118 protein-coding genes and 1 tRNA gene (1 of these 119 running past the window's edge) are annotated in these 110,028 nt (G+C 61.9%); 62 read left to right on the forward strand and 57 right to left on the reverse strand.

Going from position 1 to position 110,028, the window contains the following annotated elements:
* Positions 1 to 214 precede the first annotated feature (214 nt).
* Together METLI_RS02130 and METLI_RS02135 are read left to right on the forward strand one after the other, a co-directional pair.
* A complete protein-coding gene (locus METLI_RS02130; protein WP_004037665.1) occupies positions 215 to 3,199 on the forward strand; it encodes an Ig-like domain-containing protein in 2,985 nt (994 codons plus the stop codon).
* A gap of 231 nt (positions 3,200 to 3,430) precedes the next feature.
* Complete coding sequence (locus tag METLI_RS02135) at positions 3,431 to 6,331, forward strand: Ig-like domain-containing protein (protein WP_004037667.1); 2,901 nt, start codon at positions 3,431 to 3,433, stop codon at positions 6,329 to 6,331.
* A gap of 17 nt (positions 6,332 to 6,348) precedes the next feature.
* Here the strand turns inward: METLI_RS02135 and METLI_RS02140 are convergent.
* Positions 6,349 to 6,420 (reverse strand) — tRNA-Arg (locus METLI_RS02140).
* Between the two features lie 118 nt (positions 6,421 to 6,538).
* Here METLI_RS02140 and METLI_RS02145 point away from each other — a divergent pair.
* On the forward strand, positions 6,539 to 6,976 hold the full coding sequence (locus METLI_RS02145) for a dCTP deaminase (protein ID WP_004037669.1): 438 nt from the start codon (positions 6,539 to 6,541) through the stop codon (positions 6,974 to 6,976).
* Positions 6,973 to 7,929, forward strand: a complete 957-nt coding sequence (locus tag METLI_RS02150; RefSeq protein ID WP_004037671.1) for a DUF128 domain-containing protein — start codon at positions 6,973 to 6,975, stop codon at positions 7,927 to 7,929. Before METLI_RS02145 ends, METLI_RS02150 begins: the two co-directional genes overlap by 4 nt.
* On the opposite strand, the gene METLI_RS02155 is transcribed toward METLI_RS02150, so the two are convergent.
* Positions 7,922 to 9,745, reverse strand: coding sequence for a tubulin/FtsZ family protein (locus tag METLI_RS02155; RefSeq protein ID WP_004037673.1), 1,824 nt, complete (start codon positions 9,743 to 9,745; stop codon positions 7,922 to 7,924). The genes METLI_RS02150 and METLI_RS02155 overlap by 8 nt on opposite strands.
* Before the next feature lie 258 nt (positions 9,746 to 10,003).
* Here METLI_RS02155 and METLI_RS02160 point away from each other — a divergent pair, with 258 nt between their 5' ends.
* Together METLI_RS02160 and METLI_RS02165 are read left to right on the forward strand one after the other, a co-directional pair.
* On the forward strand, positions 10,004 to 10,993 hold the full coding sequence (locus METLI_RS02160; protein ID WP_004037675.1) for a 5,10-methylenetetrahydromethanopterin reductase: 990 nt from the start codon (positions 10,004 to 10,006) through the stop codon (positions 10,991 to 10,993).
* A gap of 105 nt (positions 10,994 to 11,098) precedes the next feature.
* A complete protein-coding gene (locus tag METLI_RS02165) occupies positions 11,099 to 12,031 on the forward strand; it encodes a hypothetical protein (protein ID WP_004037677.1) in 933 nt (310 codons plus the stop codon).
* 236 nt (positions 12,032 to 12,267) lie between these two features.
* On the opposite strand, the gene METLI_RS02170 is transcribed toward METLI_RS02165, so the two are convergent.
* Entirely contained in the window at positions 12,268 to 13,110 is an 843-nt protein-coding gene (locus tag METLI_RS02170; protein ID WP_004037679.1) for a F420-dependent methylenetetrahydromethanopterin dehydrogenase, read from the reverse strand.
* A 136-nt stretch (positions 13,111 to 13,246) separates the two neighbouring features.
* On the opposite strand from METLI_RS02170, the gene METLI_RS02175 reads away from it, so the two are divergent.
* The 28 genes from METLI_RS02175 to cmk all read left to right on the forward strand — a co-directional run bounded on the left by METLI_RS02175 (position 13,247) and on the right by cmk (position 28,603).
* On the forward strand, positions 13,247 to 13,651 hold the full coding sequence (locus tag METLI_RS02175; protein ID WP_004037680.1) for a Tfx family DNA-binding protein: 405 nt from the start codon (positions 13,247 to 13,249) through the stop codon (positions 13,649 to 13,651).
* A gap of 612 nt (positions 13,652 to 14,263) precedes the next feature.
* Complete coding sequence (rpl3p, locus tag METLI_RS02180; protein WP_004037681.1) at positions 14,264 to 15,277, forward strand: 50S ribosomal protein L3; 1,014 nt, start codon at positions 14,264 to 14,266, stop codon at positions 15,275 to 15,277.
* Between the two features lie 6 nt (positions 15,278 to 15,283).
* Positions 15,284 to 16,024: a 50S ribosomal protein L4 gene (rpl4p, locus tag METLI_RS02185; RefSeq protein WP_004037682.1), complete on the forward strand. Its 741-nt coding sequence runs from the start codon at positions 15,284 to 15,286 to the stop codon at positions 16,022 to 16,024.
* Between the two features lie 5 nt (positions 16,025 to 16,029).
* Positions 16,030 to 16,278, forward strand: coding sequence for a 50S ribosomal protein L23 (locus METLI_RS02190; RefSeq protein ID WP_004037683.1), 249 nt, complete (start codon positions 16,030 to 16,032; stop codon positions 16,276 to 16,278).
* Between the two features lie 12 nt (positions 16,279 to 16,290).
* On the forward strand, positions 16,291 to 17,007 hold the full coding sequence (locus tag METLI_RS02195; protein WP_004037684.1) for a 50S ribosomal protein L2: 717 nt from the start codon (positions 16,291 to 16,293) through the stop codon (positions 17,005 to 17,007).
* Between the two features lie 12 nt (positions 17,008 to 17,019).
* The gene (locus tag METLI_RS02200; protein WP_004037685.1) at positions 17,020 to 17,433 is read left to right on the forward strand and encodes a 30S ribosomal protein S19; all 414 of its coding nucleotides are present in this window, start codon (positions 17,020 to 17,022) and stop codon (positions 17,431 to 17,433) included.
* Between the two features lie 5 nt (positions 17,434 to 17,438).
* Positions 17,439 to 17,900, forward strand: coding sequence for a 50S ribosomal protein L22 (locus tag METLI_RS02205; protein ID WP_048103979.1), 462 nt, complete (start codon positions 17,439 to 17,441; stop codon positions 17,898 to 17,900).
* Between the two features lies 1 nt (position 17,901).
* Positions 17,902 to 18,612, forward strand: a complete 711-nt coding sequence (locus METLI_RS02210; protein WP_004037687.1) for a 30S ribosomal protein S3 — start codon at positions 17,902 to 17,904, stop codon at positions 18,610 to 18,612.
* Positions 18,613 to 18,822, forward strand: coding sequence for a 50S ribosomal protein L29 (rpmC, locus tag METLI_RS02215; RefSeq protein ID WP_004037688.1), 210 nt, complete (start codon positions 18,613 to 18,615; stop codon positions 18,820 to 18,822).
* Positions 18,819 to 19,094 carry a ribonuclease P protein component 1 gene (rnp1, locus tag METLI_RS02220; protein ID WP_004037690.1) on the forward strand — a complete coding sequence of 92 codons (276 nt, stop codon included), beginning with the start codon at positions 18,819 to 18,821 and terminating at the stop codon, positions 19,092 to 19,094. Before rpmC ends, rnp1 begins: the two co-directional genes overlap by 4 nt.
* 10 nt (positions 19,095 to 19,104) lie before the next feature.
* The gene (locus METLI_RS02225; protein WP_004037692.1) at positions 19,105 to 19,425 is read left to right on the forward strand and encodes a 30S ribosomal protein S17; all 321 of its coding nucleotides are present in this window, start codon (positions 19,105 to 19,107) and stop codon (positions 19,423 to 19,425) included.
* A gap of 1 nt (position 19,426) precedes the next feature.
* Complete coding sequence (locus METLI_RS02230) at positions 19,427 to 19,825, forward strand: 50S ribosomal protein L14 (protein ID WP_004037694.1); 399 nt, start codon at positions 19,427 to 19,429, stop codon at positions 19,823 to 19,825.
* Positions 19,826 to 19,834: 9 nt separating this feature from the next.
* A complete protein-coding gene (gene rplX / locus METLI_RS02235; RefSeq protein ID WP_004037696.1) occupies positions 19,835 to 20,200 on the forward strand; it encodes a 50S ribosomal protein L24 in 366 nt (121 codons plus the stop codon).
* Positions 20,201 to 20,923: a 30S ribosomal protein S4e gene (locus tag METLI_RS02240; RefSeq protein ID WP_004037697.1), complete on the forward strand. Its 723-nt coding sequence runs from the start codon at positions 20,201 to 20,203 to the stop codon at positions 20,921 to 20,923. It abuts the gene before it with no gap.
* Positions 20,923 to 21,432, forward strand: coding sequence for a 50S ribosomal protein L5 (locus tag METLI_RS02245; RefSeq protein ID WP_004037699.1), 510 nt, complete (start codon positions 20,923 to 20,925; stop codon positions 21,430 to 21,432). The genes METLI_RS02240 and METLI_RS02245 overlap by 1 nt, the downstream gene beginning before the upstream one ends.
* The gene (locus METLI_RS02250; protein ID WP_004037701.1) at positions 21,432 to 21,590 is read left to right on the forward strand and encodes a 30S ribosomal protein S14; all 159 of its coding nucleotides are present in this window, start codon (positions 21,432 to 21,434) and stop codon (positions 21,588 to 21,590) included. The genes METLI_RS02245 and METLI_RS02250 overlap by 1 nt, the downstream gene beginning before the upstream one ends.
* 9 nt (positions 21,591 to 21,599) lie before the next feature.
* Positions 21,600 to 21,992: a 30S ribosomal protein S8 gene (locus METLI_RS02255; RefSeq protein ID WP_004037703.1), complete on the forward strand. Its 393-nt coding sequence runs from the start codon at positions 21,600 to 21,602 to the stop codon at positions 21,990 to 21,992.
* Positions 21,993 to 22,004: 12 nt separating this feature from the next.
* Positions 22,005 to 22,529, forward strand: coding sequence for a 50S ribosomal protein L6 (locus METLI_RS02260; protein ID WP_004037705.1), 525 nt, complete (start codon positions 22,005 to 22,007; stop codon positions 22,527 to 22,529).
* Between the two features lie 5 nt (positions 22,530 to 22,534).
* Positions 22,535 to 22,954: a 50S ribosomal protein L32e gene (locus tag METLI_RS02265; protein WP_004037706.1), complete on the forward strand. Its 420-nt coding sequence runs from the start codon at positions 22,535 to 22,537 to the stop codon at positions 22,952 to 22,954.
* Positions 22,947 to 23,399: a 50S ribosomal protein L19e gene (locus tag METLI_RS02270; RefSeq protein ID WP_004037707.1), complete on the forward strand. Its 453-nt coding sequence runs from the start codon at positions 22,947 to 22,949 to the stop codon at positions 23,397 to 23,399. Before METLI_RS02265 ends, METLI_RS02270 begins: the two co-directional genes overlap by 8 nt.
* A 1-nt stretch (position 23,400) precedes the next feature.
* A complete protein-coding gene (locus METLI_RS02275; RefSeq protein ID WP_004037708.1) occupies positions 23,401 to 23,928 on the forward strand; it encodes a 50S ribosomal protein L18 in 528 nt (175 codons plus the stop codon).
* 1 nt (position 23,929) lies between these two features.
* Entirely contained in the window at positions 23,930 to 24,547 is a 618-nt protein-coding gene (locus METLI_RS02280) for a 30S ribosomal protein S5 (protein WP_004037709.1), read from the forward strand.
* Positions 24,548 to 25,009: a 50S ribosomal protein L30 gene (locus tag METLI_RS02285; RefSeq protein ID WP_004037710.1), complete on the forward strand. Its 462-nt coding sequence runs from the start codon at positions 24,548 to 24,550 to the stop codon at positions 25,007 to 25,009.
* A gap of 5 nt (positions 25,010 to 25,014) precedes the next feature.
* Complete coding sequence (locus METLI_RS02290) at positions 25,015 to 25,440, forward strand: uL15m family ribosomal protein (protein WP_004037711.1); 426 nt, start codon at positions 25,015 to 25,017, stop codon at positions 25,438 to 25,440.
* Positions 25,441 to 25,465: 25 nt separating this feature from the next.
* Positions 25,466 to 26,899 (forward strand): preprotein translocase subunit SecY, encoded by a 1,434-nt coding sequence (gene secY / locus METLI_RS02295; protein WP_004037712.1) that lies wholly within the window; start codon positions 25,466 to 25,468, stop codon positions 26,897 to 26,899.
* A complete protein-coding gene (locus METLI_RS02300; RefSeq protein WP_004037713.1) occupies positions 26,900 to 27,472 on the forward strand; it encodes an adenylate kinase in 573 nt (190 codons plus the stop codon).
* A gap of 2 nt (positions 27,473 to 27,474) precedes the next feature.
* Positions 27,475 to 28,074 carry a DUF106 domain-containing protein gene (locus METLI_RS02305; protein ID WP_004037714.1) on the forward strand — a complete coding sequence of 200 codons (600 nt, stop codon included), beginning with the start codon at positions 27,475 to 27,477 and terminating at the stop codon, positions 28,072 to 28,074.
* A gap of 1 nt (position 28,075) precedes the next feature.
* On the forward strand, positions 28,076 to 28,603 hold the full coding sequence (gene cmk / locus METLI_RS02310) for a (d)CMP kinase (protein WP_004037715.1): 528 nt from the start codon (positions 28,076 to 28,078) through the stop codon (positions 28,601 to 28,603).
* Between the two features lie 385 nt (positions 28,604 to 28,988).
* On the opposite strand, the gene METLI_RS02315 is transcribed toward cmk, so the two are convergent.
* Both METLI_RS02315 and METLI_RS02320 read right to left on the reverse strand, forming a co-directional pair.
* Entirely contained in the window at positions 28,989 to 29,222 is a 234-nt protein-coding gene (locus tag METLI_RS02315; RefSeq protein WP_004037716.1) for a hypothetical protein, read from the reverse strand.
* A gap of 143 nt (positions 29,223 to 29,365) precedes the next feature.
* Positions 29,366 to 29,623 carry a YwbE family protein gene (locus tag METLI_RS02320; protein ID WP_004037717.1) on the reverse strand — a complete coding sequence of 86 codons (258 nt, stop codon included), beginning with the start codon at positions 29,621 to 29,623 and terminating at the stop codon, positions 29,366 to 29,368.
* 238 nt (positions 29,624 to 29,861) lie between these two features.
* Here METLI_RS02320 and METLI_RS02325 point away from each other — a divergent pair, with 238 nt between their 5' ends.
* Complete coding sequence (locus METLI_RS02325) at positions 29,862 to 30,278, forward strand: hypothetical protein (RefSeq protein WP_004037718.1); 417 nt, start codon at positions 29,862 to 29,864, stop codon at positions 30,276 to 30,278.
* 172 nt (positions 30,279 to 30,450) lie between these two features.
* On the opposite strand, the gene ftsA is transcribed toward METLI_RS02325, so the two are convergent.
* A complete protein-coding gene (gene ftsA, locus METLI_RS02330; RefSeq protein ID WP_004037719.1) occupies positions 30,451 to 31,800 on the reverse strand; it encodes a coenzyme F390 synthetase in 1,350 nt (449 codons plus the stop codon).
* A gap of 82 nt (positions 31,801 to 31,882) precedes the next feature.
* On the opposite strand from ftsA, the gene METLI_RS02335 reads away from it, so the two are divergent.
* Complete coding sequence (locus METLI_RS02335) at positions 31,883 to 32,485, forward strand: phosphoribosylanthranilate isomerase (protein WP_004037720.1); 603 nt, start codon at positions 31,883 to 31,885, stop codon at positions 32,483 to 32,485.
* On the opposite strand, the gene METLI_RS02340 is transcribed toward METLI_RS02335, so the two are convergent.
* The 3 genes from METLI_RS02340 to METLI_RS02350 form a co-directional block, all read right to left on the reverse strand.
* Positions 32,479 to 33,417: a flavodoxin domain-containing protein gene (locus METLI_RS02340; RefSeq protein ID WP_004037721.1), complete on the reverse strand. Its 939-nt coding sequence runs from the start codon at positions 33,415 to 33,417 to the stop codon at positions 32,479 to 32,481. The two genes, METLI_RS02335 and METLI_RS02340, sit on opposite strands and share 7 nt — an antisense overlap.
* Positions 33,418 to 33,529: 112 nt before the next feature.
* Positions 33,530 to 35,353 (reverse strand): DUF2207 domain-containing protein, encoded by a 1,824-nt coding sequence (locus METLI_RS02345; RefSeq protein WP_004037722.1) that lies wholly within the window; start codon positions 35,351 to 35,353, stop codon positions 33,530 to 33,532.
* Position 35,354: 1 nt separating this feature from the next.
* Positions 35,355 to 35,918 carry a LemA family protein gene (locus METLI_RS02350; protein WP_004037723.1) on the reverse strand — a complete coding sequence of 188 codons (564 nt, stop codon included), beginning with the start codon at positions 35,916 to 35,918 and terminating at the stop codon, positions 35,355 to 35,357.
* Positions 35,919 to 36,008: 90 nt separating this feature from the next.
* On the opposite strand from METLI_RS02350, the gene METLI_RS02355 reads away from it, so the two are divergent.
* Positions 36,009 to 37,142 (forward strand): DUF362 domain-containing protein, encoded by a 1,134-nt coding sequence (locus tag METLI_RS02355; RefSeq protein WP_004037724.1) that lies wholly within the window; start codon positions 36,009 to 36,011, stop codon positions 37,140 to 37,142.
* On the opposite strand, the gene METLI_RS02360 is transcribed toward METLI_RS02355, so the two are convergent.
* The 4 genes from METLI_RS02360 to METLI_RS02375 form a co-directional block, all read right to left on the reverse strand.
* The gene (locus METLI_RS02360) at positions 37,139 to 38,182 is read right to left on the reverse strand and encodes a WD40 repeat domain-containing protein (RefSeq protein WP_004037725.1); all 1,044 of its coding nucleotides are present in this window, start codon (positions 38,180 to 38,182) and stop codon (positions 37,139 to 37,141) included. The genes METLI_RS02355 and METLI_RS02360 overlap by 4 nt on opposite strands.
* Positions 38,179 to 40,062 (reverse strand): helical backbone metal receptor, encoded by a 1,884-nt coding sequence (locus tag METLI_RS02365; RefSeq protein WP_004037726.1) that lies wholly within the window; start codon positions 40,060 to 40,062, stop codon positions 38,179 to 38,181. The genes METLI_RS02360 and METLI_RS02365 overlap by 4 nt, the downstream gene beginning before the upstream one ends.
* A gap of 96 nt (positions 40,063 to 40,158) precedes the next feature.
* A complete protein-coding gene (locus METLI_RS02370) occupies positions 40,159 to 41,736 on the reverse strand; it encodes a DUF4430 domain-containing protein (protein ID WP_004037727.1) in 1,578 nt (525 codons plus the stop codon).
* Positions 41,721 to 44,045, reverse strand: a complete 2,325-nt coding sequence (locus METLI_RS02375; RefSeq protein WP_004037728.1) for an outer membrane protein assembly factor BamB family protein — start codon at positions 44,043 to 44,045, stop codon at positions 41,721 to 41,723. The genes METLI_RS02370 and METLI_RS02375 overlap by 16 nt, the downstream gene beginning before the upstream one ends.
* A gap of 240 nt (positions 44,046 to 44,285) precedes the next feature.
* Between METLI_RS02375 and METLI_RS02380 the strand changes: the two genes are divergently transcribed.
* From METLI_RS02380 to METLI_RS02390, 3 genes are read left to right on the forward strand one after another with little or no spacing between them, the layout of a single operon-like run.
* The gene (locus tag METLI_RS02380) at positions 44,286 to 45,233 is read left to right on the forward strand and encodes a FecCD family ABC transporter permease (RefSeq protein ID WP_004037730.1); all 948 of its coding nucleotides are present in this window, start codon (positions 44,286 to 44,288) and stop codon (positions 45,231 to 45,233) included.
* Positions 45,230 to 46,495, forward strand: coding sequence for an ABC transporter ATP-binding protein (locus METLI_RS02385; protein WP_004037731.1), 1,266 nt, complete (start codon positions 45,230 to 45,232; stop codon positions 46,493 to 46,495). The genes METLI_RS02380 and METLI_RS02385 overlap by 4 nt, the downstream gene beginning before the upstream one ends.
* The gene (locus tag METLI_RS02390) at positions 46,492 to 47,220 is read left to right on the forward strand and encodes a sugar phosphate isomerase/epimerase family protein (protein WP_004037732.1); all 729 of its coding nucleotides are present in this window, start codon (positions 46,492 to 46,494) and stop codon (positions 47,218 to 47,220) included. The genes METLI_RS02385 and METLI_RS02390 overlap by 4 nt, the downstream gene beginning before the upstream one ends.
* A 327-nt stretch (positions 47,221 to 47,547) precedes the next feature.
* Here the strand turns inward: METLI_RS02390 and mtrH are convergent, their stop codons facing one another.
* The 23 genes from mtrH to METLI_RS02505 all read right to left on the reverse strand — a co-directional run bounded on the left by mtrH (position 47,548) and on the right by METLI_RS02505 (position 68,306).
* Positions 47,548 to 48,570, reverse strand: a complete 1,023-nt coding sequence (gene mtrH / locus METLI_RS02395) for a tetrahydromethanopterin S-methyltransferase subunit H (protein ID WP_004037733.1) — start codon at positions 48,568 to 48,570, stop codon at positions 47,548 to 47,550.
* Between the two features lie 15 nt (positions 48,571 to 48,585).
* Positions 48,586 to 49,317 (reverse strand): tetrahydromethanopterin S-methyltransferase subunit A, encoded by a 732-nt coding sequence (gene mtrA, locus METLI_RS02400; RefSeq protein ID WP_004037734.1) that lies wholly within the window; start codon positions 49,315 to 49,317, stop codon positions 48,586 to 48,588.
* A 10-nt stretch (positions 49,318 to 49,327) separates the two neighbouring features.
* Entirely contained in the window at positions 49,328 to 49,531 is a 204-nt protein-coding gene (locus METLI_RS02405; RefSeq protein ID WP_004037735.1) for a tetrahydromethanopterin S-methyltransferase subunit F, read from the reverse strand.
* A 7-nt stretch (positions 49,532 to 49,538) separates the two neighbouring features.
* Positions 49,539 to 50,261 carry a tetrahydromethanopterin S-methyltransferase subunit A gene (gene mtrA / locus METLI_RS02410; RefSeq protein WP_004037736.1) on the reverse strand — a complete coding sequence of 241 codons (723 nt, stop codon included), beginning with the start codon at positions 50,259 to 50,261 and terminating at the stop codon, positions 49,539 to 49,541.
* 10 nt (positions 50,262 to 50,271) lie between these two features.
* Positions 50,272 to 50,556 carry a tetrahydromethanopterin S-methyltransferase subunit MtrB gene (gene mtrB / locus METLI_RS02415; RefSeq protein ID WP_004037737.1) on the reverse strand — a complete coding sequence of 95 codons (285 nt, stop codon included), beginning with the start codon at positions 50,554 to 50,556 and terminating at the stop codon, positions 50,272 to 50,274.
* Positions 50,556 to 51,416, reverse strand: coding sequence for a tetrahydromethanopterin S-methyltransferase subunit MtrC (gene mtrC, locus METLI_RS02420; RefSeq protein WP_004037738.1), 861 nt, complete (start codon positions 51,414 to 51,416; stop codon positions 50,556 to 50,558). The genes mtrB and mtrC overlap by 1 nt, the downstream gene beginning before the upstream one ends.
* Before the next feature lies 1 nt (position 51,417).
* Positions 51,418 to 52,257, reverse strand: coding sequence for a tetrahydromethanopterin S-methyltransferase subunit D (mtrD, locus tag METLI_RS02425; RefSeq protein ID WP_004037739.1), 840 nt, complete (start codon positions 52,255 to 52,257; stop codon positions 51,418 to 51,420).
* Entirely contained in the window at positions 52,254 to 53,153 is a 900-nt protein-coding gene (gene mtrE / locus METLI_RS02430) for a tetrahydromethanopterin S-methyltransferase subunit E (RefSeq protein ID WP_004037740.1), read from the reverse strand. The genes mtrD and mtrE overlap by 4 nt, the downstream gene beginning before the upstream one ends.
* Before the next feature lie 233 nt (positions 53,154 to 53,386).
* A complete protein-coding gene (mcrA, locus tag METLI_RS02435) occupies positions 53,387 to 55,093 on the reverse strand; it encodes a coenzyme-B sulfoethylthiotransferase subunit alpha (RefSeq protein ID WP_004037742.1) in 1,707 nt (568 codons plus the stop codon).
* Between the two features lie 5 nt (positions 55,094 to 55,098).
* Complete coding sequence (mcrG, locus tag METLI_RS02440; protein WP_004037743.1) at positions 55,099 to 55,863, reverse strand: coenzyme-B sulfoethylthiotransferase subunit gamma; 765 nt, start codon at positions 55,861 to 55,863, stop codon at positions 55,099 to 55,101.
* A 13-nt stretch (positions 55,864 to 55,876) separates the two neighbouring features.
* Complete coding sequence (gene mcrC, locus METLI_RS02445; RefSeq protein WP_004037744.1) at positions 55,877 to 56,506, reverse strand: methyl-coenzyme M reductase I operon protein C; 630 nt, start codon at positions 56,504 to 56,506, stop codon at positions 55,877 to 55,879.
* A 2-nt stretch (positions 56,507 to 56,508) separates the two neighbouring features.
* Positions 56,509 to 56,979 carry a methyl-coenzyme M reductase operon protein D gene (gene mcrD, locus METLI_RS02450; RefSeq protein WP_004037745.1) on the reverse strand — a complete coding sequence of 157 codons (471 nt, stop codon included), beginning with the start codon at positions 56,977 to 56,979 and terminating at the stop codon, positions 56,509 to 56,511.
* Positions 56,980 to 56,991: 12 nt separating this feature from the next.
* A complete protein-coding gene (gene mcrB, locus METLI_RS02455) occupies positions 56,992 to 58,299 on the reverse strand; it encodes a coenzyme-B sulfoethylthiotransferase subunit beta (protein ID WP_004037746.1) in 1,308 nt (435 codons plus the stop codon).
* Between the two features lie 349 nt (positions 58,300 to 58,648).
* Positions 58,649 to 59,449 (reverse strand): formylmethanofuran dehydrogenase subunit C, encoded by an 801-nt coding sequence (locus METLI_RS02460; RefSeq protein WP_048103987.1) that lies wholly within the window; start codon positions 59,447 to 59,449, stop codon positions 58,649 to 58,651.
* Between the two features lie 10 nt (positions 59,450 to 59,459).
* Positions 59,460 to 61,169 (reverse strand): formylmethanofuran dehydrogenase subunit A, encoded by a 1,710-nt coding sequence (locus METLI_RS02465; protein ID WP_004037748.1) that lies wholly within the window; start codon positions 61,167 to 61,169, stop codon positions 59,460 to 59,462.
* Between the two features lies 1 nt (position 61,170).
* Entirely contained in the window at positions 61,171 to 62,487 is a 1,317-nt protein-coding gene (locus tag METLI_RS02470; protein ID WP_004037749.1) for a formylmethanofuran dehydrogenase subunit B, read from the reverse strand.
* Positions 62,487 to 62,888 carry a molybdopterin dinucleotide binding domain-containing protein gene (locus tag METLI_RS02475; RefSeq protein WP_004037750.1) on the reverse strand — a complete coding sequence of 134 codons (402 nt, stop codon included), beginning with the start codon at positions 62,886 to 62,888 and terminating at the stop codon, positions 62,487 to 62,489. Before METLI_RS02475 ends, METLI_RS02470 begins: the two co-directional genes overlap by 1 nt.
* Before the next feature lie 18 nt (positions 62,889 to 62,906).
* The gene (locus tag METLI_RS02480) at positions 62,907 to 63,332 is read right to left on the reverse strand and encodes a hydrogenase iron-sulfur subunit (RefSeq protein WP_004037751.1); all 426 of its coding nucleotides are present in this window, start codon (positions 63,330 to 63,332) and stop codon (positions 62,907 to 62,909) included.
* A complete protein-coding gene (locus tag METLI_RS02485; protein ID WP_004037752.1) occupies positions 63,333 to 65,348 on the reverse strand; it encodes a CoB--CoM heterodisulfide reductase iron-sulfur subunit A family protein in 2,016 nt (671 codons plus the stop codon). It lies immediately after the preceding gene.
* Positions 65,349 to 65,361: 13 nt separating this feature from the next.
* Positions 65,362 to 66,264 carry a CoB--CoM heterodisulfide reductase subunit B gene (gene hdrB / locus METLI_RS02490; RefSeq protein WP_004037753.1) on the reverse strand — a complete coding sequence of 301 codons (903 nt, stop codon included), beginning with the start codon at positions 66,262 to 66,264 and terminating at the stop codon, positions 65,362 to 65,364.
* A complete protein-coding gene (gene hdrC / locus METLI_RS02495) occupies positions 66,264 to 66,839 on the reverse strand; it encodes a CoB--CoM heterodisulfide reductase subunit C (RefSeq protein ID WP_004037754.1) in 576 nt (191 codons plus the stop codon). The genes hdrB and hdrC overlap by 1 nt, the downstream gene beginning before the upstream one ends.
* Positions 66,840 to 66,848: 9 nt before the next feature.
* Entirely contained in the window at positions 66,849 to 68,015 is a 1,167-nt protein-coding gene (locus METLI_RS02500; RefSeq protein ID WP_004037755.1) for a 4Fe-4S binding protein, read from the reverse strand.
* 18 nt (positions 68,016 to 68,033) lie between these two features.
* Entirely contained in the window at positions 68,034 to 68,306 is a 273-nt protein-coding gene (locus METLI_RS02505) for a 4Fe-4S binding protein (RefSeq protein ID WP_004037756.1), read from the reverse strand.
* 345 nt (positions 68,307 to 68,651) lie between these two features.
* Between METLI_RS02505 and fhcD the strand changes: the two genes are divergently transcribed.
* The 10 genes from fhcD to METLI_RS02555 all read left to right on the forward strand — a co-directional run bounded on the left by fhcD (position 68,652) and on the right by METLI_RS02555 (position 78,908).
* Entirely contained in the window at positions 68,652 to 69,536 is an 885-nt protein-coding gene (gene fhcD / locus METLI_RS02510; protein ID WP_004037757.1) for a formylmethanofuran--tetrahydromethanopterin N-formyltransferase, read from the forward strand.
* An 893-nt stretch (positions 69,537 to 70,429) separates the two neighbouring features.
* Positions 70,430 to 71,395: a DUF1743 domain-containing protein gene (locus METLI_RS02515; protein ID WP_048103990.1), complete on the forward strand. Its 966-nt coding sequence runs from the start codon at positions 70,430 to 70,432 to the stop codon at positions 71,393 to 71,395.
* Positions 71,367 to 72,275: a methanogenesis marker protein 11 gene (mmp11, locus tag METLI_RS02520; protein WP_004037760.1), complete on the forward strand. Its 909-nt coding sequence runs from the start codon at positions 71,367 to 71,369 to the stop codon at positions 72,273 to 72,275. The genes METLI_RS02515 and mmp11 overlap by 29 nt, the downstream gene beginning before the upstream one ends.
* Entirely contained in the window at positions 72,263 to 73,228 is a 966-nt protein-coding gene (locus tag METLI_RS02525) for a radical SAM protein (protein ID WP_004037761.1), read from the forward strand. The genes mmp11 and METLI_RS02525 overlap by 13 nt, the downstream gene beginning before the upstream one ends.
* Positions 73,229 to 73,230: 2 nt before the next feature.
* On the forward strand, positions 73,231 to 74,364 hold the full coding sequence (locus METLI_RS02530; RefSeq protein ID WP_004037762.1) for a thiamine pyrophosphate-dependent enzyme: 1,134 nt from the start codon (positions 73,231 to 73,233) through the stop codon (positions 74,362 to 74,364).
* Positions 74,345 to 75,475 (forward strand): homocitrate synthase family protein, encoded by a 1,131-nt coding sequence (locus METLI_RS02535; RefSeq protein ID WP_004037763.1) that lies wholly within the window; start codon positions 74,345 to 74,347, stop codon positions 75,473 to 75,475. The genes METLI_RS02530 and METLI_RS02535 overlap by 20 nt, the downstream gene beginning before the upstream one ends.
* Positions 75,472 to 76,686, forward strand: a complete 1,215-nt coding sequence (locus METLI_RS02540; RefSeq protein ID WP_004037764.1) for a 3-isopropylmalate dehydratase/homoaconitate hydratase family large subunit — start codon at positions 75,472 to 75,474, stop codon at positions 76,684 to 76,686. The genes METLI_RS02535 and METLI_RS02540 overlap by 4 nt, the downstream gene beginning before the upstream one ends.
* Positions 76,683 to 77,156, forward strand: a complete 474-nt coding sequence (locus tag METLI_RS02545) for a LeuD/DmdB family oxidoreductase small subunit (RefSeq protein ID WP_004037765.1) — start codon at positions 76,683 to 76,685, stop codon at positions 77,154 to 77,156. Before METLI_RS02540 ends, METLI_RS02545 begins: the two co-directional genes overlap by 4 nt.
* Positions 77,153 to 77,971: a DUF7714 family protein gene (locus METLI_RS02550; RefSeq protein WP_004037766.1), complete on the forward strand. Its 819-nt coding sequence runs from the start codon at positions 77,153 to 77,155 to the stop codon at positions 77,969 to 77,971. Before METLI_RS02545 ends, METLI_RS02550 begins: the two co-directional genes overlap by 4 nt.
* A complete protein-coding gene (locus METLI_RS02555; protein WP_004037767.1) occupies positions 77,946 to 78,908 on the forward strand; it encodes an isocitrate/isopropylmalate dehydrogenase family protein in 963 nt (320 codons plus the stop codon). Before METLI_RS02550 ends, METLI_RS02555 begins: the two co-directional genes overlap by 26 nt.
* 18 nt (positions 78,909 to 78,926) lie before the next feature.
* On the opposite strand, the gene METLI_RS02560 is transcribed toward METLI_RS02555, so the two are convergent.
* From METLI_RS02560 to METLI_RS13040, 14 genes are all read right to left on the reverse strand, one after another.
* Positions 78,927 to 79,298 (reverse strand): VOC family protein, encoded by a 372-nt coding sequence (locus METLI_RS02560; RefSeq protein ID WP_048103992.1) that lies wholly within the window; start codon positions 79,296 to 79,298, stop codon positions 78,927 to 78,929.
* Positions 79,299 to 79,394: 96 nt separating this feature from the next.
* Positions 79,395 to 80,144: an ABC transporter ATP-binding protein gene (locus METLI_RS02565; RefSeq protein WP_004037769.1), complete on the reverse strand. Its 750-nt coding sequence runs from the start codon at positions 80,142 to 80,144 to the stop codon at positions 79,395 to 79,397.
* A 2-nt stretch (positions 80,145 to 80,146) separates the two neighbouring features.
* Positions 80,147 to 80,947: an ABC transporter permease gene (locus METLI_RS02570; RefSeq protein ID WP_004037770.1), complete on the reverse strand. Its 801-nt coding sequence runs from the start codon at positions 80,945 to 80,947 to the stop codon at positions 80,147 to 80,149.
* A complete protein-coding gene (gene modA / locus METLI_RS02575) occupies positions 80,937 to 81,707 on the reverse strand; it encodes a molybdate ABC transporter substrate-binding protein (protein WP_004037771.1) in 771 nt (256 codons plus the stop codon). The genes METLI_RS02570 and modA overlap by 11 nt, the downstream gene beginning before the upstream one ends.
* Positions 81,708 to 81,852: 145 nt before the next feature.
* Complete coding sequence (locus tag METLI_RS02580; RefSeq protein ID WP_004037772.1) at positions 81,853 to 82,476, reverse strand: Fe-only nitrogenase accessory AnfO family protein; 624 nt, start codon at positions 82,474 to 82,476, stop codon at positions 81,853 to 81,855.
* Between the two features lie 23 nt (positions 82,477 to 82,499).
* Entirely contained in the window at positions 82,500 to 82,808 is a 309-nt protein-coding gene (locus tag METLI_RS02585; protein ID WP_004037773.1) for a 2Fe-2S ferredoxin, read from the reverse strand.
* Positions 82,795 to 84,192, reverse strand: a complete 1,398-nt coding sequence (locus METLI_RS02590; protein WP_004037774.1) for a nitrogenase component 1 — start codon at positions 84,190 to 84,192, stop codon at positions 82,795 to 82,797. Before METLI_RS02590 ends, METLI_RS02585 begins: the two co-directional genes overlap by 14 nt.
* Complete coding sequence (nifE, locus tag METLI_RS02595; RefSeq protein ID WP_004037775.1) at positions 84,189 to 85,580, reverse strand: nitrogenase iron-molybdenum cofactor biosynthesis protein NifE; 1,392 nt, start codon at positions 85,578 to 85,580, stop codon at positions 84,189 to 84,191. The genes METLI_RS02590 and nifE overlap by 4 nt, the downstream gene beginning before the upstream one ends.
* A 13-nt stretch (positions 85,581 to 85,593) precedes the next feature.
* Positions 85,594 to 86,970 (reverse strand): nitrogenase component 1, encoded by a 1,377-nt coding sequence (locus METLI_RS02600; protein ID WP_004037776.1) that lies wholly within the window; start codon positions 86,968 to 86,970, stop codon positions 85,594 to 85,596.
* Between the two features lie 7 nt (positions 86,971 to 86,977).
* Positions 86,978 to 88,591: a nitrogenase molybdenum-iron protein alpha chain gene (gene nifD / locus METLI_RS02605; protein ID WP_004037777.1), complete on the reverse strand. Its 1,614-nt coding sequence runs from the start codon at positions 88,589 to 88,591 to the stop codon at positions 86,978 to 86,980.
* A gap of 22 nt (positions 88,592 to 88,613) precedes the next feature.
* Positions 88,614 to 89,033 carry a P-II family nitrogen regulator gene (locus METLI_RS02610; RefSeq protein ID WP_004037778.1) on the reverse strand — a complete coding sequence of 140 codons (420 nt, stop codon included), beginning with the start codon at positions 89,031 to 89,033 and terminating at the stop codon, positions 88,614 to 88,616.
* A 15-nt stretch (positions 89,034 to 89,048) separates the two neighbouring features.
* Positions 89,049 to 89,375 carry a P-II family nitrogen regulator gene (locus METLI_RS02615; RefSeq protein ID WP_048103993.1) on the reverse strand — a complete coding sequence of 109 codons (327 nt, stop codon included), beginning with the start codon at positions 89,373 to 89,375 and terminating at the stop codon, positions 89,049 to 89,051.
* Positions 89,376 to 89,401: 26 nt separating this feature from the next.
* Positions 89,402 to 90,250: a nitrogenase iron protein gene (gene nifH, locus METLI_RS02620; protein ID WP_157203190.1), complete on the reverse strand. Its 849-nt coding sequence runs from the start codon at positions 90,248 to 90,250 to the stop codon at positions 89,402 to 89,404.
* Positions 90,251 to 90,724: 474 nt separating this feature from the next.
* On the reverse strand, positions 90,725 to 90,904 hold the full coding sequence (locus tag METLI_RS13040; protein ID WP_157203191.1) for a hypothetical protein: 180 nt from the start codon (positions 90,902 to 90,904) through the stop codon (positions 90,725 to 90,727).
* 9 nt (positions 90,905 to 90,913) lie between these two features.
* On the opposite strand from METLI_RS13040, the gene METLI_RS02625 reads away from it, so the two are divergent.
* Together METLI_RS02625 and METLI_RS02630 are read left to right on the forward strand one after the other, a co-directional pair.
* The gene (locus METLI_RS02625) at positions 90,914 to 91,756 is read left to right on the forward strand and encodes a deoxyribonuclease IV (RefSeq protein ID WP_004037781.1); all 843 of its coding nucleotides are present in this window, start codon (positions 90,914 to 90,916) and stop codon (positions 91,754 to 91,756) included.
* 79 nt (positions 91,757 to 91,835) lie between these two features.
* Positions 91,836 to 92,963, forward strand: a complete 1,128-nt coding sequence (locus tag METLI_RS02630; protein ID WP_048103592.1) for a CPBP family intramembrane glutamic endopeptidase — start codon at positions 91,836 to 91,838, stop codon at positions 92,961 to 92,963.
* Between the two features lie 138 nt (positions 92,964 to 93,101).
* Here the strand turns inward: METLI_RS02630 and METLI_RS02635 are convergent, their stop codons facing one another.
* The 4 genes from METLI_RS02635 to METLI_RS02650 all read right to left on the reverse strand — a co-directional run bounded on the left by METLI_RS02635 (position 93,102) and on the right by METLI_RS02650 (position 95,844).
* Positions 93,102 to 93,824, reverse strand: coding sequence for a PAS domain-containing protein (locus tag METLI_RS02635; RefSeq protein ID WP_048103593.1), 723 nt, complete (start codon positions 93,822 to 93,824; stop codon positions 93,102 to 93,104).
* A gap of 40 nt (positions 93,825 to 93,864) precedes the next feature.
* Positions 93,865 to 94,470 carry a chemotaxis protein CheC gene (locus METLI_RS02640; RefSeq protein WP_004037784.1) on the reverse strand — a complete coding sequence of 202 codons (606 nt, stop codon included), beginning with the start codon at positions 94,468 to 94,470 and terminating at the stop codon, positions 93,865 to 93,867.
* On the reverse strand, positions 94,467 to 94,844 hold the full coding sequence (locus METLI_RS02645) for a response regulator (RefSeq protein ID WP_245529391.1): 378 nt from the start codon (positions 94,842 to 94,844) through the stop codon (positions 94,467 to 94,469). The genes METLI_RS02640 and METLI_RS02645 overlap by 4 nt, the downstream gene beginning before the upstream one ends.
* A gap of 238 nt (positions 94,845 to 95,082) precedes the next feature.
* Positions 95,083 to 95,844 carry a V4R domain-containing protein gene (locus METLI_RS02650; RefSeq protein ID WP_245529392.1) on the reverse strand — a complete coding sequence of 254 codons (762 nt, stop codon included), beginning with the start codon at positions 95,842 to 95,844 and terminating at the stop codon, positions 95,083 to 95,085.
* Positions 95,845 to 95,931: 87 nt separating this feature from the next.
* Between METLI_RS02650 and METLI_RS02655 the strand changes: the two genes are divergently transcribed.
* Together METLI_RS02655 and METLI_RS02660 are read left to right on the forward strand one after the other, a co-directional pair.
* Entirely contained in the window at positions 95,932 to 97,149 is a 1,218-nt protein-coding gene (locus METLI_RS02655; RefSeq protein WP_048103996.1) for an FprA family A-type flavoprotein, read from the forward strand.
* A 127-nt stretch (positions 97,150 to 97,276) separates the two neighbouring features.
* The gene (locus METLI_RS02660; RefSeq protein WP_004037788.1) at positions 97,277 to 97,900 is read left to right on the forward strand and encodes a hypothetical protein; all 624 of its coding nucleotides are present in this window, start codon (positions 97,277 to 97,279) and stop codon (positions 97,898 to 97,900) included.
* On the opposite strand, the gene METLI_RS02665 is transcribed toward METLI_RS02660, so the two are convergent.
* A complete protein-coding gene (locus tag METLI_RS02665; RefSeq protein ID WP_004037789.1) occupies positions 97,895 to 98,806 on the reverse strand; it encodes a metallophosphoesterase in 912 nt (303 codons plus the stop codon). The genes METLI_RS02660 and METLI_RS02665 overlap by 6 nt on opposite strands.
* A 779-nt stretch (positions 98,807 to 99,585) precedes the next feature.
* Here METLI_RS02665 and METLI_RS02670 point away from each other — a divergent pair.
* Genes METLI_RS02670 through pheT form a run of 5 tightly spaced genes read left to right on the forward strand, consistent with a single transcriptional unit; the run spans position 99,586 to position 105,481 of the window.
* Complete coding sequence (locus METLI_RS02670; RefSeq protein WP_004037790.1) at positions 99,586 to 100,086, forward strand: hypothetical protein; 501 nt, start codon at positions 99,586 to 99,588, stop codon at positions 100,084 to 100,086.
* A gap of 48 nt (positions 100,087 to 100,134) precedes the next feature.
* Positions 100,135 to 101,142, forward strand: a complete 1,008-nt coding sequence (endA, locus tag METLI_RS02675; RefSeq protein ID WP_004037791.1) for a tRNA-intron lyase — start codon at positions 100,135 to 100,137, stop codon at positions 101,140 to 101,142.
* 10 nt (positions 101,143 to 101,152) lie between these two features.
* Entirely contained in the window at positions 101,153 to 102,406 is a 1,254-nt protein-coding gene (locus METLI_RS02680; protein ID WP_004037792.1) for a tryptophan--tRNA ligase, read from the forward strand.
* Positions 102,406 to 103,839 carry a phenylalanine--tRNA ligase subunit alpha gene (pheS, locus tag METLI_RS02685; protein WP_004037793.1) on the forward strand — a complete coding sequence of 478 codons (1,434 nt, stop codon included), beginning with the start codon at positions 102,406 to 102,408 and terminating at the stop codon, positions 103,837 to 103,839. The genes METLI_RS02680 and pheS overlap by 1 nt, the downstream gene beginning before the upstream one ends.
* A gap of 1 nt (position 103,840) precedes the next feature.
* Positions 103,841 to 105,481, forward strand: a complete 1,641-nt coding sequence (gene pheT, locus METLI_RS02690) for a phenylalanine--tRNA ligase subunit beta (protein WP_004037794.1) — start codon at positions 103,841 to 103,843, stop codon at positions 105,479 to 105,481.
* Here pheT and hisF read toward each other — a convergent pair.
* Positions 105,438 to 106,244, reverse strand: a complete 807-nt coding sequence (gene hisF, locus METLI_RS02695; RefSeq protein ID WP_004037795.1) for an imidazole glycerol phosphate synthase subunit HisF — start codon at positions 106,242 to 106,244, stop codon at positions 105,438 to 105,440. The two genes, pheT and hisF, sit on opposite strands and share 44 nt — an antisense overlap.
* Positions 106,245 to 106,356: 112 nt before the next feature.
* Here hisF and METLI_RS02700 point away from each other — a divergent pair, with 112 nt between their 5' ends.
* From METLI_RS02700 to METLI_RS02710, 3 genes are all read left to right on the forward strand, one after another.
* Positions 106,357 to 107,583, forward strand: coding sequence for an adenosylhomocysteinase (locus METLI_RS02700; protein WP_004037796.1), 1,227 nt, complete (start codon positions 106,357 to 106,359; stop codon positions 107,581 to 107,583).
* A gap of 204 nt (positions 107,584 to 107,787) precedes the next feature.
* The gene (locus METLI_RS02705) at positions 107,788 to 108,039 is read left to right on the forward strand and encodes a DUF2769 domain-containing protein (RefSeq protein ID WP_004037797.1); all 252 of its coding nucleotides are present in this window, start codon (positions 107,788 to 107,790) and stop codon (positions 108,037 to 108,039) included.
* 18 nt (positions 108,040 to 108,057) lie between these two features.
* Positions 108,058 to 109,542, forward strand: a complete 1,485-nt coding sequence (locus METLI_RS02710) for a glutamate synthase-related protein (RefSeq protein ID WP_004037798.1) — start codon at positions 108,058 to 108,060, stop codon at positions 109,540 to 109,542.
* Positions 109,543 to 109,851: 309 nt separating this feature from the next.
* Here the strand turns inward: METLI_RS02710 and METLI_RS02715 are convergent, their stop codons facing one another.
* Positions 109,852 to 110,028: the 3' portion of a DNA-3-methyladenine glycosylase family protein gene (locus METLI_RS02715; RefSeq protein WP_004037799.1), read on the reverse strand. Its footprint extends 672 nt past the window's final position; only the last 177 of its 849 coding nucleotides appear in the window; its start codon lies beyond the right edge, outside the window; it ends in the stop codon at positions 109,852 to 109,854.

Consider the following 110,028-nt stretch of genomic DNA (forward strand, 5'->3'; position numbering starts at 1 on the left):
GCCTCTCCCTTGTCTCCCCGGAAGACGCCTGCCCGCTATAATTAATACTACTTTAAATAGATTTTGATTTATCCTTACTCTTTTGAATCATATATTCTGATAAAATCAAAAAAATATCTATATTTTACAAAAAATGACCTTTTAAAGAATGTTTGAAAAATGGGTATTTTTAAATACCGCTAAAAAATCTATTCTCTCCACGAGAGGTGGAAAAATGGCAACACTGCGTCCCGGGCTCTTCCTGCTCTGCCTCCTGCTCATCTGCACGGGGGCGGCGGCAGGGGAGCCCTATGATCTCACGGTTACAACCGGAACAGACTGGCTGATCGCAAACGGCGCCGACGGAACGACGGTCACGGCCACGGTCACGAACGGCGGCGCCCCGGTCGGCGGGGTCAGCGTCACGTTCTCCTGCGACCCTGCGATGGGCAGTCTCTCCCGGGCCCTGGCGGTCACCGATGGGAGCGGCGTCGCACGCTCCACGTTCACGGCGGCGACGACGAGCGGCGCCGCGGAGATCACGGCCTCGGCTACCTATGGGGGTGACGGTGGCCCGGTGACCATCTCTGCCTCTTGCGTTCAGCAGATCGACCACGATACGCCGTATCGACTGGCGTCCCGCACCTATACGAGCGAGGTCTCGGTCGGGTCTGTGACCACGATCGTCCTCGCCATGCAGGACCGCTATGGGAACCCGATCGACTCCCGCCGGACGGCCGAGACCGTCCGCTTCACCGTCGGTTCGCCCGGAGGCGCCGCCGGGATCTGGGACGGGGCCGCCTATGTCGACGACTGCGTCCTGCCGGTGGACGAAGAAGGGAACGTCATCGCCGTCCTGAAGACCTCCCCTCTCGTCGGGGAGAACATCGTCTATGTCGACCTCCCCGCGCCGGTCGCCGACACCTACTTCACGGTCTACGGCATCGGCGACGGGATCCCGGCCTCGATCTCCTGCACGATCAGCCCGACCGGCACCCCGAACCCCTGGGTCCCGGCCGACGGCGTCAGCAAGTTCTCCATCCTCTACACCCTCAAAGATGCCGCAGGCAATCCGGCTGGAAACCGTTCGATCCATGTCGTCACGTCTCTTCTCGAGGAAGAGCCGATGATCCTGACCACGAACTCCGACGGCCAGATCATGGTCACCTATGGTCCGAAAGACACCATCGGCACGGTGACGATCACCGCCACCTCTGATGACGACCCCGCCGTCACTTGCTCACAGACCGTCCAGTTCACCAACTCCGCCCCGGTTGAGATGCTCCTCTCCGCAAACCCACAGACGATGCCGAGCCTGGACGCGAACCCGGAGTGTGTTTCGGAAATCCGGGCAAAGGTCATGGACGAGAGGGGCAATCCGGTCTCAGGGGAGACGGTGGCCTTCTCGATCGACGCCATCGATATCGAAGGGAACGTCTGCACCGCTCCTGCCCTCCTGGAAAATACCGCCACCACCGACGGCGACGGCTACGCCGTCGTCAGGTTCGTCCCGGGCGCCTTCCCCCTTCCCGGCAGTGACGACTACAACCAGACCGCCACCGCCACATGCGCCGTCGTGGCCACCTGGGGAGAGGTCACCCGCTCCATCCCGCTCGCCTGGAAGAACTACCCCTTCCTCTCGGTCACCACCTCCGTCGATCCCGAGACCGTCGAGGTGAACGAGACCGTCAGCGTGAACATCACCCTCAGGGGCGACGGCTGGGCGCTCCAGCCCGACCCGATCGACGTGGTGCTTGTGATCGACCGGTCGGGGAGTATGCTCTACGACGAACCCGATCGGATGCACTCGGTGAGGGAGGCGGCGAAAGATTTCGTGGACCAGATGGCGACGCGGGATCAGCTGGGTGTTGTCTCGTTCGGGAGAAATGGCTACATCTCGCGGCCTGGCGCAAACTCGGGGATATCGACCTCGGAGATTGACAACGTCTATGTCTATCCGGTCTCGTACAGCGACTATGCAACGGTTGATGCCTCTCTGACCTCGAACGCCGCCTCTGTAAGGTCCACGCTTGATACGATCGTTCCTGATCACGGGACGCCGATGCGCCACGCCCTCTATACATCGATCCAGGAGATCATCGATCATGGGCGGGACTCTGCAGTTCAGGCGGTGATCCTCCTCTCCGACGGCGACTATAACTGGTATGGCGACCCGCTGGCGCGGGGTTGGGGGTATACGACGAAAAGTCCTACCGACTTCGGGAATCTCGCGAGCAGTTACTACAAATATACTGATCTCTCTTCCGATGATCAGGATATGGCCGCATATGCGGCCAGGCACAACATCACCATCTACTCCATCGGTTTTTCCGACAGCATCTCCTCCGGCGGCAGGTCCACGCTCAGGCAGCTGGCAGAAACCACCGGCGGCATCTACTATGACGCAAGTGCAGCCAACATCGACTCCATTTACACCGAAATCGCCGGCGAACTCAAGACCGAGGCCGGCGTCGACACCACTGTCGGCCTGCAGTTCGACAACGTCCTGGTGAACGGCCTTGCGGTCTTCAACGACCCCGCAGACCCGGTCCTCGAGTATGTCCACATCCCCGGCGAATCGACGGTGATCGGGAGCTGGATCGACAACGAAACCGGCCGCCACGAGATCCTGCCGCTCGACACCTACGACAACACCTCTGAATGGGCGGCCGGTCAGAGCCTTGCCTTCAACGTCGGCACCGTCCGGCTCAACCAGACCTGGACGACTCGCTTCACTCTCAAGGTGCTCAAGGAGGGGAACATCAACATCTTCGGCCCGGGCTCCCTGATCACCTTCAACGGCGGGGCCTCGAGCCTCACCCTGCCAGACACCTTCGTCACCGCCGTTCCTGACCTGAACAACACCGGCCTCAATTCGTCGGTTCTCTCCGTCGAAAACCTCGCCCGGGAGGGCTCGGGCGAGGTGACCGACTTCCTCCCGCTCGTCTGGAACCTGAACTACACCGGCGAGGAGACCGTGACCCAGCGCCTCTACTACTCCACCGACGATAAACACACCTGGACGCGGTTTGCCACCCTGACGGCCGTCGCTCCGGGCAATGTCACCCTGACGGCGAGCCTGGACGTCAGGGTGCTGCCTGCCGGCTACTACTGGATACGGGTCCGCGCCACCGCCCCTGACGCCCCTGATGCGATGGACGAGCTCGATAGTGCTATCCTGGTGGGATCCGCAGAAACCCCGAAGATCAAACTTGAGTAGGGTCCTCCCCCTCCCCTTTTTTCTCCGGTGGCCATTTGCCCTCCTTGCGGCCGGCCTGTATTGTGCAAATATGATTGTTCGACAATCTTTTTCAATGGAATTCTGTAGTTGTCTCTGATTTTATCGTTTTCAATCCTACAAAAAACGAAATTTAATGTATATTCGATCAGATAAATATACAAAATATTTATATATTGTTCGCGTATTCACTGACTCACCTCGGGGGAGGACATGTCAGCGATACGTCACGGTATTATTTTTGCAGCGCTCCTGCTGCTCTGCACTCAGGCGGCGGCAGGTTCGCCGATGGTCGCCATCACCACGGATACAGAATGGCTCGTTGCCGGCGGCCCGCAGAGTTCGTGGATCGCAGTGCAGGTCACCGACGATGCCAGCACGCCGGTGAATGGGGCAGAGATCACATTTTCCTGCGACCCGGCGATGGGGGCGCTCACTCCCTGCACCGCAAAAACCGGCGCCGACGGCACCGCCCGGGCCAGGTTCTCTGCGGGGACGACGGGCGGCACCGCCGCCATAACGGCGGTTGCCCGGTGGCATGAGGGCGACGCCCCGGTCACGGCGTCTGCCGTCTGCGAAAAGCGGATCGATCACGCCGCCCCACAGAAGATCGCGGTCCTCCGCTACCCCGGCGAGATCACGGCCGGCACGACCGCCTCCATCCTCCTGATGCTCACCGACCGATACGGCAACCCCGTCGACTCCCGCCGCACGGCCGAGACCGTCCGCTTCGTCACCGGTTCGCCCGGCACCACGGCCGGCGTCCTGGACGGTGCCGGCTACTCTGACGACGTCTCCCTTTCCGTCAACGAGAGCGGATGGGTGGCGGCGCTCTTCAGGGCCGACTGCGTCGCCGGGGAGAACATCATCTACGTCGACCTCCCCGTCCCGGTGGCCGACGCCTACCTCACCATCCGCGGCACCGCCGACGGTGTCCCGGCCGCGATCTCGGCCTCGGTCTCGCCGGCCTCTCCTATTCCGGCGGACGGAACGGGCATATACCGCATCGTCTATACCGTAAAAGACCGCTACGGCAACCCGGCCGGAAACCGGTCGGTGAACATCGCCGCCCTTCCGGGCGAGGAGACGACGGTCCGCACGAACTCCCTTGGAACGGCGACGATCTCCTACGGGCCGAAAGACTCCGCCGGTGCGGTTGAAGTGACGGCGACGGCGGCGGACAACGCCTCGGTGACCGTCACCGTCCCGGTCGCCTTCATCCACCTCGACCCCTCAGATATGCTCCTCACGGCAAACCCGCAGACGATGCCGAGCCTGGACGCAAACCCGTCGATCACCGCCACCATCAGGGCGAAGGTGATCGACGAGAAGGGCAACCCGGTCGCCGGTGAGAGCGTTTCCTTTGCGATCCCGGGAGACCGGCAGGGCGCCTCTCTCAATGCCGCCTCGGCCGTCACCGACCGGGACGGCTACGCCAGCATCCTCTTCACTCCTGGCGCCTTCCCCGCACCGGGCGAGGCCGGGTATGACCCAACCGTCACCGCCTCGTGCACCGTCGAGGCGCGGTGGGGCGGGGTCGTCCGCTCCATCCCGCTCACCTGGAAGAACTACCCCTTCCTTTCGGTCACTGCCTCGGTCGAGCCCGAAACGGTCGGGGTGAACGAGACCGTCAGCGTGAACGTCACGCTCCGGGGCGACGGCTGGCGGCTCCAGCCCCACCCGATCGACGCCGTCCTCGCCATCGACTGCTCGGGGAGCATGAAGGACCGGATCGCCGGGGCCGATACAAAGATGGCGGCTGCACGAACTGCTGCACGCACCTTCGTCGCCCGTATGAACCCCTCCTCCGACCGGATCGGGCTCGTCCCTTACTATGAACGCTCCGCGCCCGTTCGGGTCGGGCTCTCGACAGACTACGTCGCAGTCATCTCGACCATCGACGCCCTCTCGCCGTCCGGCTATACGCCGACCAGGCTTGCATTGAAATGCGCCATAGACGAACTCATCGCCCGCCCGAACCTCGACCCGGACGCAGTGCGGGCCGTCGTCCTGATGTCTGACGGGGCGTACAACTACTTCGGCGACCCTCTCGGGCGTGGGAATGCGTCATCGACGTATTATGTGACCTCCTCAGACCGGGAGGCGGACTACCGGTGGTACGGCTACTGCAACGGCACGAAATACGGCCTTTTCGCTCTCCCAGAAGACGACCTCTCGGCCTATGCCCGCTCCCGCGGGATCAGGATCTACTGCATCTCCTTTGGCGACGGGATCGTCGAGGGCGACAACACCTACGACACCATGACCGCCCTTGCCGGATCCACCGGCGGTTTCCACGAGCACGCTCCCGATGCGGCCGCGCTCTCCGAGGTCTACAGCCGCATCGCCGGTGACCTGAGGGACGAGGCCGGGGTTGAAACCGTCATGGACATCTCCATGCAGGACATCTCGGTGAACAGCGAGCGCATCCCTGGCGCCGACGTCTTCGATTACCAGTATATCGAGGGCTTTTCGACGGCGGTGGAGAACTGGATCGGCAACGCGGCGGCACGCTACGATTTCGTCGCCCCGCACACCCTGGACCAGCGTCACGACTGGGAGGACGATCACGCCCTCCACTTCGAGATCGGCACGGTCCGTCTCAACCAGGTGTGGACCGCCAGATACACCCTGACGGTCAAAAAAGCGGGCAACATCAATGTCTTCGGACCGGGCTCCCTGATCGCCTTCAACGGCGGAACTTCGAGCCTCACTTTGCCCGACACCTTCGTCACCGCCGTTCCCGACCTGAACAACACCGGTTTTAATGGCCCTATCCTCGACGTCGCCGACCTCCATCGGGAGGGTTCGGGCCCGGTCACCGCCTTCCTTGAGGTGGCATGGGTCCTGAACTATACCGGGAGCGCTCAGGCAACCCAGCGTTTGTCGTACTCGCACGACGAAGAGCACACCTGGGTCCAGTTCCTGACGATGCCGCCGGTTCCGGCCGGAAAAAGGGTTCAGGAGGCGTGTCTTGACGTGCGTGACCTCCCGACCGGCCTCTACTCCCTGCGGGTCGATGCCGTCGCCCCTGACACGCCGGACGACCGGGCGGATCTACCCTCTCCGATCCTTGTTGGAAACGGGCAACCGTCAAAAATAAGACTTGAATAACTTTTTTTCAGCCGTAACGGACCCAGCGGGAATCGAACCCGCGTCCCTGGGTTCGAAGCCCAGAAGGATGTCCTCTACCCCATGGGTCCATGGCACCGGAGTATAACCGATCATCGGCCGTTCCGTCAGAAAGGATGAATGAATTGTACCGTGTTATATATCATATCACAAGTTATTAAGCGTTTTCCGGCACCATCAGATCATAACATGATCCTTTCCTCCGCTGAGATCCGGTCCCGTCTGGCGGCGCCCGCAGATGGGGGCCGCCTGGTCATCACCCCCTTCGCCGACACCTCCCTCCAGCCTGCCTCCTATGATCTCCGGGCAGAAGGCGACATCTCTCTCCAGCCCGGAGGGTGCACCCTCGTATCAAGCCTCGAACGCGTCGAACTCCCCTCAGACCTCGCCGCCACCCTCAGGTGCCGCTCCAGCTATGCGCGCCGCGGCCTCCTCCTCGGCGGCGGTTTTGTCGATCCGGGCTTTCGGGGGCAGCTCACCCTCTGCCTGGTCAACATGGGCGCTGACGCCATCCCCCTTGCGCAGGGCGACCGGGTGGTCCAGATGATCCTGCACGAGGTTTCGGGCGGCGGCCATACCTATGAAGGGCGATACCAGGACAGCGAGGGCGTGGTGAGGGCGCGATGAGCCAGATCCGGACCGAGCGTAAACTCGTCGAGATCCTGCGGATCCTCAAGGAGCACCCCGGCCCGGTGGGGGCGAAGCGGCTCTCCGAACTGATGGCCGAGCACGGTTTCGTCCTCACCGACCGTGCCGTTCAGTACTATCTCCGGTCCCTCGACGAGATGGGCTTCACCAGAAAGGTCGGCAACAAGGGGCGCGTCCTCACACAGAGCGGCATTGCCGAGATAGAAAACGCCCTTGTCGGCGAGCGGATCGGATTTATCATCTCGAAACTCGAACGCCTCGCCGTCAGGACCACCTTCGACCCGGCGACCGGCACCGGCGACGTCGCCTATAACCTCTCCTACGCCCCCTACGACGAGGTCGACCGGGTGCAGAAGGCCTTCGATGAGGTCATTGCCGCAGAGTGCGGTTTTTTCAACGGGTATCGTATCGTCGACAACGACCCCCGGGTCCCTGACGACCATGCGGGCTTCATCACCCTCTGCTCGGTCACCATGGACGGGGTCATGCAGAGGCAGGGCATACCGGTGGAGATGAAGTACGGCGGCCGCCTTGCCGTGGACGCCGCCCTGGAAAAAAGTCGTTTCCTGGACCTCGTCGCCTACCGGGGTTCGAGCATCGACCCGTTGCAGCTCTTCATCTCGGCCGGCCTCACCTCCATCCACACCTATGTCACCGGCGGCGCCGGCACCGTGCTTGCAAATGTCAGGCAGGTCCCGCTCCCTGCAAAAGAGAAGGTCTTCGAGATCGCCTCGGCCATGCGGGCGTCCGGGTTTCGGTTCCCGATCACGACCGGAGAGCAGGTCTTCAACCTTACAAAAGAGCCGTACAGGCTCTCGATCGTATCGCTCTCAGGGATGAACCTGATCGGCCATGCCGTCGAAGTGGGCTGTCAGATAAAAACAGAGATCGGTGCAGGAAACATCCCGTTCTCACGCGTGCTCTCTAGGTGATCCAGTCGATCCCGCCGGCATCCTCTTCGCCCTCTTTTTTGCGGGCCTTCTCTTCCCGGGTACTCGTCCTTTTTCCCGGCTCCACTTCTTTCGGCTTCTGTTTCGGGGCGATCTTTGCGCTCGCCTTCAGGAGGTCGTCGTCGGGCGGCGCCACCCCGGCCGCGAGAGAGACCGAGCGTCCCTCGAAGAGGTCGTCTTTCGCTTTTTTTACGGCGGACTTCAGGCGCACGCTCTCGCCCGAGAGCGCAGCGTCCTTTGCCGCCGGCAGGGTCTCGACCCGCACGCCTGAGTAATCGACCTCTTTTGGCCGTATCGCTGCGGTCCGGGATCCCCCTGAACCCAGGGCCGAGTCTTTCGGTGCCTGCGGGATCGCCACGTTCGTCATCCTGGTGATATCGCGGGGCGCCTGCTTCTTCCCGGTCGGAAGGACGACGGCGTCGCCCTCCTCAGCCTTCGTCTTCAGGTTGTCGCTGGAGAGGTGCAGGCGGAGGACCTCGCCCCCTTCCTCCCGGGTTTTTTTCACCGGTTTTTTTTCGTCGGTCGCGATCCTGATCATCTCGTCACGTTCGCCGGGCATCTCTTCATCATGCTCCTGTGGTGGTTCAAGAAGGTCGGTGGCGGTATGCATGTCGGTATCCTCACCCCCCTCTCCCCCCGAGGCGGCCCGATATTTCTCCTCCTCGATCTCCAGCAGATATTGCTCCCGCAGGATCTTCAACTCCTCGATCCGCGGCACGTTCTGCACGCCCGAGAGCACGATGACGATCCCGACGAAATGGGTGCTCTTCACCGGATAATCCCCCGATCTCACCTCGAGCCCGGCAATGCTCCGGTCGATCCACTTCCGCACCGTCACAAAGCCCTTCACCGAGAGCTCCTGGCTCGGCCCGGCGATGAGCACCAGCGCTTTCTGGGCGCTGGTCATATCGCATGGGACCGATATCTCCTCGTAAACGGCCCTTTTTGCAAGCGAAACAATCCGTGCCGCCCGCGTCTGGGAGCCCTCCATATAATTCCTGGCAGAACTCCATCGTTTCAGGAAATCGAAGGTGCCTGAGGGGAGGCGGTCCACCGCATACCCGACTGCAACCGTCCCCATGCCGGTGAGCGTGTTGAGCACCTCGCCGGCGTCCAGGACCAGTTCGCCCACCTCAAGGCCGCTCTCGCTGAACTCCCCCGCGCGGAGGAGGAGGCCGATGCGCCGGGCGATCTGTTCGTTCAAAAGCGAGTTCACCTGCCGCGGGTTCCGGGAGTAGGTCATCTCCTTCTCCCGCCGTCGGTGCCTCTCGTTCAGCGGCCCGGCCTCCTCCCCGGCCCGGATCTTCTGGTACCAGGTTTCGTTGTCGAAGACGATCGTGGCATCGACGAGGGCGTCGACGTTCTCGATATCGTCTGCTGCCTTTGCAGACCGCTTTTTCCCCTCGCCTCGGCAGGGGAGGGTGACAACGGCAAAGATCGGTTCGATGAACGTCTCGCGCAGCTGGGGGACGATCATGTCCATCGTCTCGATGAGGGTGCCGCCCAGGCCGGCGCAGACCAGGATCGCATCGATCTGCACGGTGTCGACCTTCTGGATCCTGGTCATCACCTCCTCGATATCGATGGTGGTCTTCACGTCATAGGGATGCGATGGGTCGATCGGCGGGAAAAAGAGTTTGGATTCTTCGGGGAGATGTTCGAGCTGTATGAGGGTGTTTGCGTCGAGGTCGATCGCAAGGGCGTTCATACAGAGGATCGTGCTCCGCCGGTCGTGGTCATAGAGACGGTCCACTATCCTGCTGCCAGCACCACCCAGTCCGATTGCCAGAACCCGCATGAATACATCGCCCCGCCCTGCGGCCGCTCAGTTCCCGGCCGTACGGGCGCTCATTCTTCTTGGGTATTTGTGCCGGTGATCATAAATACTTCTCGCCGGACGCGTTCCCGATGCGCCGGGTTTTTTTTGCGTCTCCCTGGCGCTTCGGGTATCGCTGCTATCTGCTATCGGATATTCGGGTTAATATGTTGGTTTTCAAAGGCAAATGAGAATACTTTTATCTTCGTGCGATAACTACTCTCTCTGAGGTGAAATGCCTTGAGTTATGGAATTGAATTTGTGCCAGGCAACATTAATGTAAAGCAGGTTGTAAAATACGTCAAACTCGCGGAGTCCAAGGACATCGACTACGCGTGGATCACCAACCACTACAACAACCGACACTGCTACCCGACCCTCGCCATGATCGCAGCGAACACCGACTCGATCAAGATGGGCCCGGGCATCATGAACACGTTCACCGACACCCCGGCGGCCATCGCTTCCTTCATGTGCACGCTGAACGAGATCTCCGACGGACGCGCCGTGCTCGGCATCGGTCCCGGCGACCTTTCGACTCTGCCGAAGCTCGCGATCCAGGGCGCGAAGCCCGTCGCCCGCCTGAAGGAAGGCGTCATCCAGTTCCGCCGCCTCTGCGCAGGCGAAGAGATCAAGAAGACCGGCGAGATGGAGTTCTTCGACTACGACGGTGCGAAGCTCACCGGCGTCACCCTGCCCGGTAAGAAGGGCATCCCCGTCTATATCGGCGCCCAGGGCCCCAAGATGCTCGAGCTCGCCGGTGAGATCGGCGATGGCTCCCTGATCAACGCCTCGAACCCGAAGGACTTCGAGATCGCCATTCCCATGATCAAGAAGGCTGAGGAAGCTGCAGGCAAGAAGGGACACGATGTCGGTGCCTACACCGCCATGTCCATCGACCAGAGCGAGAAGAAGGCCCGCAACGCTGCAAAGATCGTCGCCGCCTTCATCGCCGCCGGTTCCCCGCCCGCGCTGCTCCAGCGCCACGGCCTTGACGAGGGCAACGTCGCCAAGATCAAGGACGCCCTTGCCCGCTTCGACTTCAAGGCTGTCGGCGGCCTCGTCGGCGACGCCGAGATCGACGCCTTCACCATCGCCGGTACCCCGGACATGGTCAGGCAGAAGTGCGAGGACCTCAAGGCAGCCGGTGTCACCCAGATCATCTTCGGCTCCCCGCTGGGCCCGGACATGACCAACTCGATCCGCCTGCTCGGCAAATACGTCGTCTGAAGGGACTGAATCTTCCCTTCACCCGTTTTTTCAGGAGGATCCATTTCCATCCTCCTTCCGGGTGCATTTATCTGTCCCGGCGTCCCAGACCTTCTTTGAGAGGGTATGTTTTCCGTCGACCATTACGCTGACGGCCGGATCGAGGTCAGACGGGAGGCGCTGACCGGTATTGCCGCACGGATCAGTCCTGAAAGGATACAGCGCGGGATCAGCCCCCCCTATGTGGCGGCGCCCGACGAATCCTGCCCCTTCTGCCCGGGCCGCCTGGAGGCAGAAACGCCCGCATTCGCGGACGGGACCCGCATCCGCCGCGGCGAGAGCGTCACGTTCCCGAACCTCTTTCCTTTTGCCGCCTGGCACACCGTGACCGTGATCACGCGCGCGCATAGCGTCGAGCGTTTCACGGTGGACCAGCTTGCAGACGCCCTCTCCGGCCTTGCCTCGTCTCTTGAGGGACAGGCGGACTACACCTCGATGAACTGGAACTTTCTTCCCTCGGCCGGGGCGAGCATCGTCCACCCCCACATGCAGGGGATCGCCGACCCGGCGCCGACGGCTCTGCAGGGCCGCTACATCCGGGCGTCGGCGGCCTACCGGCAGGAGTGCGGCCGGCGCTACTGGGACGACCTGGTGGACCGGGATTCCGCCTCAGATCGTTTCCTCTTTGAAGACGTCATCCCGTGGTTTGCAAGCCCGGTGCCGGTCGGTGAGCGCGAGGTCCGCGGTGTCCTGCCCGTTACGACGGTGGGGGAGGTCGGCCCCTGCACGAGGCCCCTTGCCCGCGGCATCCTCAGGGTGATCGAGTGCTATCGTTCCCTGGGCACCCGGGCCTTCAATATGGCCGTCTATTTCGGGAAAAAATCCGATGAAGAATCTTTTTCCGCGTTCTGCTCGATCATCGCCAGGATCAACCCGAACCCGGCCTCGATGACCGACTCCGCCTTCATGGAGCGCCTCCACTGCGAGCCGGTGGTGATGACCCTGCCCGAGGAGTTCGGGCGGTATTTCAGGGGCGAGGCTGAGTCGGGCCGGTTCTGACCGGTACCTGTGGTTCAAAAAACTGGCTCTTCTCCATTTCGGGGTGGATCATCCCGGCCTGATCCTCTTACCTGCCCCTCCGGGTTTCACTCCTGCCTGTGGGCGTGCCCCCCCGCTGCCCGCCGCACTATCTATTGCCTGAGAGATCCTCGGCCTTGATGTGCCTGCGCAAAGTCGGGCGAAGGTATCGGGTTGTCTTCAAGAGTGGAAATTCGGAAAAAAAGGTGAATTTGGGTTTACTCGGGCTTGGAGATGAGTGCCGTCTTGGAGACGATGACGCCATCCTTCTTGTGGGGCTTGCGGATGACGGCGTCGCCGGCCTTCTCGATCTCGCGGGCTTCGTCGCAGAGCACTGAGGCCTGGCGCATCATTTCGTGGGCAGAGCAGACGATCGGGATGTACTTCTCCCACTCCTTCGTCATGAAGCAGCCCTTCACGTTGACGCCGGCGACCGCCGAGGCGATCTCGTAGGCGGCGCGTGCCTTTGCAAGGGCGTACGGGTTCGAGAACTCGCCCTCGACCGCCTTGTCGGAGGTCATGACGACCTTCGGGAGGACGAGGTCCGCACCCTTCTTGCCTGCCTTGACCTGGTCGATGACCTTGTCAAGTTCGAACTGGAGCTTGCGGAATGCGCCGGTCAGGGCAAGGACCTTGACCAGGTTGCCGTTGTAGTCGGCCATCTCGATGGGGTCGAGGAACTCGCGGCGGGCGCCGATCATCGAGTCGGCCTTCATGATGATGTAGCCGAAGGTGCTCGCCTTGAGGGCGTCGAACTGCTCCTTCTTCGTGGTGATGTCGTCGGTGATCACGACGACCGGGATGCCGGCCTTGGCCAGTTCCTCACGCGCGCCGGTCGGTCCGGGCAGAACGCCGTTCGGAGAGACGACAACGCAGAAGTCTGGGCCCCATGCCTTCATGTTGGTGACGACGCGGTCGATGTCCTCGGGCTGCAGTTTCGTGCCGGACGTGGCCATAAAGGTCTGCATGTCTTCGCGGTCCGCACGCTCGTCGAGGAGCAGCTCAGCCATGACGCCGCTCGCAATGTTGCCGAGTTTGGCAATTCCTACTTTAACTACCATCTATACACCTCTCAAATTTGAGAACAGACATACTATAAGCGAAATCTGATATAAAGATTGTGAATCCACGCCAGATCCGGTTTCCTCATGGGTTAAATAAAAGTGTTTAAGTGACATGAGGTTCATTGATATTCATATGAAGCAGGGGCTTCTCACCGACAGACAGAAGGAGGTGCTCAGGTACCGGAAGACCGGGCTGACGCAGCAGCAGGTGGCAGATATCATCGGCACCTCCAAGGCAAATGTCTGCACCATCGAGAAGGCAGCGTACGAGAATATCGAGAGGGCGAAAGAAACGCTCGAATTCCTTTACACTCTGGACTCGGATCACCTCTGCACGATCAAGGCCGGGACCGATCTCTTCGACGCCTCGTCAACGATCTTCGAGGAAGCGGAAAAACTCGGGATCAAGGTAAAGTACAACACCATCGAACTGATCAACCGCATCCACGACTCGAACCCCGGCCGTTTCAGGGCGCGCTATGTCCGTGAAGACGTCGAGGTCTATATCAATAAAGAGGGCGACCTCTTTTTTGGCTGATGGTTCTCTTTTCTCCCGGCCTTTCCGGTGCATACGGGAAGGTTTATATTCGTTTCTGAAGAATAATTAAAGAACCGGAGACGATGGTATCCTGTACAACCGGACACAGAACAATGGCCGTATGGTGGTATGACGGCCATTCTGTAACCGTTTGACGGATAAACCGGTCTGTTCCCCAGGCGGGGGGCAGGCTGTGATGCCCCGGCTGCCCCTTATGGGGGCACAACCGAGAAGGACTCTAATCCAGTCCCAAGGAGCTGACAGACGCTGGATCTGATCCGTGTAATGGGCCTCCGCCCGTGCAGGCGAGCCCGGCCGGCCCCGTGCCGGCATGCACAACGATCAGGATCTCTTCGCGAGACGAGGTATTCCGGTGCACACCGGAATGATCTCCATGACATGGAGACCGCGACCCACGGCACATCACTCCCGACACCACCGCAGCAGGACTCCAGATGATCTGCTGCGCGGAAGAAGCGTGCCCGTTCGATCTGTCCGGACCCCGGTAACGGGGCGAGGAGTGGGCCGGTCCCCGTTCGCAAGTGTTTGCGCAATCCTGAGCAGGAAACCTGGGATTCTCGGAGAGAACCAAAGCAGAGGATTGATAGGAACATGGCGAATATACACAGGCCACGCAGGGGTTCCCTCGCATACAGCCCGAGAAAACGGGCGAAGAGCCAGGTACCGAAGTACCAGTCCTGGCCGGAGCATAAGGGCGAGCCCGTGCTCCAGGGTATTGCAGGCTATAAGGTAGGGATGACGCACGTCATCATGGTGGACGACCACAAGAGCAGCCCGACCGAGGGGCGCGAGATCATGGTGCCGGTCACCGTCGTCGAGGTCCCGAAGATGCGGGTCGCCGCTGTGCGCGCCTACGTCACCGACTCCTACGGGCGTCACCCGCTGACCGAGGTCTGGGCCGAAGAACTCGACCCGCTGCTTGCAAAGAGGGTCACCCTGCCGAAAGAGCACGACCGCGAGGCCGTCCTCGGAGAGATCAGGGAGCGCCTCGCCGCAGGCCAGGTCAGCGACATCGTTGCGCTGGTCTACACCCAGCCGGCCGCCACGACCGGTGTCCCCAAGAAGGTGCCCGAGCTGATGGAGACCAGGATCGACGGCACTTCAATCGAAGGCTGTTTTGACCTTGCCACCTCGCTCCTCGGCAAAGAGATCGACCCGCTCTCCCTCGTGTCAGAGGGCCAGTACGTCGATGTCACGGCCATCACCAAGGGCAAGGGCACCCAGGGCGCAGTCAAGCGCTGGGGTATCCAGGTCAGGAAGAGAAAGCACTCCCGCGGCGGCAAAAAGCGTCACATCGGCAACCTCGGCCCCTGGAACCCGCACCACGTCAGGTGGCAGGTCCCGCAGATGGGTCAGCTGGGCTACCAGCAGAGGACCGAGTTCAACAAGCGGATCCTCAAGGTCGGCACCGACGGCCCTGCCATCGTGCCCGAAGGCGGTTTCCTCCACTACGGCATCGTGCGGAACTCCTATATCATGATCAAGGGTTCCATTCCCGGACCGGCAAAGCGGCTCATCCGTATCCGCCCGGCGATCAGACAGGGCGAGCACGCCATCAGGGCGCCCGCCGTGAACTATGTCAGCCTGGAAAGCAAGCAGGGGTGATCAGGAATGAAAGCAAATGTCAGATCAATCGACGGATCGGTCGTACGCGAGATGGAGCTTCCGTCAGTCTTTGAAGAACTCTATCGCCCTGACCTGATCAAGAAGGCCGTCCTCTCCATTCAGAGCACCCGGCTCCAGCCCCACGGCGCGCACCCGTTTGCAGGCATCAGAAGCTCGGCAGTCGGCTGGGGGTCAGGCCGCGGTGCATCGCACGTCCCCCGTCTGAAGAACGGGTCGAGAGCTGCAAAGGTTCCGCAGGCCAAAGGCGGTCGTGAAGCGCACCCGCCAGTCACGGCAAAGATCCTCGTCAAGAAGATCAACAAGCAGGAAAAATGGGCTGCTCTGCGTTCGGCCATCGCCGCAACCGCAGTATCCGAACTCGTCGCCGCCCGCGGTCACCGCTTCGAGGGTGAAGTGCCCCTCGTCGTCGACGAATCGTTCGAAACCCTCGGAAAGACGACCGACGTGATCAACGCTCTCACCGCCCTTGGCGTCTATGCAGATGTCGAGCGTGCAAAAGAGAGCAAGAAGGTCAGGGCAGGCCGTGGCAAGATGCGTGGCCGCCGGTACAAGCAGCGCAAGAGCCTTCTGATCGTCACCGGCGACGAGCCGCTCCGTGCAGCCCGCAACCTCGCCGGCATCGACGCGGTCAGCATCTTTGACCTCGACACCGAGATGCTTGCGCCGGGCACGCACGCCGGCAGGCTGACGCTCTGGACAGAAAGCGCCCTCAAGAGGATGGAGTGATATCGATGGTGCTCAGGCATCCGTATGTGACGGAAAAAGCGATGATGATGCTCGAGAACGAGAACAAGGTTCAGGTTCTCGTGCAGAAGTCTGCCTCCAAGGACGAGATCAGGCGCGAGATCGAGAAGACCTTCGACCAGAAGGTGGCATCGGTGCGGACCATGATGACGATGAAGGGCCAGAAAAAGGCAGTCGTCAGCTTTGAAAATGAGAAGGCCGCCGAGGAGATCCTCAGTCGGCTCGGTGTCATGTAAGGTGGTGAAGAGATGGGACATAGAATTATCAGCCAGAATCGTGGGCGGGGCGGCCCGACCTATCGGTCACCATCCCACAAATATAAAGCCGAGCTGAAGCACGTCTGCAAGAATAACGAGGACCTCGTCGGCCGTATCATCGATATCGAGCACGACCCGGCGCGCCACGCGCCGATCGCGCGCGTCGAGTTCGACGGCGGCAGGAAAGAGTACGTCCTGGTGACCGAAGGCATGGGCATCGGCGACGAGGTCGCCTGGGGTGCCGCGGCTTCTGTCCGGAACGGCAACACCCTGCTCCTGCGCGACGTCCCGATCGGGGCATACGTCTGCAACATCGAATCACGGCCCAACGACGGCGGCAAGTTCGTCCGCGCCAGCGGCGTTCAGGCGATGATCGTCGGCAAAAACGCCGGCAAGGTAGCAATCCAGATGCCCAGCGGCAAGCAGAAGTGGTTCAACGAGATGTGCCTGGCCACGATCGGCATTGTCGCCGGTGGCGGACGCGGCGAGAAGCCGTTTGTCAAGGCCGGCAACAAATACCATAAGATGAAGTCGCAGGCCCAGAAGTGGCCCAGATCGTCCGGTCTGAAGATGAACGTCATCGACCACCCGTTCGGTGGCGGTGGCCACCAGCACTGTGGAAGGCCCAAGACGGTCGCTCGCGGCACGTCGCCAGGTCGTAAGGTCGGGTCTATCGCTGCCCGCAGGACTGGCAGAACAAAGAAGTGAGGAGGGGATTGAATGGCAAAGAAAACGCAGAAGCGGTTACCGCGGCGACGTGAGGAGTTCACCTACCGCGGCTACAGGATTGAGGACCTCCAGCAGATGGGAGCGAGCGAGCTCGTCTCCCTGATGCCGGCCCGGGCGCGCCGCAAGGTCACCCGCGGGCTGTCGAGAGATCATGAGAACTTCCTTGCAAAGGTGCGCACCGGCGACGAAGCCGTCCGGACCCACCTGCGCGACATGATCATCATGCCCGAGATGGTCGGCAAGACGGTTGAGATCCACAACGGCAAGGAATTTGTCGCCGTAGAACTTCAGCCCGAGTCGGTCTTCCACTACCTGGGCGAGTTCGCCCTGACCAGAAGGAGAGTCTCCCACGGAACGGCCGGTATCGGTGCGACCAGATCCTCCAAGTACGTACCCCTGAAGTGATGGCAATGGCAAGGACTGGATATTCACTGCAGATCGAGGGGGAGAACCTCGCTCGCGCCAAGGCGAACGAGCTCTCCGTTTCCCCGAAGCACTCCATTGAGATTGCCCACTTTATCAGGGGCATGAAAGCCGACGCCGCCCTCGCATATCTCGAGGACGTCGTCGCGAAGAAGAAGGCGATCCCGTTCAAGCGGTTCAACAGGGACGTAGCCCACAAGAGAGGGCTCGTCGGCTGGGACGCCGGCAGATACCCGGTAAAGGCATCAGGCGAGTTTATCACCCTGATCAACCAGGCGAAGAAGAACGCCGAGTACAGCGGCCTTGACGCCGAGAACCTCGTCATCGTCCACGCCGCCGCCAACCGCGGCCGTGCCGGGCGCGGCGTCTTCCCGCGTGCGATGGGACGCGCCACCCCGAAACGGCGCGAGACCGTGAACATCGAGCTGATCCTCCGGGAGGTGGAGTAAGATGGCAATTGAGCGTAAATTCGTCAGTGAAGGCGTCACCAGGGTCAGGGTCGAGGAATACCTCTCCCGGGAACTCAAGCGCGCCGGCTACGGCGGCATGGACATCGTCCGCACGCCGATGGGCACCCAGGTGACGATCTTCGCCGAGAAGCCCGGTATCGTCATCGGGAAAGGCGGCAAGCTCGTCAGGCAGCTCACCCAGGACCTCTCGACCAACTTCAACCTCGAATCCCCGCAGGTTGAGGTTCAGCAGGTCGCGAACCCGAGCGTGAACGCCCAGATCATGGCCGAACGCCTTGCCACCGCCCTTGAGCGCGGCTGGTACTTCAGAAAGGCCGGGCAGAGCACGATGCGGCGCGTCATGGAATCGGGCGCACTCGGCTGCGAGATTGTGCTCTCAGGCAAACTGACCGGGGCAAGGTCCCGCGTCCAGAAGTTCCTTGAGGGATATGTCAAGCACTGCGGCGAACCGAGCATCACGATCGTCGAGAAGGGCTATGCCATTGCCATCAAGAAACTCGGCATCATCGGCGTCCAGGTGAAGATCATACCGGGCGACGCAAAACTCCCCGACCGCTTCGAAGTTCTTCCGCCCAAGCCGTATTCGGCGGAAACGGTTGAAGAGTCCACCAATATCGGCGACGACGTCGATGCCGAACTCGCAGAGTTTGAGGACAAGGTCCCTGAGACCCTGATCGAGGGGGAGCAGTAAATGGCAATCTTCAGAGCGCACGAAGTCCGCCAGCTCAGCGACGTTGAGCTTGGGGAACAGCTCCAGAAACTGAAGCTCGACCTGATGCAGTCGCGCGGCAAGGTCAGCGCCGGCGGTGCCCCGGAGAACCCCGGGCATATCCGCGTGGTGCGCAGGACAATCGCCCGGATCATCACCGAGCAGAACGCGCGGAGGACCAAACAGGCATGATCGCCCCGCAGACCCTCCTCAGGCACGAACTCATCGGGCTTGCAGTCTCTTTGGTGAAGGCCAGGAACCCGACGCATGTCGGCATTTCGGGCCGGATTGTAGATGAGACTCGCAATATGCTGGTGATCCTCTCCCGGAACGGGGAAGTGCGGGTGGAAAAGAAAGGCAGCGTCTTTCTCTTCACCCTCCCTGACGGGACACGCGCCGAAGTGGATGGGTCTGCCCTTGTGGCACAGCCTGAAAAACGGATCAGCATGCGCAAAACGAAATAGAGGATAGATAATGGCGAGAAACATTGGGTTAAACGTCCCGCTTCCCGAGAAGGAATGCAGTGACGTGAATTGTCCGTTTCACGGCACCCTGCCGGTGCACGGCCAGGTGATCACCGGCAAGGTCGTGAGCAACCGTATGAACGGGACGGTCGTTGTCGGACGGGATTACCTTCACTTCGTGCAGAAGTATAACCGTTACGAGAAACGCTCCTCGAAATATCATGCTCACCTGCCTGGATGCATCGACGTTCAGATCGGCGACACCGTAAAGATCGCCGAGTGCCGCCCCCTCTCCAAGACAACGAACTTCGTTGTGGTTGAGGTGATCTGAAATGAAGGCAAAAATCTCCCGGATTCCACGAGCAGTCCAGACCGGGACGAAGCTGATCTGCGCCGACAACACCGGTGCCAGGGTCGTCGAGGTTGTCTCGGTCGACGGCTACCACGGTGTCAGGAGAAGACAGCCGAAACTCGGTATCGGTGACGTGGCAACCGTCTCCGTCAAGAAGGGCACGCCCGACATGCGGCGCAAGCTCATCAAGGCGGTCGTCATCAGACAGAGGAAAGAAATGCGCCGGCCAAGCGGTCTGCGTGTCGGCTTCGACGACAACGCCGTCGTGATCATCGACGAGCGCGGCGAGCCCAAGGGCACCGAGATCAAGGGTCCGGTCGCCCGTGAGGTCGCAGAGCGGTTCCCGAAGATCGGATCGACCGCCACGATCATCGTGTGAGGTGTGTGTATGGTACGAATTGCAAGCAAGCAGCCAAGAAAACAGCGCAAGGCGCGCTACAATGCACCCATGCACCAGCGGAGCCGGTTCCTGTCCGCGCCCCTTGCCGTGGCGCTGAGAGGAGAGTACAAGAAGCGTAGCGTCCGTGTCGTCACCGGCGACACGGTAACGGTGCTCCGCGGCGACCATGCCGGAACCGAGGGCGTCGTCGACGGTGTCAACACGAAGACCGGCACCCTGCTGGTCCACGGCGTCACCGTCACCAAGACCGACGGCACCGAAGTGCCCAGGCCGGTGAACGCCTCCAATGTGATAGTCACCAAACTGAATGTCAAAGACCCCCGCCGGGTGGCGAAGCTGGAGGAGAGGAAGTAAATGTCATATCATCTGAAGAGGCTGACGGCTCCCGTCTCCTGGCATATCGCCAAGAAAGAGGAGAAATTCGTCACGAAGACCAGCCCGGGTCCGCACAGCGGCGCTGCAATGCCGGTCGCCGTATGGCTCCGCGACAAGATGGGCCTTGCCGGGAACATGAAGGAGGTCAAGCGCATCCTTAACCAGCGGCAGGTCATCCTGAACGGTAAACCGGTCACAGACCCGAAGCTCGGTCTCGGGATCTTTGATATCATCTCGATCCCGAAGATCGGCAAGCACTACCGTGTCCTGACCGACAAGAAGGGGCGCATGGTCACGATCGAGATCGACGCCGAGGCCGCAAAGACCCGTCTCTGCAAGATCCGGAACAAGAGTATCGTCCGCGGCGGCAAGGTTCAGCTGAACCTCCTGTACGGTGCGAACCTCCTTGCGGACAACACCTACCACCCGAAGGACTCCATTGTGGTCACCCTTGAGGGCGAGAACCGCTTTGCGATCGTGGACCACTTCCCCTTCGCCATCGGAAACATGGCGATGGTCATCGGCGGGAAGCATTCCGGCAAGGTCGGCAGGATCAGCGAGATCCGTGTCGCCGCCGGCAGCATCCCGAACCGCGTGATCCTCCAGGACAAGGACGGGGAAACCTTCGAGACAGTCGAGCAGTATGTCTTCATGATCGGAAGAGAGACGCCGGCAATCGCTGAATGGGGGATTGAGGGCTGATGACAAATCCGATGCAGGCAGTCCACATCGACAAGGTCGTCGTCCACATGGGCGTCGGCGAGAGCGGTGACCGGCTTGTCAAAGGCGAAGATATCATCAGAGCGATCACCGGTGGAAACCCGGTCCGCTCGATTGCAAAGAAGACCCAGCCCGCGTTCGGGATCAGGAAGGGCGCACCCATCGGTGCGCGTGTGACCCTGCGGGGCGCAAAGGCCGAGACATTCGTCCAGACCGCCTTCAATATCATCGAGCGCAGGATCGGTGCGTCGGCAATCGACCGCGAGGGGAACTTCTCCTTCGGCATCGAGGAGCACACCGACTTCCCGGGCCAGAGCTACGACCCGCAGATCGGCATCTACGGGATGGACGTCAACGTCATCCTCGAGAAGAAGGGTGTGCGCATCGCCCGCAGGAGAGTCGGACCGCGCAAACTCCCGGCAAAGCAGCGCGTCTCTCCCGAAGAAGCGATTGCCTTTCTGACCGAACAATATGGGATGGAGGTGCAGTGATGGCAGATGAGGTACAGGATAAGAAATTCGGACGCGGCGCAAATGAGTGCCGGATCTGTGGCCGGAAGCAGGGCCTTGTCCGCAGGTACAACATCATGTTCTGCCGGCAGTGTTTCCGTGAGTGGGCTCCCAAGATGGGCTTTAAGAAGATGAACTGAGGTGAAGAAATGGCACGACTGAATACAATTGCAGATGCGATGAGCGCCATCAAGAACGCCAGCGACGGCGGGAAGCCCTCAGTTATCATCGAGCCCGCGAGCAAACTTATCGGCTCCATGCTCGGGATCATGCAGGAGAGCGGCTATATCGGTGAGTTCGAGTACGTCGAGGACGGCCGCGGCGGTCAGTTCAACGTCGGGCTCGTCGGCAGGATCAACCGGTGCGGTGCGATCACGCCCCGTTTCTCCGCGACGGCCGATGAGATGGAAGGATGGGAAAACAGGTACCTCCCGGCAAAGGGGTTCGGTCTCCTGATCATCTCGACCTCTCAGGGCGTCATGTCGCACGAACAGGCACGCCGTGCTGGAATTGGCGGCGAACTTCTGGGGTTCGTCTACTGAGGTGAGAGAGCAATGGTAGTTGAGAGAAGAGTTACCATCCCTGCCGGGATCACGGCAGCCTTCACGAACTTCACCATGGCGGTGAAAGGTCCGAAGGGCGAGCTCACGCGGGACATGCGTTACCCCGGCGTCAATGTCGCCATCACCGATGGCGAGGTTGTCATCACCACCGAGTCAGGCAGAAAACGGGTCATCGCCATGGTCGGCACCTACGCGGCGCATGCGAAGAACATGTTCGACGGTGTTGCACAGGGCTATGAGTACAGGATGAAAGTGGTCTACTCCCACTTCCCGATCCAGCTCAAGCTCAAGGGCGATATCCTTGAGATCAACAACTTCCTTGGTGAGAAACAGGCGAGATACGCCAGGATCTCCCCGGGCGTCAAGGTCGCGATCGGCAACGATGAGGTGACCATCACCGGCATCAACAAGGATCTCGTCGGAGCGACCTCTGCGAAGATTGAGCGGGCGACCAAGGTCCGTAAGCGCGACACGCGGGTCTTCCAGGATGGAATATACATCGTAGAAAAGGCGTGATGCAGATGGCAGACAACAAGATTCGTTTAATCCGTGTCCGGTCGGCGAAGACCGGGTGCAAATTCCAGCGCCAGTGCCTCCACGCAAAGAAGAAGCTGGAAGACACCTGGAGAAGACCCCGCGGTCTTACCAGCAAGCAGAGGAGGCAGTACAGGGCGAAGGGTGCCCACCCGCAGGCTGGCTACAATGCCCCGATTGCGGTGCGCGGCATGCACCCGTCCGGCTACTTCGAGGTGCTCGCATACAATCCCTCTGACCTTGAAGGACTCGATGCAGCCACCCAGGCGGTCAGGATCGCCGGTGGCGTGGGCAGGAAGAAGCGCGGCGAGATCCAGCAGAAGGCGATCGCGGCCGGCCTCAAGGTGCTGAACGCAAAGAACCTCGCGCCGGCAGTGGTTGAAGAGGAGGCTGAGGCTGATGAGTGATCTTTCGACGCAGAAGCGTATCGCGGCGGCAGTCCTGAAGTGCGGTGTAAACCGCGTCTGGCTCAACCCCGAGCGTCTCTCTGACATTGAAGCGGCAATCTCCAGGAGCGAGATCCGCGAGCTGGTCGCCGAGGGCGTCATCAAGGCAGGCGTTGTGAAGGGGAACAGCCGCGGCCGCGCCCGTATCAGGGAAGCGAAGCGGTCGTACGGTCATAAGAAGGGTTATGGCCGCAGGAAAGGCAGTGCGGGTGCCCGCACCCCCTCGAAGAGGCAGTGGATCATGAAGATCCGGGCGATCCGGTCGTCGCTGCGCGAGATGCGCGAGGACGGCACGGTTGACCGCCGCACCTACCGGACCCTCTATCGGAGAGCCGCAGGTGGACAGTTCAGGAGCAGGGCGCACATGAAAAGCCATGTGGACATGATGAAAGGGAGGACAGAGTAATATGGCAACTGGAGCACGGTATTTTGTTCCCTTCCGCAGAAGGAAGGAGGGCAGGACCGACTACCACGTGCGTACGAAACTCCTGCTCTCAGGGATCCCGAGAATGGTTGTTCGCAGGACCAACCGCCAGATCATCTGCCAGCTTGTGGTGCCGGGCGACCAGGGCGACCAGACCCTTATTTCTGCATACTCTGCAGAACTGAAGGCGTTCGGGTACGAGGGTTCGTTCTCGGGCACCCCGGCGGCATATCTGACCGGGATGCTCTTTGCGACCAAGGCGCTTGCAGCCGGTTATGAGGAAGCGATCCTCGATATCGGTCTTGCACGGGCACAGAAGGGCGCCCGCGTCTTTGCGGCGCTGAAGGGCGCGGTCGAGGCCGGGCTTGAGATCCCGCACGGCGAGTCGGTTCTCCCTGACGATGAGAGGACCAGTGGGGCGGTCATTGCAGAGTTCGCTCCTGAAAGGGCCGGAAACCTGGTAGAGAACGTTGAAGAAGTGGCAAAGGCCATCATGAAGGAGCAGGAGTGACATGGCATACGAACAGCAGCCCTGGATCCCGCTGACCGGCCTCGGCCAGGCGGTCGCATCCGGCGAGATCAAGAGCATCGATGAGGTGCTCGAGAGCGGCAAGCCCATCAGGGAGCCCCAGATCGTCGATGCGTTCCTTCCCGACCTCGAAGACGAGGTCATCGACATTTCCATGGTCCAGAGGATGACCGACTCAGGTCGGCGCGTCAAGTTCAGGGCCGTGGTCATCGTCGGAAACCACAATGGTTACATCGGTTTCGGGCAGGGCAAGGACGCACAGGTAGGAAACGCAATCCGAAAGGCAATTGATGATGCAAAGACCAATGTCATCAAGGTACGCCGCGGCTGCGGGAGCTGGGAATGCGGGTGCAATACCAGGCACTCGATCCCGATGCAGGTGAAGGGCAAGGCCGGCTCGGTCCGTGTCACCCTGATGCCGGCACCGCAGGGTATCGGCCTCGTCACCGGTGAAGTGGGCAAGAAGGTGCTCGACCTTGCCGGCGTCAAGGATGTCTGGGCGTTCTCGAGCGGGAACACCAGGACGACGATCAACTATGCCAAGGCGACCTTCTATGCGCTGAAGGCGACGAACATGATCCGGTCCGGGGGAGCAGAGTAAATGTTTGCAGTAGTGCAGGTGCGCGGTGTCGTCAATACCCGCGCCGACATCAAGGACACGCTGAAGATGCTCCGCCTCCACCATATCAACCACTGTGTGATGGTCCCGGACACCCCGGCATACATGGGTATGATCCGGAAGGTCAAGGACTATGTCGCCTATGGCGAGGTGGACGAGAAGGCCGTGGCGACGGTCCTTTCGACCCGCGGCCGTCTGACCGGAAACCTGAAGCTCACCGACGAGTACGTCCGCGCTCACTCCTCGTTCTCAGGGATCGAGGAGTTTGCGGCGGCGCTCTGCCGGGGCGAGGCAACGATGCAGGACATCCCTGATCTGAAGCCGGTCCTCCGTCTTCACCCGCCGAGAAAGGGATTCAGGACGATCAAGCGCACTTTCCAGCAGGGTGGAGCGCTTGGAAACTATGGTGAGGAGATCAACGATCTTCTCTACAGGATGAGGTGAAAGAGATGCCCACGAATACACGCTCAAAATACCGCGGAACGCGGACCTGCGGCGGCGGCACCCATAAGAACCGCCGTGGGGCGGGCAACCGGGGCGGGAGAGGCAGGGCAGGACACCGGGACCACCGGTGGAGCCGCTTCCTCCTTGCAGGACAGGTCCACAACGGGAAGAACGGTTTCGTCAACCCCGGCCAGACGAAGGTGTCTGTGCTGGACGTCGGCGAGATCGATCAGGTCGCTGAGTTCCTTGTCCAGGCCGGCTTTGCCGAAGAGGAGAGTGGCGTCATCGCCATCGATCTCGCCGACCTCGGCATCGAGAAGGTGCTCGGCAGCGGGCAGGTCACCCACGCCCTGAAGCTGACCGCAGGATCGTATTCAGCGCAGGCAAAAGACAAAATTGAGGCGGCAGGCGGTCAGGCACTGACCGTCTGATCGTCTCATTTTTTTAGGAGGAACCATGGGGAATCTGCTGGATAGAATGGAGCCTTTGCTTGCGGCGATGCCGGCGGTGAAGTCTCCGGAGGGGCATGTCCACTTCAAGAACAAACTGATGTGGACCGCTGCGATCTTGTTGCTGTATTTTTTCCTGACAAACATACCCGTCTTCGGCCTGGACGCCAGTTCGCAGGACGTGTTCCAGTATTACCGTGCTCTTCTTGCCGGTGCGAGCGGGTCTATTGTTCACCTTGGTATCGGGCCGATCGTCACGGCGTCCATCGTTCTGCAGCTCCTGAAAGGCGCTGACCTGATCCAGATCGACACCAGCGACGCTCGTGGCCAGGTTCTGTACATGGGGCTCCAGAAGCTTCTCATCTTCGTCATGATCGTCCTCGAGGCGGCTCCTAACCTCTTCGGCGGATTCCTGGTCCCTGATGCTGCAATAGCCTCCGCGTTCTTCGGAGGGAACACCTTTGCACTTTCGCTCCTGATCTTCCTGCAGATCTGTCTCGGCGGCGTTCTGATCTTCCTCATGGATGAGGTGGTCACCAAGTGGGGTGTTGGCTCAGGCGTCGGCCTCTTCATTATCGCGGGGATATCCCAGAGTCTGGTCAACGGCTTCTTTAACTGGTCGGCAGTCTCTGACCCGTATCCGGTGGGCTTTTTCCCGAGGCTGTTTTCCATCGGCATATCGGGCGGGAACTATCTCCAGTATTTCGGGACCGATCTGCTGGCCTTTGTGACGACGATCGCCATATTCCTGATCGTTGTGTATGTGGAGTCGACGCGCATCGAGATTCCGCTCGCTCATGCCCGCGTCCGCGGTGCACGGGCGCGGTTTCCCGTGAAGCTCATCTATGCAAGTGTGCTGCCGATGATCCTGGTCCGTGTGCTCCAGGCAAACGTCCAGATGATCGGCATGTTCCTCTCGAATGTCGGGATCACCATCTTCGGCCGGTTCGACGGGCAGGCGCCTGTGGACGGGCTGATGTGGTTCCTTGCCCCGGTGAACGGGCCGACCGACTGGATGTGGTGGATCTCCGATCTCGGTCATGCACCCTGGGAGATCATCCTCCGTCTCGGCATCGATATGGTGTTCATGGTCGTCGGCGGTGCGATCTTCGCGCTGTTCTGGATCAAGACCGCCGGTCTCGACTCGAAGGACGTTGCCCGGCAGATCCAGCTCTCGGGCATGCAGATCCCGGGCTACCGCCGCAACACCCAGGTGCTGATCAAGTACCTCGACCGCTATATCCCGCGCGTCACGGTGATCGGCGGTGTGTTTATCGGACTCCTGAGTGTATTTGCAAACCTCTTTGGTGTGATAGGTGCAGTGAGTGGTACAGGATTGCTGCTTACTGTCAGTATCACGTACCGCCTCTATGAAGAGGTGGCGAGTGAACAGATCATGGAAATGTATCCGTTCATGCGGCAGTTCTTCGGGAGAGAATGAATGGCTGGAAAGAGAGTGATCATTACCGGAGTTCCCGGCGTCGGGAAGACCACGGTCATTGAAGAGTCCATGAAGCGCCTTGCAGAGGAGAATGTCCCCTACAGGGCGATCAATTTTGGCAGCTGCATGTTTGAGACCGCGAAGTCCGAGGGTTTTGCTGAAGACCGGGACCAGATGCGCAACCTCGACCGCGATGTCCAGAAGGACCTGCAGAAACTTGCTGCCCGGCGGATCGGTGCGATGGAGGGGAATATTATCATCGACACCCATGCGTCGGTGAAGACGCCGGCAGGCTATCTGCCCGGTCTTCCCGCCTGGGTGCTCACCGAAATCCACCCTGATACCGTCGTGCTCGTCGAGACCGACGAGGACCAGATCTTAATGCGGCGGATGGGCGACGAGAGTCGCCGGCGCGATGCCGAAGGGTGCCGCAGCATTGCCGAGCATCAGGCGTTCAACCGCGCCTTTGCGGCGTCGTATGCGATGATGACCGGGTGCACCGTTCATATCGTCCGGAATGAGAATTTCCTGCTCGATCACGCGATCGACGCACTGGTGGCCGTGCTGAGGTGAGGATGGCGCTCAAGGATCATGGCGGCACGATCGCAATTGTCTTCACCATGCTGATAATGATCTCGTACGGCATCCCTTCAATCAGGGACGGTGTCGGCGGGGCGATGAATCTTATCTTCGGCCCGATGATCGATGATTGGAAGATCCCGTTTTTTGTGCTGATTCTGATCCTGTCTGCGATCACCGGCCTGTACTCCTCGTTGATCCAGAAGTACACCATCGATTACGAGAGGATGCAGCGCGTCCAGGCGAAGATGAAGGAGTTCCAGAAGGAGTTCCGTGAGGCGCAGCTTGGTGGCGACGAGAAGAAGATCAAGAAACTTGAGGCGAAGCGCGACCGTATGATGCAGGACCAGATGGAACTCTCCAAGCAGCAGTTCCAGCCGATGGCATATATCCTGCTGGTTTCTGTTCCGATCTTTTTCTGGCTTCTCTACCGCCTGCCCTCGGTGACCCAGACGATGACCCTGCCGTTTGCCGGGATGGTCAACTTTCAGGAGATGATCCTGGGGTTCTTCCCGATCTGGATCCTCTGGTATATGCTCTGCTCTCTTGCTATCAGTCAGGTGATCAGGAAGTCGCTCAATATCGGGGGTCTGTAGAGTGCGGATCACCATCAGCGGGCCGCCCGGGAGTGGCACGACGTCACTTGCCCGGTATCTTGCCGGGAAGCACGGCTACCGGGTGATATCGGCGGGAGAGATGTTTCGGGCGCTGGCGCAGGAGCGCGGCATGTCGCTCGCTGCGTTCGGTGCCCTTGCCGAGTCCGATCCCTCGGTGGACAAACTGATCGATGCGCGCCAGAAGGAGACGGCCGAGGCGGCTGACGATATTGTTGTCGAGGGGAGGCTGTCTGGCTGGATGGTCTCGAACGCCGACATCAGGATCTGGCTGACGGCGTCTCCTGAGTGTCGTATCGGGCGCATCTCCTCGCGGGACGGCGAGGAGGAGGAGGCTGCACGCCTCCATACGGAGGAGAGGCAGGCCTGCGAGCGGACCAGGTATCTGACGTATTACGGGATCGATATCGAGGATCTCTCGGTGTACGATCTGGTGCTCAGTTCGGAGCGCTGGAACGTCGAGGGCCTCGGGGCGATTGCGGACGCGGCGATCGCCGCGTCCATCCGCTGATCTCTTTTTTGGCTCTTTTCGATTGCGTTTTGCAGTTCGGCTTCAGGAGCGCCTGTTTTGGGATTCTCTGCATCTCGTTCGATGGGGAGAAATTGCCCCTGTGCGGCTCTTCCTTCCTGTCAGGGCGTCGCGTGAAACGGAGGGTTGATCTGGATGCCGGTCTCTTTGTGTGATTTTCCATAAGGAGCGCACGCGAAGGCGCGAAGGTGCGCGGAGTAGAACCTGGAATGAGGGTGCGGTGGACAGGTGCCCTGAGGGTATGAGTCCGGGGTTTGGGCTGGTGTCGCCCGCCCCCCGGATCGTGAAAAGTGGGTGGGGTGTCTGGATTGTGTGGATGGAATTGAGACGCTGGTGTGGTGATTGTGCGTGGTCTTTGTGCCTGTGCTCACCTCGCCACAGGGATGCCCGGGGTGTACCTGATCTGCTCGCGCAGGAGGGGATGCAGGGAGGGCGCCCGGGCGAGATCGTGCAGTGCGGCCACCGCCTCTTCGTTGCCTCCCCGCGCCATCCCGAAAAGGATGTCCACGGCGTCGCGCTGGATTTCGTTTATCATCGGTTCGTTGCAGTCCTTTACAGAGAGGTAGAGGTGGAGTACGGTTTCGTCCTTGAAGTAATGCAATCTCTCACCTGATCATATGAACTATTTTTAAAAATTAAATTGTTTTTGTTAACTTAACCTGCGGCGGTGAGGTGCTGCAGACTATGATTGCGGCAAATATGGGCCAGAGAGGATGGCGTCCGGCGCCCGTCGCTCCGCCGGTCTCAGCGATCCTTCTTGCCGGTCTGATCGACGGCATCGCCCTGATCCTCACCTGACCCGGCGATGATCGCGCAGACTCTGCCCACCTGCCCGTCGGTGAGTCTCACCTTGATCCCGTGCGGGTGGTGGGGGGAATTCGTAAGGATGGCGGCGACAACACCGCGCGTCTTCTTTCCTGTTCTCTGATCGGCTTTCAGGACGATGTCCACGGTCAGACCGGGCCTGATATCGCGTCTCCACTCTCCGCTCATCCGTATCATGTTGGTATGGGAGGGCAAGAACGTGATGATGGTGGCGGGGGCTCATTTTTCCCGGGCCGGTCTTTGTGAACCTTTCCGGCCTGCCGCTTCCCTTTCTGAAAATATGTGGTTCCCGGCGATTTTCTGGCCAGGCGCCCCTCCTCCGCCGGTGTAAATCCCTGCTCTTCCTCTCGGATAAAGACGAATGAAAAACCCTTTTAATGTTGCTGGAAGTATAGGTACTGAGAGTGGATTATCAATGGGTGCAACGAAAGAAGGTTTTTACAATACGGTTGAGCGCGACCTGAAGAAGGCCTACAGGAATGAAGAAGGCTGGACTCTTGAGCGCCGCCCCCGTATCGATGGCGCGGACCCGGACTATCTCCTGATCAGGAAAAAGCCCGGCATGGTGGAGCGCATCCTGGTCAATGTGAAGATTGCCGCCGAGGTACCGGCCACCGACTTCGAAGCCCTCAATGCATCGGTCATGGACCTGAAGACCCGGAAGATTCCGGTCGCAAAGGCCCTTCTTGTCGTCCCCAGGGACGTGAAAGTGCCGGCAGACACAAAGGGTGTGGATCTCTTCTACCTCAACTCCTATGCCGTCAAGGGCGGCGAGGTGATCTGGGGGCGCAGCAGCCTGCGCGCAGAGGACGGAACCCCCGTCCTTGCGTAAGGCGGAAAAAAATCTTATTTTTCAAGAGAATTCTTAAAAAAAGGAAGGTTTTGGGTGCCAGAAATTGGCCTGAAGGCGATGCGCCGCAGCACGCCACATGCCTCCGGCTATGTAACCCCTTGATGCCGGGCATATTAAATCTGTCTATTTAACTCATGCCAGATGTTAACCTTTACCTGCGGTCAACGAGCCGTTTCGGCCTCCCCCTGATAGCGGCGAGTTCGAGGCCGCCGGGAGGGGTGAAGTTGAAGATCACCGAGAGCTGCCCCTCTTCATGGATCTCCGAGATTTCGGGTCTTTCATGGAAGAGGGCGTTGAAAAATGACCGTTTAATCGCCGCCTGATCCGCAGTCGCCGGATCGATGCATTCCATGCTCACCCGCAGCGTCGTCTCATCCCCGTCGCCGTAGAGGAATGCCTCGTATTCGCCGGTGATGCTCTTCATGTTCTCGGGCTGGAAGACGGCGCGCTCGATGTCGACCCGGTTGATGGCGCATCCGTGGACGACGATCGTCTCGGCATCGCGCCAGGGCGGTTCGATCTTCATATGCGTCCGGCCGCATGCGCACCGATCCCTGGTCAGGACGCGGCTGTTGTCCTCGGTGTCGTAGTTGATCAGGAGGGTGCCGGCCTTTTCGCCGACCGGGAGGAGGGTGGTGAGGACGAGCCTTCCCTTCTCCCCGTCCCTGACGAAGCGCTCCATCGCCGGGTCGTAGAGGTCGACGTGGACGAGGTCTTCAGGGCAGTGCAGCCCGGCCTTCACCCTGCACTCGCCGCACATCGTCCCTTCTGTCGAGCCGTAGGTGTTGTAGACCGGGCAGTTCCAGACCTCCTCGAGATAGGTGCGCGCCTCCTCGGCAAAGCTCTCCCCGCCGACGATTAAACGGCTCACCCCCGACTCCTCAGGGGCGATTCCCTCGTCTGAGAGCCTGCGCGCCAGCCTGAGGAGTTTGAAGACGCTGCCGACGATCGCCGTCGGGCGGTAGGTCCTGATCACGCGCACCGGGAAGGTGCATTTCCCGGTGGGAATGACGGTCACCCCCATCGCGTGCGCCGCAAGCGTCATGGTGTTCGCCCCGACGTTCATGCCGTATGAGGCGCAGACGACCACGCGGTCGCCCTGGCTGATCCCTTCCATCGCAAAGGCCCGGGAATACTTCTCGGCGTAGCGGAGCCAGTCCTCCCAGGTCAGAAAGAAGGACTTCGGGACGCCGCTCGTCCCGCTCGTCTCGTGGATGGTGAAGACGTCCTTCCAGTCCACGGAGAGAAACTCGAAATCCGGGGTGGCCGGAGGCTGGTGCTCGCGGATCGTCCCGCCGCCGATGACCGGGAGTTCGAGGAGGTCTTCGTGGCAGGTGACCGAGGCGGGGTCGATCCGGTGGGCGGCGAACCATTTTCGGTAAAATGGGGAGTGTTCGTCGGCGTACCTGACCGTGTAGCGCACCCGCTCGTCGACCAGGGCGTCGAGGTCCCCGCGGTCCATCGTCTCGACCTCTCTGTTCCAGTAGGCGTCCTCGTCCATGATCGATGGAGTGGACCGTTGACCTCGTGAAGGTTGCGGACGGGCGAAGCCTCCATCTCTGCCGGGCGCAGAATGTAGAGGTATGTGGCAGGATGGGCGATCTGTCCGGGTGAAGATCTGCGGGCTGACCCGGCCCGAAGACGCTGCGGCGGCTGAGAGGGCCGGAGCGGACGCCGTGGGTGTGGTAATGTGCTCTGACTCGCCGCGCTCGATCGGGGCCGGTGCGGCGCGTGCAGTCTTCTCGGCCGTCGGGCCGTTCACGGCGACGGTGGTCGTGACCCATACGGCCGATCCCGGGGAGATCGACCGGATTCTTGCCCTGCGCCCGACGGCCGTCCAGATCTCGTACCCCCATGAGGTGCCGGCCGATGCAGGGGTCAGGGTGATCAGGGTGACGGGGCAGGGCAGGCCGCTGCCCCCCGGGAGGGCTGATGCGTATATCGTGGACGAGAGCTGCGGGAAAGGCCGCCCCTTCGACCCGGCCTTTGCCAGAGCGTTTGCGGAGCGGAGCAGCCTGCCGGTGATCCTTGCCGGCGGGCTCACGCCTGAGAACGTGGGGGCGGCGATCGCCGCGGTGCGCCCCTATGCGGTGGACGTCTGTTCTGGGGTGGAGACGGCGCCGGGGGTCAAGGACCACGGCCTGATCGAGCGCTTTATCGCCGCAGCGAAGGGGACGCCTCAGTAGCGGAGGGTCTGCTTCATCGCATGGCCCTGCCGCTTGAATGCGGCGTTGAGGAACTCGGCCTTCTCAGGCGTGATCCTGATGACGTTGAGATCGACGTTCGCGGCCCTGAGTCGGTCGGGGTCGATGTTGCGGAGGGCGAGCGCCTCCGCGTGCCCGGCGGCGCCCGGCCTGAGGATCTCGGCCCTGCCCTCGACCTGGAGCCCCGCGATATCCTCCATCGTGGTATATTCCGTATAGACGGCGAGGGCGACCGCCGGGCTTCTGAGGAGGTGCGCGAACTTCTCGCCTCCCTCGCTGTAGATGTAAATCTTCCCGTTCTCGAAGAGGTAATCGACCGTCGTCGCCCTGACCCGGTCGTCGTGGCCGGTGGCGAGGACGCAGATGTGGTTGGCCTTGAGGTAGTCCTCGACCGCCGTTTTGATCGCCGCTTCGGCCATCTGCCCGCCGCACGCCATCCGCTCCCGCAGGGCGAGGGCGAAGGCGGTCACCGCCCCCATGTCGGTGAGGTCCCGGTCTTCGAGGACAAAATCGGTCTTTTTCGCGTAGAGGGTGAGGGCGGTCAGGTCGTCCCGGTCAAGGCGCCCCACCTCCATGCGCCCGCCGAACGCCACCGCCGGGGCGTCGCCCCCCACCATCTCACGCAGTTCTTTGAGGTATTCGTGCCCCTTGTGCAGGTTTATGCAGGTGCAGAAGAATGCCACCGGCTTTTTTCGCAGCCATGAGGCGTTGGTCTCGACGAAACGCCTGATCGCCGGCGCCACGTTGCCGTTGTAGATGGGCGTGCCGATCACAAAGAGGTCGAAGGACCGCATGTCGCTGGAAAACTCCTCTGGCCTGCAGGTCCGCGCCGGCCCGAGGACGAGGGCGATCGCCCCGGCGATCCCGGCCGTCGAGCCGTATTTGCTCTCATAGATGACGCATGTCCGCTGCATGTGCCCCTCTTCTGCCCCGGCGCTCATAATACTTTGGAGGGTGGGGTGTCTCTCCGGGTTTGAAAAAGAGAGTGAATGTGTTCTGGAGGATGTGATGGAGGCCCGGGGGCTCTTATCGCCCGCCGACGCCTCCGCCGCCGAAACCTCCACCGCCGCCGAAGCCGCCTCCTCCAAAGCCGCCTCCGCCGCCGCCAGCCGAGGGCGGGGCGAAGGCGACGATCGGGACGAAGCCGAGGTGCATCGTGGAATAGAGGGGCATGCCGGCCTCTCTGATGTTGATATTCAGGTCTTTCATCGCCGCTTCGACCCGGTCGCCGACGCCGAGGGCGGTGCCGTAGACCAGCCACTCGCCCCACATCGAGATGTCGGCCGGGGCGTACTTCCTGATCTGCGCCAGGTCTGAGAGGAAGTGGGCGAAGGCGTCCCACTCCAGTTTCTCCCGGTAGCGGTCGTCCTTCCAGTGGCCGAAGAGGGTGGAGGGGAAGGCGAGGGCGACGGCTACCTCGGCGATCGCCGCTCCTGAGAGGAATATCGCCGGCAAGGCGAGGTAGCCGGTCGCCGGCGCCATGACGATGACCAGGACGGCAAGGGCGAGGACGATGACGCCCAGGAAGAGGAGGGGGGCGACAAGGGTCCGGCCGTCGGTGGCGTATCGCCGGGAGAGCGAGGCGTCCACGCTGCTCTGGAGGGCCTTGAGTCCGCCCTGGAAGCGCATGATCGCCGTCTCCGCCGCCTTGTCGTGCGCCGCCCTGGCCGCGAGCGCTTCGAGGGTGGCGGTGTCGAAGGTCCGGCCTTCGGTGAGGTTGGCGAGGTAGGTGAGCACCCGCTGCTCGTAGGCATCGTCCGAGGTCTGGGTGTTGACGGTGATCAGCACGCCCGTCCCTTCGGTCTTCTCCTTCACGGTCACGGCGCCCTTCCGGTGGAGGTCGAGCACCGTTGCATAGAAGCCGTTCTCGTCGAACTCGAGGACGTCGCCCGTGAAGAGGAGGTTCACCTGCCAGGGTTTCAGGGCGGTGTTCGGGGTGACGCTGAGGTAATCGGGGACCGTGAACGCTTTTTCCCGTCCCCAGCGCAGGTAGACCAGGAGGAGGGCGAAGGGGATGAGGAGGGCGAGCAAGGCTGCAATGACGAGGAGGGCGAAGGCTGCTGAGTAGGGGAGGTTATACCAGAAGGCGCCCGACTCGGTCTTTCCCCTGATATCGTCCACCTGTGACGGGACGCCGTTCAAGCGGTCCTTCGCCCCCGCGTCCAGGAGGAGTTCGACTGCCACGATATCGTTTTCAGGGGCGCTCCCGGTGATCGTCACGGTGTTCCCGTCCCTGGCGACGTCCAGACCGGGCGGGTAGGCATAGACCGTCTCGATCCCGGTCCAGTCAGGGAGAACGATCGAGAGGTGGCGGTACGGGATGTGTTCGCGCACCAGTTTGAGGTTGAGGTGCGTGTTCACGTCGTCGTACTCGATCGGCGGGACGACGGCGTAGCGGTACTCGACGGTGTAGGTCCCGGCGTCGAAGTATTCGGGGGTATAGATCCCGAGCTCGTTTGCGTAGGCGTTCTGCCTGATGAACGCCTTCTCCGTCTCGGTTGCGTCCGGGACGACGACGACATCGCCGGAATAGTCCTTTGCGTAGCCGATGACGCCTTCGGGCACTTCCATGCCGAGATACCTGATGTGCGCGCTCTCCCTATCCGCAAAGGTCAGGGTATCGTCGAAGTAGCGGAAGAGCATCCGGTACTCGCCCGAGACCCGGACGTCATAGGTGTAGCGTTCGAGGAGGGTGCCGTTCTCGTAAAAGACGGCCTGATAATCGTCGACGACCAGGTCGCCCTCGAAGAGGGGGGGCAGCACCACCGCGGCGCCGACTGCAAGGGCGCCGACGAAAAAGGTGATGAGGACGAGGGTGGCAATCTGCCGGTTTTCGCTCAGCAGAACCACCTCAGAATGCGATCTTCGGCGCCCGCTCGATCTCTTCCTCGAACTCAAGGTAGTCCAGCTTGTTCATGTGGATGAGGGAGGCGACGATGTTCGAGGGGATGGTCTCGGTCATCGTGTTGAGCTGCTGGGCGATGTTGTTGTAGGTGTAGCGCTGGCGGGCGATCTCGTCCTCGATGCTCCTGATGGAGGCGGTCAGTTCGGAGACGGTCGCCTGCGTCTTCAGGTCAGGATACGCCTCGGCGACGGCGAAAAGTCTGCCGATCAGCGAGCGCGACTGTTTTTCGACCTCGTTGAGGTCGCCGGGGTCGGCTTTTCCGAGGCCGGCGCGCATTGCCGTCACCTGGGTGAGCGTCTCCTTCTCGAAGGAGGCATAACTCTTGACGGCGCCGAGGAGCTGCTCGATCTGGTCGAGACGTTTCTTCATGGCGACCCTGATCTGCCCGAGCGTTGCCTCGCCCGAGTTCTTCAGGTTCATGAAGCGGTTGTAGATGCTCACGAACCACCCGATGAGGGCAAGGACGACGATAACGACGACGGCGATCAGAATAATTGTGATCAGGTCCATTTCTTCACCTATGAGAGATTCCGCTCCTGCGAATAAGAAGATATGGATGTGCCGGATGGAACCGGATACGCAGCGTGCATGAGGGCTTCGATGTTCGATCCTGTATCTCTTGCCCGCTGCCGCTCGTACGACCCTGACGAAGTGGGATCTGCTCTCTCTGCGGTGCTGGCGCCCCTCGGCGGCATGGCGGCGTTCGTAGAACCGGGTATGCGTGTCCTGGTGAAGCCCAACCTCCTCTCGGCCCGGCCCCCTGAGAGGGCGGTGACGACCCACCCGGCGGTGGTGCGGGCGGTGGTCGAGGCGGTGCAGGCGTGCGGGGGCGTCCCGGTGATCGGCGATTCGCCCGGTGGGCAGAACACCCCATCCTCGTACGACGCCCTCCTCCGGACGACCGGGATGATGGGGGTGATCGAGGAGACGGGCTGCGAGTACGTGTACTTTGACGACGAGAGCGTCGCCGTCCCGTCTCCTGACGGCCTTGTCTTCCGCGGGTTCACGATCGCACGGGCGGTAGCAGACGCCGACGCCGTGATCTGCCTGCCCAAACTGAAGACCCACCAGCTCACCGCATACTCCGGTGCGGTGAAAATTCTGTACGGCTGTATTCCCGGCATCACGAAGGCGGCCTACCACCTCCACGCCGGGCAGGATCGGGAGGTCTTCGCCGACCTCCTCCTCGACCTCCACGCCGCCATCCCGCCGTCGCTCTCTGTCATGGATGCCGTCGTCGGCATGGAGGGGAAGGGGCCGCAGAGCGGCAATCCCCGTCAGATCGGGCTGATTGCCGCCTCAGCGAGCTGCACCGCCCTGGACTACGCGGCGGCCCTTGCCGTCGGCCTCGACCCCCTCTCGGTCCCGACGATCGCCCGCGCCGCCGCGCGGGGAGAGGGGCCGGCGGCTCCTGGCGATCTCCGGGTTCACGGCCCGCCCATTGCGGAGGTGCGGGTGGCGGACTTTGTCCCGGCCCCGGCGTCGCCGCCCTCTCTGCCGTCGTTTGTCACGCAGTTTGGCGGACGGCTCGTCGCCGCGCGCCCGCTCGTCGACGCCGGACGGTGCACGGCCTGCGGCACCTGCGCCGCCGTCTGCCCGCCGCATGCGATCACGTTCGTGCCGGGCGAGATCCCGCAGATCGATGAAGAGGCGTGCATCAGGTGTTTCTGCTGCCAGGAACTCTGCCCGCAGGGGGCCGTTGAGATTGTCCGGCCCTCTGTCAGGGAGTATTAACCCCGCCGTCTCGCGCAGAGGAGCGCCGTCACGGCTGCAAGGAGGGGGGCCGCTGCCTCTGTCGGGGTCGGCGTTTCGTCTTCCTGTCTCTGCGGGGTGGTGGTAGAGGCTTCGGCCACCCTCTCATCTTCGGCTGGTGTCCGGGGTAAGGGACGGTACAGGGCGACCGTTCTCCCTGAACCGGCCATTACGGGGCCTTCGCTGCCGACTGCAAGGGATGTGACCGCGCCTGCCGGTATGGAGCCGATCTCAGTGCCGTTCGTTGAGAAGAGTTTGATTTCTTCCCCGCCGAGAGCGACGAAGGAACCGTCTGCCGCGATCACGACGGCAGGCCTCCGCTCTCCGCCGACCTGCCTCCAGAGGGCCCTGCCGTTCCCGTTGAGGAGTTCTGCAACGCCGTGGTCGGCACCGACGGCGATATATCCGCCGTCGTCGGTCATCGAGCAGGAAAGCGTGGCGCTTCCGGTGGCATAACTCCAGAGGGGTCTCCCCTCGCCGGTGTAATACCTGATCGTGCCGTCTTTTTCGCCGGTGGCAATACGCCCGCCGTCGAGGGAGAGGGAAAGGGCGATGACGTCCTCAGTCGTATTGACGACTGCCGACTGTTCATACCCCCCGGTGCCGTTTTTCCTGAAGATCATCAACCGGGTGTTGTCAAACCCCCCGGCGATGCAGGAACCGTCAGGGGATATGGCGGTGCCGAAGGCGAAAAAGCCGGTATCATGCCTGAACGCCAGGGCGCCGCTCCGGTCATAGAGGCGCAGGTCCTCTCCGCCGGTCACGATGAGCGAACCGTCGCCGGAGATCCCGACCGTCTGCGCGTGGCGGCCCGGCACCTCCCAGAGAGGCGTGCCGTCGGCATCCAGGCAGGAGAGGGCGGCGGCGGTGAGCACGACGACCGTCTCGCCGTCATCCGATACGGCGATATCGAGCACGTTTTCCGGCGTCGTGGTCTCCCATGCACGGTCGAAGGAGAGTCCGGCCGCCGTCCCCGCAATGCTCAGGGCGAGGATGAGTGCGACGGCGACGCCTGCTCTCATCCCACCCTCCGCAGGAGGATCAGCCCGGCGGCGGCGAGTGCGATCGATGCGGCGAACGCCCCGAAACCGGGCGACTGTGGTGCAGTGGTGGCCGGTGCCGGTCCGCCCTCGAAGAGGTCGGGGTGGATGGCGGCTGCGACCTCTTCCAGGGCGTCGACCAGGCGCGGCCCGCCCCGGTCGATCAGGTCTGAGTCGACGATGTAGACGCGGTTGTTTTTGATCGCGTTCAGGCTTTTAAACCTGGATTCGTCCATGAAATAGCGGTAGATGAGGTCGGTGCCGCCCTCGCCCATCCCGGTCCCCGAGTTGACAATGATCACCTCGGGGTCGGTGGTGATGAACCGCTCCATCGTGATGATCTGCCAGCCCTCCACATCGGAAAAGGCGTTTGTGCCCCCGGCGAGGGCGATCATCTCGTTCTGGAAGGTGTCCCTCCCGCTGACCCAGATGGGATCGTACCAGACAGCGTGGACGACCGTCGGGGTTTCGGCCGCGATCTGTGTCTTCTCCTTCACGGCGTCGATGCGCGCCTCCATCGATGCCACCAGCCGCTCCGCCTCAGCTCCGGTGCCGGTGGCCGTTCCGACGAGCCTGATATCGCGGAGCGTTCCCCCGGCCGAGTCCGGGTTCAGGGCGATCACGGTCAGGCCGAGACTCCTGAGGTGGTCCACGACCTCCTCGGTGTTTCCGAAGGCGGCCACCACCAGGTCAGGCTTCGCCGTCACCACGCGCTCGATGTTCACGGTGGAATACCCGCCGACCTTCGGTTTCGCCGTCGCCTCCTCAGGGTAGTTGCAGTAGTCGGTCACGCCGATCACCCGGTCGCCGAGGCCGAGGCCGAAGAGGATCTCGGTGTTCGCAGGGGCGAGAGAGACGATGCGCATCGGCATCGCCTCGATCCTGACCGCAACGCCGTAGTCGTCGGTGACGGTGACGGGCTGCCATTCGGCGGTTGCGGCGGTGGGTGCTGCGGTCTGCGGCACCGTCGTCGTCCCGGGCGCCGCTGCCGCGGGTGTCTCCGGTGCCGAGAGGTGGGGCGCCTTCTGGCCCGGCAGGACCGGGTAGGGTTTCCCGAGCAGGGCCGGGACCGCCCGCGCCGTCATGCCGCAGGGGTTGTCTGTCGTGTATGCCGTCCACCTGAACGAACCGTCGGGCTGCTGGAGGTCTGCAAGGGTCGAGACCACATCCCTGCCGTTCTTCGACCACGCCGAGGGGTCCTCCCCGGCGGCGGCGATCGCCTGGATCACCCATGCCGCCGAGGCGGCGTTCGAGGAGGATGAGCCGCCGTAGTTGAAGCCGCCGTCGTCCATCTGGTGCGCCCTGAGGTAGTCGAGCGCCCGTGAGACGGCGGGTGCGTCTATCCGTTCGCCGGCGGCGATAAGGGCCATGATCACGGCGGCGGTGTCGTCGGAATCGCTCTCGGCGCCCGGCATCCAGCCGTAGCCGCCGTCGTCGTTCTGCTGGATCTTCAGCCATGCGGCAGGTTTCGAGGCGTCTTCACCGGCAGAGACGAGGCCGAAGACCCCCCAGTAGGTGGTGTAGACGAAGTCGCCGAACTGGCCGTCGGATTTCATGCGCCCTTTGAGTTCGACGAGGTAATCGCGGCCGCCAAAGGTGCGCGGGTCCTCCCCGGCCGCCGCGATCAGGGTGACCATCTTGCCGAGTTCGGCTGTCCCCTCCGGGTTTACGGCGTCTTCGGCCGATTTCCAGTAGTCGATCGCCGAGGTGCCGTTCACCTTCCAGTCGTGCGGGTCTTCGCCGGCGGCGACGATCGCCATCACCGCGAACCACGAGGTGCCGGGGTTGGTGCTCCGCCCGGCTTCGGCGAACCCGCCGTCGTCGTGCTGGCAGGACCTGATGTAGTCGAGGCCGTTCTGCACGGCCGCATCGTCAGCACCGCAGGGATAGGCCGCCGCCGTCGCGATGCAGGCGGCGATGCAGAGAAGAAAAAGAAGTGGGGCAATCGGTTTCAGGATTTATCCCTCCTTTCTTCTGTTCAGGCAGATCCCGCCGCCGATCAGGGCGCCGGCGATCGCCGCCGCCCACCCGAGGGGCGCCTGGGCAGGGGCCGTCGTTGACGGCGATATCCCTGTCGCGGCGGTCGTCGGCATGGGCGTCGTGCTCGCACTCCGGGCAGCATCGCCAAGGCTGACCATGGCGAATATCGAGAGCCCGTTCGGCGATAGGGCCTCGAAGATCAGGTTGCCCTTCTCGTCGATCCCGACCATGCCGGTCTCCAGGATCTCGACCGTTCCGTCGTCGGCGATGTGCACGATGCGTACCGCACCGGCGCCGCCGTGCGCTTCCACCCATGCCGGGCTGATCGTCATCCTGACGGTGGCGCTTGCGATGTCCTCCTCGTTTACAAGCCCGTTCATGCCGACATTCATCACGCAGGCGGTGCAGGTGACGGTGGCCCTCTCAGGGGCGCAGAGTGCAAAGATGGCCGATCGTTCTTCTGTTGAAAGGTCGGGGGCGTAGGTGACGGTGATGTCGCCGAGAGCCGGGATGCCGTTGAGCGAAAGGTCAAGCGTACCGCCGACCTCGCCGATCCCGCTGATCGCTCCTGGTATCGGCGTCAGTCTGGCCGTGACGCTCCTGATAAATCCGGTGGCGATGCCGTCCCTCTCGGTGATGTCCCCGGTCATGACGGTCAGGAGCAGTCCCGGCCGTTCGATGATGATGCGGTCCCCCTTCACGGTGACCCGCTCCCCATCGTGTGCGGCGTTCAGGTTGACCGATATCCTGGTCTTTCCGCCCACCACCGCGGTGGTGACGCCTTCGGGCAGTCCAACCGGGATCGTTGCCGCCGTGGCCGGGCCGAAGGCGTTCGCATAGTCCGCTGTCGTGTCCGCATCGCCGCTGTCGCTGCCGCTCCCATAGACCACCTTCAGCCAGATCGCATTGTCCGAGGTCGCCGGGGTGGAGGACATGCTCTCGCTCCAGTAGAAGACGACCCGGTCGCCGTTCTGCACGGTCTTTACATTCGCCCCGACAGAGGGGGAGACGCCGTTGACCTGATACATCCAGCCTGATGCGCCTTCATTCGTCCGGCCGTTGATGGCGGTGATGTAGAGGGTGCCGTACTGGTCGTACCAGCCGTCGTCGACGGTGTAACTCACTCCCGAGGCGTCGAGGGCGCCGAGGGCGGTGCGGCGATTCACCGTATAGGTCGTGCCGCTGTTCGCGGCGGTGACGGTGACGTTGCCCGCCGGGAGGACGACGTCCTGGTAGGTCTCGTCTTCGCCGCCGTCACCACCGTTGCCGCCGCTGCCGCCCGCTGAGATGGCGACGGATTCGGCCACCGTTGCACCCCCTGCGGTCGCTGCAATCGAGAGCGCACCGGTCGTGTGCGGGACGTACCTGACGGTCGTGCCCTGTGCGAAGACCGGGGTGCCGCTGTTCTCCTGGAAGACGAAGAACGCTTCCTGGTCGCAGGTGACGATCACCGGGGAGCCGGCGGTGTTTCCCGAGACGTCCATGCTCAGGGCCGCGGCCGGCATGGTGCAGGCGGCCGCGCAGAGCAGGCAGAGCAGTGTCAGGAAACGATGCATTCCGAGCCTCCGCTGTGGGAGATCAGGCCGGCCGGGTAGTCGTCGAGGGGGTAGATCCCGGCATACAGCGTGTAGGTACCCGCGCCCACCTGGGCGGGGACGGCGACCAGCACCGGCACGGTAACGGTCTCGCCGCCGCTCAGGCGGACCGTGCCGGTCCCGGCGATCCCCTCGCCGGCGGCGTTTGTGCCGCTCACGACGACGACGTACCAGCCGTCATTCTCTGCGGCGGCGTCCACCTCTGCGAGGACGAAGCCGCCGCGCTGCCCGCCGTCGAGCGATGGTGCCTCAACCGCCGCTTCGGCGACGTCGACGTCGATCGATACCACGTAGGCTGCCTGGTCGATGAGGGGCGCCCAGGTTACCGGGTCGGTGGGGCAGTAGTAGAAGGTGAGTTCGTCGCCGTCTGCGAGGTCGTTTGCGCCGAGTCCTGCCGGTGCCGCCGCCCCGTTGATGAAGATCGACCATGCGCGTGCGTTCTCCTGCGTCCAGTCCTCGTTTGCGATGCCGTCGATATCCTCCAGGTAGAACGAGCCGTAGGCGGCATACCAGGAGTCCGAGGCGTTGAAGGCGAACCCTCCGGCCGTTGCGGCGGCGTCAAGGGCGCCGAGGTCGGTGGTGCGGTTTATCTGGTACGAGGCGGATGCGTTGTTCGATGGGGTGAAGGCGAACGTGGTGTCGGTGAGGGCGACGGTGCCGTCCCAGATCATGGTCGCCGTGGCGACGTCGACGTCGATCGTGACGATATAGTCGGCCTCCTCGATGAGGGGCGCCCAGGTTACCGGGTCGGTGGGGCAGTAGTAGAAGGTGAGTTCGTAACTGTCCTGGAGGTCGTTTGCCCCGAGCCCTGCCGGTGCTGCCGCCCCGTTGATGAAGATCGACCATGCGCGTGCGTTCTCCTGCGTCCAGTCCTCGTTTGCGATGCCGTCGATATCCTCCAGGTAGAACGAGCCGTAGGCGGCATACCAGGAGTCAGAGGCGTTGAAGGCGAACCCTCCGGCCGTTGCGGCGGCGTCAAGGGCGCCGAGGTCGGTGGTGCGGTTTATCTGGTACGAGGCGGATGCGTTGTTCGAGGGCACGAAGGTGAAGGTGGTGTCGGCGAGGGCGACGGTGCCGTCCCAGATCACGGTGGCGCCCGGCGTTTCTGTACCGAAGGCATAGAGCTGGTTGTTCTCGGCGCCGATGTAGAGCACGCCGTCAGATACGGCCGGAGAAGAGGCATAGAAGGCGGCAAAAGTGCCGTCGCCCGGGTCGGGGAGGGCGTACGACCATACCGCGGCCCCGGTGGATGTGTCCACCGCATACACCGTGCCGGTCTTCTCGTTCGTTCCGAAATACGCGACGTCACCGGCAATCACCGGCGAGACGTCCACCCGCGCACTCGGGAACGTCCAGAGCGGGGCGCCGGTGGAGGCATTGTAGGCGTGGAGGCCGTTGGCCGATCCTGCGATGAGGGTGCCGCCCGAAACGGCCGGGGTCGAGGCTGTCCCGGTCTGGGAGGTGTTCCAGGCCTCTGCACCGGTGGCCGCATCGAGGGCGTAGATGTGGTCTGCTGTCGTCACGTAGACCTTCCCGTCGCCGACGACCGGCGTCGATTTCACGGCGGCCGCGAAGGTGGCGTTCCATGCCGCGGCGTGGGTCGAGGCATTGATGCAGAAGAGGCTGCTCCCGTTCCCGGCGACAAAGATCATTCCTTCTGCGGCTGCCGGCGAGGTGAAGTAGCCGACGGCTCCACCGGTGGGGAAGGACCATGAATCGTTGCCTTCGGGCGTGAACGCATGCAGCACGCCATCTCCGGCGGAGAGGGCGTACACCATTCCGTCATAGACGAGGGGTGAGGAAGAGAGCCCGAAGTAGGCTGTCGTGTCGATCTGGTCGCTCGACCAGAGGGTGGCGCCGCTGAAGGCGTCGACGGCGTAGAGCCGTCCGTCGGTCCCGCCGAGATAGACCTTCCCGTCGGCGACGGCGACGCCCGAGACCGATCCTGTGGCGGCGCCGCCGAGTTCGTTCGTCCAGAGGATTTCCCCGGTCGAGGCGTTGCAGCAGACAAGTCCGGCGGGATCGTTGTCGGTGAAGTTCATATCTGGCCATGTCGGGATGTAGACCAGTCCGTTATGGACGGCGGATGCGCCGTCAGGGAACTCGTCGATCTCTGTCGACCAGAGGAGCGTGTCGTTCAGGGGTCCGGGTGACGATGCCGCCCCGGTGCGCGCCGCATCGGCGTGGAACATCGGGTAGTCGGCCGCCACAGGTGCGGCGATGCAGATCAGAAGGATGCAGAGTAGCCCTGCCCTGGTAAAGTGGTGCATATAACATCAATCTCCTTTCGTTATAGTGTTGAAATTTGATCAAGTGATCTGATCATAAGATCAAATAAATTGATCACCTCCGCGAGCGGCCTATATGGCGATCAGGAGATTCAGGATCCCCTTTATTCTCGCCTCTCCCTTCTTACCCCTACAATTCTTCTGTTCCTCTGCCTCTTTCGCCCGTTCTGTCACCATTTTAAGAAAGTTTATTTGTGTTAAGATAAAAAATATTGATTGCTTATGCACGTACGCCGATGGATTACGCCGGTTTTTCTTGGCATTTTTCTCCTTCTGAGCATCGTGCTCTCGACGGCCATCGGAGCAAGCGGTCTTTCCCTTCTTGACCTCGACCCGGACACGGTTCGCATGCTCCTCTTCGACGTCCGCCTGCCGCGGGTGCTCGCCGCCCTTCTGGTTGGTGCCGGCCTCGCCGTCGCCGGTGCGGCGATGCAGGGGCTCTTCAAGAACGCGATGGCCGACCCCTACATCATCGGCACCTCCTCGGGCGGGGCGCTCGGGGCCTCCCTCTCGATCGTCTTCCTCATGGGGTTCGGCCTACCTGTCTTCGCCTTCGTCGGCGCCACTGCATCCACCATGCTCGTCTACCTCATCTCACGGCGCAAGGGGCGGGTGACGGTCGAGACCCTGCTCCTCTCGGGTATCGCCGTCTCGATGTTCCTCTCGGCCGTCCTCTCCTTCATCATGTACATCTCCGGCAACAGCCTCCACCAGATCATGTTCTGGCTGATGGGGGGGTTCTGGAACGTCTCGTGGAGCGACGTCTGGACCGGCCTCCTCCTCCTGCCCGCCTGCCTGGTCCTCTTTCTCTGTGCGCGCGACCTCAACGTGATCTCCATCGGCGAGGAGGATGCCCTGCACCTCGGCGTGGACGTGGAGAAACTCAAACTCGGTCTCCTTCTCATTTCTTCCTTCATCACCGGCATCGCCGTCTCGGTGGCCGGTTCGATCGGGTTTATCGGGCTGATCGTCCCCCACCTGATGCGCATCCTCGTGGGGCCCGACCACCGCATCCTCATCCCCTCGGCGATGATGGCAGGCGCCGCCCTCCTGGTGTGGGCCGACACCCTGGTCCGCATCCTCCCGACCGAGATCCCGGTGGGCATCGTCACGTCGTTCTTTGGCGCACCGTTTTTCATCTACCTTCTCAGGAGCAGGACGTGCACATGACAGGGATTATGGTCAGGACAGAGGGTCTGGACGTCTCCTATGGCGACACCCGCGTGCTCGAGGCGGTCTCGCTCGCAGTACAGGAAGGCTCATTCATCGGCATCCTCGGGCCGAACGGCTGCGGAAAGACCACGCTCCTGCGTGCGCTCTCACGGATCATCGAGCCTGCAGCCGGGACGGTGATGGTCGACGGCAGGGAGATCGGCGAGTATTCGATCAGGGGCCTTGCCACTATCATGGGCGCCGTTCCGCAGGAGACCGCCGTCACCTTCGACTTCACCGTCGAGGAGATCGTGCAGATGGGCCGCCACCCCCACCTCGGCCGCCTCTCCTCGATGGGCGAGGAGGACTACGCCATCTGCCGGCATGCGATGGAGATCACCAACACCGCGTACCTTGCCGACCGCCTGATCACCGAGATCAGCGGCGGCGAGCGGCAGCGGGTGCTGATCGCCCGCGCCCTTGCCCAGAGGCCGCGGGTGCTCCTCCTCGACGAACCGACCTCGCACCTGGATATCAGCCACCAGATCGAGATCCTCTCGATCATCAGGGGGCTCGTCCCGCAGGTGACGGTGATCGGCGTCTTCCACGACATCAACCTTGCCGCCTACTTCTGCGATACCATCATCCTGATGGAGCAGGCGCGTATCGCCGCCGTCGGGACGCCTGCGGCGGTGATCACCGACCGGAACATCAGGGAGGTCTTTGGTGTGGAGATGATCGTCCGCACCCATCCCATCACCGGGCGCCCCTATGTGGTGCCGCGCTATGAGCCGGGCCCGGTCGTAGAGCGTCCCCTCCGGGTGCACGTGGTCTGCGGCGGGGGCACCGGGGCTGAGACCCTCTACGCCCTGCGCTCTGCCGGTCACGAGGTGACGGTCGGTGTGCTCTCGGCGAACGATTCAGACTGCACCACTGCGGACGGCCTCGGGATCAGGGTGATACGGGAACCCCCCTTCGCCCCGATCTCTCGCCGGTCTCTGGAGGAGTATGTGGCCGTCCTCCAGGTGTCTGATGTAGTCGTCGTGACCGGGATGCCGGTCGGCCCCGGCAATATCGACAACCTGCGCGCCCTTCTGAGCCATGCCGGCCTCATGGTATTCCTGCTCTCTCCCGGTGGAGCCGATCCGGCGGACCACGACTACACCGGCGGCGAGGCGACGGCCATTCTTGATGCGCTGCTGAACAACGGTGCGGTGCGGGTCGGAAGCGTTTCTGAACTTCTGGACCGTCTGGCTGCGCGCAGGGCCGATCGCGCATGAGAGCGATCGGCGTCTCCACCTACTGTATGATGCACCGCCCCCTCGGCGATGCGCTGGAGACACTCTCGCAGGAGACCGGGCTTATCGAGATCCTCTCCGACTCCCTGCACTCGCTCTTTCTGTATGCGGAGGTCTGCGCCTCCTTCGATCTCCGTTACACCGTCCATGCCCCCACCACCGACCTCAACATCGCCCTCGAACACGAGCGGATGCGGAGGGCGTCGATCCAGGTGGTCGAAGACCTTGTCGGCGTGTGCGACCGTATCGGGGCTTCGGTGCTCGTGGTCCACCCGGGCGTCTGCATGGACCCCCACCTGATGACGGCGTCGGAGCGGGCGCTCCGCCGGTCCCTGGATGACCTCTCCCGCCTCCAGGAGGCGTGTGCCGTCACCATCGCCATCGAGAATATGGGCTCGTGGCCCTGCTGCCACTTCAGGGACACCTCGCTCCTGCCGGTGCTCGACGACCTCGGTCTGGGCTTTGTCCTGGACATCGGTCATGCCCATCTCAACGGAAATCTGGAGGCATTCCTCCGTGCGGGATCGCCCGTCCACCTCCACCTCCACGACAATGGCGGCGCACTGGACGAGCACGCCGCCTGCGGCACCGGCACCATCGACTTTTCAGCGGTTCTGGATTCGGTATCGCCCCGCACCACGGCGGTGATCGAGGTGCAGGATCTCGGTGCGGTCCGTCCGAGTCTGGCATACATGAACGGCGTGTGAGCGAAGGAGATGCGGCGCGCCCCCCCGTGTACGCTCCTGCCGAAATGTCGATCGCGTCGTCAGGTGCACCGATGTCGGGAGGGCCTGCTGCCTCACAGAACTGCGATTGGTGCGGGGATGGGAATCGCGGGAGAAACCTCCGGGGGTCAGGACGCCCCTCTGAAGATCTATTCTGAATGGAAACTCAGGTGCGCCGGACAGTCCACCAGGAAGAACGGCACTCCTGATCGCACCCGGTTATGATGGGGCGAAATCCGGTCTTGATATGCACCGTTGCCGGGAAATGGTGTTTCCCGACTCTCCGGCGCAGAAAAAAAGTTGTTGGATTTAGACGAGCATGTTCAGCGGGTGCTTGCCCTCTGCAACCGTGCCGCCGAGTTCCTTGAAGGCTTCGGCGAGAACGATGTCGGAGAACGCGGCAGCCGTGGCGATGCCCTCGCAGTTCTCGATCGGACCGAACATGATCAGGTCTGCACCCAGGGTCATGGCCATGATGTTGCAGCCGATATCAGGGGCCGCCCATGCCGTCTGCCTGATGCCTTCCATGCCGCCGAAGTGGTGGTGGGCCATCTGCTCGAGGAGGACGTCCTTGCCCTCGTACTGGGATGCGAGGACGTTCTTCCTCCAGCGCTTCAGCCAGGTCCAGGAGACGGTCATGTTGTGGTATGCGCCGCCGGTCGGCAGGCCGTGGATCGCCTTGCAGGCGAGGATCTCACGGAACGAGCCGCCAGAGCCGAGGCCGAGCGGGGTCGCCGCAGTGTCCAGGATCGGACGGGTGATGCCACAGTATTCGGCAATGCCCATCATGGACTGTGCCTGACCTGCGACACCGCCCTCGGCGAGCACCTTCTCGCGGCCTGCGACCGAGGGGTCGCCGGGGTTGAAGGCGAGAACGATTGCCGAGTTGACGTCGGAGTTCTTCAGGGCCTCGATGCTCTCCGGCGTGATGGAGCCGTTGATCGAGTTGTAGATCGCACGGTCGGCGATGCCGACCTCGGTGACGTACTCGCAGGCGTGGGCGAGTGCCGGTGCCGCCGAGGAGTCCATCAGGAAGGGCGTCTTGTCGTCGATCGAGCAGAACCAGTCGAAGTAGCTCTCAAAAGCCTCGCCGTATTCTGCGATGATCTGGCAGAAATACGGGTTGCCGGTCTGGTCGTAGAGTTCCTGGCAACGGTTCCAGAGCGCCTCTGCCTTTGCCTTGTCGATCTTGCCCGTGTGGTCGTCGAGCACGGTCTCGTGCTTGTTGTAGAAGATGGATGCGCCGAGAACCCGGGGGTACTCTCCAGGCTGGCCACCGATCTTAATGCCGTTGAAGTCGAATACGGCCTGTTCCTTCTCAAACTTGAACATACTGATCTTGCCTCCTTACATCAATTTCGGGAGCAGGAATATGAGCATCATGAAGACGAACAGTCCTGCTACTAATCCGTAGAGTATGCCGATGTCCCTGCCGATCTTCCGACCGATGCGCTGGGCCACCTCGGCGTTCACGAACTCAATCCTTGTCTCAACCTCGTCGAGCCGCTTTTCGATCTCAAGGAACTGCGGGTTTGCGCCGGCAACTGCCGCTCCGGCAGCGCCGCCCTCGGCTTCCTTGACTTCGACGACCATGGGCGCTTCTCCGAACGCTCCCGGGTCTTTGCCGGTGAGTTCGGCGATCTTCGCCTTGATTGCGCCGAGATCCTCGGTCTCCATGATGTCGACGACTTCGACCTGGGCCTGGAAGCGCTTGATCGCTGCATCATCGAGGTTCTCGATGAAGGGGATCGCACCCTTTGAGCCGACGACCTTGCCGCCCTCGACGCCGTTGGCGTGGAGCGCCTGGAATGTCTGTCCGGAAAGGTGCCCCTTGACCTCGGTACCGCAGGTCAGGACGAACCTGATGTTCGGGTTCGAGATGATGTTTGCGATGACCTTCTCAAGGCCGAGGTTCTCTGTCTTGCACGAGCCGCAGAGTGCGGCGCCTGCATCGCAGATCCCCTGCTCGTCGAGGTGGGACCCCATGGTGACGACGGCGACACACGAGTTGGCGTCGCCTGAGTGGAAGTCGCCCTTTGCAATGGGCCATCCACTTGCTGGTGATTTCTTGTCTGCCATGTTTCTCACCTCAGATCAGGAATACCGGCACCAGGACGAGGACCATGACGATGAGCATGCCTGCTGCAAAGCCCGGAATACCTGAGTCCATAATGCCCGAATCGAGTTTGTTCGTCCTGGCAATGATCTGGGACTTGAACTTGATGTCTGACATGATCGTGTCGATCGCAGCCATCCTGATTGCACCAGATGTCTTCTTCTCTTCTTCTGCCATGTTCTTTTCACCCCAGCAAGAGGAAACCGAGTATGGCAAATGACACGATCAGGCCAATCATCAGGCCCTCGATCTTTCCACTGTAGACGCCCGCGGCAAGTCTGTCGCGGTATCCGATGTCAGTCACCATCTTCTCAATGATCTTAAACCGGGCATGGATGAGCGCCAGGTCGCCGTTCATCTCGGCAATTTCGCCGCCTACTTCTTCGGCGCCGCCCTCGGCCTCCTTGACCTCGACGACCATGGGCGCTTCTCCGAACGCTCCCGGGTCTTTCCCGGCGAGTTCGGCGATCTTCGCCTTGATTGCGCCGAGGTCTTCGGTCTCCATGATGTCGACGAGTTCGACCTGGGCCTGGAAGCGCTTGATCGCTGCATCATCGAGGTTCTCGATGAAGGGGATCGCACCCTTTGAGCCGACGACCTTGCCGCCCTCGATGCCGTTGGCGTGGAGCGCCTGGAACGTCTGTCCGGAAAGGTGCCCCTTGACCTCGGTACCGCAGGTCAGGACGAACCTGATGTTCGGGTTCGAGATGATGTTTGCGATGACCTTCTCAAGGCCGAGGTTCTCTGTCTTGCACGAGCCGCAGAGTGCGGCGCCTGCATCGCAGATCCCCTGCTCATCGAGGTGGGACCCCATGGTGACGACGGCGACACATGATTTGGCGTCGCCTGAGTGGAAGTCGCCCTTTGCAATGGGCCATCCACTTGCCGGTGATGTCTTGTCTGCCATTTTTTCCACCTCAGATCAGTGCGAAGGCGATGATCCCCGCAATGAGCAGTCCTACAGCCATACCATACCAGAGGGCGGTGACGCCACCGGCGATGACCAGTGACTTCTCTCTGCCAGGGAACGAGGCAGCGAAGGCACCTTCACCAGAGAGCATGCCGACGAGGTCGTCGGTGTACTTCTCAAGTTCGGTGACCTTGTCGATCACTGGCTGGTACGAAACACCTGCCGTGGTGACGACGCCGACCATCGGGTCTACTACAAGCCCGAATTCGGGCAGTACGAGTACGTATCCCATCAGTCCTCACCCTTGGGTTCGAGAATCGGCTTAGCGTCGAGCCATGCGTACGCATCGCGCTTGCTGTATTCGATGTACTTGACAAAGGTGTAGTACCAGCCTGCAATAGCGACGACGAGCGAGATGATCGCTGCGAACGAGGCGACGAAGGCAAACGAGATGACAGCGACGACGATCATCGAGAGGAAGCCGCACTCTGCAGCGAGCGTGAGCGTCCGGTCCTGCTTCTCGCCGGGGCCGAGGCAGGCGTTGAACGGGTGCTGGAGAGCAATGCCGCCAAGCATGAACGAGACCGCGATCAGGCACCCGCCGAGCAGCGAAGCCCCGAAGGACGTGGTCGAAAGGATGCCCATGATCGAGATCGTCTTCACGGAGAGGGCGTCGAAACCGAAGCCGCCTGCCATGACGGCCGTAAGGCCGAGGAGGACGATCGCACCGATGATGGCCATCTCAGTGAGCGAGCGGACCATGACCGGGATGTTCATGCGCATGACGTTGTTTGCCAGGAAACCGCAGGCACCGCCGACGATGGCGCCGAAGACGACGGCCATGATCGGGGTGAGGTACATGCTGTTGAACTGGGTTGCAAGCAGCATGGCGATCACACCGGAGCCGAAGGCGATCATGCCTGCGGACGGCACGCCGGTGCCGATACCGTAGCTGCAGAGGTGCTTGATGGTGCTCGTGCCCCATACCAGAGCGAAAACAGCAGCAAGCCCGCCGAAGAACGAGAAGACCTCGGTTCCGGTGGCGCTGTTGAGATAGGTCAGGTACAGGCAGATGACCGAGCCAACGAGGCCGGCTGCCATCAGCTTGTCGTGGGGTATGCCGCCGGTTGAAGCGGTAATTTGTACTGTCATGTTACACCACCACAATCAGAACTGCAAACAGGCCGCAGACTGCCGAAGCGACGGCGCACCCGATGACTGCACGCGGGAAGCGCTTGAACTTCGGGTCGTGGGGCCCTTCAATCGTGCCCGTAATGTTGTACGCGGCAAGCACGGCGTTCACCAGGAACATGCCGACAGCGAAGATGCCTGCGAGTGAGACTGCGATCGGCAGGATCTCTTCTGCGCTTGCGTTGAACATTGCGGGAAGCATGGCCGAGTAGACCTGCAGGAGCTCATAGTAGATGAGCGTACCGCCGGCACCGCCGAGCAGACCGCCGATCACGCCGCCGACATAGGAAACGAACGGCAGGCCGTGACCTTCAGTGCCCTGCGATTTGTACTCCGCCTGGGAGTCGCCGGTGATCGGGTCCTTTGCGACCTTACCTGATGCGGCCGGGATACCCATGCCGAAGATGTAGATGATGTTGACCATCAGACAGGTGATCGCCATCATCAGGCCGCCGCCGACAGCGCCTGCGGCGATGACGATGGCAATCCCGAATGCGGGGTTTGCCGCGGCCCATGCGCCGCCGAAAAGACCGGCAAGACCGGCACCGGCCGCGAGCATCGCCACACCGGTAGCGATACCGGGGGACTGGCCCATAGCGGCAGGTGCGCCGCCGACCGGGACGAAGTGGACACCGAAGCCGATGAGAGCGCCGCCGATGATCACGCCGATGACTGCCGCAAGGGCAGGCGCCGCCATGACTGCGGTGATCGCGAGGGCTGCGATGATGATGACAATGCCGATGATGGACGCGGTCGGGTTGATACCTTCGCCGCCGCCCGATGCTGCTCCAAGTGCGCTCATGCCGATGCCTCCTCAGCCTTCACGTACGGGCCGTAGTTCTTGCGGGCCCAGGTCTCGATGTAGCGGTCGATGATCATGAAGATCAGGATGATGATGACACCGACGATGATGGCGCCCCAGCCGCCGACGGCCTCCTCGAAGAGGACGGTTCTCCAGAGCTCGAGGAAGACGATCAGACCGAAGCAGACACCCGATGCCGGGCCGCCGAGCTTTGCGGTGAACCAGCCGTTGTCAAGGGAGCTGCGCTGACCGGCCTCGGCATACCGGACGATGTTGCCGGATGCGGAGATCGGAACGCCTGCGCCGAACATCTGGGACTGGTACTGCCGCTCCTTTCCATAGAAGGGGTTGCCGGTTGCAGAACCAGCGGCACCGAGAGCGATACCCCAGACGATGCCAAGAAGAGGCAGCGGGAACGGGTGACCGAGAGCCGCGTTCAGGAGGTAACACATCGATACGGTCGTGAATACCGCAACAAAGGCGTGCGCCATCGTAACGGAGGTCACCGACTTGAGTAGGTCGATGTATACCGGTTGTTCAAACTTTGCCAGACTCGACGTCCTGCCAAGGTAGGCAGTCGCCGCATACACGCCCTGCACGAAGATCGCAAGTGCGGACGCAATAACAATAGCAAGCACCGGGTTCATGCCGGTTGCCATAAATGCCCAGGCCACGCCTGCGCCGATAGTGACCCACAGACCATATGCGGGCGGTTCGCCGGATACAGCCTTGTTGTAAATCCGGTGAATATAGCCCATCTGCGGAGCCAACTGGACCTGAGAGTTCGGGTCACCCTGTGATCCGATGTTGGACTCAGTGTCCTCGGCAGCGCCGGCAACGGTAGCAAGAGCACCTGCCAATGCTGTTACTCCTACGCCTAATAATATGCTTTCCATTCATCTCCCTCCCAGCGCACGATGATGCACGAGAGTTTTCACATTCGCGTTACCACACAGATGGAGTACAAACTCTTTGTGGTTCATTTAACAGTCGTTTATGATTTAATTAAATGTTTCGGAAAGTATTGGGAATACTCCCATTATTTTGTTTAAAACTCCCAAACAGGGGAAATACTGCGACTTTCCGAATGCATAATTGCAGTAGGTAAAAAAAAATTGTGTAGTGGGTTTTACTTTGCCGGGATGATCAGGGAGCGCTCGCCGGCCGGCATGTACTCTCTGATCGCACCCTTGGCGAACTCGCGCCTGGGTTCGGCGAAGTCGAACTTCAGCGAGGGGTCCGCGAAGGTGATCTTGATCAGCGGGTTCATCGACCATGCGTCGGCGCGCGTGTAGTGCGCACTGCCGACGATAGCGGCGTACTCGCCCTGGTGACCGACGTTCATCGCGTAGTTCGGGTAGTTCGGGCCGCGGAACTCGCCGATCGCACCCTCGTCCGGACGGACGGAGAGCGAGTTGGTCGAACCGCACTGGTCCTGCAGGTCGTAGCCGAAGAAGCCGAGACGGCTCCAGCCTTCCTTGTGCATGAGCATCGAGAGGTACCAGCCGTTGAGACCGGCGTTCGAGTTGCCGGTGGCGATGGCGGTGGACAGGCCGGAAGCGGCGGCGATGACACCGGCACGCTGGGACCCGCCGAAGTGGTCCTCCATCATGGTCGGGAACTGCTCGTACTGCTCCATCGCGTTGAGGGTGACCTCAGTAGCGATGTCGTTGACGACGTCCTGGGTCGGCTTGACCTTGTCCGCGGCGTTCGGGTGCTTCCAGTCGACTTTGTACTTGTCCTTGATGTAGTCCATGCCGTAGTAGGTGAACTCATCGAGGATGTTGTCGGTGTACGCGGCGGTCGCATACTGGGTGAAACCGACACCGCCGGACATGTAGGATCCGAGCCAGATCTGGTCGAAGAGCATTGTGCCTGCGCCGACGACCTCAAGGGACGCCCTTGCGGGGTCGTTGGGGTACTTGCGGTCGGCCTGGATCATGTCGGCGAAGTGGCCGAACTTGATGCCACCGGGCTCGTTCGGGCCGCGTGCACGGCGGGCCGGCAGGATGTCGGCCATCTGAATGACGCCGGCGTGCTTCGCAGCGTAGGAGAGGTCGGCGACTGCCGCTTCACCGGCGCACATGCGGTACGCGGCGATGTAGGACATGCCGAGCTGCATCGCAGACCACCGGGAGGTGGTACCGCCGTCGCAGGTGCGGGAGACGATCGTCGGGATGTGGACGGCCTGGAACATCGACTTGCCAACGGCCGCCTTGAGGGCCTCCGCGGACTTCGCCGGGAAGAGCTTCTCGATGTTGAGGAGGAACTGGGGCTCGATGTCGTCGGCGAGTTCGTCGTCGCCGGTGAAGACCTTCACGTAGCAGTCATCGGTGAGCGCCGGGTGGGTCTCGACCATGTGCTCCTGGACCACGGCTGCGCCGGGCATGGCGTGGTTGAGGATGTGCAGGTACTCGTTGATCGTCTCGGGGGTGACTTCCTTGCCCAGGCGCTTCTGCAGGGTGGCGTGAGCGAGGTCCATGCCGACGATGATCGTCCGGCGGATGTCGTCCCAGAACTGCTGCATCGCAGCGTTGTTGACGAAGTGCAGGTCGTCGCCCTCCACGAAGACGCCGGTGCCGGAGACCTCGTAGGTCATCAGCTGGCGCTGGCCCATCGGGATGCCGCCAAGGTGGCAGCGCTCGGGGTCATACATGGAGATGCCACGCTGCATCTCGACGGCGCGGGACTCCTTCAGGAATTCCTGTTTTCTCGGGGACTGCTTGAGGCCGCCGAACTTGTAGAACTCTGCCTTCTCGGACTGGACGTCCTGTCCCTGGAACTTCTCCTTGAGCGCTTTCAGGAAGAGCTTCTGGGTTCTCTCAATCTTTGCCATGTGAATCAGTCCTCCTTCGGCATGAAGCCGTATTTCGTTCTCAGCGAGTGGATCCGCTGGATGTACTCGACGTACTCGGCGTCATCGCGGTACGCCGTTCCGGCGAGCGAGTGGAAGATGGTCGTGTGCGCCTTGAGCCAGTTGCTGTCCATCGGCTTGCCGACGTTGACCGCACGGTCGAGGGGCTCGCCGATCTGGTTCTTGACGTACTTGACCACGCCGTCAGCGCCGAGCACACAGCGCTGGAGCATGTCGAACATCATGCCGTCTTCTGCGAGACGGAGGGAGTGACCGTGCACGGTCGCACCACGGCAGGATACGAGAGCGGGGTCGAAGACCTCGGTGTTGATCAGTTCCTTGGAGTATCCTTCAAGGTCGCGCTCGCGGCACTCGACGATCTGACGGCCCGAAAGGGTGCCGGGGTCGATGCCACGGTAGCGGTAGCACTCCATGTAGGTGCGCTGGTACGGCTGGGACGGGGCGTTGAACATCGAGTCAGCGAACTGGATGTAGCGGACGCGGTCGCCGGCCTTTGCACCCTCGGTCGGGGTGACGATCTTTCTGATCGGGCAGTTTGGCTCCTGCTGCTCGGCAAGGGGCGGGTGAGCGGTCGGGTAGGCCGCACCTGGTGCACGGTGGCCAAGGATCAGGACGATGTCCTCGTCGGTCACGTCGCGGATCTTCTCAAGCTTGTAGCCCGGGTTCATCTGCTTGCGCCTGTTTTCGGCGACAACAGAGGTTCCCGGTCCGAACTGTGGTTTATATGCCATAGATAATTTCACCTCAATACTTTTCTTCTTTCATTAGTCTGGTAACGGCTGCAATGACTTCGGCCATCTTCTCCCGTGTAGGTGTCTGACCTCTTGTGACCCCGGAGACGATTGCCTCCACGCGCCCTCTGGTCCTCACCTTATCAGGGGAAGGCATGACGAAGGCGGTTTTCACGCCTTCCTTTGCGAGATCCTCGTAGTCGATCGGTGCCTGGGAGACGACGACGGCCTTCACGTCGACATGCTCCAGCATGAACCTGACCTTCTGCACCACATGCGACCTGACGTTGCCGTGGTGGAGGATTGCGACCTTATGCTCTTCTATCTGCTCAATCTCTTTCTCGGTAAGCCCGAAGTAGGCGCCAAGGACTGATCCGGCAATCTTTGGAGAGTCGGGTGGAACGCCGCTCCCCGCATTGAGCACGAGCGTGCTCACGGAGAACTCCACCCCCTCCCGTCTGAGAGCGGATGTGATGTCGCAGACCGGCTTTGTTACGTGCCGGCGTCCCGGCGACATGCCGACGACGATCACATCAGGGTGACGGCATTCGGAAATGGTACCTCTCTGGGCGAGTCCTCCGCCCTTGCCCATTCCCATGCTCTCCCTGCAGTCCACTACCTGGGTTACCCTTCCGATTGGCATGGTTATTTAGTTCCCTGGATGATCAGGGGCCCTTTGCGGCTCTTCGGATCGGTGGTGCCGAGAATTACTTCATCGGCATCGGGCCCGTACTTTGCATAATCTGATACGGTCGCCTGGGTCTTCATGAACTTCCCCTCGGAAAATCCGTAGGTGAAGTTCGTAAATACCTCATCGCATGCTTTCCTGATGGGTTCGATAAAGGACCGGTCTTCAAGTTCGATCAGGATCGTCCCGACCTGCACCTGAAGCTCGACGTCCTGGTCCCCGGCACGGATCACCCTCCGCATCTGGTGCGGGTTGGGCAGACCGCGGGCCGGACCGTATGGGACGGTGGTGGGGAGGCGAGGTCCGTTGAGGATCAGTTTCCTGATCCCGCCGACCTCAAGTATCCGGCTGAGGAGTGCCTCAACTGTCTCCGGGTTGAGGAAACGCGCAGGCACTATCCTACACTGGGGATATACGGCTTCTGTCATCAGACTGCTACCTTATACTGCCTTTGCAATGTGCTGCAGGGGCTTTGCGAACTCTTCGATCTTGCCGTAGGTCTCGCCGTAGATCTTGGAAGTGCTCTCGGCAGAGAACATCTGGGTGCCGGCATCGAGGGCACAGGCGGCGACCACGCAGGGAATCGCGAAACCGGCGGAGTGCCTGGTCACGACGTGGTTGCCGTTGAAGATACCCGGACCGCCGCCACCGTAGATCGAGTGGCTGAAGAACGAGAACCCGACGGCAGTACCCATGACACGGCCGTAGTCACAGCCGGGCAGCCCGGTCTCGTGCTCAAGCAGGTCGTTGAAGTACAGCAGGGTCGAGGAGACGGCCTGAGCGAACCGGCCGGCACCACAGTTCACCATGGTGGCGGCGAGGGTGCCCGCGGCAGCGTAGGCGTTCCAGAGCATCGGGTCCTTGGTGTCGTAGAACTGGAAGTATCCGCCCTTCTTGCCGGGCATGATGACCTTGTCCTCGATCGCACGCTCGACAAGGGACTGGACGACGGTACCGACGGTGCCGGTTGCGCCGTTCGCCTTGACAAGGTCATAGACCATGTTGTTGGCGTTCAGGCCCTGGTAGGCATAGCCGAGGAGCTGTGCACGCTCGAAGGGTCCGATCGAGTTGCCCATCTCCCACTGGCCGGCCTGCTCGAAGGTCGCGGCGAGAGCGGCGCCCTGCATGGCGTTCCTGCCCGTGATCATGACGGTGTGGTTCGCCGGGATGTTCCTCAGGGCAAAGCCGAGGCCTTCGTTGTTCTGCGGGATCGACAGAATGGACTGGACGTTCGCGCCGGCCATGTCCATGGTCTGCGGGTAGGTGCCCCATACCGCCGACTTGATGATGCCGGCGTCAAAGGGTCCGATGTTGTACTGGTCGATGAGGGCGTAGGTGGTGGCCGCGGCGACCGAGGTGATCGCAGCGTCGTAGGTGGCTGCCGCCTCGATACGCGCCTTCGGGACCTCGACAAGGAGCAGCTTGCCGCCGAAGTTCTTGATGACGGTGTCGTCGCCTTCGACGACCGAGACCATGTCCTTAATCTTGGCGATGATTGCGTCGCTGTCCTTGACGACACTGAGGTCGAGGGTGCGCCCGGGGATGACGTTTGCCTTGCCGCCGACCGCACCGGTCTTCACGCCGTTCTCAATGCCTGCGAGGTTGACCGCGACGGTCCTCTTGGTGAGGTCCATCATCTTCTTGATCGCAGGGTTCACAACCGGGCTGACCTTTTCGAGAGCGACACCGCTCTTGAGGAGCTTGCCCTCATCGTCGTAAAGGTCGATCGTGTCTGAATATTTTGCCATATAATTCCTCCAGATTTGGGTTTGTTACAATACAATACGGCTACTGTGCGCTGAACACTAAATGAATCGCTGACAATCGCTGATGGTATTACTGCACGTCCCTCAGGGGACAATTGCATATTCCTCATCTCGCCATATAAGGGTTGTCATTCACGGGGCCTCGTGACATTTTATATGGATTCTGATATATGGTGAAATTGAAAGAATCTTCAGAGAGAGTTTTTATACGCCTGGCGCTCCCGCTCCAACGTGTGAGTTCCACCTATGCGGGTGTTACGTAATGATATGCTTATGTGCAGAGTATATTACCTCTGCCTGCGCTTCGTTTTTTTGAAAAAAAGAGATTGAATTAGTATTTTTGATAAATTTTGCCGTAGATGACCTCGCCTTTCCGCTTGCCGTGGCGCTCCCCCATGTCGCCCTCATAGAGAGCGAAGGTTGCCTTGGTGCCGTCGACCTCGAGATCGACGTCTTTGCGGTAGACAAAGCCCGGCATCATGACGTCGATGGTGCCGAAGACATAGATGTCTCCCTTGACCATCTGGCCGCCGATCTTAGACTTGCCGTTGCCCTTGATGATGATGGTGCCGCCCTCGGCGTGCGTGGCGACGTGAACATCGACGTCGCCTTCGACGACGATGGTCCCGCCGTTCATGAAGTAGCCGGTATCAGAACCGGCGTTGCCCTTCACGCGGATGGTGCCGCCCTGCATGCCTCTCCAGTCGCCGCGGTATGCGGCGCCGAGGTAGTTGCCGGCGTTGCCGCCGATCTCGAAGATCCCGCCCTTCATGCCGGTGCCTGAGAAGGCGTCGACGTCGCCCTTGACGACGAGCTTGCCGCCTTCCATCCAGGCTCCGGCGTACATGTCGGCCGAGCCCTCGACCAGGATCTCGCCAGCGGTCATCTTCATGCCGATGTACTTCACGCGGGAGGCGTCGCCCTTGACGACGATCTTCGTCTCTGCAGCGGTCTCGCCGCCTTTGCCCGCAACATCGAAGTAGGTTCCGAGGGTTGCGGTCTCCCTGCCCTCAAAGACCGGGAGTTCGGCGATCTCGGCAGCGCTCTTGCCTGCGAAGGCGTCAGGGGTGATTTTTTCAGCCTCAAGACGGAGCTCGGGCTGTTTTTTAATGGTCAGTGTTACTGTCTCCATCATCATCACCTCACTGGGTCGCGTCCACCTCGATGCGGAACGGGTTTCTGATGTAGCCTTCTTCATGCACCTCGTAGTTTGCCTCGCTGACCGTGTAGTACTTGAGGAACTTCTCGGTGATATCGCGCCTGACCTGCGGGTTGTCGTTGACCTTTACGTCCACCCACAGCGTCCGCTTCCTGCCGTTGCCGAGGATCTCGCCGTCTCTGACGACCATCTCGCCGGCCTTGAAGAGGTATGCGGCGTTTCCAAAGGCCTTCTCGATCAGCTCGGGGTCTTCGGCGGTCTCGGGGTTGTAGTCGTAGACTGCAACGTCGGCTTCAATGCCGACCTTGAGGCTGCCGTACATATCCTTGAGGCCGAGGGCCTTTGCAGTTCCGGCGCGGGTCATCTGGGCGATCTCGTAGAGATCCAGCTCGCGGTCGATGCCCGAGATGAACGTGGCGTCCCTGACCTTGTCGCCGTACTTCATGGCGTCAAGTTGGGCCTCACGCGCCTTCTGGCTCATCAGCCACTTCATGACCCGCGGGTACCTGGTGAAGGGCCCGGCGTTCGGGTGGTCGGTGGTGATGAAGACCCGCATCAGGTCCTTCGCCATCAGGGCGAGTTCAAGACCGATGGCCCACTGGATGCCGCAGACCTTGATGTTGGGCGAGTAGATGTACGGGACGATCCCTGCACAGGTCTCGAGTTCCACGTCGCGGTTTGCCCACTTCAGGTGGTTCAGCTCGGTGAGGTGGTGCTCGAACGGCCCGTCTGCGGTCATCGTCGTCGTCTCGTCCAGCGTGACCTGCCCGATATCGATGGTCAGGTTGTCGTGGGCGTTGACGTAGTCCATCATGACGTCGGCCTTCGACTCGAAGTTGCCCCAGTTGTCGCCTCCATAGGAGTGGAACTGGACGTGGGTGTGGTGCATCACCTGGCTGCGCCCGAACGAGTCCTTCGGCTTTTCACCCTCAAAGAGCTTGAAGGTGTCGAGCGTGGTCTCGTAGTTGCCCGGGTTGCCCAGGTTGTTGGTGTGAACGTGGATCGAGTGCGGGAGCTTGAGGTACTCGTTGGCATCCATCAGGCCCTTCATGATCTGGGCCGGGGTGATGTCGAAGTACGGGACGGGGTCGTGGATCGAGTTGCAGTTCAGGCCCCAGCCCCATGCTTCGGTGCCGCCGGGGTTGACGATCTTGACCGCATAGCCCCTGGTGGTCCGCAGCAGCCACGAGATGTACGCCGCCGTGTTCTCCAGTTCGTTGTTCTTCAGGTACTCGAGGACAAACCAGTTGTTCCCGAAGACCGGGTATGCACCCTCGTCGATGATCGGGGTGTCGCGCATCTCTTCATGGACGTGGCGGGCGTACAGGGGCGGCATTGCCGCTTCCATGACGGTGCCGTAGCCCATGCGGGCGTACTCGTAGCCGGTCTTGAAGGTGGTCGGGATCGAGAAACCGCCCGCCATCCTCATTGCGCCCTTTCCGGCCTTGTAGGTGAAGAGCTTGTCTTCAGGACGGAAGTTCCGGCCGGCGTTGACCTTCGGGCCGGCGACGTGGGCGTGGATGTCCACACCGGCCGCCATGACGGTCTTGCCCGCGGCGTCGATGACCTGCGGGTTTGAAAGGGCCGTCGACTCGACGATCTTGCCTTCCTTGACGGCAATGTCGGTCTTATCGCCTTTGATCCCGAGCACGGGGTCGAAGACGAATCCGTTCTTGATCAGGTATTCTGCCATCTTATGCTACCCCTTTGATCTCTTTGATGCGCTTGAGCACCATTTTCAGGAACTCTTCGTCGGTGAGCATGCCTTCGGGAGCATCGACGACCTTGCGGGCGTGGATCGGGACGGCGTCCATCCGATAGGTGCAGCCTCCCACCTCGACGCCCACGAATGCGACCGGCATGTGCAGTTTGCAGACTGCCGTGGTCGGCGTGTAGTGCGGGTCGACGCAGACTGACGGGAGGTTCGCGATCTTCTTCACCGACGAGATCGGGAAGTGCGCCCCCGGGTCAGAACCAAGGACAAAGACGGCGTCCACTTCGTCGCGGCGGAGGAGATCGTTCGAAGACGAGTCGCCCGGGTTGTAACGGGCAAAGCCGCGCGAGAGGTCGACCGAGAACGGGTAGCCGAACTGCCAGCCAAGCACCTCGCCGGAGCCAGTGACGTTGTAGTGGCCCCGCATCGGCATGATGGCTGCTTTCGTGTGCTCGTTGAGGTCCTTGGTGAGCATGATGGCGATGTCGATGTTGTGGTTCTTCGAGAGCGACTGCGTGACGCCCATACCGAAGAAGATCACGACAAACCGGCCGCTCTTGAGCGTCTCGGCAGCATCGATGATCGTCTCTCTCGGGATGCCGGCGACCTTCTCCGGGAGCGGTGCGCCGCGGAGGGCGACACGCAGAGCGCTCAGGAGTTCGTAGTCGCGGCCCTGCTCGATCTGCATGTGGATGTCGGCCATCTTTGCGGTGTCGGTGGTCCGCGGGTCGACGACGATCATCTTCCGTGCCTTGTGGCCCTTCCCGGTGAAGAAGCCGCGCGGGAAGATCGAGTACCTGCTCATGTGGCGCGGGTGCGCGTGGGCAGGGTTGCATCCCCAGAAGATGATCCGGTCGGCACGGTTCTTCACCTCACCGAGGGTGCAGCTCGGCACACCGACGTCCTGCACGGCGATCAGCGTGGTGCCGTGGCAGACGGTTGCGGTGTTGTCGACGACTGCGCCGCAGAGTTCGGCGATCTCGCCGCCGACGCTCTGCGCCTCGCAGTTGGTGGAGCTCCAGCCGTACATCAGCGGCTTTTTGGCTTTGGCGAGCATCTGAGCGGTGTACTCGACAGCCTCGTTGATAGAGGCCTCGCTCCAGTTGCCCTCCTCGTCCTGTTTCATGGGGACCTTCAGGCGGTCTTTTGCCTGTGAGTGCAGGAACTTCTCCGTGCCGATGACGCAGGCATTGTAGACCTCGAGGATCTGCTTGTCGTCGTCGGTGACCTTGACCTCAAGGTCGTCGCAGAGCGTTCCGCAGAACGGACACACCACATCAGTTACGATTTTTGCCATTAGATCTCACCCCTGCATGCTTTCCTGACAAGGTCGAGCCCTTCGAGAATGGTCTCGCCGTTTGCGACCTCGACTTTCACCGGCACACCCTTGAAGGTTGGCATTCCGGTAGAGTAGGTGTTCGGGCTGATGACCTGGTTTGCCCACGGGCCCATGGGGATGAAGGCGAGGCCCGGGTGGGGCCCCTGGGTTGCCTGCACGGCCTTGACAACGACGCTGCCGTATTCGCTGGTTACACGGACGTTGGTGTTTCGCCATGCACCCAGGCGCTTGAAGTCGGCATCATCCATCTCGATGATGCCGCAGGCCCTGGTGTAGGCGGGCTTTTCCTTCCCGCCTTCCATGGACACACCCTGCTGGATTGTCCGGCCTGATATCAGATTCAATTCAATTTCTGGCACCGTTTCAACCTCCGTGGTTTACTGCTGCAGCTGGTTTAAGGGGCTCGGGCCGAGGTCGGTGACGGTCTTGACGACGTCTTCGATAACCTTTGCCCACTTTGCGCCCTCGGATGCCGATACGAAGGTCATCCTGAGGCGGTTGTCTTCGATACCGAGGTCCTTGAGGACGCTCTTCATGAGGAACATCCGCTTTGCGCACTTGAAGTTGCCCGCAATGTAGTGGCAGTCGCCGAAGTGGCAGCCGGAGACGAGGACGCCGTCGGCGCCGTCGGCGAAGGCCTTCATGATGAAGAGCGGGTCGACACGCCCGGTGCACATCACACGGATCGCACGGACGTCAGGCGGGTACTGGGTACGGGCTGAGCCCGCAAGGTCGGCGCCGGCGTAGGAACACCAGTTGCAGATGATCGCCAGAATCTTTGGTTGCCATTCTCCTTCTGCCATTTACTGTTCACCTCCAAGGAGGAATGCATCAATCTGCGCGACAATCTGCGGAGTGGTGAAGTGCTGCATGTAGATCGCACCGCCCGGACAGAATCCGCCGCAGGTGCCGCAGCCCTTGCACTTCGCTTCGGTAACCTGCATGACCGTTCTGCCGTTCTTCTCGACCAGGTCGAGAGCGGAGTACGGACAGAGGTTGGTACACATGCCGCAGCCAGCGCACTTCTCTTCAATGCACTGGGCGAAGTAGGGCTCGAGCTCCACCTTGCCCATGTGGATCGGGATGGACGCTGCAGACGCAGCACCCTCGGCCTGGGCTACGGTGTCGGGGATATCCTTCGGGCCCTGACAGACACCGGCGAGGAATACGCCGGCGGTCGTGGTGCCGCAGGGGTTCAGCTTCGGGTGGGCTTCGAGCATCCAGCCGTCCTGCGAGCAGGAGACGCCGAACATCTTTCTTACCGGGTCGATATTCTGGGTCGGTTCGACTGCGGCTGCAAGGACGACCATGTCGACGACCATGTCGACAGGCTGACCGAGGAGGGTGTCCTCTGCATAGACGTGAAGGTTCTTGGTCTTCGCGTCTTCGAGGATGTTTGCCACGCGGCCGCGGATGAACTTCGTGCCTTCATCCTGGATGCGGTAGTAGAACTCCTCGTACATCTTGCCGAAGGACCTGATGTCCATGTAGAAGATGTAGGCCTGACATCCGGGGATCTTCTCGGTGATCTGGTGGGCGTGCTTGAGCGAGTACATGCAGCAGAAGCGGCTGCAGTAGGGCTTGCCGACGCCGGTGTTGTCACGGGAACCTGCACAGAGGACGAATGCGACCTTCTTCGGGGTTGCTCCGTCGCTCGGCCGGATCAGGTGGCCGCCGGTCGGACCGGACGCACAGATGAGCCGCTCGAATTCGAGCGAGGTGATGACGTTGTCGAACTGTTTGTAGCCCCACTCGCGCTTCTTCTCGATCGGGAACATGTCGTAGCCGGTAGCGAGGATGACGGTGCCGACCTTGACGGTCTCGAAGGAGTCTTCCATGTTCAGGTCGATCGCCTTCTTCTCGCCGCATGCCTCGACACACAGACCGCACTTGACGCAGGAGTCGAAGTCGATCGTGTAGATCAGGGGGACGACCTGCGGGTGGTAGATGTAGATCGCCTTTCTGGGCTTCATGCCGAACTCGAACGGGTTCGGCTTGATGACCGGGCAGACCGCATCACAGTCGCCGCAGCCGTTGCAGCCGCCGCCGACGATGCCCTTTGCCGTGGCCTCGGTCGGGGTCATGACGCCGCGGGCCTTCTTCCTGAGGGTGATGTCGAAATTGCCGATATAACCTTCGACAGCCTCGACCTCGGTGTAGGTGTGGAGTTCGATGTTCGGGTGACGTCCGACGTCCACCATCTTCGGGGTGAGGATGCACTGCGAACAGTCGAGGGTCGGGAAGGTCTTGTCGAGCTGGGACATGCGTCCGCCGATTGTCGGGGTCTTCTCGATGAGGTAGGTCTTGATCCCGGCGCTCGCAAGGTCGAGTGCTGCCTGGATGCCGCCGACACCTGCGCCGACGACCATGGCGGCGTGCTCAACGGGCACGCTCTTGGGGTAGAGGTCCTCAAGGAGTGCAGCCTTTGCGACGGCGATCCTGACGGCGTCCTTTGCCTTATCGGTGGCGCCCTCGTAGTCGTGCATGTGCACCCACGAGTTCTGCTCACGGATGTTCGCCATCTCGAACCTGAACGGGTTCAGGCCGCCCTCTTTCGTGGCCGTCCTGAAGGTCGGCTCGTGGAGGCGGGGGGAACAGGCGGCGACGACGATACCGGTGAGGTCGTGCTCCTTGATCGCATCATCGATCTTTTTCTGGCCCGGTGTCGAGCACATGTACTGGTACTCGTCGGCAACGATCACACCGGGGAGGGTCCTGGCGTAGTCCTGTACCGCCTTCACATCGAGAGACCCTGCAATGTTGGTACCACAGTGGCACACAAACACACCAATTCTAGGTTGTTTCTTTTCTTCTGCCATTGATATTCCTCCCTTACAGGATCTTGTCCAGGAACGGTTTGCAGTCGATGCCGTGGAGGTCGAGTGCAAGCTCCTGGGGGCTCATGCCCTGGGCAAGGCCCAGCAGTTCGTTGTAGTGAAGAACCGGAATGTTCCATTCGATCCCGAACTTCTCCTTGATCTCGATCTGACCGCGGTCGTACTGGAGCTGGCAGAACGGGCAGACTTCGGTGATGGCGTCCGCGCCTGCTTCAGTGACGTTGATCAGCTTCTCGTTGGTGATGTCCAGCGAGTGGGCAAGGTCGAAACCGCGGACACCGCCGCCTGCACCGCAGCACTGCATCTTGTTGCGGTACTGGACGGACTCTGCGCCGAGGGCGTCGACGAGTTCTTCGATCCACATCGGGTTCTCGGCGTCGGTGAACCGGCGCTCTTTGATGGGCTTGAGGAGGTGGCAGCCGTAGTGGACGGCGATCTTCGTGCCGTCAAGCGGGCGGACGACCGACTCGCGGATCTTCTCGACACCGCAGATCTTCGGGTCGTAGTAGAGCTCGGCCAGGTGATAGACGTCGATGGTGCCCTTGAACTCCATGTCAACTTCGGCGAGCACTTCGTTGACCTGGTCGCGGAGGTCGTCGTGCTCTTTCAGCCGCTCGTTGACCTCGTAGATCGACTTGTAGCAGCCGTTGCAGATCAGGGCGATGTCTTTGCCCATCTCCTCGGCGAGGATGATGTTCCTGGCGGCCATCGCATACCAGACACTGAGATCGACAGCGCCGAATGCGCCCGGCGCCGGGCAGCAGCTTGCGCCCTTCAGCGGGAGGAGCTCGATGCCGACGTTTCTGCTCGTCTTGATGGCGGCGGCCTCACAGCCGGGGTACCGGTTCGGTGCGATGCATCCGAGGAAAAACGCATACTCGTGCATACCGTTGTGCATTAGTGCTCACCCTCTGAGAGGATTCTGTCTGCGTTCTCTTTCATCTTGTAGTGGTCCATGATCTTCTGGATGCCCGGCAGGAACTCGGGGTACTTGTGGGTCGTTTCAGGCTCGGCATCGAGGCCGAGCTTCACGCGTGCCGCACGGTTCACATCGTTGTTCGGGACGCCGTGGCCGGTGGTGTAGATGAGCTGGATCGTCTTGAGGAAGTTCCTCGGGACGATATCCCACTTGAAGGCCAGGTTGCGCATCGCCATGATGATGTCGGTCGGGGCAATGCCGCGCGGGCAGCGGTCGGTGCAGCTGTAGCAGGTGGTGCAGAGCCAGAGGTCCGGGTCGGTCAGCGCTTCTCTCTCCAGTCCCATCACCGCACGGCGGACGAACTTCCTGATCCGGTAGCTCGAACGGGGGGCCGAGGGGCAGGAACCGGTGCAGGTCCCGCACTGGTAGCACATGTGTGCCATTGTGCGGCCAATCCGCTCGACTTCCTTGGTGAATTCGGGGTTGTCCGCAGCGTGGTAATACCTGTCCTGGAATTTCTTTTCCATTGCAGGGTCATTATATCCTTTTGCCATGTCACTACCTCACGCGTTATCGAGGGCCTTGAGTTCCACTTCGCCAGGTGCTACGCCTTCCTTGACCTTCGAGGTTCTCGGAGTCAGGAGTTTGTCCTTGATCCGCTTGAACAGGTCGGTCTCCTTGCCTTTGATCCTGATGCCGGTCCGCCTCAGGACGATGATATCTTCACCAGGGCAGGCATTGACACACGCGCCGCAGAGGATACAGAAATCCTTGTTGACGGCGATGTTTGCCTCCTTCTGGCCCTTCATCTGGGCTGCGGGCTCGGCGGACGGGAGGTAGATCGCGTTGGCCGGACAGATCTCCACACAGGTGGAGCAGCCGCCTGGGCACTTCTCCGCGTGGAACTCGATCTCGCCTTCGAAGATCTTCTCGACGGTGATCGCTTCGGTCGGGCAGTTGATCGCGCACCAGCGGCAGGTGCAGCAGTCGTCCTCGATGATCTCGACCTTGCCGGGGAGCTTGTTCGACGAGACCTCGCGGTTGACTGTGATCGCCTCTTCGGGACAGGCTTCTACGCAGACCTTACAGGCATCGCAGAGGCTCTCCTCCCAGAGGACTTCGCCGTCGACCTTGCCGTTCTCAGCGGTGAACGCCTTGCGCTTGACCGTGATCGCCGGGCAGAGGTCGCCACAGATACCACAGACCGTGCACTTCTCGTCATCGACCTCGAAGGTCGTCTTTGCCGTCAGTGCGGTCTGCCGGTCGCGGCCGTCCTCGCTGCCGCCTTCGAACGCGGGCACATCCCGGTCGATTGCGTCACGGGGGCAGACGTCCTCGCATATGGTACACCTGACGCACTTCTCATCGTCGATCTTGGTGACCATGTCGTATTCGGGGAAACCTTCCTTTTCAACAATCGGAAGGCGCTCTTCACCATCGATCTTGAGGGTCAGGGCGTTGAAGGGGCACATCACAACGCAGACACCACAGTACGAACACTTGACCTCGTCAATGTTCACCGGGGTTGCGTAGTCGATTGCACTCTTTCTCTTGGTCGCACCGACCATGCTGATCGCAATTGCATCCTCAGGGCAGGACTCCGCGCAGATACCGCAGCCTGTGCACCGCTGGGTATCCAGAACCAGGTGGTTGACCTGCTGGAGAAGTCTCTGCTCATTGATGATGTTTACACCATCTCTCTTCTTGGAGAATTTTGGAAATATCGCCATGAATTACCCTCACTCCTTTTAACCTTGTGTCTGGGCACCTGGCCCGGACTGCATTGGTCCAACGACCAGTCGTATCACGTTGTATGGACACGCCTCGACACACACGCCACATCCGGCGCAGAGCTCGTGGTCAACGTCAAGGACCATTGCCTTGCCGTTCATCACCTTGTAGATCTTGTCTGTTGTGACAGGATCCACCGTGCTGAGCTCAAGTGCGTCTACCGGGCACGCGACCACACAATTGTTACAACCGGTACACCGCTCCATGTTTACATGCACTGCAAATGCCATGGTTTCACGCACCAGCTATCTCGATTAAAAATCGATTAAGAAAGAGTTGTCAAATAATATAGATAAACTTTCTGAATGAACATGGCCGGAAAAAACCCATTTTCGGCGGTTGATCAATGATACTATGTTAATCGGGGGGTGTTATTAAATGCCTGTCCGGCCTGCCCTCCGGGAACTCCTGCGTTGTGGGTTTGGGGTGAAACCGGGCTTTTTCCACCGGGCAGTCAGATCGCCGGGGCTGGCCGGGTGAGAATTAGAAATCTTCTTCTGCTCCCCTGATGCACACTCTATCAGTGTACATGGTGTACGGCAGCGTCCGGCACCTTTGCACATGAGGTGCACAAAATGGAATATAATGGTGTGACCATCGACGATGAGTATGCTGAAGCGTTCCCGACGTGGGTTTCCAGGATTATCATCACCGCTGTGACCGAGGACTGGGCGTACAGGGCTGCGAACGAGGCGACCGGGTTTGCGACCTCGGCGATCGGATGCCCCTGCGAGGCCGGCATCGAGGGATTCCTCTCGGGCGACGAGACCCCTGACGGCCGCCCGGGCGTTGCGATTCTGATCTGCGCGGGAAAGAAGAAGCTGAAAGAGCAGGTCGTCGAGCGTCTTGCTGAGTGCGTCCTCACCGCCCCGACCACGGCGGTCTTCGACGGTCTGCCCGAGGCCGAGGAGCGGATCGCGGTGAAGCTCCACTTCTTCGGCGACGGCTACGAGTACCAGAAAGAGGTCGGCGGCCGGAAGTGCTGGGCGATCCCGATCATGAACGGCGAGTACGTCGGCGAAGAGGACTTCGGCATCGTCAAGGGCGTTGCCGGCGGGAACTTCTTTGTGATGGGCGAGAACCAGATGGCGGCGCTCATGGGCGCCCAGGCGGCAGTCGATGCGATCGCCGGTGTCGGCGGCGTCATCACCTCGTTCCCGGGCGGCATCGTCGCCTCTGGCTCGAAGGTCGGGAGCAAGAAGTACAAGTTCATGCCTGCCTCCACCAATGAGAAGTACTGCCCGACGCTGCGTGAGAAGGTCGAGGACACGAAGGTGCCCGAGGGCGTCAAGGCGATCTACGAGATCGTCATCGACGGCCTCGACGAGGACTGCGTGAAGGAAGCGATGGCCGAGGGCGTCAGGGCGGCATGCATGGTGCCCGGCGTCGTCTTCATCAGCGCCGGCAACTTCGGCGGCAATCTCGGCCCCTTCAAGTTCAACCTGGCCGACCTCTTCTAATTCTTTTTTCCATTATCAGGCTTTTTTGAAAACCTCCCCTCCAACAACAATCGAGATCGCTTGAAGGTGCTTTGGTGAGGGTATGATGGATCTTCCCTTTATCGTGGAACCAGGCTACGGAATGGTCTGGACGAAGCCGTTCGCCCGGCAGTTTCCGAGAGCAGATGCGGGATCGGTGTCCCGCAAAACTGCGATTGGGGCGGGGACGGGAAAGCCACGCCAGCCTTGATCCTCTGGATTTTTTCATCGCCAGATGCATCGCTCCTCCCATTCCCTCATGTCCGGGGCAATCGTTTGTGGGGTCCGGGGGTAAGAACCTCCGGCGCGGGGCGGGCGTTGTGTGCGGGTACGGGAAATCGAGCAGCCTCTGCCGGGGGGCCGGCCGCCCCCCGGTCCCCCCGCCGGTTGCGATAGGGGCAGGGATGGACAACCTCGCCGGCATGTCCATCCATCATTTTTCATCGAGAGATGCTCCGCTCGGACTCTCCTCCCCTATCCTGGACAATCGCACGCGGGGGTCCGGGGGTAAGAACCCCCGGCGCGAAGATGAGAGAAAGCGAATGAATCACGCTCGCATCCGGAAAAGTGATGATTTCTACAAAGCCCATCATCGGACTCTTCGCTTTTGTGTGGGGTATCCCCGACACCTTCGCTCTCTTCCGCTCAGGTCGATCGGGATCATGGGACTGTTTCACACGATGGGCTGCGAAGATGCGGAAAACATTTCAGGCGTTTGAGTCTTCGCGTGAGTGGTTCGGCATGGCGGTGCCGGGGCGGTCGGAAAAACGGTATGCCCGGGACCGACCCGAGGGATGCGATCATCTGATTTTGTGACGATCCTTTTATCCCGGATGACGCCGACCATTTCGTCAACGAAATTTTCGGTGTATCACATGATCACGCTCACGCCAGAGGATGTAAAGGCCCGGTTCGGGCCGCTGTTCGCGCAGAAATTTATTGTCATGGTAGACGAACAGGCCGGAATGGCCGAGATCCTGGAGACCTGTCGGCACCGCGGCACCATCGAGTGGGACATGATGAACCGGCGGCGTGCCGGCGGTGTGCTCGCCTCCGCCGGGGTGCAGGGTTCCTCCATGACGATGCGTGCACGTCTCGGCCGCGAGGACGCACATTTCGGTGCAGCGGGCAAGGAGATCGGCGGGCAGGCCCTTGAGGGCGTGGAGGTGCAGGGCGACGAGGTCGTGACCACCTGGGCCGGCATTGCGGGCGCCGGGGTCGGCGTCGCCGCCTGCCTCCCGCAGGCCCCGGGCGTGATCCGCGCCGAGTACCCGACCGAGGACGACCTCCGTATCGGCGGCGCCCGCGTCTGCCGCGTGCGGATCGTCTCGCCGGTCTATGAGAAGGTGACGATCGGGATCGACGACACCGACACGAAGGAGGACGGGGCGACCTGGGTGCTTGCCCTGAAGTGCGCCGAGGCGTGCAGGGTGGCCGGTGCCGAGTACCTTAATATGCGGCTTGTGCAGCTCAACCCGGCAGTGCCGAAGAAGACGACGAACTGCGTCGGATCAGTGCTGAATTTTGCTGTACGCCCGGGAGCGGTCGACGAACTCCTGGCGTTCGTGAAGGACTACATCGAGAAAAACGCCGTCTCGGGCGACACCGGGATTGCGTATTACCGGGGCATCGACGTCCCGCAGTCAGAGTACGCCCGGAAGATCAAGACCGAGATCCTGGAGAGGGAGGAGGTCGAGGCCGAGGCAGAGAGGATCGGTGTCACGTTCATCGATTCGGCGCGGAGCAAGGGGCGTATCGGTGCCTTTGGTGCGGTTCTCTGGGGAAATTGCGGTGTGGAAGCGGCGGGGCTATATGGAGAGAGACCTGACGGCGGGATCTGAGGGGCTGCCTGATCCCTATGTGGTCTCGTACCCCCTGATCGTCGGGATCGCCGATCCCGGCGGCGACAGAATCGAGGTGGTGGAGTTCTACGAGTGCATCGGCGGGGCGCAGTGGGTGCGCCGCCACTATGCGCAGAGCCCGATCGTGGCCTCGGCCCGCAGCGTCGGGGGGACGACCCGCTATGTGCTCAGGGCCGGTGCGGCGCCTCTGGACCTCGAAGGTTCCCGGTTTCCCGCGGGCATCGCCGGCGCCTCCGTGGACGGGGACGAGATTGCCGTCGCCTACCTGGGGATGGGCGGCGGCGGCGTGGGTGCGGCGGCATGCCGGGCCCGCGCCGGCGGGGTGATTGGCGCCGACTGCGACGAGTCGGGCGGGGGAAAAGTGGCGGGATCGACGATCCGCCTCCCCCGCAGGGAGCGGGTGATCATCGGGGTCGATGATACCGACACCCCGGAGGCCGGGGCCACCTGGACGCTCGTTCACAACATCGCAAAGGCCGTGGCCGACGATGCCTCGGTCTATCTCTCGCATACGATCGTCCAGCTCTTCCCGGTGCCGTTCAGGACGAAGAACTGCGTCGCCTGTGCGGTGGAGTTCGCTTCCACCGATCCCGACGGGCTTGTCGGGAGGTTTGCCGATCTGCTCCGGCGGCACACCCTCTCCGAGGAGACCGGGATGGCCGTCCACATCGGCTTCGACCCGTCGCCCCTGCGGGCGTACGGCGAGGCGGTGAAACGCGGGCAGGTCTCCCGCGCCGACCTCGATGCCGTTTCAGGGCATGTGAGGGTCGTGATGGACGGCCGCGGCCTGATCGGGGCGGTGGCGGCGATTCCCTTCTATACCGACTTCGAGGAGGCGCTCGCCCTATGGACTGGCTGAACCTGAAGGCCGCACTCCTCGCAGAGGGGCGGGTAAAGATGGTGGGCGTCCCTGCGGGAGCGTACCTGGCATCGTCCACCGCCGGGCCCGGCGCCGGGGGGAAGGGGGCGGTCTTCTTCTCGGTCGATGGGCGGCGGATCCGCCTTGCCGTCGACCCGGAGGCCTCCCTCACCCTCATCCATGAGGGGAAGGGGAATGCCGTGATCCCGTTCAGGGGCGAGATGGTCAGAGGGGTGCTCGAAGCGCCTGGCCTCCACTGCCCGCGCCAGGCGTACATCACCCTCTCTGAGCGGTGCATCTTCTCGTGCCGCTACTGTGCGGTGCCGGGAAGCGGCGGCCGGACGAAGACGACGGCCGAGGTTGTCGCCCTGGTGCGCTCGGTCCTGAACCGGATCGACGCCGTTTCGATCACCTCGGGCGTCGCCGGCAGTGTCGAGGAGGAGGAGCGGCGGGCGCTGGAAGTGGTGCGGGCGCTCGCTCCCTTCGACCTTCCCATCGGGGTCTCGATCTACCCGACCAGGAACACCCCCCGCCTGCTCTGGGAAGCCGGCGTTGCCGAGGTGAAGTTCAATATCGAGGCAGCAACCCCCGGGATCTTCGCCGAGATGTGTCCCGGGCAGGACTGGAACCTGCTCTGGGAGGTGCTTGCAGCGTCGGTGCGGCTCTTCGGTAAAAATCATGTCCAGAGCAACATCATCGTCGGCCTCGGCGAGAGCGACGACGAGATGGAGGAGGCGATCAGGCAACTCTGCCGCCTGGGCGTGATCCCGATCCTGCGCCCCCTTACTCCCGCTGCAGGGCTCTCGCACTATCGCCGCCCTGACGCCTCCCGGCTGCTCAGACTGCACGCCGTCGCCGCACGGGAGATGGCGGCGGCCGGGCTCGATGCTGTGCAGGCCAGGACGATGTGCGCCGCCTGCACGGGCTGCGACCTGATACCCGGGAGGGACTGAGGATGGACGGGGGGGAAGCGCTTGCAGCGGCCCTGCGCCTGGTTGCCGACCAGATCTACACGGTGCCCGGCTATCCGGTGACCGATGTCGCCAGAGCGGCCGACGCCGAGGTCTGCGTCAACGAGAAGGTCGCCCTCGAGTACGCCCTCGGCGATTCGCTTGCCGGGCGGCGGGCGGCGGTGATCGTGAAAAACGTCGGCATGAACCTCCTCGCCGATCCCCTGGTGCAGGCGACGGCGCAGGGGCTCATCGCCGGCGTCGTGGTGGTGGCCGGGGACGATCCCCTCTGCCGCGCCTCGCAGGCGGCGGAGGACTCCAGCTACTTCGGCCCTCTCGCCATGGTGCCGGTGATCGAGCCCGAAACCGACGTCTTTGCATCGGTGGGGGCGGCTTTCGCCCTCTCCGAGCGTCTCTCGCGGGTGGCGGTCCTCAGGGTGACGCCTGATATCCTCGAAGCACCTGTCGGTCCGGAACCCCTTGTGCCACCCAGGACGCCGGGCGCTCTTGCTCCCCGGTCCCTCACGATGCGGGGACGGTGGGAGCGGGCGCGAGCGGCGGCGGCCGCAGCGGTTCCGCCCCATCTGCCCGGGGTGCGGGTGGTGCTCCCCGCAGTCGAGGCGCCGGAGGGTGAGCCCGAACGCTTCGCCGCCCGCGGGTTTTCCCGGGGCCTCTGTCCTCACTGTCCGTATCACGCCCTTTTCACCCTGCTCGCGGAGCGGGATCTTCGTCCGGCCTGCGACGCCGGGTGTTCGCTCCTCGCCATGAACCCGCCGTACGGGATCGGCGTCGCCTCCTACGGCCTCGGTTCTGCCGTTGGGGTCGGGGCGAGGAGTACGGGCGTGGCCCTGATCGGGGACTATGCCCTCATCCACTCGGGGATCAACGCCCTCATCGACGTGTACGAGAAGGGGGCGCCGCTCCTCTGTATCGTCCTTGCGAACAACCGGATGGGAATGGTCGGGGGCCATGAGGTGCCCGACGTCCTGCGCTATATCGGGTGGGCCGGCCCCGTCGTCTGCGACGCCGCTGACACTGCGGCGCTCAGGCGGCTGATCCTGCCAGCGAACAGACCGGTAACTATCATCGTGCGGGGCATATGCCCCGGCGGAGAGAGCCATGAACATGTGGAATGTTGAGATCTGCGATGTCACGCTGCGTGACGGTGAACAGACGCCCGGCGTTTCGTTCACCTGCGAAGAGAAGATGGAGATCGCCGGGCTGCTCGACGGCATCGGCCTCGAGGTGATCGAAGGCGGGTTTCCTGCGGTCTCTTCGAGCGAACAGGAGGCCGTAAAGGCGATATGCCGCATGGGGCTCGACGCCCGGATCTGCGCCCTGTCCCGTGCGAAGAAGGAGGACATCGACGCTGCCCTCGACTGCGGGGTGGATATGGTCTCGGTCTTCCTGCCGACCTCGGACCTCCATATCAGGCACAAGTACGCAAGGCCTCGGGATGAGGTGCTGATGGAGGCGATGGCGATGGTCGAGTACGCCCACGACCACGGTGTCGAGGTCAGGTTCGGGGCCGAGGACGCCTCCCGGACCGATCCGTTCTTCCTCCTCAGGGCGTACCGGGAGGCGGTCTCGCACGGCGCCGACCTGGTTACCTTCACCGATACCGTCGGCTGCCTGATGCCGGTCGAGATCAGGGCCGCCGTGGAGGAGATCATCCCGTCGGTTTCGGTCCCGCTCTGCATCCACTGCCATGACGATATGGGGTGCGCCACGGCGAACACGATCACGGCGGCGGCGTCCGGGGCCTTCCAGCTCCACACCACCGTGAACGGGATCGGGGAGCGGGCAGGAAACGCCGCCCTCGAAGAGGTGCTGGTTCTGCTCTCCATGAAGGGGGGCATCAGCCGCTACGACCTCTCGCTCCTGCACAAACTCTCGGAAACGGTGGCGAAGGCCGCCGGTATGCCGGTCGCCAGAAACAAGGCGATCGTCGGGGCGCACGCCTTCTCGCACGAGAGCGGCATCCATATCGCGGCGATCCTGAAGGACCCGGAGACCTATGAATACGTGAAGCCCGCCCTTGTCGGCTGCGAGCGCACGTTCATCCTGGGCAAGCACACGGGCAGGCATGCCGTCAGGCACGTGGCCGCCTCGCTCGGCTACGACCTTGCCGAGGACGAGATCACCTGGGTGCTCGCCGAGGTGAAGAGGCGGAGCGAGGCGAAGTGCGCGGTGACCTCTGAACTCCTCCATGAGATCCTCTGTGCGGCCAGAGAGGGGGGCAGACAGTGAGCACCCTATCAGAGCGGATCCTGGGTGCCGGAGCCGGCGCCTACGTGGACCGGACCGTCGACCGCGCCTATGTCCATGACGGCACCGGGCTGCTCGCCCGCGCCGCCTGGACCGAGATCGGGTCGGGCGTCTTTACCGACCCGGACCGGCGCTACCTGATCTTCGACCACATCGTCCCGGCGAACACCTCGACGACCGCCGATCTCCAGCAGGAGATGCGGGAGTTCGCCGCCATGACCGGGATGCACTTCTTCGAGGTCGGTGCCGGCGTCTGCCATCAGGTGATGGCCGAAGGCCGCGCCCTCCCCGGCGAGGTGATCGTCGGGGCCGATTCGCACTCGTGCACCCTCGGCGCCTTCGGGGCGTTTGCCACCGGGGTCGGGGCGACCGACATGGCCGGCATCTGGGCGACCGGCGGCACCTGGTTCAGGGTGCCTGAGACGACCGGGATCTTCCTGGAAGGCACCCTTTCCGGTGCGGCATCGGCAAAAGACGTCGCTCTCGCCTATGTCGGCGCCCTCGGCATGGACGGGGCGACCTACCGCGCCCTCGAGTTCGTCGGGGATGGGGCGGCGTCTCTCTCGATGGCCGACCGCCTGACCCTCTGCAATATGGCGGTGGAGACCGGGGCGAAGGCCGGGATCTTCTATGCCGACCGGACGACCCGCGATTACCTCGCAGGTTTCGGCATTGCAGCAGAACCGCAGGTCCCGCACGCCGGCGGATATCCGGACGAGATCGCGATCGACCTTGAGGACGTTGTCCCCCTGCTGGCCCTGCCGCCGCGGGTGGACACGGTCTGTCCGGTGGCCGAGAAGGAGGGCCTGCCGGTGGACCAGGTCTTCCTGGGCACCTGCACCGGCGGGCGCTACGAGGACCTTGCGGCCTTCGCCGCACTCGTGCGCGGAAAACAGGTGGCGGTGCGGACGGTCGTCGTCCCGGCCTCCCGTGCGGTCCTGATGCAGGCGGTCTCGACCGGCGTCCTTGCCGACCTCGTCGCCGCCGGGTGCGCCGTGGCGACGCCCGGGTGCGGCCCGTGCCTCGGGGCCCATATGGGCGTTCTTGGAGAGGGCGAGGTCTGCCTCTCCACGGCGAACCGGAACTTCAAGAACCGGATGGGCGTCGGCGGGGAGATCTATCTCGCCTCGCCCATGACTGCGGCGGCAACGGCGCTTGTGGGCGCCATCACCTCTCCGGAGGAATTTCTATGAGGGGCACCGGGCGCGCTGTCTGTCTCGGCCGGGACATCGACACCGACCTGATCATCGCCGGGCGCTACCTGCGGACGAAGGACCGATCGGTCTGGGCGGCGCACGCCCTTGAAGACCTCGATCCCGCCCTTGCAGGGAGGCTCTCGGGGGCGGTGATCGTGGCGGGCGGCAATTTCGGCTGCGGCTCGTCGCGCGAGCAGGCGGCCATCGCCCTCAGGGACGCCGGGGTCGTCGCCGTGGCGGCGCCTTCGTTTGCCAGAATCTTTTTTCGCAACGCCGTCAACATAGGACTGCCTGTGCTCGAGTGCGAGATCCCCTGCAGGGACGGCGATCAGGTCACGTTCGATCTCGAAGAGGGCTGGATCGAGGCTGGCGGTATCCGCCGGGCCGTCAGCCCTCTTTCGCCGCGTATGCGTGCGATCCTTGCTGCAGGGGGTCTTGTACCGTTCCTGTGCGGAGGACCTCGATGATCTTTCCGGAAGAGTGCAAATATATCGGGCTTGCGAACGGCCGACCCCTGGGTAACCGCGTGTATTTTCTTTCCCGCTGGCTGATCAGGCAGACCGTGGACGGCTACGAGGTGCTTGCCGTCCGCCTTGCCGATGGCAAAGACCTGATGCGGGAGATCGTCGGCGAGGAAGTGCTGGCCACCCCGGACGAGACGATCCTCTATCCAGACCCGGTGAACTTCAACGACCGCGCTCTCCTGGTCAGGCTTGCGAAGGAGGGGGGCCACCGGTGCACGATCTTTCAGAGCCCCGACGAGTCCAGGATCTTCGTGATCGATCCTGAGCCCGCGGACCTCCTCACCGTGCACGTCTACGACATCATCCCGCCGCGGCCCCATCTCGCCGCCATCCTGGAGGAACTCGAAGAGGTCGGGCTCTTCGGCGACCTCGGCATCGCCTTCGAGTACCATATCAGGGATATCAGGGATACGGCCGCCGAGGTCTATCCCTGCCGGGCCGGGGGGTTCGACCTGACCCTGGACACCGACCGCCTTGCGGGCACCGAACGGGTGGCCGGATGCCTCACGGCGCGGCAGTTCTGCGCTGAAAACTACGGGTCCGGCGTGGTGATCGACGAGATCTGCCCCCTGACGCAGGTGGCCGAGGAACCTTTCATCGCCCGGTGCTGCCGGGCCGACCGCGAGGGCGTCGGCGTCTGGAACGGGAAACTCGGCGGCGTCGTCCACTGGGGCGCCTCCCCCCACACGATCGACCGGATCCTGCGGGAAGCGCTTGCCGCATGGAGGGAGCATGAAGGTCGCAATCGTTCCGGGTGACGGGATCGGCCGCGAGGTCGTCCCGGTGGCCGAGGGCGTGCTCCGCCTCCTCCACCCTGACTGGGACTACTACCCTGTCGAGGTCGGTTACGGCCGCTGGGAGCGCTGCGGCGCCGCCATCGGTTCTGAGGAGATGCGCGCCCTCTCGGAAGCCGATGCGATCCTCTTCGGCGCCGTGACGACCCCGCCCGACCCGGATTACCGGAGCGTCCTCCTCCAGATCAGGCACGATCTCGACCTTTATGCGAATGTGCGGCCGGTGAGGGGGCCGGGCGTCGATATCACCATCGTGCGGGAGAACACCGAAGGGCTCTATTCTGGGATCGAGTGGAATCTGCCGGGAAGCGCCTGCACCCTGCGGGTGGTCACCGAGCGGGGGAGCCGGCGGATCGCACGCTTTGCCGCCGGGCTCGTTCGAGGGGGGCGCCTCACGATCGGGACGAAGGCGAACGTGATCAAGTCAGACGTCCTCTTCCGCCGGTGCGCGATCGACGAGGCCGAGGCGGCGGGCGTGGCCTGGGAGGAGAAATACATCGACGCCCTCTGCCTGGACGTGCTGGTGCACCCGGCCCGCTATGGGGTGATCGTGACGACGAACATCTTCGGCGACATCCTCTCGGACGCCGCCGGCTATCTTGTCGGCGGTCTCGGCATGCTCCCGTCGGCGAACATCGGCGATAAACACGCCTTTTTCGAGCCGGTGCACGGTTCTGCTCCAGATATTGCCGGGCGGGGGATCGCGAATCCGGTGGCGGCGATCCGTTCTGCGGCACTGCTCCTTGCACATTCCGGCTACGCGGATGAGGCGGCAGCCGTTGATGCGGCGGTGGATGCCGCCCTTGTTGCGGGGGTGCGGACGCCCGACCTCGGGGGTGCGGCCTCGACCGTGCAGGTGGGCGAGGCGGTGTTCGGTCGGATCAGGGAACGGATGCTCTGACGCTCGCCTCCTTTTTTATCACTCCGCTCCGGCGTCTTCCTCCCAGAGCCCGAAGGTGTTCCCCTCGGTGTCCTCGCATATGGCCAGGTACCCGAATTTCTGCACGACTGTTTTCTGGAGCACCACCTTTCCGCCGAGGCGGGTCACGTCGGCCAGACAGGCGTCGACAGACGGCACCCCGATGTAGTTGGCGATCCTCTGGTCCGGCGCCCCCCGCTTTCCCATCCCGCCGCCGACACCGGGCGAACCGTCTTCGGCGGTGGTGGTGATAAGGTAAAAATCCGTCCAGCCCGGGGCCAGTTCGAACGTCCACCCAAAAAGGCTGGAATAGAAGGTCTTCGCGCGTTCGAGATCTTCGGCGGGCAGGTCAAAATGGACAATGGTTGCCATGGTCTTTCCCAGAGGGGAACGGGCGTCGGCGGCCATTAACTTTCTGGTCGGCCGCGGGGGGGGCGACCCCCCGGATGCGCGGCCCCCGGGTGTTATTCAGCCCTGCGACTCCCCTTCTCTCACGCCGTGCACACAACTGCAGAAGAAATTCGCCACGAAACTGTTCGCTCCCGGCCTCAGGATATCGTCGGGGGTGCCCGAGGCGGTGATCCGCCCCTCCTCGATCACGGCGATCCGGTCGCCGAGTTCGAGGGCGTCCCGCAGGGCGTGGGTGACGATGACCGCTGGTATCCCGGCCTCCCTGATGCAGGCCCGCAGTTCCTTTCGCATCACATTTTTCGTCCTGACGTCGAGGGCCGCGAGGGGTTCGTCGAGGAGGAGGAGATCGGGGTCGGTCACCAGCGCCCGCGCGAGGGCGACCCGCTGCCGCTGCCCCCCGGAAAGGGCGCCCGGGGGATCGTCCGCGTGGGCGGCGATCCCCATCCGGCCGAGCATCCCTGCCGCCCGCTCCTGCGCCTCTCCCTTCGGGACGCCCCGGGAGAGGAGGCCGAAGGCGACGTTCCCGGCCACGCTCATGTGCGGGAAGAGTGCGTAGTTCTGGAGGACGTAGCCGATACGCCGGTCCTCCGGCGGGAGGACGGTCCTTGTGCCGTCGTCGAAGAGCGTCCTGCCCGAAAGGGTGATGCTCCCCGCGTCCGGGTGGAGGAGGCCGGCGACCAGGTTGAGCACCGTGGACTTTCCGGCGCCGTTCTCCCCGATCAGGACCAGCGTCTCGCCATCGCCAACGGCGATCTCGAGATCGAGGGTATAGTCTCTGAGGTGTTTTTCCATGACTGCAACGAGCATAATTACCTCCTGACTGCGTATCGAACCCCGGTGATGACGCCGAACGAGATGATCACCAGGATCACCGCCAGGGCGAGGGAGGCGTCGAGGTCTCCCTGCATGGCGGTGTAGATCGCAAGGGGCATCGTCTGGGTCCGCCCCTGGATGTTCCCTGCAAACATGATCGTCGCCCCGAACTCGCTGAGGGCACGGGCAAACGTCATCACCGCCCCTGACACGAGCCCGCCCGCGGCGAGGGGCATCGTGATCCTGGCGAAGGTCCGCACGGGCGATGCCCCGAGCGTCCGGGCGGCGTCCTCGAGGCTGCGGTCGACCGCTTCGAAGCTCGCACGCGCCTGTTTGATGTAGAACGGCGATGCGACGAAGACCTGGGCGAGCACCACGGCGAGCGTGGTGTAGGCGACCTCGATCCCGCATATGCTCAGGTAACTCCCGAGTACGCCGTAGCGTCCGAAGGCCATCAGCAGGGCAAGCCCCGCGACGGCCGGCGGGAGGATCACCGGAATGTCGATGAGCGTGTCGATGATGCCCCGCCCCCGGTAGGCGATCCGTGCGTTGATGTAGGAGATCGGCGTCCCGCAGAGCATGACGATCCCGACAGATGCGCCTGCCGTCGCAAGACTCAGGACCAGGGCGTCGGTGACGACCGGGTCGGCGAGGGAGGCGATGAACGCCTCGGGCGAGATCCGCAGGAAGAGCGAGACGACCGGGACCGTGACGAAGAGCAGGAACCCCCCGAAAAGGAGGGAGGCGCCGAGGGCCGCGCAGGCCGTCCCGGCCCGTCTCCTCCCCTCAGACCGGATCGAAGCCGTACCGCCCGAGGATCTCCCGGCCCTGCTCAGAGAGGACGAAGGCGATGAACTCGTTTGCGGTGTCCGGGTGTGCCGATTCTCTGAGGGCTCCGATGGGGTACCTGGCGACGACATTGTACTCATCCGGGATGGTAATGGTGGTCAGCTGGTCGGCGTATGCCGGGGTGACGACGTCTGAGGTGTAGGTGAACCCGGCGTCCGCCTCACCGATGAGGAGCTTTGCGATGATGTTGTTCACGTTCGTCTCTTCGGAGACGACGTTCGCCAGCACCGCATCCCTGTACGCCTCCCCGTATGCCGGATCGGCGGCCATGCTCTCCAGGACCTCCCTGGCGTAGCTGCCGATGGGGACGTCTGGCGTTCCGATCAGCACCTTTGTCCCGGCCTTCGTGAGGCCTGAGAGGTCTGCGATCGTTCCGGGATTCGATGCTGGAAGGGCGACCGTGACCCTGTTCTCCACGAAGTCGACGACCGTTGCGTTGTCCATGAACCCTTCTCCTATCAGGGCGTCCATGTGCTTCTGGTTTGCCGAGACAAAGACGTCGCCCCTGGCCCCCTGCTCCACCTGGGTCCGCAGGGCCTGGGTGCCGTCGATGTTCAGGACGACCTCTGTTCCCGGATGATCGTCTTCATACGCCGTAGAAATCTCGGTGAAGGACCCCTTCAGGGAACCGGCCGCAAAGACCGTGATCGTCGTCTCCTCCTCAGTCGTGGTGCATCCTGCGGCGAGCAGGAGCGCGCATATTGCCATACATGCAGCCAGTGCTGCTGCGTATCTTCCCATCTTCATGATGACACCAGTGTGCTGATCTTTTTCCCTCCGGCAATGGCCGGAGCGACATTCCCCGGGATGGTGTCAGATGCCCGTTCCTGACGGTTCGGGTGTGGCGCCTCTTTCAGGCCTTTTTTCTCGTGAGCCTGACCATCAAATCGTTCTGCCCGATCTTTTCCGCTTCTATGGAGTAGTCTCTCTTCTCGGCCTCCACCTCGATCCAGGGCGGGACGTGATCGCACTGGATTTCAAGCACGTTGAAATTGCCTTCGGCAATGAACTGCTGGAGGATCTGTTTGCTGCTGATCTCCGGCGATTTACCCTGGATCTCCCTGATCGAGATGAAAAAGGTTCCAGGTGCTCTTTCATGGGGCGCGGGTATGCCGGCCACGCCGGGCGATTGTGCCGCAATCCTCTCCTTCTCCTCGTCATCGAGCACGACGTCCAGAAAATCGGGTGGTTTTCCGCTGATCTCCCAGACGCTGCACCCGGCCTTTTCGAGTTCAAAGTAGAGGGCGCCGCCTGCCGCCCTGGCCGCGAAGATCCTGCAACCGTTCAGGAACTGCAGAATATCGGCCATTTTCCTGCGCATCTCACGCAGGCCATTGCTCCGGTCGAGAGAAACCTCCATTGAACGATCGATCTCCCATACCCCACCGGATCGGCGGTAGACGATCACCGTTCCGGGTTCGTTCAGAACGCCGCTGCATCCATCCCCGTCAACCATTGCTGCGATCTCTGCCACCATCGTTCTCCCTCCTCTCGCTCCCGTCAGATCAGCAGGCGTTCGACGACGTTCCCGCCCTCGATATGCTCGTCCATGATCTCCTCCACGTCGTCGGGGGTCACCGATCCGTACCAGACATTGTCCGGGTACACGACGACAATCGGCCCTTTCTCGCAGATCCCGAAGCATCCGGTGTTGTTGATGAAGATCTCACCGCCAAGTTCCCGCTCTTCGATCTCTTCCATGAACCTCATCATGACCTCAACGCCCTCCTTGCTGTGGCAGAACCCTTTCTGCTGGCCGTTCGGGCGCGAGCTCGTGCAGATGAAGATGTGGTGTTCAGGTTTTTGCATTGGATACACCTTCTTCATTGAGCAATTCTTCTTTCCTTAACCGGCGATACGAGCCGTATTTCTTTTCGAGCAGGGTGTTGACGAAACGGTCGAGGAATCCGAGCGTGCCCGCATAGCCGACCGAGAGGATCCTCTGCCCGCCGATCCGGTCGTGGACCGGGTAGCCCACCCTGATGCCGGGGATCCCCTGCCGTTCGGTCAGGTATTTGCCGCCCGAATGGCCGACGGCGAGGTTCGCCCCCTTCCTCACCGCCGCATCCTCGATCGTCACGAAGTCCGCCTCTTCGAGGAATATGGGTACGTCCAGCGCCTCTTCCAGCACGGGCTCAAGCAGACCGGCAAGGCCGCTGTTCTGCGTCCCGCTGGCGATGACTGCGGGGGTGGCGCCGTTTTCCATACAGAGTTTTGCAAAGGCGTAGACCAGTTCGGGCTCGCCGTAGATGACCGGCCGCGCCCCGGCGCTGATCTTGTGGGCGTCCGCCATCCCGTCGCAGAGCCACCCCCGCTCCAGCATGAGGCCCTCAGGCACAGGTCGTCCGCCGATCTCCTTTAAGGTCCTGACAAACAGGTCCGTGCTCTCAAGCCCGATGGGCAGCGGGAGGTTGATCAGCGGGACCCCGAACTGCTGTTCCAGGAAGAGTCCCGGGGAGAGGCTGTCAGGGCAGGTGAGCCCGAACTGGATAGTGGCCCGCGCCCCGGCCATGCGGGCGATCTCTGCGGTGGGCGTGCCGCCGGGTGCGATCTTCTGGTAGCGTCCGCCGAACGGGCGGTCCAGCGTCAGGGAGTAGTCGGGCAGCAGGGTGTACTCGAGCCCCATCAGGTCGAGGATGCGCTTGATCTCCCTGATGTCGGCCGGGCTGATGTTGGGGACGATGACGTTGATCCCGCCGTGCCGTTCTGTCGGCCGCGCGTAATGGGCGATGACCGCCCGCGTTGCCGCCCAGAACCCTTCGGTGTGGGTGCCGCCGTAGCTCGGCGTGGAGATCGGGATGATATCGATCTCCGGGATCTCCCGGTCCTGTTTGTAGGCACCGACAAACCTCTCGATGTCGTCGCCCATCGTTTCGGCAAGGCAGGTCGTCAGGATGCCGATCACCTCTGGCCGGTAGACCCTGATCACGTTGTCGAGCGCCTTTCTCAGGTTCGCCTCGCCGCCGAAGATCGCCTGCTTCTCGTTCAAGGACGAGGAGGCGATGTCCATGGGCTCGTTGAAGTGCTCGACGTTTGTGAGGCGCATGTAGGTGCTGCAGCCCTGGGAGCCGTGCACCAGTGCGATCGAGCGTTCGACACCCCGCAGGGCGATGACGCCGCCGAGCGGCATGCACATATGGCACTGGTTCTCGTTGACCTGCCTGACCCGTGTCGTGACCGTACAGTCGTTCATCCCTGTGCCTCCTCGAAGGGGTTTTTCTTCACCCGCTCCCAGACCGGCGAGCAGGTGGTCGCATACACCTCGCGGGCGAACCTGATCGCTCCATCGAACCCTGCCAGGCCGTCTTTGCGGTCGTGGTTGTGGTCGACGAAACCGATGCCCAACTTGTGCGCAAGGAACCGCTCCTTCACCCCGCCGGCCATCATGTCGACCTCTTTTTCCAGCAGGAACCGCTCGATCTCGGCGGGGTTGGCGTCGTCGATCACGACCGTCCCCTCGCTGACGATGGTGCCGATCTGCTCGTAGTCTTCAGGTTTTCCGGTCTGAGTGCCGGTGAACATCACGTCCATGCCGAGTTCCTGCAACTGACGGATGATGGCGAGGGCCTTGAAAGCGCCGCCCACGTAGATCGCCGCCCGCTTTCCTTTCAGTTTCTCCCGGTACCTCTCGATGACCGGCCGGACCCTTTTTGTCTCGCGCTCGATAAGCGCCTCCGTCCGGCGCACGATCTCCTCGTCGCCGTAGAAACGGGCAATCCTCCGCAGGCTTTCGGCGGTGTTCTCGGCGCCGAAGAAGTTCACGTCGATGTACGGCGTGCCGTACTCCTGCTCCAGGTTCATCGCCACCCAGTGCATCGAGCCGGAGCACTGCACCAGGTTCAGGCAGGCGCCGGGCGCCCTCTTCAGGGCGGCGACGGTCGAGTCCCCGGTGAAGGCCACGTTGATCTCGATGCCTATCTCCGCAAGATAGCGCTCGACGAGCCACTTCTCGCCGCCCAGATTGTATTCCCCGAGGAAGTTGAGTTTCCGCGTTTTTTCCACGGTATCTCCTTCCTTCGGGCGGATCAACTTCAGCAGGGCTTCTCCTGCCGCCCGGTAGCCGACGATCTTGTTTCCCGAGAGAAAGCCGCTGGACTCCACCGGGATCACGTCGATACCGTGTCTCTGTGATGCCTCCTTGCAAACGGCGACGATATCGTCGCCGATCAGCCCGACGACGCAGGTCGCGTAGACGAAGATCGCCGGGGGATGGTACTTCTCGACGATCTCGTCGATACAGGCCACAAGTTTCTTTTCTCCACCAAAAACCACGTCTCTCTCTTTGAGGTCGGTGGAAAAACTCTGCCTGAACATCTCAGAACCACTGGACAGACTGCCGCGGATATCCCATGTGTACGCCGCACACCCGATAGGGCCGTGGACGAGGTGGACCGCATCCGTCACCGGATTCAAGACCACCCTCGCCCCGGAGTAGACGCAGGCACGCTGGCTTACGGCCCCGGCCAGGCTGTCATCAGCGCAATGAATGCGGCTTTTGTTTTTCCCTGTGGTCATGATGGAGAGCTGCCGTTCGTCAAGGCATGCCGCAGGCTCTGCAGGCACCGAACATTCGTTCTCCATGGTTTTTCGCCTTCTACAGGATCAGTTCGTAGTCTTCGTCCGTGCAGTCGCGGTCGCGGCGTTCGAGCAGGGCGTTGCTGATCATCTCGATCAGACGCAGGCATCCCCGGTATCCTGTGATCGGCATCAGCGGGTGGACCGCCCGGTCGAAGACCGGGAACCCGACCCTGACCAGGGGGATATCCTCGGCCCGTGCGATGTACTTGCCGTGCGTGTTGCCGATGAGGAGGTCCACCGACTCCTCCTTGATCCACTGGTGGAGGTCGAAGAGATCTCCTTCGGCCTTGACCCTGCTGCCCTCGATGCCGGCGTCTTCGAGCATCTCGTTGATCGTCTTCTCGAACTTGTTGCCGGGCGTTCCGGTGAGGACATATTTCGGGACCATACCCATCGTGATCAGGAACTCGGTCAGCGGGATGGCGATGTCGGGATCCCCGAAGACCGCCACCTTCTTTCCTTCGTACTGGAAGTGGGTGTCGATCAGGGTGTCGATGACCTGTCCTCTCTCAACATTGAGAGATTCCGGTACGTCCACCCCGAAACCGTCCTTTACCGCCATGATCAGGTCGTCGGTCGCCTTTATCCCGATCGGGATCTTGAGGGGAACGCCGGGCACCCCGCACTTCGACTGGAGGATCGCCGCCGCTTCGTCTGACGACCATGCACCAAGCGAGAGGGTCATTTTCGAATTACCCGAGTCCTTTATGTCCTCGATCCGCGCGCCGCCCCTGGGGTACATCTCGTATGTGCTCAGCAGCGGCGAGTCCATCACGTTCGTGGTGTCCGGATACATGATCGAGGGGACGCCCATCTCGGTTACGATCCGCTTTATCTCCCTCATGTCCCCGGGGTTTAAGAACCCCGGGAATATGTTTGCCTGCTCCTTTTTCGGGTTGCCGTTGGACTCTGCAAGATAGGAGACGATCCCCCTGCACATGTTCGAAAACCCGGTGATGTGCGAGCCATAGTAACTCGGCGTGTTGGCGTGGATGACGTACCTGCCCTCCGGGATCTCCGACTGCTTGATGATGGTCGGGATGTCGTCGCCGATCGTCTCGCTGAGGCACGTCGTGTGGACCGCGATGATCTCCGGGTTGTAGATCGCAAAGACGTTCTTGATCGAGGTCTTTAAGTTTGCAGCGCCGCCGAAGACGGACGCACCTTCCGTGAAGGAACTCGTCGAGGCCATCGCGGGCTCGTGGAAGTGCCTGGACAATGCCATCCGGTGGTACGAGCAGCACCCCTGTGAGCCGTGGCTGTGCGGGAGACAGCCGTGAATGCCGAGTGCTGCATACATCGCACCGACCGGCTGGCAGGTTTTTATCGGGTTGATCTTTCCTGTCGTACGTGCATCTCGTGGGAGAGGCTCTTTTGGTGTGCAGTCGAGCATCTTTCGGTCACCTCTGTTCGGTTTCCTTCTGTTCCCAGGGTGGGGTGATCATCTTCCATGCAGGCGTGGAGAGCGAATGCGCCACATCCTTTGCAAAGGTGACCGCTCCCTTAAAACAGGTGTACGGGCCGCTGTAGTCGTACGAGTGCATCTGTTTTGAGGGGAGGCCCATCTTGTGCGTGACGTACTTGTCCTTGATGCCGGTGAAGATCAGGTCGGGCTTGAAGACCTCGACCAGTTCCTCGGTTTCGAAATGGTTGGCGTCGTCGATCATGATCCCGCCGTTCACCATGTCCGGGTACATTCCCCTGTACTCGTTGAGGATGCCTGATGCGACGAGCTCGTCGTACCGCTCCTTCGGCATGTTCAGGTGCAGGTGGGGTGGTTCGTACATCTCCGGGTCGGGTTCGACATGGAGTTCGGGGATGTTCTTCGAGTCCGCATCGCCCTTGATCGTCGGTATGACCTCGCGCCCCTCGTAGTCGTCGCGGTGGGCGAACTCGTAGCCTGCGACCAGAACTTCCATGCCGAGATTCCTGAGCAGGTACTGGTAGTGGTGGCTGCGTGACCCGCCGACGAAGACAAAGGCGGTCTTGCCCGTGCAGATCTTTCGGTACCGCTCAAGTTCAGGCGTGACTGCAGCGAGTTCGCGCTCGATGACGAGTTCGGTCCGTGCTGTCAGATCATCGTCGCCGAAGCACTGTGCGATCTCGCGGAGCGTGTTGATCGTCGCATCGATGCCGATGAAGTTCACCTTAAGCCAGGGAATACCATACTTCGTCTCCATCATCTCGGCGATGTAGTTGATCGAACGGTGGCACTGGACGAGGTTTAAGTGGGCCTGATGCATGTTTTTGATGTTTGCATAGGCTGAATCACCGGTCAGCGTCGAGCCTACCGTATATCCGATCTCCTCGAGGAGTCGTTCGATCTCCCAGGCGTCTCCGCCGATGTTGTACTCGCCGAGGAAGTTGAGGACATATTTCCCGTCCACCTTCTCGGTGCCCTTGCCGATGATCCGGTCCATGATCTGGTTGTTGGCGATATGGTGGCCTGCCGACTGGCTGACTCCCTTATAGCCCTCGCAGTTGTAATGGATCACCGGAATCCCGTGCCGTTCCTCTGCCGCTTTTGAAACGGCGCCCAGGTCGTCGCCGATCAGTCCGATCGGGCATGTCGCGCAGACGTTAATCGCCCGCGGGTGGAAGATCTCCACGATCTCGTCGATCATCTTCGCCAGTTTTTTCTCGCCGCCGAAGACGATGTCGCTCTCCTGCATGTCGGTGGAGAAGCACATCGCCGAGTAGATCTGCTCCGGGGGCGTCCTGTCGTCGGCCCGGGCCTTGTTCCGCCGTGTTCCCCAACTGTAATATGCGCACCCGATCGGGCCGTGGGTGATCGTGACCATGTCCTTGATCGGGCCGACGACCACGCCCTTGCACCCGGCATAGCAGCATCCCCGCTGCGTGATGATGCCGGGGACCGTCCTGGTGTTTGCCTCGATCTGTGGACAGGAACTGGCGGATTCGTCCTTTTTGACGATATGCTTCTTCCTGTTCTTTTTCACTTTGTCAGGAAATGGCGCCAGTATCTCGTCAACGTTTACGTCTGTCACCGTCATGTTTTCATGTCTCCTCTCGTCCTTACCAGATTGCAGCGTCTCCGGACTCGCCCGTGCGGACACGGACTGCATCGGTCACGGGCGTCACGAAGATCTTCCCGTCGCCTGCACCGCGCTCGGTGCGATTGGCCCTGATGATCGCCTCCACGATCCGCGGCACGTCCTCGTCATAGGCGAGGATGGTGAACAGCCGCCGTGGGAACATCCGTTTGTCGTCAAGGAATGTGACGACCTGCTCTTCGGATTCTCTCCTGTCGATGACGTCGGAAGCAGCCATTCCCATGAGTTTTTCCTTGCATGGGACGTTTATTTCGTCATGCGGCAACAGTTTGCCTCTGCCGACCGCTTTGACGGCGGTAAAACCAGCGACGCCTGCCTCGATCAGGGCACGCTTCGTCGCACCGGTTTTTTTCATCCGCACGATGGCCATAATCTCTTTCATATCGGCACCTCCGGTTCAGAGGCCTTGAGTAGCCTTTGAGATGGTGTACGCCTCTTCCACGGGACTGATGAAGATCTTGCCGTCGCCAAAGTTTCCGCTGGTGCCGGTTCTGGCTGTTTTCAGGATGATATCCACGATTTTGTCCCGATACTCGTCTTCGATCGCGACAAGAATGAGGGTTTTTGGGATCTCGTCATAGTAGACGTCTCCCATCCTGATCCCCTTCTGTTTCCCGCGGCCTACGACGTCGACGACCGTGGCGGCGTTGAACCCTCCTGCAGAGAGGTTCTCAAGGACTTCGTCCTTCTTTTCGGGCCTGACTATCGCTCGTACAAACTGCATCATCTTCACATCCTGTCTTTCTGGTATTACAGGCCCAGGAACCCGTGCTCCATCATCAGTTCTTCAAGCCTGTCCTGCGTCATGGGCTTCGGGATGACGAACATCGTGTTGTTGTCGATGGCCTGTGCCAGGTTCCGGTATTCGCTGGCCTGGTTGGACTCAGGATCGAAGTCGACGACCGTCTTCTTGTTGATCTCGGCCCTCTGCACCAGGTTGTCACGCGGGACGAAGTAGATCAACTGGGATCCAAGCTCTTCGGCGAACGCCTTGAGGAGTTCGAGTTCGTTGTCCACCTTTCGGCTGTTGCAGATGATGCCGCCGAGCCTGACCTTGCCGTTCAGGGCGTATTTCTGAATGCCCTTGGAGATGTTGTTCGCCGCATAGAGCGCCATCAACTCGCCCGAGGCCACGATATAGATCTCTTCCGCCTTTCCTTCGCGGATTGGCATGGCGAAGCCGCCGCAGACGACGTCGCCGAGGACATCGTAGAAGACGTAGTCCAGGTCGTCGGTATATGCCCCGAGGGACTCCAGCAGGTTGATGGAGGTGATGATGCCCCTGCCTGCGCAGCCTACGCCGGGTTCGGGCCCGCCAGATTCAACGCAGAGGGTTTCCTTGAAGCCCGGTTTGAGGATCTCGTCGAGTTCGATGTCGTCGCCCTCGTCGCGGAGCGTGTCCAGGACCGTCTTCTGGCACAGGCCGTGGAGCAGGAGCCGCGTGGAGTCGGCCTTCGGATCGCACCCTACGACCATGATCTTCTTGCCGGCCTCGGCCAGCGCCGCTACCGTGTTCTGCGTTGTTGTTGACTTGCCGATGCCGCCTTTTCCGTAAATTGCCACCTGTCTTGCCATTGTACAAACCTCTTTGATCTTCATTTCGATGCAGGGATGCTTTCTGGTGCACATCTCTCCCGTTTCTGGTGTCGTAGGCGCTTCCAGATCTTCCGTGCCTCATGCTCTCAGGTCTGATATGCCCGACCTGGTCTGTGGTGGCGTCCGTACGGTCGCCCCTCCCCCGGGATGGTGTCGGTCCCCCCTGTTACGTGCCGTTCCTGCAGCGGCCTTCACCATGCCGGCAGGGCCCGTCTGCCTGGTGTTGGGGTGGCAGCGGTCACGTTCCAGGTAGATGATGACGTCCCCATCTCCCCGTTTTCATAGAATGTCGTCTGTCGCACTCTACCTCCGAACTGTGTTGCATGATAGCATTAGGTGAAATTATTTAAAAAGTTAATGGAAGGAAGGTTCCTTCAACCATATTTAAATATATGGTTGCGTGCGGCGCCGGATGCCTTCTTTCCCTGGTCCTGGTGCCATGCGTGGGCGGTGTCTGTCCCCCTCTGCGGGGGTATTTCACGAGCGATCGCGCGATTGCTGCCGATCCTGGAGAAAGAGACGGCCGGAGATCCTCAGGGATATCTGGAAGGTATCGGTCGGGTTCATTGCTCCCACCTTCATCGCCTCCTTCTCCCCCGCATACTTCCCTGTTCTGTCCTGCCCGCTCCGGCAGCCTGATGAGGGCTCCCGCCCCAATCATCTCTCATGATCCGTGCCGGGTGCCATGTCTCGATCGCCGGGTCCCTTGCCGACGCCGTGGGGAGGGCGGAGGAGCGGGGGTGCGACTGCTTCCAGATATTCTCGCGCAACCCCAGGGGATGGCGATTCAAAGATCTCACCGACGCCGAAACTGACGGGTTCAAGGGGCGTCTCGCCGCATCGGGCCTTGGGCCGGTGGTGGACCACATGCCCTATCTCCCGAACCTCGCCTCGCCGAAGGAGGAAGTCTATGAGAAGTCGGTCGAGACCCTGACGGCCGAACTGAACCGGTGCGAGGCCCTCGGCATTCCTTTCCTCGTCATGCACCTCGGCAGCCATCTCGGCACCGGGATCGAGGTGGGAAGAGAGCGCCTCATTGACGGTATCTTGCAGGCGCTCGCCGCCGCCCCCGGCGGGGTGCGCCTCCTCCTCGAAAACACCGCCGGCACGAAGAACGGCCTGGGCGGGACCTTCGAGGAGATCGCCCTGCTCCTCGACGCCCTGCCCGAAGAACGCACCGCCGTCTGCTTCGATACCTGCCATGCCTTTGCTGCGGGCTACGACCTCAGGGATGCGGCGGCGGTCGGCGAGACCCTCGACCTCTTCGACGGGGCGCTCGGTCTGGAGCGCCTCCACGTCGTCCACTGCAACGACTGCAAAGGTGCACTCGGTTCGCACCTCGACCGGCACGAGCACATCGGCCTCGGTGCGATCGGCGAGGATGGGTTTGTGGCTCTTCTTGCCGTCCCGGCGATCCGGCGCCTTCCATTGATCTGCGAGACACCGGTGGACGAACGACGGGATGATACTGGAAATATCCGCCGCCTGCGCGAACTCGCGGGGGTGTGAGGGCGGGCCTGATGCCTGCCTCGTATTCCCTGCCGCTATTTATGTGCTGACTGCGAATCGTATCCATCAGGTCGGTATCATGAAAACGCCCTCCTTTCACCCCCTGCTGATTCTCCTCGCCCTGCTGGCGGGCATCGTGGCGATCCTGGTCGCCTTCTCCGGAGATCCCGGTAGCGAAATAGGTCTATTCTTTTCAACAGGGGCAGAAGTGGCGCCGATCTTCCTGATCGCTCTTCTCGCTCATCTCGCCTATATCCGTCCCCGCCTGAGGCCGTTCGTGGCGCTGCTGACGGTCGTCCTCCTTCTGGCACTCGGTGCGCTCTCATGGGTGCTCTCTCTTGCGCCGTGGATCACCGTGGTCGAGACGGACGATCTCCCTCTGGAGATGGCGATGACGCTGTTCGTCTCCCTCGTCCTCTGCATGGGGGCGGTCTTCACCTGCACGCTGGGTTTTTCCAGCCGGATCCGCCGGTATATATCCTCCTATCTGCCCATCGATCCCGAGAACTTCGTCCACACCGTCGGACTGGTGACCGTCGCCGGTCTCGCTCTCATGCCCCTCATCCCCCTTCTCGTCCTCGGCCATGCCCCGCTTGCAGACCTGATGGCAGATCCCGACTTCGCTCTTGCCGCCTTAACGCCGGCAGAGGCTGCAAAAACAGATTTTTACGGTCTTTTGTGGATGGTGGTCGGTTCTTTCATCGCCGTCGGGTTCCTGGTGCGGAGGACGCTCTCAGATGTGCTGGAGCGCCTGGGCGTTGTGGTACCGACACCGAAACAGGTGTTCTTTGCCCTCGGGACAGGCCTTCTGCTTGTGCTGATATTCACCCTCATCGACCATGCCATCCTTTCGGTCTGGAATTATTTTGGCTGGACCGTTACGGACCAGCACTATATGCAGGCGCTCTTCTCCTCCTACCTCACGCCGGTTGCGGCAGTGATGGCGGCGATCGTCGCCGGCGTCGGTGAGGAGCTGGCGATCCGGGGTGTTCTCCAGCCCAGGTTCGGGATACCCCTTTCAGTCATGGTCTTCGCATCGCTTCATGCCTACCAGTACGCATGGGACGGCGTGCTCTCCGTTTTCCTTGCAGGGCTTGTCTTCGCTCTCCTGCGGGAGAGGACAAACACCTCGGTCTGCGCGATCACCCACGCCACGTATGACCTGGTGCTCTTTGGCCTCCTGATGGCCGGCATCGGATGGGTGTAGGTCGGTGGCGCTCCGGGGGCTGAGGTTCCTGGAGATCTGTTTTGCGTGGGACAGGATGGCGACGCGGGTGGCCGATAAAAATAGCGCTTTTGTGGCTCTCGGATCGATCTCTGGCGCCGGCGCCGCGGAAGGTCCGGGTCAGGGACGATAGGATCCCTGGATGGTCTGAGGCATGAAGTATCCCTGCTCCTGCCCGACATCCTGCTGCTCTTTGCGTGCGACCTCGATCAGTTCGGTCAACCTCTTTTCCGTCGTTCTGATCGTCCCGATGGCATCGCGCAATTTTTCTCTGACGGCATCGCTGTCCCGCTCCTCCGCTTCCATCTCCTGCAGGATCGCCTCAAGGTCGGCCGCGGCGCCGCTGAGCGGTTCTGTGAGCCTGGAGGTATGTTCGGCGAAATAGGCCCTGAGATCCTCGTTGGCCGCTCTCAGTTCCAGCTCGACTTTTCTCCGCTCCTCGAGTTCATGCAGCGTCTGGTTTCTCATCGCCCTGTACGATTTCACCTGCTGTGTCAGGGCACTTACGTCCTCGCAGACGAACATCGCGTCAAATCTGCCTTTATCTCCAGTTTCCAGGGGTATCAGGGTGGTGCGCTGGACCCGAATTGTGCCGTCCGGGAAATGCGAGGGGATCAGGCAGGTATGGATCTGGGATGAGAACACCGTCGGGGCACCACCCTGAAGCACCTGTTCGATCCGGTCGATGAAGCCGGCTTTTTTCAGGCCGGGGAAGTGCTCGGTGACCTTCTGCCCCACAATCTCGGCGGCCGGTGTCCCGGTCCACTCTTCCAGGCAGGCATTCCAGTACCTGACCGTTAGGCTGTCGTCGACGATGCAGATCCCGACCGGCAGCAGGTCCATCCCTTCCCATGCGCGGGCAGACCGGTTCTCGCTCGTACTCTCACCCTCCTCTAACGACCGCAATTTTTTCGAGGAGGGTATCGAGCGATCCGATCTCCAGGATCATTGCGATAATCCCCTCGACATTGATGTCTTCGACGTAAAAGCGCGTGTTGGCGAGCAGCACCCTCTCGTCCGGGTCAAATCTGGCGGTCCTGACGATGTTTGCCATCGTGTCCTCGACATAGACCGGGGGCAGGTAGGTGATCTGCTGGCCGAGGACATTTCCGATCGATCCCATCACGCCGTTGATAAAGATATTTCCGACCTCCATGAGGGTCTCGATCCTGATCGCATCGAGTTCTGGCAGATCTTCCCCCTCACCGGTGATCGCCATGACCAGGGCGGCCGCGCTCTCCGGGGGGAATATCAGTGCCGTCGTACCGGTAAAAAATCCCCTGAAGTCGATCTTGACGGTGGCGGCACCCGTTCTCCCGGAAAGCCCACCGGCCGAATCGAGTTCGTCGAGCCTGATCACCTGGAGGGTCGGGACGTGGAGGGTGATGTGGGAGCAGGTGATCTCGTTCAGCATCGCCGCCGCCCTGCCGACGCCGATGTTCACCAGTTCCTTGACGGCGTCGAGATCTTCGGTGCTGAGGCCCTTCACGCCCCTTTCACCCCCAGCACCTCCCTGACCGATGCACAGAGTTCATCTTTTTTCACCGGTTTGTTGATGAATCTGGCCGCTCCCAGCTCGATGCATTTCTGTTTTGTTGAATCCTGAATGTCGGCGGTCAGGACGATGACCGGAACCTGGATCCCTCTCTCGCGCATCTCTGCCAGCACCTCCATTCCATCCATTTCTGGCATCAGCAGATCCAGGACCATCAGATCGGGAAGATCCCCGGCGAGGCATTTAAGGCCCTCCAGGCCGTTCTGAGCGGAGATGATCTCATAATCCTCTGCGGTGAGGATCGAGGAGATGATCTTTCTCTGAAAGGACGAATCGTCTATTATCAGCACGCGTGTCATCGTTCTCATCTCTTTCGCGGTATTGTATTGGGTTCGCAGACATATGTCGGTAAGAATAAAGAAAAGAGTTTGTATTACCTGTACGATCCTACCGGCGAGCAGGGCGAACTCTTATGTGGGGCTGAATGTAACGCAACGTGCGCATTTAATAATTTCTGCATCCCGCACTTGATTCGCTCTTTATATGGATATATTCTGATATTTTTAGAGAGAGTTGCAGTTTTTTCGATTTCGATCCCCTCAAGTGTTATTCTTCGCCGCACTCGATGACAAACCGGCAGTATGCATCCCCGGCGGCATAACAGTGCGTCTCGACGACCGTGACCCCCCGATCGAAATGGCCTGAAAAAAGGGCGGCGAGCACTCCCGTATCGAATGAACAGGCCGGTCGGCCGATGCGGGGAAGGTCCACGCATTCGAAGCAGTCGTACACGAAGATCTCAAGGGGTTCTTCGCTTCCCGTTTCGATCCGCCCGAGACCGTGCCGCTCCCAGAACGCCGCGACGTTTTTGAGAAATACGCCGGTCCTTTTGTCTTCGACGGTCGGAAACACCGCCCTGCCCACCTCCTCTCCGGCCGCGGTGAGCACCGGGTCGAGGTTGATCCCGGTCTGCATCAGGATGGTCCTGATCGTCCTGAATACCAGGCGAAAATACGCGAACGGGCCGCTTCCGCTCTCGCGGTAATCGCCGGCGTACCTCGCGAGCTCCGCTGAAATCCGTTCAGACGATGATAATGCCCCGATCCGCTCTGCATTGGTGAAGAAGAGTTTTTTGCGCGCGTCAGCCGGATCGAGGCGCCAGCCGACGATCCCTTCGTCCACCATGTCCCGCAGGTGCACCGAAACAGTGGACTTCGCCCGCCCGGTCCTGCGCACGATCTCGTCGAAGGGCACCTCCCCCTCCCGGAGCGTTTCCAGGATCAGGACCCGAACCGGGCTTTTCACGGCATGGACGCCGCTCTCGCTCGAAAGGAGCTCCACCGTCCCGCCTTCTCTCCGTCGATTCACGCTGGTATCTGGCACCGCAAGACTCATATATTGTTCGTTCCTATATGAACGAATGTTAGTATATCTACGAACAAATGGTGAAGGATGATGAAGGCAACACAACTCGCAGAAGGCGTCTGGTGGGTCGGCGCCATCGACTGGAACCTCCGGGACTACCACGGCTACACCCTGCCGGGAACGACCTACAACGCATATCTGGTGGTGGGAACAGAGAAGACCGTCCTGATCGATACCTGTTATCCGGGCTTTGAGGAGCAGGTGCTCTGCCGCGTCGCCTCGGTCGTCGACCCCAAGACGATCGATGCCATCGTCGCCAACCACATCGAGGTCGATCATTCGGGCGGTCTGCCGAAGATGGCGCGGATGTTGCCGGGCGTACCTATCTACTGCACGGAAATCGCCGTGAAGGGTCTCGGGCGCCACTATGATACGCAGGACTGGAATCTCCAGGTCGTCAAAACCGGGGATACCCTCGCCCTCGGCAACAAGACCCTCACCTTCCTCGAAGCGCCGATGCTCCACTGGCCTGACTCGATGTTCACCTACCTTGCCGAGGACGAGATCCTCTTCCCGAACGACGCCTTCGGCCAGCACATCGCCTCTTCGGAGCGGTTCGACGACGAGCTGGGGAAAGACGCCTCCCTCTCCCACGCACAGAAGTTCTTTGCGAACCTGATCATCCCGCTCGCCCCGAAGGTGCTGAAGAAACTCGATCAGGTCGGCGGTCTCGGGATCGGCATCTCGATGATCGCCCCGTCCCACGGCGTCATCTGGCGGTCGCATGCCGGCGACATCCTGCAGGCCTACACCGACTGGTCAAAGGGCGTCTCGAAGGAGAAAGTGACGATCGTCTACGACACGATGCATGGCTCTACCGACCGGATGGCGCAGGCCCTCGCCGATGGCGCCATGGACGGCGGGCTTGAGGTGAAGGTCTGCCTGCTGCGGGACGGACGCTACGAGGGCTGCCACCGTTCGGACATCGTCACCGAGATGCTTGACTCGAAGGCGATCCTGATCGGTTCTCCCACCCTTGAAGACGAGGTGCTGCCGACCGTGGCCGGTTTCCTCTCGTACCTCCGCGGCCTCTCGCCCGGTCTCCTTGCTCAGAAGAAGATCGGCTTTGCCTTCGGATCGCACGGCGGTCATGGCGGTGCCGTGAAGCAGATCGGCGAGTCGATGCAGAAGGCAGGGATCGAGGTCCTCGGGGACGGCTACGAGGTCACGTTCAGACCCGACGCCGACGAGCGCGAGGCGTGTTATCGGGCCGGGCTTGCACTCGCCGAAAGGGTGCGATCTCTCTAAACCTTTTTTCCGCACGCACCACATTTTTCCTGGAGCGGGTTCGCTCCCGCCCGGAAATCACCTCCCCATTGAGAGCCCGGGCTGGTGGGAGAGGTATATATTCAGACCCACCAAGAGGCATCTGTCGATGCCGCGCTCGTACCGCTCCCCGGGAAGATATCTTGCATACGCCGTGCAGGGCCTCATCCTCCTGAACGTGGGCTACAGCCTCTGGATCTGGGACTTTTTTCTGGCTCTGGTGGGTATGTTCGGCTTTTTTCTCACCACCGTTCCGTATATCGTCAGCAGGCGGGCCGACATCAGCATGCCATGGGAGGTGAACCTGCTCATCGCCCTCTCCCTGTATCTCCATGTGGCCGGACATATTTCTGACTATTATATGGTTTTCTCTCCCTATTACGACAAGATCGCCCACTTCGTCTCCTCGATCACGATCTCTGTCCTCGGCTTCGTGCTGGTGCTGCTCGTCGACCGCTACTCGGGCCTGCGGCTGACAAGGCCGATGATCGTCTTCTTCATCGTGATCTTCACGATGGGCCTCGGCGCCCTCTGGGAGATCTACGAGTACCTCTTCGACACCCTCTTCGCCATGGCCCTCCAGCACGGCCTCGACGACACGATGACCGATCTGATCTTCGACCTCTTCGGGGCAGTGATCATCGCCGCCGTCGGCAACTTCTACCTGCGGCGGCTGACAAAAGAGGAGATGGCCGGTCTGTTCCTGAAACCCGGCACAAAAAAGGAGTTATAACGAAGCGACGGGCGGTCCGATCGCCACGATCTCGGGAGGGGCGTTCAGCCGCAGGTCGGTCCTGAGGTTCGAGGTGGCGAGGCCGCGGGTGATGTAGAGCGGCGCCCCCTCTTTCTGGACGAAACCGGAGAGTTCGAGGACGCCGTTGTCGTTCAACTCCTTCATGCCCGGCAGCATGATCTGCCCGCCATGGGTGTGGCCGGCGAGGATGAGGTCGGCGTCCCAGTCGACCGCCCGGCACTCGGGCTCGTGGATCAGGTAGATCGTGAAGGCGTCGGTCTCAGGCACCTGCGGGGGCGACGCCATCCCTGCCCAGCCGTCATCCACGCCGACGAGGACGATGGGCGTACCGCCGATATCGAGGGTGAGATATTCGTTCCTGAGCACGCTGACCCCGTTCTCTTCGAGGACGTCCGTGAGGGCGCCAGCGAGGGCGGTGTCGACCGCCCCGTCCTGCAGGGCGCTCATGTCGTAGCCTGCCGCCGTGTGGTCTGTCCCCGAGACGGCGATGATCTTCTGGAGCCCGCTTACGGCATCGATCCCGGCTTTGTAGTCGTGGTTGCCGAGCACGGCATAGGCCGGGGCCTCGATCTCCTGCCAGACTGCCTGGAGGGAGAGATCAGGGTCTTCGCCATAGACAAAATCCCCGCCGATGAGGACGATGGACGGGTGGAGGGCGTTGATCTCGCCGATCACCTCGTGGATATAGCCGATGTTGTCCTCCCTGAGATGGGGATCGGCAATGAAGACGATCCCCCCGGGTGCACCTTCCATGAGGAGATGCGTGACCGATGGGTGCTGCCCTTCCCATGCCATGTAGCCGAGAGTCGGGGGCGTGGCGAGGACGAGCACGATCGCAAGGAGATAAAATGGAGAATATTTCAGCCGCGGCAGTTTCTGACCCATGGGTACCCGGGATGAGGGTCGGCGCTCTCGATATATAGGCGGTAGTGTGGCGGCAGTTCCCCCTGCGGCTCTCCGGGCTATTTTATGGAGATTTTCACCATAAAATTGGGCATATCATATCTTTTTCCCGTAACATCGGTCTGCCGTTTCCGTATGGGCCCGAGCCCTGCCGGTCAGGCGTTCCTGCCTCGCCTCCATCGGCGGGTCAGGGGGAGGTGCGCGCGCATCCCCGGTCGCCGGCAGGGTCGCGGGCCCGAGCGATCTGCCGGCCTGTTCTTCTGGCTCTTCCCCCTTTCACGTGGCTATATCCCTCGCACCTGCCTGTCGTTCAACCACCTTAACGACGCTGTCCATCGGGAGTTGCACCCCCTGACCCCCGCAGATGATTGCCCTGGAAAAATGGTGGAGGGACGGGCCGGAGAACAGATCATCCATCCTCCCCTCAATTATAACCCGTGGGGGGATCCGGGGGCAGCAAGGCCCCCTGGCACCGGCATCTCTCTCCCCTGCCTCACGCTATAGACGCGAAGGCCGCGAAAAAACAACTATCCACCTCTTCGGCCTTCGCGTGAGATTCCCGAAAAACCCTGCGATCGTCCTGACCCCCCGCTGCTCATCGCAGCCTGTTGTTCAGGATCATCCCCCTGTCGCCTGAGGGGGGGTCAGATGAAGGTGTCATGGCCACCCACACGCAAGAGCGAGGAGCGCTTTTTTTGTATCCGGGCGGTTGATATGGGAGTGACTCCCAACAATCCCCAAACAGGGTTTCATCCGATACCATGAGTTCGAATGGCAGCGAGCATCGCTCAGGGAACTATGAGCAGGAATCCGATACTATCCAGAGATTTTTCCGGCGCCCGTTCTTCCTGAGCCTCACCATCGGGATCCCGTTCTGCATCTTCAAACTGCTCTTCGGCGTGAGTGCCGTCCGCATCGGATCATCTTCGCACCCTCTTCTCACGCTTTTTGGATGGTGTGTCGTTGCGTGGGCGGGCGCCGATCTCCTGATGAACGTCGGGCGGGGGGTTCTCGACCTTTCTGGAAAACCTTCCTCCTTCGATTACTGCACCATCGCACAGATCGGACGGATCTTCCACATGCCGATGGTCTTTCTCGCCGCCGACACCCTCCTTTCGTTCTCGATCATCTGCGCCATGCTCTGGTCCGGGTGGATCGCGACGCTCACGCTCTCTGAATCCTATCTCTGGTACGCCGCCACCACCCTGAACCTGATCAGCCTCTCCCTGGTATCCCTGTACACCGAGATCAGGCGGGCGTAACTCCCCTCCCCACGTTTAATATCCGCGGCCCGCCCACCTTACCTCCACGTGAAGGCAACATTCGACGGCAAAAGTCTCCGTCTCGGGCAGGAGGGCATCTCCCTCTACGAGAGCGGGGGCTACGGCCGCCCCGAGAAAGGGGGGCTCCGCCTCGCCCCCGAGGAGGGGCTCTACCTCCTCTGGCGGAACAGGATCGAGGTGGCCGACCATAACTTCTCAGGGCTCCTTGCCGATCTTTCAGGGGACGCCGGATTTTTCAGGCGCTACCTCGTCTACCGCGACCTGCGGGAGCGGGGCTATGCCCTCCAGACCGGGCCGCATGATTTCCGGGTCTTCCGCCGGGGCGACCGGCCTGGAAAGGGTCAGTCCCAGTACCTCGTCAGGGTGCGGGCCGAGCGTGACCTGGTGGACTTCGACGGGATCGTCGCCGAGGTGGCGACGGCCGGGAACATGCGCAAACAGTACCTTATTGCGGCGGTGGACGACGAGGGCGAGCTCACCTACTATGAGGTGAAGGTCAACCACCTGGCCGAGGCCGGTTCTGAGGCGGGCGAGGGGCAGGCCGTCGGTGAAGCCTACGGTGCGGTCGTGCTGGTGCGCCCGGCCGATGCCCCCTGGCTTGCTGCTGAAGGCTATGGCAAACTCCTCGACGCCGGTGAGATCCTGCTCTCCCCGGTCGAGGCGCTGTACCTGATGGACACGGGACGCCTCACCCTCCTCAGGGGCGGTGCTCCCCTCTCCCGCGAGACATACTATGGGATCGCCGCGGATACCGACGGCGAACTCGGGGAGAAGGCGATCGTCTACGCCGACCTGCGCCGCCGCGGCTGCGGGCCGAAGACCGGCTACAAGTTCGGCCACCATTTCAGGGTCTACACTGCCGGACTCCAGCACTCCCTTCTTCTCGCCCACGCGATCCCCGAAGGCACCGCCCTTCCGATGGCGGCGATCTCCCGCTCGGTCAGGCTTGCGAACAGTGTCAAAAAGAAGATGTTGTTTGCCTGCGTACATACAGACGACATTCAGTACATCGAATTTGCGCGAATAAAACTGTGAGATACGACTTATGCAGCAGGGGATCAATCCATGGGCAAGCAGCCAGACGGTCGATGTCGGCAAACTCTTCTCTGAATTCGGCATCGAACCGATGGAAAACGTAGTTGACCGTCTCCCCGCCGTTCCTTCTTTCATGGGCCGGGGTATCGTCGTCGGTCACCGGGACTACGGCCGGATCGCCGACGCCATCAGGAACAGAACGCCCTTCAACGTGATGACCGGGTTCATGCCCTCGGGCCATCCGCACCTCGGCCACCTGATGGTGATGAAGGAGGTGGTCTGGCACGTCCAGCAGGGCGGGCAGGGCTATGTCGCCGTCGCCGACCGGGAGGCGCACGCCGTCCGGGGAATATCCTGGGAGAAATGCCGCGAGTTCGGGCGGGAGTACCTCGCCTGCCTGTACGCCCTCGGCTACGAGGGGAAGACCTACTCCCAGAGCGAGAACAACCCGTTAAAAGACCTCGCCTTCGAGGCGGCGACGAAGATCAACTTCTCCGACCTTCAGGCGATCTACGGTTTCTCGCAGGAGACGGCGCTCGCCCATGCGATGAGCGTCGCCACCCAGGTGGCCGACATCCTCTTCCCGCAGGCAGACTGCGGCCCGGCCCCCACCGTCGTCCCGGTCGGGATCGACCAGGACCCCCATATCAGGCTGACCAGGGACGTCGCCTATAAACTGCGGATGTTCCTTGTCGAGGTGCGGGACGGCTGCATCAGCGTCCGCTCGAAAAACGCCCCTGAGGAGGCGATCGATGCGGTTCACCGGGCGTTCCCGGGATCAACGCGCTACGAGGGGCATGTCGACATACCCGGGGCCTCATTCGCTCCGGTCGAGGAGGCGGTGCGCCTGATCGAGATCGATCACGGCGGGTTCGGTTTTGTCGCTCCCTCGTCCACCTACCACACCTTCATGCCCGGTCTGCAGGGCGGGAAGATGTCCTCCTCGGTTCCTGAGAGTTTCATCTCGTTCTGGGAGACCGAGAAAGACCTCAAAAAGAAGGTGATGGGCGCCCTGACCGGCGGGCGGATGACTCTTGACGAGCAGAAGCGCCTCGGCGGCGAACCCGAGAAGTGCCCGGTCTATCTCTTAAACCTCTTCCATATGGCGAAGGACGACGCCGAACTTGCCGAAATCTGCCGGCGGTGCCGGGCCGGCGAGTTGCTCTGCGGGACCTGCAAAAAGGAAACGCTGGCGCGTACGCAGGAGTTCCTCAGGGACTTCACCGAACGGATAGACGAAGCAAAAGATCTGGTGGAAGGATAATGGCTGATCTCACCCTGAACGAAAAGCGGCTTCTCGTCGCCCTCGCCCCCCGCGGCCGGGCCGGTGCCGTCGCCCTTGCAGAAGCCCTCGAAACATCTGAGGAGGCGGTCGTGCAGTATGCCCACCTCTGCGCCGACCGCGGCCTTGCGGCGATCGAGCGAACGGTCACGAAGACCTATACTCTCACCCCCGAGGGAGAGGAATACCGGAGATCCGGGCTGCCCGAACGGCAGATGCTGGAGCAGATCGGCGAGGGGATCCCGATGAAGGATCTCCAGGCCCTTCCCCTCTCCAGGATCGGCATCGGCTGGCTGCGGAAAAAAGGCTGGATCACGATCAAAAACGGCGTCGCCCAAACGATTGGCGAGGTGCCGCCGGGCGACGACGAGATCGCCCTTGCCGCACCGCGCGAGGGGATGCCCGGCATCCCTGACCTCCTCAAGCGCAACCTGGTCGTCGAGGCCGAGGAGGCCGCCTACACGATTGCGATCACCCCTGCGGGGGCGGCGCTCGTCGCCTCCGGCCTCGACCTCAGGGAAGAGACCGGGACGCTGACGCGCGACCAGATCCTCTCGGGCTCGTGGCGGACGGCGAACCTCAGGCGCTACAGCCTCCAGACGCCGCCGAAGCGGATCTATCCGGGCAAGTCCCACCCGTACCAGCGGATCATCGACGAGGTCAAACGCATCCTCATGGACATGGGCTTTGTGGAGATGCGGGGCGACATCGCCCTCTCGGCCTTCTGGGACTTCGACGCCCTCTTCCAGCCGCAGGACCACCCGGCCCGCGAGATGCAGGACACCTTCTACCTCGACCGCACCGAACCCCTGCCCGCGGGATGGGAGGGCGTGCGCGATATGCACGAGCACGGTGGATCGACCTCGTCGATCGGGTGGGGCGGCGTCTGGGAGGCTGCAAAGGCCGAGCAGTGCGTGCTGCGCACCCACACGACCCCGCTCTCGGTCAAATATCTCATCGAGAACCCGAAGCCCCCGGTGAAGGCCTTCGCCCTGGGCCGGGTCTACCGGCGCGAGGCGATCGACCCGACCCACCTGCCCGAGTTCGAGCAGCTCGAAGGGATCGTCATGGACGAGGACGTCACCTTCCGCCACCTCCTCGGCTACCTGCGCGAGTTCTACCACCGGATGGGCTTTGAGAATGTCCGCTTCCGCCCGGGCTACTTCCCGTACACCGAGCCCTCGGTCGAGCCCGAGGTCTGGGTGGACGGGCTCGGCTGGGTGGAACTCGGCGGTGCCGGTGTCTTCAGGGAAGAGGTCACCGCCCCGTGGGGGATCGAGGCCCCGGTGCTCGCGTGGGGGCTCGGCATCTCCCGCGTCGGCATGCTCAAACTCGGCCTGAAGGACCTCAGGCAGCTCTACCGGAGCGACATCGACTGGATCAGGGAAAGCCCGGTGATCGGGGAGGGGGAGTAACATGGCAATAATCCGGCTCAACTACGAATATCTCGAACGGCTGACCGGCACCGACCGGCAGCGCATCATCGAGCGGCTGCCGATGATCGGGTCTGACGTCGAGCGCCTCCTCGATGACCACGTGGACATGGAGTTCTTCCCGAGCCGCGTCGACCTCTACTCCACCGAGGGCGTGGCCCGCGCCATGCGCGGTTTCCTCGGGATCGAGGAGGGTCTTCCCGCGTACCCGGTCACCCCTTCGGGGATCGCCTTCTCGGTCGACCCGGCCCTCGCTGATATCAGACCGTACCTCGGTTCGGCCGTGATCCGGAACGTCCGCCTCGACGAGGCCGGGATCGAGAGCCTGATGGGGCTGCAGGAAGCGCTCCACTGGGCGCTCGGCCGGGGCCGGCGGAAGGTGGCGATCGGCGTCCACGACATGGATGCAGTCAGGCCGCCGTTCCGCTACCTGGCATCGCCGCGGGACCGCCGTTTTGTCCCGCTCGACTTTACCGAGGACCTTTCGATGGAGGAGATCCTCTCTGACCACCCGAAGGGCCGGGACTATGCCCGCCTTGTCGAGGAGTTCGACCGCTTCCCCCTCATCGTCGACGCCGACGACCGCGTGCTTTCTTTCCCGCCGATCATCAACGGCGAACTGACGCGGGTGACGACGGAGACGAGAAACATCCTGCTCGACTGCACCGGCACCGACGAGCGCGCCGTGCGGATGGCGGCGAACATCATCTGCACCGCCCTTGCCGAGGCGGGGGCGACGATCGAGAGCGTCGATATAGACGGCACGCCATACCCCGACCTCTCCCCTGTCGAGCGGATCGTGAGCGTGGCCGACTGCGCCCGCCTGCTCGGCCTCGATATCGACGCGGAGGAGATGGCCGCTCTCCTGCGGAAGATGCGCTTCGGCGCCGAACCCCTCCCTGACGGCCGCGTCAGGGTGCTGGTGCCGCCGTACCGCGCCGATATCATGCACGACTGGGACCTCTTCGAGGACGTCGCCGTCGCCTACGGCTACGACCGCTTCGACGCCGCCCTTCCGAGGACCTTCACCACCGGCAGGGAGCACCCGATCTCGGCCCTCGAGCGGACGGTCCGCACCATCTTCACCGGCCTGGGCTACCTCGAGGTGCTGCCCTTCACGCTCACCTCGGAGAAACTGCTGTACGAGCGGATGGGCCGTGCGCCTTCGCCCGACGTCCTGCCGGTGGCAAAACCGATCACCGAGGATCAGAGCGTGGTGCGCACCCACATCCTCCCCCTGCTCATGGAGACCCTCCAGATCAACCGCCACCGCGAACTCCCGCAGCAGATCTTTGCGACCGGCGACGTGATCCGGGGATATGCAACGATGCAGACCGTTGCCGCCGTCTCGATCCACGCAGGCGCAGATTTCTCCGAGGCCTATGCGACGATGGACGCCCTCTGCCGGGAGTGCGGCCTCTCGCCTGAGTTCTCCGAATCCGCCGATCCGGCGTTCATCGACGGCCGTCGCGGCGACGTCGTCGTGAACGGAAAAATAGTCGGGGTCTTCGGCGAGATCCACCCCGAGGTGCTCACCGCCTTCTCCCTTGAGCACCCGGTGGCGGCGCTCGAACTCGACCTTACAGCCGTACCGGGATACCCCGTGCGGCCAGGTACTCCTTGACCTGCCTGACCGTGAACTCGCCGTAATGGAAGACGCTTGCCGCAAGGCAGGCGTCCGCTTTTCCCTGGACGAACCCGTCGTAAAAGTGTTCGAGCGTCCCGACGCCGCCGCTCGCGATCACCGGGATGCCGACGCCCTCCGAGATGGCGCGGGTGATCGGGATGTCGAACCCCTCTTTTGTGCCGTCGGTCTCCATGCTGGTCAGGAGGATCTCGCCGGCCCCGCGCTCCTCGACCTCCTTTGCCCACCTGACCGCGTCGATCCCGGTCGGGTGCGATCCGCCCATCGTCACCACCTCGTACCAGACCTCGCGGCCGTCGGCGAGGACCACCGGCGTCTTCCCCTCCTGCATCACGGGGTTCGCCCTGACATCGATCGCCACGACGATGCACTGCGTCCCGAACCGCGCCGCCGCACGGTCGATGAGGGATGGGTCGGTGACGGCGCTCGTATTGATCGAGACCTTGTCGGCCCCGGCCCGCAACGTCTGCTGGATATCGTCGACGCTCCTGATCCCGCCGCCGACGGTGAGCGGGAGGAAGAGCTGGTCGGCCGCGCGCTCGATCACCGAGAGGATCGTGCCGCGGTTCTCCTTCGATGCGGTGATGTCCAGAAAGACCACCTCGTCGGCTCCCTGTTCGTTGTAGCGCGCTGCGAGCTCCACCGGGTCGCCGGCGTCCCTGAGCCCCTCGAAGTGCGTCCCCTTTACGACCCTGCCGTCCTTGATGTCGAGGCAGGGGATGATCCGTCTGGTGAGTGCCATGCGAAGTTTCTCTGGCGGCCGGGATTATCAGCGTTTGGGAGGGGTCGGCGGGTTTTGCGCACCCTTGAAGTGCTCGGCGTCCAATGATATGGGAGGAGGCTGTGGCAACCATATGACGACAGGCCAGCAGAAGATGGACTGGGCCAGGCAGTATATGCCGGTGCTCAGGAGCATTCGAGAGGAATTCGAGAGAGAAAAGCCGCTTGCGGGCGTGACCATCGGGATGGCCCTGCACGTGGAGGCGAAGACCGCCGTCCTGGTCGAGACCCTTGCGGCCGGCGGGGCCGAGGTGTACATCACCGGCTGCAACCCCCTCTCCACGCAGGACGATGTGGCAGAGGCCCTGAATCAGGTTAAGGGCGTGCACTGCTATGCGAAACGCGCCTGCTCCAACGAGGAGTACTACGCGGCGATCAACCGGGTGCTCGACGCCCGTCCCTCGATCACGATCGACGACGGCATGGACCTGATCTTCGAGATCCACACCCGCAGACAGGACGTCCTCGACGGCGTCGTCGGCGGGTGCGAGGAGACGACGACCGGGATCCACCGTCTCCGCTCGATGGCGGCTGAAGGGGCCCTGAAGTTCCCGGTGATCGCCGTGAACGACACCCCGATGAAGCGTCACTTCGACAATGTCCACGGCACCGGCGAGAGCTCGCTCTCGTCGATCATGGTGACCACGAACTGCCTGCTTGCGGGCAAGCACCTCGTCGTCGCCGGCTACGGTTTCTGCGGCCGCGGCGTGGCGCGGAAGGCCCGCGGCCTTGGTGCCCAGGTGATCGTCACCGAGGTAGACCCAAGGCGTGCGCTTGAGGCGCATATGGAGGGCTTTGTCGTGATGCCGATGGACGAGGCGGCGAAGGTCGGCGAGATCTTCATCACCACCACGGGAAACACCTCCATCCTGACCGAACGGCACTTCGCCCTGATGCAGAGCGGGGCGATCCTCTCCAATGCCGGGCACTTCAACGTCGAGATCGATGTGAAGTGGCTGGAGGAGCACGCCGACGCCATCGAGCGCCGGGACGGGATCGACACCTACGATATTTTCGGGAAGCAGATCCACGTCCTGGCCGAGGGGCGCCTGGTCAACCTGGCAACGCCGAAGGGGATGGGTCACCCGATCGAGGTGATGGACCTCTCCTTCGCCCTTCAGGCGCTCTCGGCCCGGTACATGGTCGAGCATGGAAAGGACCTCGTCCCGGGCGTGTACGACGTCCCGAACGCCATCGACGAGGAGGTGGCGGAGAGAAAACTTGCCGCCCTCGGGATCGCGATCGACTCGCTCAGCGAGGAGCAGACGCACTATATGTCTGCCTGGAATATCGGCACATAATTATTGTGTGGGGTTTTTCTCCCCTTTTTTCTGGCGCCTCATAATCGCCTGCCCTGCCTTCAGGGGAGTGTCGATGAGGTTCAAAACCGATGCCTGGTTGGTTTCCCCCAGAAATCTGATCATAGCATACACATTTCCATTGTTCCACCCTGAAATGGAAATGGTATTATATCGTGAAGATTATGATCGGTCGGGGGACTGGAAATGGAGCAGACTGAGTTGTCCATGGAAGAGAAGAAGCAGATGGTTCTTTCGATGTGCATCTGCAAGACATGCCCGAGCTGGAAGGAGTGCGGCGAGCCCGGAGGTTTCTGTTTTCCCTTGATTGGTAAAAGCAGGTGCATCGATGAGGAGAAGGGGTGTATCTGCGGCGGGTGTCCGGTTTACTCAGAAATGGGGCTTTCTCACATCTATTACTGTCTTCTGGGTTCGGAAAAAGAACAGTCGGGCGTTTGAGATCAGGAAGGTGTCGAAATGGTGAGATATCGGTGTAATGTCTGTCAGGTCTTCGAGTACGATCCCGCCAGGGGTGACTCTGTGACCGGCATCCCCCCGGGTACGAAACCTGGAGATTTTCCTGACGATTGGCAGTGCCCCATCTGCCGCTCTAACCACTCCCACCTGAAGCCGCTGGAGGACCAGCAGGTGAAGGTGTCGGAGCAGACGATCATCTGCCCTGTCTGCGGCGCCGAACACAGGATCACCGTCTCCCATATGGGGCGTGGGTATGTGGAGGGCTACCTCGGGGGGTGGAAACGCGAGAATGACGACCTTGAGGTTCAGATGGCCAGGATCCACCGTATCGCCGCGACAGGTGAATCGATCGTCGAACCGATGCGCACCCGCCGGCCGGTCATATCCTGGGACGATATCCTGATCATGGGTGCGCAGCTTGCCCGCCTTCCTCTCAACGACGGTGAACCGGTGAACACCAGGACTGTGATCGGGCCTGGAGCCGATCACCCCCTTGTAATTGAAACCCCCATCTACATCACTCATATGTCCTTTGGGGCCCTTTCCAGGGAGATAAAGGTGGCCCTGGCCAGAGGGAGCGCCGCAGTGGGAACCGCCATGTGCTCGGGTGAGGGAGGGATCCTGGAGGAATCCCTTGAGGCCTCGTACCGCTACATTTTTGAATATGTCCCGAACCGTTACAGCGCAACCCCGGAAAACCTGCGGCGTGTGGATGCTGTCGAGCTCAAGATCGGGCAGTCCACAAAGCCCGGGATGGGCGCCCATCTCCCTGCGGAGAAGGTCACCGAGGAGATCGCAGCGATCCGGGGTTTCCCACCAGGGGTTGACATCGCCAGCCCTGCCCGTTTCGAGGAGATAAGAGATGCCGGCAGCCTGAAAAAGATCGTTTCTGATCTCAGGGAGGCGACAGGAGGCAGGCCAATCGGGATCAAACTGGCGGCCGGGCAGATCGAGGCCGATATGGCGGTCGCCGTTGCGGCAGGACCCGACTTTATCACCATTGACGGCCGGCCGGGAGCGACCGCGGCCAGCCCCCTCTTTATCAAGGACGCCACCTCAGTACCAACTCCGTTTGCCCTCTACAGGGCCAGGAAGTTCCTGGACCGGCACGGCGTCGAGGACGTCTCGCTGGTGATCACCGGGGGCCTGCGAGTGTCGTCTGACTTTGCAAAGGCTATCGCCATGGGTGCCGACGCCGTGGCGATCGGGACCGCAGCCCTGATGGCCTGTGCATGCCAGCAGTACCGCCTCTGCAACACGGGGAAGTGCCCCGTGGGGGTGACCACGCAGGATCCCCTGCTCAGGGAGCGGCTGCGGATCGACATCTCGGCCCGGCAGCTGGAGAATTTCCTGCGGGTCTCTACGGCTGAACTCAGGGATTTCGCGCGCCTCACCGGCCACGACGATGTCCATGCCCTCTCAACCCGGGATCTCTGCACCGCGAACTCGGAGATATCGAACTACACTGAGATCGGGCATGTGTGAAGGGCCCGGGAACCGATCTGATAGGATGAAACGCAGGGGATCGGTATTGCTCTCTCCCATCTCCGGGAAGATCCTCTCCTGGAGGAACGGGGGCTGTCAGCATAATGAACGTGCATCTCTGTATCGCCAACGGTGAGGTGAGCGGGTATCCCCCGCCCAAAGATCTTCGGGTTTCTTCGCCAGAGCAGAAGAACGCGGATCCTGCAGAATACTCGGTGGAGGAATATGTCCTGCAACTCAATGGGGCCGTGACCCGGTCGGCGTGCCGCTGTGCATCAGAATCGTTACCAGAGGTTTTGATCTGTTCCCTCAGGGCTGCTCCTCTTCCCGCACGCAGAAGAGGTACTCCTGCGCCCACCCGGCATATGCCCCGAAGTGCTCCCGCGCAAACCCGGCGATCAGGTCGTATTCGCGGCAGGTCATGGTTTTGTCTTCCGGGAGGTCAGGCAGGTAGTGGCGGCGCATCATCCGCCTGATGTGCACGTC

Source organism: Methanofollis liminatans DSM 4140, assembly GCF_000275865.1.
Classification (GTDB): Archaea; Halobacteriota; Methanomicrobia; order Methanomicrobiales; family Methanofollaceae; genus Methanofollis; species Methanofollis liminatans.

What these genes read in the sequence shown, in the direction of transcription:
- METLI_RS02130 (WP_004037665.1), top strand. Translation starts at nt 215, where the DNA reads ATGGCAACACTGCGTCCCGGGCTCTTCCTGCTCTGCCTCCTGCTCATC.
- METLI_RS02135 (WP_004037667.1), top strand. Translation starts at nt 3,431, where the DNA reads ATGTCAGCGATACGTCACGGTATTATTTTTGCAGCGCTCCTGCTGCTC.
- METLI_RS02145 (WP_004037669.1), top strand. Translation starts at nt 6,539, where the DNA reads ATGATCCTTTCCTCCGCTGAGATCCGGTCCCGTCTGGCGGCGCCCGCA.
- METLI_RS02150 (WP_004037671.1), top strand. Translation starts at nt 6,973, where the DNA reads ATGAGCCAGATCCGGACCGAGCGTAAACTCGTCGAGATCCTGCGGATC.
- METLI_RS02155 (WP_004037673.1), bottom strand. Translation starts at nt 9,745, where the DNA reads ATGCGGGTTCTGGCAATCGGACTGGGTGGTGCTGGCAGCAGGATAGTG.
- METLI_RS02165 (WP_004037677.1), top strand. Translation starts at nt 11,099, where the DNA reads ATGTTTTCCGTCGACCATTACGCTGACGGCCGGATCGAGGTCAGACGG.
- METLI_RS02170 (WP_004037679.1), bottom strand. Translation starts at nt 13,110, where the DNA reads ATGGTAGTTAAAGTAGGAATTGCCAAACTCGGCAACATTGCGAGCGGC.
- METLI_RS02175 (WP_004037680.1), top strand. Translation starts at nt 13,247, where the DNA reads ATGAAGCAGGGGCTTCTCACCGACAGACAGAAGGAGGTGCTCAGGTAC.
- rpl3p (WP_004037681.1), top strand. Translation starts at nt 14,264, where the DNA reads ATGGCGAATATACACAGGCCACGCAGGGGTTCCCTCGCATACAGCCCG.
- rpl4p (WP_004037682.1), top strand. Translation starts at nt 15,284, where the DNA reads ATGAAAGCAAATGTCAGATCAATCGACGGATCGGTCGTACGCGAGATG.
- METLI_RS02190 (WP_004037683.1), top strand. Translation starts at nt 16,030, where the DNA reads ATGGTGCTCAGGCATCCGTATGTGACGGAAAAAGCGATGATGATGCTC.
- METLI_RS02195 (WP_004037684.1), top strand. Translation starts at nt 16,291, where the DNA reads ATGGGACATAGAATTATCAGCCAGAATCGTGGGCGGGGCGGCCCGACC.
- METLI_RS02200 (WP_004037685.1), top strand. Translation starts at nt 17,020, where the DNA reads ATGGCAAAGAAAACGCAGAAGCGGTTACCGCGGCGACGTGAGGAGTTC.
- METLI_RS02205 (WP_048103979.1), top strand. Translation starts at nt 17,439, where the DNA reads ATGGCAAGGACTGGATATTCACTGCAGATCGAGGGGGAGAACCTCGCT.
- METLI_RS02210 (WP_004037687.1), top strand. Translation starts at nt 17,902, where the DNA reads ATGGCAATTGAGCGTAAATTCGTCAGTGAAGGCGTCACCAGGGTCAGG.
- rpmC (WP_004037688.1), top strand. Translation starts at nt 18,613, where the DNA reads ATGGCAATCTTCAGAGCGCACGAAGTCCGCCAGCTCAGCGACGTTGAG.
- rnp1 (WP_004037690.1), top strand. Translation starts at nt 18,819, where the DNA reads ATGATCGCCCCGCAGACCCTCCTCAGGCACGAACTCATCGGGCTTGCA.
- METLI_RS02225 (WP_004037692.1), top strand. Translation starts at nt 19,105, where the DNA reads ATGGCGAGAAACATTGGGTTAAACGTCCCGCTTCCCGAGAAGGAATGC.
- METLI_RS02230 (WP_004037694.1), top strand. Translation starts at nt 19,427, where the DNA reads ATGAAGGCAAAAATCTCCCGGATTCCACGAGCAGTCCAGACCGGGACG.
- rplX (WP_004037696.1), top strand. Translation starts at nt 19,835, where the DNA reads ATGGTACGAATTGCAAGCAAGCAGCCAAGAAAACAGCGCAAGGCGCGC.
- METLI_RS02240 (WP_004037697.1), top strand. Translation starts at nt 20,201, where the DNA reads ATGTCATATCATCTGAAGAGGCTGACGGCTCCCGTCTCCTGGCATATC.
- METLI_RS02245 (WP_004037699.1), top strand. Translation starts at nt 20,923, where the DNA reads ATGACAAATCCGATGCAGGCAGTCCACATCGACAAGGTCGTCGTCCAC.
- METLI_RS02250 (WP_004037701.1), top strand. Translation starts at nt 21,432, where the DNA reads ATGGCAGATGAGGTACAGGATAAGAAATTCGGACGCGGCGCAAATGAG.
- METLI_RS02255 (WP_004037703.1), top strand. Translation starts at nt 21,600, where the DNA reads ATGGCACGACTGAATACAATTGCAGATGCGATGAGCGCCATCAAGAAC.
- METLI_RS02260 (WP_004037705.1), top strand. Translation starts at nt 22,005, where the DNA reads ATGGTAGTTGAGAGAAGAGTTACCATCCCTGCCGGGATCACGGCAGCC.
- METLI_RS02265 (WP_004037706.1), top strand. Translation starts at nt 22,535, where the DNA reads ATGGCAGACAACAAGATTCGTTTAATCCGTGTCCGGTCGGCGAAGACC.
- METLI_RS02270 (WP_004037707.1), top strand. Translation starts at nt 22,947, where the DNA reads ATGAGTGATCTTTCGACGCAGAAGCGTATCGCGGCGGCAGTCCTGAAG.
- METLI_RS02275 (WP_004037708.1), top strand. Translation starts at nt 23,401, where the DNA reads ATGGCAACTGGAGCACGGTATTTTGTTCCCTTCCGCAGAAGGAAGGAG.
- METLI_RS02280 (WP_004037709.1), top strand. Translation starts at nt 23,930, where the DNA reads ATGGCATACGAACAGCAGCCCTGGATCCCGCTGACCGGCCTCGGCCAG.
- METLI_RS02285 (WP_004037710.1), top strand. Translation starts at nt 24,548, where the DNA reads ATGTTTGCAGTAGTGCAGGTGCGCGGTGTCGTCAATACCCGCGCCGAC.
- METLI_RS02290 (WP_004037711.1), top strand. Translation starts at nt 25,015, where the DNA reads ATGCCCACGAATACACGCTCAAAATACCGCGGAACGCGGACCTGCGGC.
- secY (WP_004037712.1), top strand. Translation starts at nt 25,466, where the DNA reads ATGGGGAATCTGCTGGATAGAATGGAGCCTTTGCTTGCGGCGATGCCG.
- METLI_RS02300 (WP_004037713.1), top strand. Translation starts at nt 26,900, where the DNA reads ATGGCTGGAAAGAGAGTGATCATTACCGGAGTTCCCGGCGTCGGGAAG.
- METLI_RS02305 (WP_004037714.1), top strand. Translation starts at nt 27,475, where the DNA reads ATGGCGCTCAAGGATCATGGCGGCACGATCGCAATTGTCTTCACCATG.
- METLI_RS02320 (WP_004037717.1), bottom strand. Translation starts at nt 29,623, where the DNA reads ATGATACGGATGAGCGGAGAGTGGAGACGCGATATCAGGCCCGGTCTG.
- METLI_RS02325 (WP_004037718.1), top strand. Translation starts at nt 29,862, where the DNA reads ATGGGTGCAACGAAAGAAGGTTTTTACAATACGGTTGAGCGCGACCTG.
- ftsA (WP_004037719.1), bottom strand. Translation starts at nt 31,800, where the DNA reads ATGGACGAGGACGCCTACTGGAACAGAGAGGTCGAGACGATGGACCGC.
- METLI_RS02335 (WP_004037720.1), top strand. Translation starts at nt 31,883, where the DNA reads ATGTGGCAGGATGGGCGATCTGTCCGGGTGAAGATCTGCGGGCTGACC.
- METLI_RS02340 (WP_004037721.1), bottom strand. Translation starts at nt 33,417, where the DNA reads ATGCAGCGGACATGCGTCATCTATGAGAGCAAATACGGCTCGACGGCC.
- METLI_RS02350 (WP_004037723.1), bottom strand. Translation starts at nt 35,918, where the DNA reads ATGGACCTGATCACAATTATTCTGATCGCCGTCGTCGTTATCGTCGTC.
- METLI_RS02355 (WP_004037724.1), top strand. Translation starts at nt 36,009, where the DNA reads ATGTTCGATCCTGTATCTCTTGCCCGCTGCCGCTCGTACGACCCTGAC.
- METLI_RS02360 (WP_004037725.1), bottom strand. Translation starts at nt 38,182, where the DNA reads ATGAGAGCAGGCGTCGCCGTCGCACTCATCCTCGCCCTGAGCATTGCG.
- METLI_RS02370 (WP_004037727.1), bottom strand. Translation starts at nt 41,736, where the DNA reads ATGCATCGTTTCCTGACACTGCTCTGCCTGCTCTGCGCGGCCGCCTGC.
- METLI_RS02375 (WP_004037728.1), bottom strand. Translation starts at nt 44,045, where the DNA reads ATGCACCACTTTACCAGGGCAGGGCTACTCTGCATCCTTCTGATCTGC.
- METLI_RS02380 (WP_004037730.1), top strand. Translation starts at nt 44,286, where the DNA reads ATGCACGTACGCCGATGGATTACGCCGGTTTTTCTTGGCATTTTTCTC.
- METLI_RS02385 (WP_004037731.1), top strand. Translation starts at nt 45,230, where the DNA reads ATGACAGGGATTATGGTCAGGACAGAGGGTCTGGACGTCTCCTATGGC.
- METLI_RS02390 (WP_004037732.1), top strand. Translation starts at nt 46,492, where the DNA reads ATGAGAGCGATCGGCGTCTCCACCTACTGTATGATGCACCGCCCCCTC.
- mtrH (WP_004037733.1), bottom strand. Translation starts at nt 48,570, where the DNA reads ATGTTCAAGTTTGAGAAGGAACAGGCCGTATTCGACTTCAACGGCATT.
- mtrA (WP_004037734.1), bottom strand. Translation starts at nt 49,317, where the DNA reads ATGGCAGACAAGAAATCACCAGCAAGTGGATGGCCCATTGCAAAGGGC.
- METLI_RS02405 (WP_004037735.1), bottom strand. Translation starts at nt 49,531, where the DNA reads ATGGCAGAAGAAGAGAAGAAGACATCTGGTGCAATCAGGATGGCTGCG.
- mtrA (WP_004037736.1), bottom strand. Translation starts at nt 50,261, where the DNA reads ATGGCAGACAAGACATCACCGGCAAGTGGATGGCCCATTGCAAAGGGC.
- mtrB (WP_004037737.1), bottom strand. Translation starts at nt 50,556, where the DNA reads ATGGGATACGTACTCGTACTGCCCGAATTCGGGCTTGTAGTAGACCCG.
- mtrC (WP_004037738.1), bottom strand. Translation starts at nt 51,416, where the DNA reads ATGACAGTACAAATTACCGCTTCAACCGGCGGCATACCCCACGACAAG.
- mtrD (WP_004037739.1), bottom strand. Translation starts at nt 52,257, where the DNA reads ATGAGCGCACTTGGAGCAGCATCGGGCGGCGGCGAAGGTATCAACCCG.
- mtrE (WP_004037740.1), bottom strand. Translation starts at nt 53,153, where the DNA reads ATGGAAAGCATATTATTAGGCGTAGGAGTAACAGCATTGGCAGGTGCT.
- mcrA (WP_004037742.1), bottom strand. Translation starts at nt 55,093, where the DNA reads ATGGCAAAGATTGAGAGAACCCAGAAGCTCTTCCTGAAAGCGCTCAAG.
- mcrG (WP_004037743.1), bottom strand. Translation starts at nt 55,863, where the DNA reads ATGGCATATAAACCACAGTTCGGACCGGGAACCTCTGTTGTCGCCGAA.
- mcrC (WP_004037744.1), bottom strand. Translation starts at nt 56,506, where the DNA reads ATGCCAATCGGAAGGGTAACCCAGGTAGTGGACTGCAGGGAGAGCATG.
- mcrD (WP_004037745.1), bottom strand. Translation starts at nt 56,979, where the DNA reads ATGACAGAAGCCGTATATCCCCAGTGTAGGATAGTGCCTGCGCGTTTC.
- mcrB (WP_004037746.1), bottom strand. Translation starts at nt 58,299, where the DNA reads ATGGCAAAATATTCAGACACGATCGACCTTTACGACGATGAGGGCAAG.
- METLI_RS02460 (WP_048103987.1), bottom strand. Translation starts at nt 59,449, where the DNA reads ATGGAGACAGTAACACTGACCATTAAAAAACAGCCCGAGCTCCGTCTT.
- METLI_RS02465 (WP_004037748.1), bottom strand. Translation starts at nt 61,169, where the DNA reads ATGGCAGAATACCTGATCAAGAACGGATTCGTCTTCGACCCCGTGCTC.
- METLI_RS02470 (WP_004037749.1), bottom strand. Translation starts at nt 62,487, where the DNA reads ATGGCAAAAATCGTAACTGATGTGGTGTGTCCGTTCTGCGGAACGCTC.
- METLI_RS02480 (WP_004037751.1), bottom strand. Translation starts at nt 63,332, where the DNA reads ATGGCAGAAGGAGAATGGCAACCAAAGATTCTGGCGATCATCTGCAAC.
- METLI_RS02485 (WP_004037752.1), bottom strand. Translation starts at nt 65,348, where the DNA reads ATGGCAGAAGAAAAGAAACAACCTAGAATTGGTGTGTTTGTGTGCCAC.
- hdrB (WP_004037753.1), bottom strand. Translation starts at nt 66,264, where the DNA reads ATGCACAACGGTATGCACGAGTATGCGTTTTTCCTCGGATGCATCGCA.
- hdrC (WP_004037754.1), bottom strand. Translation starts at nt 66,839, where the DNA reads ATGGCAAAAGGATATAATGACCCTGCAATGGAAAAGAAATTCCAGGAC.
- METLI_RS02500 (WP_004037755.1), bottom strand. Translation starts at nt 68,015, where the DNA reads ATGGCGATATTTCCAAAATTCTCCAAGAAGAGAGATGGTGTAAACATC.
- METLI_RS02505 (WP_004037756.1), bottom strand. Translation starts at nt 68,306, where the DNA reads ATGGCATTTGCAGTGCATGTAAACATGGAGCGGTGTACCGGTTGTAAC.
- fhcD (WP_004037757.1), top strand. Translation starts at nt 68,652, where the DNA reads ATGGAATATAATGGTGTGACCATCGACGATGAGTATGCTGAAGCGTTC.
- METLI_RS02515 (WP_048103990.1), top strand. Translation starts at nt 70,430, where the DNA reads ATGATCACGCTCACGCCAGAGGATGTAAAGGCCCGGTTCGGGCCGCTG.
- mmp11 (WP_004037760.1), top strand. Translation starts at nt 71,367, where the DNA reads ATGGAGAGAGACCTGACGGCGGGATCTGAGGGGCTGCCTGATCCCTAT.
- METLI_RS02525 (WP_004037761.1), top strand. Translation starts at nt 72,263, where the DNA reads ATGGACTGGCTGAACCTGAAGGCCGCACTCCTCGCAGAGGGGCGGGTA.
- METLI_RS02530 (WP_004037762.1), top strand. Translation starts at nt 73,231, where the DNA reads ATGGACGGGGGGGAAGCGCTTGCAGCGGCCCTGCGCCTGGTTGCCGAC.
- METLI_RS02535 (WP_004037763.1), top strand. Translation starts at nt 74,345, where the DNA reads ATGAACATGTGGAATGTTGAGATCTGCGATGTCACGCTGCGTGACGGT.
- METLI_RS02545 (WP_004037765.1), top strand. Translation starts at nt 76,683, where the DNA reads ATGAGGGGCACCGGGCGCGCTGTCTGTCTCGGCCGGGACATCGACACC.
- METLI_RS02550 (WP_004037766.1), top strand. Translation starts at nt 77,153, where the DNA reads ATGATCTTTCCGGAAGAGTGCAAATATATCGGGCTTGCGAACGGCCGA.
- METLI_RS02555 (WP_004037767.1), top strand. Translation starts at nt 77,946, where the DNA reads ATGAAGGTCGCAATCGTTCCGGGTGACGGGATCGGCCGCGAGGTCGTC.
- METLI_RS02560 (WP_048103992.1), bottom strand. Translation starts at nt 79,298, where the DNA reads ATGGCAACCATTGTCCATTTTGACCTGCCCGCCGAAGATCTCGAACGC.
- METLI_RS02565 (WP_004037769.1), bottom strand. Translation starts at nt 80,144, where the DNA reads ATGCTCGTTGCAGTCATGGAAAAACACCTCAGAGACTATACCCTCGAT.
- modA (WP_004037771.1), bottom strand. Translation starts at nt 81,707, where the DNA reads ATGGCAATATGCGCGCTCCTGCTCGCCGCAGGATGCACCACGACTGAG.
- METLI_RS02580 (WP_004037772.1), bottom strand. Translation starts at nt 82,476, where the DNA reads ATGGTGGCAGAGATCGCAGCAATGGTTGACGGGGATGGATGCAGCGGC.
- METLI_RS02585 (WP_004037773.1), bottom strand. Translation starts at nt 82,808, where the DNA reads ATGCAAAAACCTGAACACCACATCTTCATCTGCACGAGCTCGCGCCCG.
- METLI_RS02590 (WP_004037774.1), bottom strand. Translation starts at nt 84,192, where the DNA reads ATGAACGACTGTACGGTCACGACACGGGTCAGGCAGGTCAACGAGAAC.
- nifE (WP_004037775.1), bottom strand. Translation starts at nt 85,580, where the DNA reads ATGGAGAACGAATGTTCGGTGCCTGCAGAGCCTGCGGCATGCCTTGAC.
- METLI_RS02600 (WP_004037776.1), bottom strand. Translation starts at nt 86,970, where the DNA reads ATGCTCGACTGCACACCAAAAGAGCCTCTCCCACGAGATGCACGTACG.
- nifD (WP_004037777.1), bottom strand. Translation starts at nt 88,591, where the DNA reads ATGACGGTGACAGACGTAAACGTTGACGAGATACTGGCGCCATTTCCT.
- METLI_RS02610 (WP_004037778.1), bottom strand. Translation starts at nt 89,033, where the DNA reads ATGAAAGAGATTATGGCCATCGTGCGGATGAAAAAAACCGGTGCGACG.
- METLI_RS02615 (WP_048103993.1), bottom strand. Translation starts at nt 89,375, where the DNA reads ATGCAGTTTGTACGAGCGATAGTCAGGCCCGAAAAGAAGGACGAAGTC.
- nifH (WP_157203190.1), bottom strand. Translation starts at nt 90,250, where the DNA reads ATGAAGATCAAAGAGGTTTGTACAATGGCAAGACAGGTGGCAATTTAC.
- METLI_RS02625 (WP_004037781.1), top strand. Translation starts at nt 90,914, where the DNA reads ATGATCCGTGCCGGGTGCCATGTCTCGATCGCCGGGTCCCTTGCCGAC.
- METLI_RS02630 (WP_048103592.1), top strand. Translation starts at nt 91,836, where the DNA reads ATGAAAACGCCCTCCTTTCACCCCCTGCTGATTCTCCTCGCCCTGCTG.
- METLI_RS02635 (WP_048103593.1), bottom strand. Translation starts at nt 93,824, where the DNA reads ATGGACCTGCTGCCGGTCGGGATCTGCATCGTCGACGACAGCCTAACG.
- METLI_RS02645 (WP_245529391.1), bottom strand. Translation starts at nt 94,844, where the DNA reads ATGAGAACGATGACACGCGTGCTGATAATAGACGATTCGTCCTTTCAG.
- METLI_RS02655 (WP_048103996.1), top strand. Translation starts at nt 95,932, where the DNA reads ATGAAGGCAACACAACTCGCAGAAGGCGTCTGGTGGGTCGGCGCCATC.
- METLI_RS02660 (WP_004037788.1), top strand. Translation starts at nt 97,277, where the DNA reads ATGCCGCGCTCGTACCGCTCCCCGGGAAGATATCTTGCATACGCCGTG.
- METLI_RS02665 (WP_004037789.1), bottom strand. Translation starts at nt 98,806, where the DNA reads ATGGGTCAGAAACTGCCGCGGCTGAAATATTCTCCATTTTATCTCCTT.
- METLI_RS02670 (WP_004037790.1), top strand. Translation starts at nt 99,586, where the DNA reads ATGAGTTCGAATGGCAGCGAGCATCGCTCAGGGAACTATGAGCAGGAA.
- METLI_RS02680 (WP_004037792.1), top strand. Translation starts at nt 101,153, where the DNA reads ATGCAGCAGGGGATCAATCCATGGGCAAGCAGCCAGACGGTCGATGTC.
- pheS (WP_004037793.1), top strand. Translation starts at nt 102,406, where the DNA reads ATGGCTGATCTCACCCTGAACGAAAAGCGGCTTCTCGTCGCCCTCGCC.
- pheT (WP_004037794.1), top strand. Translation starts at nt 103,841, where the DNA reads ATGGCAATAATCCGGCTCAACTACGAATATCTCGAACGGCTGACCGGC.
- hisF (WP_004037795.1), bottom strand. Translation starts at nt 106,244, where the DNA reads ATGGCACTCACCAGACGGATCATCCCCTGCCTCGACATCAAGGACGGC.
- METLI_RS02700 (WP_004037796.1), top strand. Translation starts at nt 106,357, where the DNA reads ATGACGACAGGCCAGCAGAAGATGGACTGGGCCAGGCAGTATATGCCG.
- METLI_RS02705 (WP_004037797.1), top strand. Translation starts at nt 107,788, where the DNA reads ATGGAGCAGACTGAGTTGTCCATGGAAGAGAAGAAGCAGATGGTTCTT.
- METLI_RS02710 (WP_004037798.1), top strand. Translation starts at nt 108,058, where the DNA reads ATGGTGAGATATCGGTGTAATGTCTGTCAGGTCTTCGAGTACGATCCC.